This window comes from Achromobacter sp. NFACC18-2 (genome assembly GCF_900108985.1).
GTDB lineage: Bacteria > Pseudomonadota > Gammaproteobacteria > Burkholderiales > Burkholderiaceae_B > Achromobacter.
On record NZ_FNYM01000014.1, the window covers coordinates 1 to 112,458 of the forward strand.

Annotated in this window: 102 protein-coding genes, 4 tRNA genes and 1 pseudogene (1 of these 107 only partly in view); 44 read left to right on the top strand and 63 right to left on the bottom strand. The window is 66.9% G+C overall.

Translation table 11 applies throughout. The features are described from left to right. The first annotated feature begins 415 nt into the window (after positions 1-415). Both rng and BMW75_RS20155 read left to right on the top strand, forming a co-directional pair. Positions 416-1,879 (top strand): ribonuclease G, encoded by a 1,464-nt coding sequence (rng, locus tag BMW75_RS20150; protein ID WP_076521997.1) that lies wholly within the window; start codon positions 416-418, stop codon positions 1,877-1,879. A 306-nt stretch (positions 1,880-2,185) separates the two neighbouring features. Continuing rightward, positions 2,186-2,887 (top strand): DUF3053 domain-containing protein, encoded by a 702-nt coding sequence (locus tag BMW75_RS20155; protein WP_092581604.1) that lies wholly within the window; start codon positions 2,186-2,188, stop codon positions 2,885-2,887. Between the two features lie 95 nt (positions 2,888-2,982). Here BMW75_RS20155 and BMW75_RS20160 read toward each other — a convergent pair whose 3' ends face one another. From BMW75_RS20160 to msbA, 4 genes are all read right to left on the bottom strand, one after another. After that, positions 2,983-4,455: a GGDEF domain-containing protein gene (locus BMW75_RS20160; RefSeq protein ID WP_092581605.1), complete on the bottom strand. Its 1,473-nt coding sequence runs from the start codon at positions 4,453-4,455 to the stop codon at positions 2,983-2,985. 220 nt (positions 4,456-4,675) lie between these two features. Next, positions 4,676-4,906, bottom strand: a complete 231-nt coding sequence (locus BMW75_RS20165) for a hypothetical protein (protein WP_076519852.1) — start codon at positions 4,904-4,906, stop codon at positions 4,676-4,678. 134 nt (positions 4,907-5,040) lie between these two features. Further along, positions 5,041-6,846 (bottom strand): monovalent cation:proton antiporter-2 (CPA2) family protein, encoded by a 1,806-nt coding sequence (locus BMW75_RS20170; protein WP_092581606.1) that lies wholly within the window; start codon positions 6,844-6,846, stop codon positions 5,041-5,043. Positions 6,847-7,012: 166 nt separating this feature from the next. Further along, a complete protein-coding gene (gene msbA / locus BMW75_RS20175; protein ID WP_092581607.1) occupies positions 7,013-8,788 on the bottom strand; it encodes a lipid A export permease/ATP-binding protein MsbA in 1,776 nt (591 codons plus the stop codon). A gap of 103 nt (positions 8,789-8,891) precedes the next feature. Between msbA and BMW75_RS20180 the strand changes: the two genes are divergently transcribed. Genes BMW75_RS20180 through BMW75_RS20190 form a run of 3 tightly spaced genes read left to right on the top strand, consistent with a single transcriptional unit; the run spans position 8,892 to position 10,922 of the window. Further along, positions 8,892-9,863 (top strand): glycosyltransferase family 9 protein, encoded by a 972-nt coding sequence (locus tag BMW75_RS20180; protein WP_092581608.1) that lies wholly within the window; start codon positions 8,892-8,894, stop codon positions 9,861-9,863. Between the two features lie 16 nt (positions 9,864-9,879). Then, positions 9,880-10,644: a YdcF family protein gene (locus tag BMW75_RS20185; RefSeq protein WP_092581609.1), complete on the top strand. Its 765-nt coding sequence runs from the start codon at positions 9,880-9,882 to the stop codon at positions 10,642-10,644. Next, positions 10,635-10,922 carry a YkgJ family cysteine cluster protein gene (locus tag BMW75_RS20190; RefSeq protein ID WP_076519847.1) on the top strand — a complete coding sequence of 96 codons (288 nt, stop codon included), beginning with the start codon at positions 10,635-10,637 and terminating at the stop codon, positions 10,920-10,922. Before BMW75_RS20185 ends, BMW75_RS20190 begins: the two co-directional genes overlap by 10 nt. A gap of 24 nt (positions 10,923-10,946) precedes the next feature. Here the strand turns inward: BMW75_RS20190 and BMW75_RS20195 are convergent, their stop codons facing one another. The 7 genes from BMW75_RS20195 to dnaE are packed head-to-tail and all read right to left on the bottom strand — an operon-like array spanning position 10,947 to position 20,114. Further along, complete coding sequence (locus BMW75_RS20195; protein WP_092581610.1) at positions 10,947-12,095, bottom strand: glycosyltransferase family 4 protein; 1,149 nt, start codon at positions 12,093-12,095, stop codon at positions 10,947-10,949. Further along, positions 12,070-12,795, bottom strand: a complete 726-nt coding sequence (locus tag BMW75_RS20200) for a polysaccharide deacetylase family protein (protein ID WP_092581611.1) — start codon at positions 12,793-12,795, stop codon at positions 12,070-12,072. The genes BMW75_RS20195 and BMW75_RS20200 overlap by 26 nt, the downstream gene beginning before the upstream one ends. 18 nt (positions 12,796-12,813) lie before the next feature. Then, entirely contained in the window at positions 12,814-13,929 is a 1,116-nt protein-coding gene (locus tag BMW75_RS20205) for a glycosyltransferase (RefSeq protein ID WP_092581612.1), read from the bottom strand. Beyond that, entirely contained in the window at positions 13,926-14,678 is a 753-nt protein-coding gene (locus BMW75_RS20210; protein ID WP_092581613.1) for a glycosyltransferase family 2 protein, read from the bottom strand. Before BMW75_RS20210 ends, BMW75_RS20205 begins: the two co-directional genes overlap by 4 nt. Continuing rightward, positions 14,675-15,523, bottom strand: coding sequence for a polysaccharide deacetylase family protein (locus BMW75_RS20215; protein WP_076519842.1), 849 nt, complete (start codon positions 15,521-15,523; stop codon positions 14,675-14,677). The genes BMW75_RS20210 and BMW75_RS20215 overlap by 4 nt, the downstream gene beginning before the upstream one ends. Next, a complete protein-coding gene (locus BMW75_RS20220) occupies positions 15,520-16,620 on the bottom strand; it encodes a glycosyltransferase family 4 protein (protein ID WP_092581704.1) in 1,101 nt (366 codons plus the stop codon). The genes BMW75_RS20215 and BMW75_RS20220 overlap by 4 nt, the downstream gene beginning before the upstream one ends. Before the next feature lie 2 nt (positions 16,621-16,622). After that, positions 16,623-20,114, bottom strand: a complete 3,492-nt coding sequence (gene dnaE, locus BMW75_RS20225; RefSeq protein WP_092581614.1) for a DNA polymerase III subunit alpha — start codon at positions 20,112-20,114, stop codon at positions 16,623-16,625. Between the two features lie 103 nt (positions 20,115-20,217). Here dnaE and lpxO point away from each other — a divergent pair, with 103 nt between their 5' ends. Next, on the top strand, positions 20,218-21,117 hold the full coding sequence (gene lpxO, locus BMW75_RS20230; RefSeq protein WP_092581615.1) for a lipid A hydroxylase LpxO: 900 nt from the start codon (positions 20,218-20,220) through the stop codon (positions 21,115-21,117). Positions 21,118-21,182: 65 nt separating this feature from the next. Here the strand turns inward: lpxO and hrpA are convergent, their stop codons facing one another. From hrpA to BMW75_RS20245, 3 genes are all read right to left on the bottom strand, one after another. Further along, entirely contained in the window at positions 21,183-25,196 is a 4,014-nt protein-coding gene (gene hrpA / locus BMW75_RS20235) for an ATP-dependent RNA helicase HrpA (protein WP_092581616.1), read from the bottom strand. Positions 25,197-25,288: 92 nt separating this feature from the next. Beyond that, the gene (locus BMW75_RS20240; RefSeq protein WP_092581617.1) at positions 25,289-26,698 is read right to left on the bottom strand and encodes an FAD-binding oxidoreductase; all 1,410 of its coding nucleotides are present in this window, start codon (positions 26,696-26,698) and stop codon (positions 25,289-25,291) included. 7 nt (positions 26,699-26,705) lie between these two features. Further along, complete coding sequence (locus BMW75_RS20245; protein ID WP_092581618.1) at positions 26,706-27,386, bottom strand: aspartate/glutamate racemase family protein; 681 nt, start codon at positions 27,384-27,386, stop codon at positions 26,706-26,708. Positions 27,387-27,547: 161 nt separating this feature from the next. Here BMW75_RS20245 and BMW75_RS20250 point away from each other — a divergent pair, with 161 nt between their 5' ends. The 12 genes from BMW75_RS20250 to BMW75_RS20305 all read left to right on the top strand — a co-directional run bounded on the left by BMW75_RS20250 (position 27,548) and on the right by BMW75_RS20305 (position 40,084). Next, entirely contained in the window at positions 27,548-28,489 is a 942-nt protein-coding gene (locus tag BMW75_RS20250) for a LysR substrate-binding domain-containing protein (RefSeq protein WP_076519836.1), read from the top strand. Positions 28,490-28,609: 120 nt separating this feature from the next. Beyond that, positions 28,610-29,536 (top strand): dihydrodipicolinate synthase family protein, encoded by a 927-nt coding sequence (locus BMW75_RS20255; RefSeq protein WP_076519835.1) that lies wholly within the window; start codon positions 28,610-28,612, stop codon positions 29,534-29,536. 13 nt (positions 29,537-29,549) lie between these two features. Next, a complete protein-coding gene (locus tag BMW75_RS20260; protein WP_092581619.1) occupies positions 29,550-30,329 on the top strand; it encodes an SDR family oxidoreductase in 780 nt (259 codons plus the stop codon). A 28-nt stretch (positions 30,330-30,357) separates the two neighbouring features. Beyond that, positions 30,358-31,836, top strand: coding sequence for a dihydropyrimidinase (gene hydA / locus BMW75_RS20265; protein ID WP_092581620.1), 1,479 nt, complete (start codon positions 30,358-30,360; stop codon positions 31,834-31,836). A gap of 22 nt (positions 31,837-31,858) precedes the next feature. Beyond that, positions 31,859-32,806 carry an N-carbamoyl-D-amino-acid hydrolase gene (locus BMW75_RS20270; protein WP_092581621.1) on the top strand — a complete coding sequence of 316 codons (948 nt, stop codon included), beginning with the start codon at positions 31,859-31,861 and terminating at the stop codon, positions 32,804-32,806. Positions 32,807-32,816: 10 nt separating this feature from the next. Next, on the top strand, positions 32,817-33,671 hold the full coding sequence (locus tag BMW75_RS20275; protein ID WP_092581622.1) for a transporter substrate-binding domain-containing protein: 855 nt from the start codon (positions 32,817-32,819) through the stop codon (positions 33,669-33,671). Positions 33,672-33,743: 72 nt separating this feature from the next. Continuing rightward, positions 33,744-34,490, top strand: coding sequence for an amino acid ABC transporter ATP-binding protein (locus BMW75_RS20280; RefSeq protein ID WP_092581623.1), 747 nt, complete (start codon positions 33,744-33,746; stop codon positions 34,488-34,490). A gap of 19 nt (positions 34,491-34,509) precedes the next feature. Continuing rightward, complete coding sequence (locus BMW75_RS20285) at positions 34,510-35,187, top strand: amino acid ABC transporter permease (RefSeq protein WP_254792080.1); 678 nt, start codon at positions 34,510-34,512, stop codon at positions 35,185-35,187. Between the two features lie 174 nt (positions 35,188-35,361). After that, complete coding sequence (locus tag BMW75_RS20290) at positions 35,362-36,036, top strand: amino acid ABC transporter permease (RefSeq protein ID WP_076519829.1); 675 nt, start codon at positions 35,362-35,364, stop codon at positions 36,034-36,036. A gap of 219 nt (positions 36,037-36,255) precedes the next feature. Beyond that, a complete protein-coding gene (gene argA, locus BMW75_RS20295) occupies positions 36,256-37,614 on the top strand; it encodes an amino-acid N-acetyltransferase (RefSeq protein ID WP_076519828.1) in 1,359 nt (452 codons plus the stop codon). 104 nt (positions 37,615-37,718) lie between these two features. Further along, positions 37,719-37,991, top strand: coding sequence for an oxidative damage protection protein (locus BMW75_RS20300; protein ID WP_008164523.1), 273 nt, complete (start codon positions 37,719-37,721; stop codon positions 37,989-37,991). Positions 37,992-38,131: 140 nt separating this feature from the next. Next, positions 38,132-40,084, top strand: a complete 1,953-nt coding sequence (locus tag BMW75_RS20305; RefSeq protein WP_092581624.1) for a phosphocholine-specific phospholipase C — start codon at positions 38,132-38,134, stop codon at positions 40,082-40,084. Positions 40,085-40,103: 19 nt separating this feature from the next. On the opposite strand, the gene phoU is transcribed toward BMW75_RS20305, so the two are convergent. From phoU to rmuC, 5 genes are all read right to left on the bottom strand, one after another. Continuing rightward, positions 40,104-40,832, bottom strand: coding sequence for a phosphate signaling complex protein PhoU (phoU, locus tag BMW75_RS20310; RefSeq protein WP_076519826.1), 729 nt, complete (start codon positions 40,830-40,832; stop codon positions 40,104-40,106). Between the two features lie 165 nt (positions 40,833-40,997). Further along, complete coding sequence (gene rpiA / locus BMW75_RS20315; RefSeq protein ID WP_092581626.1) at positions 40,998-41,678, bottom strand: ribose-5-phosphate isomerase RpiA; 681 nt, start codon at positions 41,676-41,678, stop codon at positions 40,998-41,000. Positions 41,679-41,717: 39 nt separating this feature from the next. Further along, positions 41,718-43,382, bottom strand: coding sequence for an isovaleryl-CoA dehydrogenase (locus tag BMW75_RS20320; RefSeq protein ID WP_092581627.1), 1,665 nt, complete (start codon positions 43,380-43,382; stop codon positions 41,718-41,720). A gap of 84 nt (positions 43,383-43,466) precedes the next feature. Beyond that, a complete protein-coding gene (locus tag BMW75_RS20325) occupies positions 43,467-44,996 on the bottom strand; it encodes an amidase (protein WP_092581706.1) in 1,530 nt (509 codons plus the stop codon). Between the two features lie 119 nt (positions 44,997-45,115). Beyond that, entirely contained in the window at positions 45,116-46,534 is a 1,419-nt protein-coding gene (gene rmuC / locus BMW75_RS20330) for a DNA recombination protein RmuC (RefSeq protein WP_371467447.1), read from the bottom strand. A gap of 99 nt (positions 46,535-46,633) precedes the next feature. Between rmuC and BMW75_RS20335 the strand changes: the two genes are divergently transcribed. Then, positions 46,634-47,332: a PhoP regulatory network YrbL family protein gene (locus BMW75_RS20335; RefSeq protein WP_254792081.1), complete on the top strand. Its 699-nt coding sequence runs from the start codon at positions 46,634-46,636 to the stop codon at positions 47,330-47,332. Here the strand turns inward: BMW75_RS20335 and BMW75_RS20340 are convergent. From BMW75_RS20340 to BMW75_RS20380, 9 genes are all read right to left on the bottom strand, one after another. Next, the gene (locus tag BMW75_RS20340) at positions 47,329-48,075 is read right to left on the bottom strand and encodes a DNA-3-methyladenine glycosylase (protein WP_254792082.1); all 747 of its coding nucleotides are present in this window, start codon (positions 48,073-48,075) and stop codon (positions 47,329-47,331) included. The genes BMW75_RS20335 and BMW75_RS20340 overlap by 4 nt on opposite strands. After that, entirely contained in the window at positions 48,044-48,400 is a 357-nt protein-coding gene (locus BMW75_RS20345; protein WP_092581629.1) for an arsenate reductase, read from the bottom strand. The genes BMW75_RS20340 and BMW75_RS20345 overlap by 32 nt, the downstream gene beginning before the upstream one ends. After that, complete coding sequence (locus BMW75_RS20350; RefSeq protein ID WP_092581630.1) at positions 48,397-49,206, bottom strand: ABC transporter permease subunit; 810 nt, start codon at positions 49,204-49,206, stop codon at positions 48,397-48,399. The genes BMW75_RS20345 and BMW75_RS20350 overlap by 4 nt, the downstream gene beginning before the upstream one ends. Further along, positions 49,203-50,120 carry an ABC transporter permease subunit gene (locus BMW75_RS20355; protein WP_076519819.1) on the bottom strand — a complete coding sequence of 306 codons (918 nt, stop codon included), beginning with the start codon at positions 50,118-50,120 and terminating at the stop codon, positions 49,203-49,205. Before BMW75_RS20355 ends, BMW75_RS20350 begins: the two co-directional genes overlap by 4 nt. Further along, complete coding sequence (locus BMW75_RS20360) at positions 50,117-51,244, bottom strand: ABC transporter ATP-binding protein (RefSeq protein WP_092581631.1); 1,128 nt, start codon at positions 51,242-51,244, stop codon at positions 50,117-50,119. Before BMW75_RS20360 ends, BMW75_RS20355 begins: the two co-directional genes overlap by 4 nt. 5 nt (positions 51,245-51,249) lie before the next feature. Then, a complete protein-coding gene (locus BMW75_RS20365) occupies positions 51,250-52,353 on the bottom strand; it encodes a polyamine ABC transporter substrate-binding protein (RefSeq protein WP_092581632.1) in 1,104 nt (367 codons plus the stop codon). Positions 52,354-52,496: 143 nt separating this feature from the next. Continuing rightward, complete coding sequence (locus BMW75_RS20370) at positions 52,497-53,228, bottom strand: 3-deoxy-D-manno-octulosonic acid kinase (RefSeq protein ID WP_092581633.1); 732 nt, start codon at positions 53,226-53,228, stop codon at positions 52,497-52,499. Beyond that, positions 53,218-53,640 carry a group II truncated hemoglobin gene (locus BMW75_RS20375; protein ID WP_175493233.1) on the bottom strand — a complete coding sequence of 141 codons (423 nt, stop codon included), beginning with the start codon at positions 53,638-53,640 and terminating at the stop codon, positions 53,218-53,220. Before BMW75_RS20375 ends, BMW75_RS20370 begins: the two co-directional genes overlap by 11 nt. Beyond that, a complete protein-coding gene (locus tag BMW75_RS20380; protein WP_092581634.1) occupies positions 53,640-56,171 on the bottom strand; it encodes an ABC transporter permease in 2,532 nt (843 codons plus the stop codon). The genes BMW75_RS20375 and BMW75_RS20380 overlap by 1 nt, the downstream gene beginning before the upstream one ends. Before the next feature lie 102 nt (positions 56,172-56,273). On the opposite strand from BMW75_RS20380, the gene BMW75_RS20385 reads away from it, so the two are divergent. The 3 genes from BMW75_RS20385 (at position 56,274) to BMW75_RS20395 (ending at position 59,165) form a co-directional block, all read left to right on the top strand. Continuing rightward, positions 56,274-57,248, top strand: a complete 975-nt coding sequence (locus BMW75_RS20385; protein WP_076519814.1) for a TRAP transporter substrate-binding protein — start codon at positions 56,274-56,276, stop codon at positions 57,246-57,248. 103 nt (positions 57,249-57,351) lie between these two features. Continuing rightward, positions 57,352-57,852, top strand: coding sequence for a TRAP transporter small permease (locus tag BMW75_RS20390; RefSeq protein WP_092581635.1), 501 nt, complete (start codon positions 57,352-57,354; stop codon positions 57,850-57,852). A gap of 35 nt (positions 57,853-57,887) precedes the next feature. Continuing rightward, positions 57,888-59,165 (top strand): TRAP transporter large permease, encoded by a 1,278-nt coding sequence (locus BMW75_RS20395; RefSeq protein WP_092581636.1) that lies wholly within the window; start codon positions 57,888-57,890, stop codon positions 59,163-59,165. On the opposite strand, the gene BMW75_RS20400 is transcribed toward BMW75_RS20395, so the two are convergent. Together BMW75_RS20400 and BMW75_RS20405 are read right to left on the bottom strand one after the other, a co-directional pair. Beyond that, positions 59,114-59,881 carry an aspartate/glutamate racemase family protein gene (locus tag BMW75_RS20400; protein WP_092581637.1) on the bottom strand — a complete coding sequence of 256 codons (768 nt, stop codon included), beginning with the start codon at positions 59,879-59,881 and terminating at the stop codon, positions 59,114-59,116. The two genes, BMW75_RS20395 and BMW75_RS20400, sit on opposite strands and share 52 nt — an antisense overlap. A 204-nt stretch (positions 59,882-60,085) precedes the next feature. Further along, positions 60,086-60,376, bottom strand: a complete 291-nt coding sequence (locus BMW75_RS20405) for a DUF3579 domain-containing protein (RefSeq protein WP_013392635.1) — start codon at positions 60,374-60,376, stop codon at positions 60,086-60,088. Between the two features lie 181 nt (positions 60,377-60,557). On the opposite strand from BMW75_RS20405, the gene BMW75_RS20410 reads away from it, so the two are divergent. Then, the gene (locus BMW75_RS20410; RefSeq protein ID WP_092581638.1) at positions 60,558-61,739 is read left to right on the top strand and encodes an aspartate aminotransferase family protein; all 1,182 of its coding nucleotides are present in this window, start codon (positions 60,558-60,560) and stop codon (positions 61,737-61,739) included. Between the two features lie 56 nt (positions 61,740-61,795). Next, on the top strand, positions 61,796-62,737 hold the full coding sequence (gene argF / locus BMW75_RS20415) for an ornithine carbamoyltransferase (RefSeq protein WP_076521990.1): 942 nt from the start codon (positions 61,796-61,798) through the stop codon (positions 62,735-62,737). A gap of 112 nt (positions 62,738-62,849) precedes the next feature. Here argF and BMW75_RS20420 read toward each other — a convergent pair whose 3' ends face one another. From BMW75_RS20420 to BMW75_RS20435, 4 genes are all read right to left on the bottom strand, one after another. Further along, entirely contained in the window at positions 62,850-63,413 is a 564-nt protein-coding gene (locus tag BMW75_RS20420) for a DUF4286 family protein (protein ID WP_092581639.1), read from the bottom strand. Between the two features lie 14 nt (positions 63,414-63,427). Next, positions 63,428-63,958: a carboxymuconolactone decarboxylase family protein gene (locus tag BMW75_RS20425; RefSeq protein WP_092581640.1), complete on the bottom strand. Its 531-nt coding sequence runs from the start codon at positions 63,956-63,958 to the stop codon at positions 63,428-63,430. A 2-nt stretch (positions 63,959-63,960) separates the two neighbouring features. Further along, entirely contained in the window at positions 63,961-64,914 is a 954-nt protein-coding gene (locus BMW75_RS20430; protein ID WP_076519807.1) for a Bug family tripartite tricarboxylate transporter substrate binding protein, read from the bottom strand. A gap of 71 nt (positions 64,915-64,985) precedes the next feature. Then, positions 64,986-65,852 (bottom strand): amidohydrolase family protein, encoded by an 867-nt coding sequence (locus BMW75_RS20435; protein WP_092581710.1) that lies wholly within the window; start codon positions 65,850-65,852, stop codon positions 64,986-64,988. A gap of 96 nt (positions 65,853-65,948) precedes the next feature. Here BMW75_RS20435 and BMW75_RS20440 point away from each other — a divergent pair, with 96 nt between their 5' ends. Together BMW75_RS20440 and argG are read left to right on the top strand one after the other, a co-directional pair. After that, the gene (locus BMW75_RS20440) at positions 65,949-66,872 is read left to right on the top strand and encodes a LysR family transcriptional regulator (protein WP_092581641.1); all 924 of its coding nucleotides are present in this window, start codon (positions 65,949-65,951) and stop codon (positions 66,870-66,872) included. 97 nt (positions 66,873-66,969) lie between these two features. Beyond that, positions 66,970-68,310, top strand: a complete 1,341-nt coding sequence (gene argG, locus BMW75_RS20445) for an argininosuccinate synthase (RefSeq protein ID WP_076519805.1) — start codon at positions 66,970-66,972, stop codon at positions 68,308-68,310. A gap of 105 nt (positions 68,311-68,415) precedes the next feature. On the opposite strand, the gene BMW75_RS20450 is transcribed toward argG, so the two are convergent. The 12 genes from BMW75_RS20450 to rnr form a co-directional block, all read right to left on the bottom strand. Further along, positions 68,416-70,353 (bottom strand): potassium transporter Kup, encoded by a 1,938-nt coding sequence (locus BMW75_RS20450; protein ID WP_254792083.1) that lies wholly within the window; start codon positions 70,351-70,353, stop codon positions 68,416-68,418. Beyond that, positions 70,350-71,465 carry a sensor histidine kinase gene (locus tag BMW75_RS20455; protein WP_254792084.1) on the bottom strand — a complete coding sequence of 372 codons (1,116 nt, stop codon included), beginning with the start codon at positions 71,463-71,465 and terminating at the stop codon, positions 70,350-70,352. The genes BMW75_RS20450 and BMW75_RS20455 overlap by 4 nt, the downstream gene beginning before the upstream one ends. 66 nt (positions 71,466-71,531) lie before the next feature. Continuing rightward, complete coding sequence (locus tag BMW75_RS20460) at positions 71,532-72,203, bottom strand: response regulator transcription factor (RefSeq protein WP_024068289.1); 672 nt, start codon at positions 72,201-72,203, stop codon at positions 71,532-71,534. Positions 72,204-72,266: 63 nt separating this feature from the next. After that, the gene (locus BMW75_RS20465) at positions 72,267-72,740 is read right to left on the bottom strand and encodes an ExbD/TolR family protein (protein ID WP_092581642.1); all 474 of its coding nucleotides are present in this window, start codon (positions 72,738-72,740) and stop codon (positions 72,267-72,269) included. After that, on the bottom strand, positions 72,740-73,708 hold the full coding sequence (locus tag BMW75_RS20470) for a MotA/TolQ/ExbB proton channel family protein (RefSeq protein ID WP_092581643.1): 969 nt from the start codon (positions 73,706-73,708) through the stop codon (positions 72,740-72,742). Before BMW75_RS20470 ends, BMW75_RS20465 begins: the two co-directional genes overlap by 1 nt. A gap of 1 nt (position 73,709) precedes the next feature. After that, the gene (locus tag BMW75_RS20475; protein ID WP_092581644.1) at positions 73,710-74,540 is read right to left on the bottom strand and encodes an energy transducer TonB; all 831 of its coding nucleotides are present in this window, start codon (positions 74,538-74,540) and stop codon (positions 73,710-73,712) included. Between the two features lie 359 nt (positions 74,541-74,899). Continuing rightward, positions 74,900-74,975 (bottom strand) — tRNA-Val (locus tag BMW75_RS20480). Positions 74,976-75,132: 157 nt separating this feature from the next. Further along, positions 75,133-75,405 carry an HU family DNA-binding protein gene (locus tag BMW75_RS20485; RefSeq protein ID WP_003812968.1) on the bottom strand — a complete coding sequence of 91 codons (273 nt, stop codon included), beginning with the start codon at positions 75,403-75,405 and terminating at the stop codon, positions 75,133-75,135. Positions 75,406-75,758: 353 nt separating this feature from the next. After that, the gene (locus BMW75_RS20490) at positions 75,759-76,439 is read right to left on the bottom strand and encodes a Fe2+-dependent dioxygenase (protein ID WP_092581645.1); all 681 of its coding nucleotides are present in this window, start codon (positions 76,437-76,439) and stop codon (positions 75,759-75,761) included. Positions 76,440-76,496: 57 nt separating this feature from the next. Further along, complete coding sequence (locus tag BMW75_RS20495) at positions 76,497-77,741, bottom strand: cystathionine gamma-synthase family protein (RefSeq protein ID WP_092581646.1); 1,245 nt, start codon at positions 77,739-77,741, stop codon at positions 76,497-76,499. Positions 77,742-77,784: 43 nt separating this feature from the next. Continuing rightward, on the bottom strand, positions 77,785-78,522 hold the full coding sequence (gene rlmB, locus BMW75_RS20500) for a 23S rRNA (guanosine(2251)-2'-O)-methyltransferase RlmB (protein WP_076519798.1): 738 nt from the start codon (positions 78,520-78,522) through the stop codon (positions 77,785-77,787). A 145-nt stretch (positions 78,523-78,667) separates the two neighbouring features. Beyond that, entirely contained in the window at positions 78,668-81,133 is a 2,466-nt protein-coding gene (rnr, locus tag BMW75_RS20505; protein WP_076519797.1) for a ribonuclease R, read from the bottom strand. Between the two features lie 209 nt (positions 81,134-81,342). On the opposite strand from rnr, the gene BMW75_RS20510 reads away from it, so the two are divergent. After that, positions 81,343-81,427: transfer RNA gene (locus BMW75_RS20510), tRNA-Leu, on the top strand. A 142-nt stretch (positions 81,428-81,569) separates the two neighbouring features. Here the strand turns inward: BMW75_RS20510 and BMW75_RS20515 are convergent. Next, positions 81,570-82,181 carry a tRNA-uridine aminocarboxypropyltransferase gene (locus tag BMW75_RS20515; protein ID WP_076519796.1) on the bottom strand — a complete coding sequence of 204 codons (612 nt, stop codon included), beginning with the start codon at positions 82,179-82,181 and terminating at the stop codon, positions 81,570-81,572. Positions 82,182-82,331: 150 nt separating this feature from the next. Here BMW75_RS20515 and BMW75_RS20520 point away from each other — a divergent pair. After that, a tRNA-Leu gene (locus BMW75_RS20520) sits at positions 82,332-82,416 on the top strand. A gap of 236 nt (positions 82,417-82,652) precedes the next feature. Here BMW75_RS20520 and BMW75_RS20525 read toward each other — a convergent pair. Then, positions 82,653-83,096 (bottom strand): GNAT family N-acetyltransferase, encoded by a 444-nt coding sequence (locus BMW75_RS20525; protein ID WP_092581647.1) that lies wholly within the window; start codon positions 83,094-83,096, stop codon positions 82,653-82,655. A 118-nt stretch (positions 83,097-83,214) separates the two neighbouring features. Here BMW75_RS20525 and BMW75_RS20530 point away from each other — a divergent pair, with 118 nt between their 5' ends. The 4 genes and pseudogenes from BMW75_RS20530 (at position 83,215) to BMW75_RS20545 (ending at position 88,390) form a co-directional block, all read left to right on the top strand. Beyond that, positions 83,215-84,108 (top strand): DMT family transporter, encoded by an 894-nt coding sequence (locus BMW75_RS20530; protein ID WP_092581648.1) that lies wholly within the window; start codon positions 83,215-83,217, stop codon positions 84,106-84,108. Between the two features lie 33 nt (positions 84,109-84,141). Further along, positions 84,142-85,086: an AEC family transporter gene (locus BMW75_RS20535; RefSeq protein ID WP_076519793.1), complete on the top strand. Its 945-nt coding sequence runs from the start codon at positions 84,142-84,144 to the stop codon at positions 85,084-85,086. Between the two features lie 214 nt (positions 85,087-85,300). Then, positions 85,301-86,525 (top strand): annotated as a pseudogene (locus BMW75_RS20540) (YeeE/YedE family protein). Positions 86,526-86,722: 197 nt separating this feature from the next. Then, the gene (locus BMW75_RS20545) at positions 86,723-88,390 is read left to right on the top strand and encodes an FMN-binding glutamate synthase family protein (RefSeq protein WP_092581649.1); all 1,668 of its coding nucleotides are present in this window, start codon (positions 86,723-86,725) and stop codon (positions 88,388-88,390) included. A gap of 18 nt (positions 88,391-88,408) precedes the next feature. On the opposite strand, the gene BMW75_RS20550 is transcribed toward BMW75_RS20545, so the two are convergent. Then, positions 88,409-89,848: a phospholipase D-like domain-containing protein gene (locus tag BMW75_RS20550; RefSeq protein WP_254792085.1), complete on the bottom strand. Its 1,440-nt coding sequence runs from the start codon at positions 89,846-89,848 to the stop codon at positions 88,409-88,411. 63 nt (positions 89,849-89,911) lie between these two features. Next, positions 89,912-90,247 (bottom strand): ElaB/YgaM/YqjD family protein, encoded by a 336-nt coding sequence (locus tag BMW75_RS20555; RefSeq protein WP_076519790.1) that lies wholly within the window; start codon positions 90,245-90,247, stop codon positions 89,912-89,914. 369 nt (positions 90,248-90,616) lie between these two features. On the opposite strand from BMW75_RS20555, the gene egtD reads away from it, so the two are divergent. The 3 genes from egtD (at position 90,617) to BMW75_RS20570 (ending at position 93,183) form a co-directional block, all read left to right on the top strand. Then, positions 90,617-91,594 carry an L-histidine N(alpha)-methyltransferase gene (egtD, locus tag BMW75_RS20560; protein ID WP_092581651.1) on the top strand — a complete coding sequence of 326 codons (978 nt, stop codon included), beginning with the start codon at positions 90,617-90,619 and terminating at the stop codon, positions 91,592-91,594. A 35-nt stretch (positions 91,595-91,629) separates the two neighbouring features. Continuing rightward, on the top strand, positions 91,630-92,946 hold the full coding sequence (egtB, locus tag BMW75_RS20565) for an ergothioneine biosynthesis protein EgtB (RefSeq protein ID WP_092581652.1): 1,317 nt from the start codon (positions 91,630-91,632) through the stop codon (positions 92,944-92,946). A 160-nt stretch (positions 92,947-93,106) separates the two neighbouring features. Beyond that, positions 93,107-93,183, top strand: a tRNA-Met gene (locus tag BMW75_RS20570). A gap of 86 nt (positions 93,184-93,269) precedes the next feature. On the opposite strand, the gene BMW75_RS20575 is transcribed toward BMW75_RS20570, so the two are convergent. From BMW75_RS20575 to BMW75_RS20585, 3 genes are all read right to left on the bottom strand, one after another. After that, positions 93,270-94,181, bottom strand: coding sequence for a hypothetical protein (locus BMW75_RS20575; protein WP_092581653.1), 912 nt, complete (start codon positions 94,179-94,181; stop codon positions 93,270-93,272). A 189-nt stretch (positions 94,182-94,370) separates the two neighbouring features. Continuing rightward, on the bottom strand, positions 94,371-94,562 hold the full coding sequence (locus BMW75_RS20580) for a hypothetical protein (protein WP_076519786.1): 192 nt from the start codon (positions 94,560-94,562) through the stop codon (positions 94,371-94,373). A gap of 131 nt (positions 94,563-94,693) precedes the next feature. Then, entirely contained in the window at positions 94,694-94,945 is a 252-nt protein-coding gene (locus BMW75_RS20585; protein ID WP_076521986.1) for a hypothetical protein, read from the bottom strand. A gap of 260 nt (positions 94,946-95,205) precedes the next feature. Between BMW75_RS20585 and BMW75_RS20590 the strand changes: the two genes are divergently transcribed. Continuing rightward, the gene (locus BMW75_RS20590) at positions 95,206-95,397 is read left to right on the top strand and encodes a hypothetical protein (protein ID WP_076519785.1); all 192 of its coding nucleotides are present in this window, start codon (positions 95,206-95,208) and stop codon (positions 95,395-95,397) included. A 26-nt stretch (positions 95,398-95,423) separates the two neighbouring features. On the opposite strand, the gene yddG is transcribed toward BMW75_RS20590, so the two are convergent. Then, the gene (yddG, locus tag BMW75_RS20595; RefSeq protein ID WP_092581654.1) at positions 95,424-96,332 is read right to left on the bottom strand and encodes an aromatic amino acid DMT transporter YddG; all 909 of its coding nucleotides are present in this window, start codon (positions 96,330-96,332) and stop codon (positions 95,424-95,426) included. 108 nt (positions 96,333-96,440) lie between these two features. Here yddG and BMW75_RS20600 point away from each other — a divergent pair, with 108 nt between their 5' ends. Continuing rightward, entirely contained in the window at positions 96,441-96,683 is a 243-nt protein-coding gene (locus BMW75_RS20600; RefSeq protein WP_076519783.1) for a 6-phosphofructokinase, read from the top strand. 23 nt (positions 96,684-96,706) lie between these two features. On the opposite strand, the gene BMW75_RS20605 is transcribed toward BMW75_RS20600, so the two are convergent. The 4 genes from BMW75_RS20605 to BMW75_RS20620 form a co-directional block, all read right to left on the bottom strand. After that, entirely contained in the window at positions 96,707-98,224 is a 1,518-nt protein-coding gene (locus BMW75_RS20605) for a sensor domain-containing diguanylate cyclase (protein WP_092581655.1), read from the bottom strand. 130 nt (positions 98,225-98,354) lie between these two features. Next, positions 98,355-98,576: a hypothetical protein gene (locus BMW75_RS20610; protein ID WP_092581656.1), complete on the bottom strand. Its 222-nt coding sequence runs from the start codon at positions 98,574-98,576 to the stop codon at positions 98,355-98,357. Positions 98,577-98,684: 108 nt separating this feature from the next. Beyond that, positions 98,685-99,839, bottom strand: coding sequence for an AI-2E family transporter (locus tag BMW75_RS20615; RefSeq protein WP_254792086.1), 1,155 nt, complete (start codon positions 99,837-99,839; stop codon positions 98,685-98,687). A 91-nt stretch (positions 99,840-99,930) separates the two neighbouring features. Beyond that, positions 99,931-100,644: a DUF3053 family protein gene (locus BMW75_RS20620; RefSeq protein WP_092581713.1), complete on the bottom strand. Its 714-nt coding sequence runs from the start codon at positions 100,642-100,644 to the stop codon at positions 99,931-99,933. Positions 100,645-100,883: 239 nt separating this feature from the next. On the opposite strand from BMW75_RS20620, the gene BMW75_RS20625 reads away from it, so the two are divergent. The 3 genes from BMW75_RS20625 to BMW75_RS20635 all read left to right on the top strand — a co-directional run bounded on the left by BMW75_RS20625 (position 100,884) and on the right by BMW75_RS20635 (position 103,084). After that, positions 100,884-101,243: a hypothetical protein gene (locus tag BMW75_RS20625; RefSeq protein ID WP_076519780.1), complete on the top strand. Its 360-nt coding sequence runs from the start codon at positions 100,884-100,886 to the stop codon at positions 101,241-101,243. A gap of 778 nt (positions 101,244-102,021) precedes the next feature. After that, positions 102,022-102,303, top strand: coding sequence for a hypothetical protein (locus tag BMW75_RS20630; RefSeq protein WP_076519779.1), 282 nt, complete (start codon positions 102,022-102,024; stop codon positions 102,301-102,303). Between the two features lie 88 nt (positions 102,304-102,391). Then, positions 102,392-103,084 (top strand): cytochrome b/b6 domain-containing protein, encoded by a 693-nt coding sequence (locus BMW75_RS20635; protein ID WP_092581657.1) that lies wholly within the window; start codon positions 102,392-102,394, stop codon positions 103,082-103,084. A gap of 184 nt (positions 103,085-103,268) precedes the next feature. Here the strand turns inward: BMW75_RS20635 and BMW75_RS20640 are convergent, their stop codons facing one another. Then, entirely contained in the window at positions 103,269-103,727 is a 459-nt protein-coding gene (locus tag BMW75_RS20640) for a c-type cytochrome (protein WP_092581658.1), read from the bottom strand. 58 nt (positions 103,728-103,785) lie between these two features. Beyond that, positions 103,786-105,162, bottom strand: a complete 1,377-nt coding sequence (gene purB, locus BMW75_RS20645; RefSeq protein WP_076519776.1) for an adenylosuccinate lyase — start codon at positions 105,160-105,162, stop codon at positions 103,786-103,788. Between the two features lie 162 nt (positions 105,163-105,324). On the opposite strand from purB, the gene BMW75_RS20650 reads away from it, so the two are divergent. Then, positions 105,325-105,936 carry a glutathione S-transferase gene (locus BMW75_RS20650; RefSeq protein WP_092581659.1) on the top strand — a complete coding sequence of 204 codons (612 nt, stop codon included), beginning with the start codon at positions 105,325-105,327 and terminating at the stop codon, positions 105,934-105,936. A 78-nt stretch (positions 105,937-106,014) separates the two neighbouring features. On the opposite strand, the gene BMW75_RS20655 is transcribed toward BMW75_RS20650, so the two are convergent. The 3 genes from BMW75_RS20655 to gcvA form a co-directional block, all read right to left on the bottom strand. Further along, on the bottom strand, positions 106,015-106,833 hold the full coding sequence (locus BMW75_RS20655; RefSeq protein ID WP_092581660.1) for a sulfite exporter TauE/SafE family protein: 819 nt from the start codon (positions 106,831-106,833) through the stop codon (positions 106,015-106,017). Positions 106,834-106,929: 96 nt separating this feature from the next. Next, positions 106,930-108,048, bottom strand: a complete 1,119-nt coding sequence (mnmA, locus tag BMW75_RS20660) for a tRNA 2-thiouridine(34) synthase MnmA (protein WP_092581661.1) — start codon at positions 108,046-108,048, stop codon at positions 106,930-106,932. A gap of 7 nt (positions 108,049-108,055) precedes the next feature. Further along, complete coding sequence (gcvA, locus tag BMW75_RS20665) at positions 108,056-108,982, bottom strand: transcriptional regulator GcvA (protein WP_092581662.1); 927 nt, start codon at positions 108,980-108,982, stop codon at positions 108,056-108,058. A gap of 235 nt (positions 108,983-109,217) precedes the next feature. On the opposite strand from gcvA, the gene BMW75_RS20670 reads away from it, so the two are divergent. The 3 genes from BMW75_RS20670 to BMW75_RS20680 all read left to right on the top strand — a co-directional run. Continuing rightward, positions 109,218-110,207 (top strand): Bug family tripartite tricarboxylate transporter substrate binding protein, encoded by a 990-nt coding sequence (locus BMW75_RS20670; RefSeq protein WP_076519771.1) that lies wholly within the window; start codon positions 109,218-109,220, stop codon positions 110,205-110,207. Positions 110,208-110,273: 66 nt separating this feature from the next. Continuing rightward, on the top strand, positions 110,274-111,149 hold the full coding sequence (locus BMW75_RS20675) for an N-formylglutamate amidohydrolase (RefSeq protein WP_092581663.1): 876 nt from the start codon (positions 110,274-110,276) through the stop codon (positions 111,147-111,149). Between the two features lie 191 nt (positions 111,150-111,340). Beyond that, positions 111,341-112,458 carry the 5' portion of a Re/Si-specific NAD(P)(+) transhydrogenase subunit alpha gene (locus BMW75_RS20680; RefSeq protein ID WP_092581664.1) on the top strand. The gene runs 1 nt beyond the window's last position, so only the first 1,118 of its 1,119 coding nucleotides appear in the window; the start codon lies at positions 111,341-111,343; its stop codon straddles the right edge of the window (only 2 of its three bases are visible, at positions 112,457-112,458).

Sequence of the window (112,458 nt, forward strand, 5' to 3'; positions counted from 1 at the left end):
ACTATAGCACAATTTTTGCAGATCTTGCAACTGGCTTCTGCCTGATTTGCGTCGATCCTTGCAATAACCGCTTGGCGTTCATGACTGATTGCCTTCGCGGCAGGCGGTGGTGGGTTGCCCCGTCCGCCTGTTGCACTTGCTTGGCTTCGCGGTTCAGAACTGCGTGAACTGCGAAGGAGCGAGACTATAGCACAGATTTTCTGGCTGTCATGCACATGTCGCAAATTCATTGTTGGCGCGGCGGGGCCGTGACGCGGGCGCGCCAAGATTGGGGAGCGCAATGGCGCGCCAGTCGTCTTCCCTATATATATAGACGTCGCGTGCCCCCTGCTCGGGAGACTAGTATGTACGTTTACTATTCGCCTGCACGCCGCAGCTTATTGGAGACGAACCCCTTATGCCCCCCGCGATCGCCCTGAGCGAAGACATCCTGATCAACGTCACCCCTTTTGAGACCCGCGTCGCGCTGGTGGAACAGGGGTCGGTCCAGGAACTGCATGTGGAACGAAGCATCCAGCGGGGCCACGTGGGCAACATTTATCTGGGGCGGGTCGTGCGGGTGCTGCCTGGAATGCAGAGCGCCTTCATCGACATCGGATTGGAGCGCGCGGCGTTCATCCATATTGCGGATCTTCGCGAGAATCGTGCCGAGCGCAGCCAGGGACTCACGCCGACCCCTATCGAGAAGCTGATTTTCGAGGGACAGACCCTGATGGTGCAGGTGGTCAAGGATCCTCTGGGCACCAAGGGCGCGCGGCTTTCCACACAGATCAGCATGGCGGGGCGCATGCTGGTGTATCTGCCCCACGATCCGCACATCGGCATTTCGCAGAAGATCGATTCCGAGTCCGAGCGCATTCAGTTGCGGGAGCGGCTGCAGGCCCTGATGCCCACGGACGAGAAAGGCGGCTTCATCGTCCGCACGCAGGCCGAGGGCGCCAATGATGCGGAACTGACGGCGGACGTGGAGTATCTGCGCAAGCTGTGGACGAGCGTCCAGGCCGCCGCCCGCACGCAGCCCGCCCCTGCCCTGTTGCACCAGGACCTGACGCTCGCGCAGCGGGTGCTGCGCGATATGGTGGGGCCGGAGACCGGATCGATTCTGGTGGATTCGCGCACGACCACGGCGGCCATGCTGGAATGGGCGCGCATTTACACGCCGTCGGTGGTGGACCGCATCCAGCACTACAGCGGTGAACGCCCCCTGTTCGATACGGCCAACGTGGACGACGAGATTGCGCGGGCGCTGTCGCGCCGGGTGGACCTGAAGTCGGGCGGCTATCTGATCATCGATCAGACCGAAGCCTTGACAACGGTTGACGTCAATACCGGCGGCTTCGTGGGCGGCCGCAATTTCGACGATACGATCTTCAAGACCAACCTTGAAGCCGCGCAGGCCATTGCGCGGCAGCTCCGGTTGCGCAACCTGGGCGGGATCGTGATCCTGGACTTCATCGACATGGAGGAACAGGAACATCGCGATACCGTGCTGGCGGAGTTGAAGAAAGCCTTGTCGCGAGATCGCACCCGCATGACGGTCAACGGATTCACGCAACTGGGCCTGGTGGAGATGACGCGCAAACGCACGCGCGATTCGCTGGCGCATCAGCTTTGCGAGCCCTGCCCCATGTGCGAGTCGCGTGGCAATGTGCGCACACCGCGCACCGTCTGTTATGAAATCCTGCGGGAGATCCTGCGCGAGGCCAGGCAGTTCAATCCCAAGGAGTTCCGCATTCTTGCTTCCCAGGAGGTGGTGGACCTGTTCCTGGAAGAGGAAAGCCAGCACTTGGCGATGCTGGGGGACTTTGTGGGCAAGCGGGTGTCGCTGGAAGTGGAAGCGACGTATTCGCAGGAAAAATACGACATCATCCTTGTGTGATCTCCCTGGATGGAGGAACCGGCATTGCACTCGGTGGCCCGGGGGGGTGACCCGAGGCGTGACCCGAGATGTGGCCCACGGGCTGTGCGGATGCTCACGCCGCCCGCGACCGTCGGCGTGCAAACGCCTACTCGATTCCCGGCCGCCAATCAACCCGAGTTGTATAGATTGTGTGACGTAACGATTCGATTGAAATGAAGTTTGAAAGCAATGGCGGCTCGGAAACGATGCCGATAAGCTGCGGGCGCTTTGCCGGGTCGAGGACCGTCCTGGCGTTTTCCCCTAGCTTTTCCGGAGGTCATTGCAATGAAGTCCCTATTTCGTCCGTTCGTGGCGCTGATCGCGGCCTTGCCGCTGGTGTTGGCCGCATGCGGCGACAAGGAGCCCGAACAGCGCGCCGCGTTCACGCAGTTCCTGCAGACGCGCATCGTCGACAAGCCCGGCGTGCGTGTGCCGAAACTGACGGACGAAGAGAAGAAGTCCTTTGGCGACTACGCTGCCCAGTATGCCGTGATCACCGACTTCAATGCGGGCATGGACGCATCGGTCAAGCCGCTGTCAGGCATCATGCAGAAGGGCGCGATGCGCTCGCTGAACGATATCGTGAGCCGGCGCGACGATCTGAAGACGGTGCAGACCGCGCTCAACGACATGAACACCTCGCTGAAGGAACAGCAGGCCAAGGCCGACGCGGCCCGTGCGCAGCTCAAGCAGCCGGAAGACCTGAAGGTCGTTTACGACAAGGCCTACGAGAAAACGGTCAGCCTGCCCGCCGATACGTTCCGCGACGTGCTGCCGCAGCTCAACGCCACGTTCGACAGCAGCCTGAAGATCGCGGATTACGTCGAGGCGCACAAGTCGCAGATCGAGATTTCGGGCCCCATCGTGAAGGTGAAGGACCCGGCGGTGCAGGATGAGCTCAACAAGCTTCTGCAAGACCTGAACACGCAGGCAAAGCAGGTGCAGCAGGCCCAGACCCGTCTGCAGGCCGTGATGCTGGGCCGCTGAGCCCCCCTCCGCAACACTGCTCCCCGCCCCGTCTCACGCCAGCGTGAGACGGGGCGGTTTTTTTGGGCCGAGGAAAAGGACGGCCATCGCGGCGCTCACGCCGGCGCTGCCGCGACACGATTGCGGCCGGATTCCTTTGCCTGATAGACCGCTGCGTCGGCAGCCTCCACGAGACGTGCTGCCGATTCATCGTTCTGCGGGATCGCGGTGGCCACGCCGATACTGACCGTGACGATGCCTCCCTCGTTGTCCTCATGCAAAATGGCCTGCTCCGCGACCGCGCGCCGGATGCTTTCGCCGATGGCCGTTGCCCGCTGGCGGCTGGTGTTGGGCAGCAGCACCACGAATTCCTCGCCCCCATAGCGAGCCGCCAGATCGCGGGGCCGGCGGGCCTTGCCCTTGACCGCAAGGGCCAGCCGCTTGAGCAGCACGTCGCCTTCCTGGTGTCCGTATCGGTCGTTGTAGCGCTTGAAGTGATCGGCATCCAGGAACAACAGCGATAGCGGCGTGCGGTCGCGACGCGCGGCGGCCCACTCGGTCTGCAGCGCCTCGTCGAAGGTGCGGCGATTGGCGATGCCGGTCAGTCCGTCCGTGTGCGCCTGCAACGCCAACTGCGCTTCGAACGCCTGCCTCCAGCGCATCTCGCGCCGGAAGAGGACGATCTGCGCCAGCACGGACGCGAACAGCGCCAGCGTCACGGGCACGATCAGTGCAACACGCCGCACCCAGGGTTCGAGGAGGTCGTCCACGGCCAGCGCAACATCGATCACCAGCGGCGCGCCGTCGATCGCGTCGAACGCATACAGCCGATTGACGCCGTCGGGCGACAGCATGCCGACAAACGCCCCTTCGCGCCCGATCAGGTATTGCTGGAAGTCGGGCGGCACGTCGACCTCGCTGTCCGCGTCGGCGAGCGAATAGGGATTGCGCAGCAGGACGGCGCCATCGTTGCGAAACACCGTGATGGCGTCGCGCGGACCGATCGACACTTCCGCGAAGCGGTCGCGGAAATACGCCGTGCGCAGAGACCCGACCACCACGCCCGCAAAACTGCCATCCGGATTGGATATGCGCCGGCTGATGGCGATGCTTTCGTCGCCGCCGCGCAGGCGGCTATGGTACGAGCGGCTGACGAAGAGGCCGACGTCGGCCGCGTCGCGGTGCACCTGGAAGTAATCCCGATCCGCGAAATTCAGCGCGGGCGGGGCGATGGCGCCCGAGTGGTAGAGGATGTTGCCATCGGGGTCGAGCACGACGATGGCGCCCAGGTAGGCCGCCGTGGCCGAGCGGTCGAAGAGGAAACGATGCCGGGTTTCGGGGTCGAGACTGGCGATACCGGGCTCGCGCAGGCGTTCGACCACGCCCTGCAGTGACAGGTCGTAGACGTGCAGCGTCCTGCCGATGTCCGCCGCGAGCACGCTGGCCAGGTTACGCGCCGAGACGTAGGCCGAGTCCCAGGTGACGCGGCGGTCCATCCATAACAATGCGACCGCCGCCGCACAGATACCGATGCCGACCAGACAGGCCAGCACATACAGGGTTCGGTGCACGATCCCACGAGAATTCAATACGGAGCTCCTTCGCGACGGCGGGCGGGGTGGCTTGGTCTGATCCGGTCCAGCACGATGATGCCGGTGTCCGATGCCAGGCGCAAGACATCGCCGCCCGGGGCGGCAAGCCACGGGCGGCGGTCGATCGCGGGGAAGCGGGTCTGGGTGTGCGGCGTCCGCCGGCGTGCCGGACGGGCGTGGCGGATGGAGCGCCGGGCGCGGCGGGCCCGGCCGGGCGTCAGGACGCCGCGGTGGCGGCGATACGGAAGGGAAAGGCCTTCGCCCCGCGCGCCTTGTCGGTTTCGCGATGGGCGCCGATGGCCCACGCCGGCCCTACCCGGCCGGCTTGCGACATCAACTGGCGCGTCAGCACGCCCGAGAATCCGCAACGAAGCGTCAATGCCTGACGCCGGGCAAGCTCGATTCCAATCGCGTGCGACGTGGTCGTATTACGGTCCGTTAGCAGCATGGCAGCCCCCTGGCAAATGCGCTTCCTGAATGAAGCGTCGATGCAGATCAATCTACCTTAGCCGTTCGGGTTTGCGCATGAAATGATGCGTAAAGTAATGCAAAGATACGGAAATGCAGGGCCAAAAATGGCCGTCAGGGGGATGGACTGGGGGCCGCATCCTCCGTTTCGCGGTCCGGGCGGTCGTTTCTGCCATCCGGTTGGCTAGTCATATTTCCGTATAGCAGCGAACGTCCCGCGAACAGGCCGCCCGCCACTTCGAGTTCGAACCGTTCGGAGTCGCGCTGCCGAACGTCCAGGATCACTTCTTCGGCCTCATTCGCGGGAACGCCGATGGCGCGCAGCGCCGCTTCGCCGAAGACCAGGGCCGATTCCAGGGTTTCACGGACCTGGAAGTCCACGCCTTCCCTGGCCAGCACCAGCGAATGAATGCGATCGTAAGCCCGCACCACCACTCGCACGAGCGGAAATTCGGACTTGATCAGCTGCACCATGCGCGTCGCCGCGCGCGGGTCATTGATACAGATGAGAATGGCGCAGGCATTTTCCGCCCCCGCGGAACGCAGCATGTCGATGCGGGTACCGTCCCCGTAATACACCTTCACGCCCCACTTGTCCGCGGCGCGGATGGCGTCGGTGTCGGTATCCAGGATGGACACCTTGACGCCGCGGGCCAGCATGGCCTGGGTCACGATCTGGCCGAAGCGGCCGAACCCCACGATCAGGGCGCAGCCGTCCAGGTCGCGGGCGACGTCCACCCCATCCATGGACGGCGCCGGCTTGGGCAGCAGCCAGCGCAGGGCCAGCACGCACAGCGGCGTGAGCGCCATGGAGATGATGACGATGGCGGTCAGCATCGCCCCGGTATTCGCGTCGAAGATGCCTTTGTCGGCGGCGGTGCTGTACAGCACGAAGGCGAACTCGCCGCCCTGCGCCAGCAGCGCGGCGCGGGTCAGGGCTTCGGCGTGCGAGGCGCGCAGCAGACGCGCCACGACGTAGACCCCGGCGGACTTCACCAGCATGAACACCACGACGCCCCCCAGGATGAGCGGCCATTCGCGCGCCACGGCGGACAAGTCCAGCGACATGCCCACGCCCAGGAAGAAAAGACCGAGCAGGATGGCGCGAAAGGGCTCGATCTCCGCTTCGAGCTGATGCCGGAAGGTGGATTCGGACAGCAGAACGCCGGCAAGAAAGGCGCCCATCGCCATGGACAGCCCGCCCAGTTCCATCAGCAGCGCCGCGCCCAGCACGACCAGCAAGGCGGCCGCGGTCATCACTTCGCGAGCGCGCGCGTCGGCCAGCAGCCGGAACAGCGGGTTGAGCAGCCAGCGGCCCGCCGCCAGCAGCGCGAGGATGCAGCCGACCGCAATGGCCGATTGCTGCCAGGGATCGCCCTGGCTGTCGCCGCCGGCGGGGGCCAGCAAGGCAGTCAGGGCCAGCAGTGGCACGATGGCGAGGTCTTCGAGCAGCAGGATGGACACGATGCGCTGCCCCTGCGCGCTGGTCGTTTCGTCGCGTTCGGCCAGGATCTGCATCACGATGGCCGTGGATGACAGCACGAAGCCCATCGCGGCCATGAATGCCGCGGCGCCCGACATGCCCGCCAGCAGGCCCACGCCCATGAGCAGCGCGCCACAGGCCAGGACCTGCGCAACGCCCAGTCCGAAGATTTCGCCACGCATCATCCAGAGGCGCGAGGGCTGCATTTCCAGGCCGATGATGAAAAGAAACATCACGACGCCCAGTTCGGCCACGTGCAGGATGGATTTCGGATCGGAGAAAAAGCCGATGCCGAACGGGCCGATGACCAGCCCCGCCGCCAGATATCCCAGGACGGTTCCCAGCCCGAGGCGCTTGAACACGGGGACGGCGATCACCGCTGCGCCTAGCAGGACGACGACATTGAGGACTTGATTGCCTTCGGAAAGCGGGGCCATGGCGCGCTCCTGGTTGCACGGCGGGCCGAAGCGCGTGGGACGCGGCCCCGCCCGCTACGCGCGGGCTAAGGCCATTTTCAGGCAATCCGCGGGATCGGCAAACAGGAACTTCGGCACTGAAAACCGCCCCGAGGGGCGATGGCTGGAGAAAGCGGGGCGCGGCGGCTCAGTCTTCCCGGAACTGCATTTTGTAGAGCGATGCGTACAGGCCGTCGGCCGCCAGCAGGTCGGCGTGCGGGCCCTGTTCGACGATCTTGCCGGCGTCCAGGACGATGATGCGGTCGGCATTCTGCACGGTGGACAGCCGGTGGGCGATGACCAGGGTGGTGCGGCCCTTCATCAGGCGCTCCAGCGAGGCCTGCACCTGGCGTTCCGATTCGTTGTCGAGCGCGGAGGTCGCTTCGTCCAGGATCAGGATGGGCGCGTTCTTGATGAGCGCGCGGGCGATCGCCAGGCGCTGGCGCTGGCCGCCGGACAGGCGGGCGGCGTTTTCGCCCACCGGGGTGTTGATGCCTTGCGGCAGGCCCTCGACGAACTCGAGCAGGTTGGCGGCTTCGAGGGCATCTCGCACCTTCTGCTCACTGGACTTGCCCAGGGCGCCATAGCCGACGTTGGCGGCGATGGTGTCGTCGAACAGCACCACGTCCTGGCTGACCAGCGACAGGTGCGAGCGCAGGCTGCGCAGCGTGAGGTCGTTGATCGGCACGTCGTCCACGAAGATGGCGCCGCTGTCGGCCAGCACAAAGCGAGGCAGCATGTTGACCAGCGTGGTCTTGCCGCTGCCCGAGCGGCCCACCAGGGCGACGGTCTGGCCCGGCTCGACGACGAAGGAAATGTCGTTGACCGTGTCGCGGTCGGCGTCGGGGAAGCGATGCGACACGTTGCGGAATTCGACCTTGCCGCGCACGGGCTCGGGCAGTTCCTTGGTGCCGGTGTCGTTTTCCGGCACTTGGTCGATCAGGGTGAATACGCTTTCGGCCGACACCAGCATCTTCTGCATGCGGGCGGCCACGTTGGTGAGGCGCTTGATGGGATCGAAGATCTGGGCGAGCGCGGCCATGAACGACGCGAAACTGCCCACGGTCAGCGAGCCGCTGTTGGCCTGGCTGAGCGCCACGGCGATCACGGCGCCGACGGAGATGGAAATGCAGACCTGCGTGAGCGGCGTCAGCGCCGCGTCGGCCGTGGCCGTGCGCATGGCGAAGCGCCGCAGGCGCCGGCTGACGAAATCGAAGCGGCCGCGTTCGACTTCGTAGCCGTCGAAGAGCTTGATGACGCGCTGGCCGTCGATGCCCTCGCCGACCACGCGGGTCAGCTCGGCGTTCATGTTGACGGTCTCGCGGTTGATGCGGCGCAGGCGCTTGATGAAAAAGCGCGAGATCATGACCGACACCGGCAGCATGACCAGGATGATCAGCGTCAGCACCCACGACATGTACAGCAGCACGCAGATCAGGGCCAGGACCACCAGGGTTTCGCGGACCAGGACGGTGATGACATCGGTGGCGTAGCCCGTGACATTGCCGGCGTCGATGGTGAAGCGGTTCAGCAGGCGCCCGGTGTCGCCGCGCTTGAAGTCGGCGTCCGGCAGGCCCAGCAGGCGTTCGAACATGTCGCGGCGCATGCCCAGCAGCACGTTGTTGGCCACCCAGGCAAGCAGATAGTCGCTGAAGAAGTTGCAGATGCCCCGCAACAGGATCAGCCCGACGACCGCCAGCGGCAGCGCCCAGACGTAATAGGGTTTGGCGCCGGAGAAGCCGCCGTCCAGCAGGGGCTTCATGATGACCGCCAGCACCGGCTGGGTGGCGGCGGCGCCTGCCATCAGCAGGACGGCCGCCAGCAAGCCTTTCCAGTAGGAACCCACGCGGCTGTAGATCCGGGTCCAGAGTTCGGATTTCACGGGTTGGGAACCCGCTGGCGCATTGCGTGCGGCAGAATTCAAAGGGATCACTCGCTTTTATACAATTGTGCCCAGGATTGTACCGGCTGCGCGCGTGCGCGCCGTCCCCTGCCCCTTAGCCCTAGCCGCGCCTTTGCGCCCTCCCATGTCCGATATCAGTTGCTTGTACGTCCGGTTACCCAATTGGGTGGGCGATGTCTGCATGAGCCTGCCCAGCCTGCGCACCCTGCAGGCCAGCGGCCTTCCCTTGGTGATCTGCGCACGCCCCTGGGCCCGCGACCTGCTCGACGGCGTGGACAAGCAGGACTTCATTCCGATGCGCGGCAAGGTGGGACCGGACCGGGCGGCGGTCAGCGCGCACCGGCGCGGCCTGGGCGCACAGGGCCGGCGCGCCCGGGGCCTGCTGCTGCCGGACTCCCTGTCCAGCGCGCTGGTGTTCCGGCTGGCCGGCCTGCCGTCGGCGGGCTACCGCGACGACGGCCGCAGCTTCCTGCTGCGCTGGCCGTTCGCCAAGCCCGTCCAGCCGCTGCACGCGGTCGAATCCTGGCATCACCTGACCCGCGAAGCCCTGAACCGCTGGGGCCTGCCCGGCGGTCCGGCCAAGCCGGGGCCGACGCTGGATCTGCCCCTGACGGCGGCGCACGAACGCGCGGCTGACGAGGCGCTGGCCGCGGCCGGGCTGGAAGGCCGGCCGTTTGTCCTGATCGCGCCGACCGCGACCGGCCTGCACAAAGGCAGGATCAAGGTCTGGCCGGGATTCGATACACTGACGCGCGCCCTGCAGGCCCGCGGCCATACCGTGGTAATGTGCCCCCCTCCGGCCGAAACCGACGAAGCCCGGCGCAATGCCCCGACGGCGCAATTGCTGCCCCCGCTGGGACTGGGCGCCTTCGCGGCCTTGACCGCCCGCGCGACGCTGGTGATTTGTAACGATTCCGGCGTGTCGCACGTGGCGGCCGCCGCATCGGCCCGGCAACTCACGCTGTTCGGTGTGACGCAGCCGCAGCGGACCGGTCCCTGGTCCCCCCGCGCCGTGTGCGTCGGAACCGACCAGGCGTGGCCATCGCCGGAAGAAGTGGAACGGCAGGTCAACCGCCTGCTGGATGGCACGCAGTAAACAGGATTGTCTTGAAATGACCTTTTCCAGCTATCTCACGAATCTGATCATTCCCTACAACTTGTGCATCACCCTGGTGGTCGTCGGCCTGGTGCTGGGGCTGCTCCGGCTGCGCAAGACGGGCCTCACGCTCGTCGCCGCGGGCCTGCTCTGGGCATTGGCCTGGTCCCTGCCGGTGACGTCGCTGTGGGCCGGCGGCGCGCTGGAGAACCGCTATCCGCACAAGCCCGCCGCCGAGATGCCGACGGCCGACGCGATCGTGGTGCTGGGCGGAAATACCGCGAATGGCCGCGCCAACTGGTTCCTGCCCTATGACAAGGACACGGCCGTGGTGCGGGTGGACGCGGCCGCCGAGCTGTACCTGGCCGGACGCGCGCCCAAGGTGGTGCTGTCGGGCGGCGCGCTGGAAGGCGACATCAGCGAAGCCCGCGGGATGGCGCACGCGATCCGCCAGCAAGGCGTACCGGAATCGGCGTTGATCCTGGAAAACGCCAGCCGCACCACTTATGAGAATGCCACGCTGACCGAAGACCAGCTCAAGGCGCGCGGGATCGGCAAGGTCCTGCTCGTGACCTCCGCGCTGCACATGCCCCGCGCCATGGCGGCGTTCTCCAAGCAGGGCGTGGAAGTCATCGCCGCCCCCGCGCCCCCGCAGATCGTGCTGCCGGCGGACGGTTCCCTGCCCTTGTGGCTGCCCGACGAGCGCACGTTCGACGCCAGCCGCTCGATCCTGAAGGAATACGCCGGGCTGTTCGTGTACTGGCTGCGCGGATGGGTCTGAGCCAGGCCGACGCGGCGCTGGACTGCCGGCCGGGGTGCGGCGCGTGTTGCATCGCGCCGTCGATCACCCGGCCCATTCCGGGCATGCCGCAGGGCAAGCCTGCGGGCGTCCCCTGTATTCAATTGCTGCCGGACATGCGGTGCGCGATTTTCGGCCACCCTTCCCGTCCGGACTTCTGCGGCGGCCTGCAGCCCCAGCGCGACATGTGCGGGCCGGACCGCGCGCACGCGATCCATTGGCTGGCCGACCTGGAACGGGCGACGGCGCCCGGTCACTGACGCCGGGGCGGCGCCACGCCGCCATCAATTGCGTTCCCGCAGCACCTTTTCGTACAGCGCCTCGTAGCGCGAAGCCACGGTTTCCCAGCTCTGTTCGCGGGCGATCTCCAGCCCGCGCGTCTTGAGCGACGCGCGCAGTTGAGGATCCGACCCCAGGCGTTCCAGCGCCTGCGCCAACTGCGCGCCGTTGCGCGGATCCTGCAGGATGAACGCGTCCTGGCCGTCCGTCAGGTATTGGGCGAACCCGCAGTAGACCGGGGAACTGACCACCACGGGCAGGCCGTGCGACATCGCTTCGAGCGGCGCCATGCCATAGCTGTCGTTCAGCGTCGGGTGCGCGTAGATGTCGGCCGCATCGAAGTATTGCGCCACGTCGGGCGTGGGGTCGATCAGCGTGACGCGACCGGCGACGGGACCCGCGGCACGGACGCGCTCGCGGGTGGACGCGTCCGCGCCCACGACCAGCAGGGTGTAGTGCGGCGGAAGCTGCGCCAGCGCGTCCAGCAACGCCGGCAGGCCCTTGCGCAAGGGATTGCGCGCCACCAGCAGGCAACCGATGGTGTGGGCGTCCCATCCGAGCCGCGCGCGCGTCGCGGCCCGCCTGCCGTCCCGGTCAGGGGGAGGCAGTTTGACGCCGGGCGCGATGATGTCGACCTGCAGCTGTTCGCCATAGCTGCGGTGCAACTGGTCCATGATGAGGCCGGACACCGCGACCACGCGCCGCCGGGGCGTCCTGCGGACACGCAGTTTTTCCAGCAGCAGATAGGTGGCCAGCCGCGGGCTGAGCCAGGCGGTCACGCGATGCAGCGGCTTGACGCGGGTGACGCGGTTGTAACGCACGGGCGTGACGTGCATGACCTGGATTTCGCCCGCCCAGCCGTTCATGTGGGAGTGGACGATGTCGAAGCGGCCGCGCGTCAGGCGATCCGCGCGCCAGGCGAAGTACAGCACCCGCATCCAGCTTGGCAGCCAGCCGGGAAAGCGCACGGGCAGGTATTCAAACGGCAGGTCGCTGTCGAAATCGCGCGCGACGACGGCCACGTCGTGCCGCTGGCCGAGCACCCGCATCAGCTCTACGCCATAGGCCTCCGCGCCCCCGAAACGATTGCCGAAGCGGTCGACCAGCAACGCAATGCGGAGCCTGCGATCACGGGCGCCGGCGGTGGTCTTCATACCGGGTGAGGCACTTCTGGAGGAAGCGGATGATGTTGGTGGAGCGCGCCACCGTCACCCGCGGCAGTCCGAAGGGATCGTCGGACGCCGCCGCCAGTCCGCGCTTGGTCAGCGTGGCGTTGTCGTAGCCGGCTTCGCGCGCCATGGCCTGGTGTTCCGGGCCGTGGTCGCCATAGGGATAACAGAAGGCCGTGACGGGCGCGCCCAGCGCCTGCTCCAGCTCATGGCGGGACTGGACGATCTGGCGCCGCGCTTCGTCGGGCGGCAGTTCCGGCAGGTGGACGTGGTCCAGCGTGTGCGACCCGACCTCGTTGCCGGCCTGGGCCCATTCGCGCATTTCCTGCACGCTCATCAGGGGCGAGAAGGGAATGCCTTTCTGCAGGTCCCACACGTTGCCGCCGTCGAACTGGCGCGCGACGAAATAGTTGGTGGCGGTGAATCCCAGCTCGCTCAGGACCGGCATCGCGTTGTGGTGCACATTGCGGTAGCCATCGTCGAACGTGATGCCGAACACCTTGCCCTGGCGCTCGCCCCGCACGTAGGGCATGACGTCGCGCATGGACAATCCGCGGTACCCCAGCCGGCGCATCCAGCGCATCTGGCGCGCGAAGCTGTCGGGGTGCACCGTCAGGCCGCGATACGGCGTGCCCTTGGGATTGGGCTCGCCGATCTGGTGGTACATGAGGATTGGGATAGACATAGGAGCGGATTATAGGACTCAGTGTCCGGCCAGCGTTCGTTGGTAGACGTCCAGCGTGGCCGCGGCGAAACGTTCCAGGTTGAAGTCGCGCAGGCTGGTTTCGCGCGCCTTCTGGCCCATCGCCCGCACGGCGTCCGGGTTGTCCAGCATGAAACGCAGCTTCGCGGTCATGGCGGGGACATCCCGCATGGGCACGATCCAGCCATCCACGCCGTCGGTCACGTTTTCCGGCAGGCCGCCCGCGTTGCTGACCAACACCGGCAGCCCCAGCCCCATCATCTCGCGGCAGGCAAACGACAGCGCCTCGCGGTAGGACAGGACGAAGCCCGCATGGCAGGCCGCGAGCGCCGCCCGCACGTCGTCGAGCAGGCCGGGAAACTTTACCTGGTCGATCATGCCCAGTTCACGCACGCGCGCCAGCTTGGCCTCGGACGGCGGATCGCCTGCGACCATCAGCAAGACGCGTGCCTTGTCGGCGGGCGGCAGCGCCGCCGCGGCAGCCACCAGGTCGAGCCAGCCCTTGTCGTAGTCGGTGCCCCCGGCGCTGCCCAGCAGCAGCTTGCCGCGCCAGTCCGCGCCGAAGAAGATTTCGCGCAGCTTGTCCAGGCTTTCAGGCGGCGGCGGCGCGAAGAAATTCGTGTCGATGCCGTGGCGGATGGTGGTGATGGGACGCTTGCGGTAGGGCGACTGTTCCATCATGCCGCGGATGTAGTCGCTGACCGCGATCCCGTGGTCGGTCGCCAGCGCCACGCGCAGCTTGTGCCCAAAGCTGGAAAGCGGGTGATCGTTGTGCTTGGTGAACACGATGCGCGGCCGGCGCGCCATGCCCAGGGTGGCCAGCATGACCTGCTTGTGATCGGCCGAACCGTTGGCGTGGATGATGTCGAACTTGCCGTCCACGATCAGGCGGCGCAGCCGCGCGCGGTCCTGGAACCAGGACGACGGGCGCGTCGTGTAGCGCATGTCCACCACCGTCACGCCCGCAATGGCCTTGGCATAGCGATGCAGGCGGCTGGTGCCGGGCGCCGCCACGGTGACCTGGTGATCCCGGGCCAGCGCCTTGGCCAGGTTGATGATGTACGTGACGTGCCCCCCACCGTTACCGGTGTGGAAGTTCGTATAGAGGATCTTCACTTTTTGTTTTCCGCCAGGAACATCAGCTTCGAGTAGCGGAAGAAGCTGCCGGCTGCCGCCGTCACCGCCAGGACGAGCCCATGGCGCCCGTCCAGGAAACCGCGCCGGATCAGGTAGATGCGCACGAAGGTCCAGAACCCGTGGCCCAGCGCCCCGAAGACCGAGGTGCGCTTGCCCTTGGCGTACATCATGGCCGCGGCGTCGGAGGAATAGCGGTTGACCTTGTTGATCAGCGCGTCCAGGTTGTCGTAGGGGTAGTGGTGGAAGTAGCCGCGCAATTGCAGCGCCCGGCCGCTGGCCGGCACCACGCGTTCGTGCACGGCGGCGTCGGTGAAGCGCGCCGTGCCGCGCTTGAAGAGGCGCAGCACGTAGTCGGGCCACCAGCCGCTGTGGCGGATGTCGCGGCCGCAGAAGTTGGAGAGCCGCGCGATTTCATAGGCGTCGGCCTGCGGCGCGCGCAGCACGTCCTGGATTTCCTGGGCCAGTTCGGGCGTGACGCGCTCGTCCGCGTCGATCGACAGGACCCAGTCGCCGGTCGCCAGGTCCAGCGCGCGGTTTTTCTGGGGGCCGAAGCCCGGCCAGTCGGCGGTCACCTCGACCCGGGCGCCGAGGGCCTGCGCCAGCTCCACGGTGCCGTCGGTGCTGCCCGAATCCACCACGATGAATTCGTCGGCGAAGGACACGGATTTGAGGCAGGCCGCGATATTCGCGGCCTCGTTCTTGGTGATGATGATGACTGATAACTTCATCCGCGATTCCTAAGACGCTTTTTCCAGGCTTTCCAGGCGTGATAGCGCGGGCCCCAGAACGGGTCGCGCGATAGCCAGATCCGGCGGTTCAGCCAGGATCCGCCCTGATTGCGCACCGCGAAGCGATAGATGTGTCCGGGATCGGCGCCCGGGGTGTTCTGGCCGAAAGGGTCGGTAGTGTACAAGTGCCGGAAACCGGCCTGCCGGGCGGCCGCCACGTAGTCCGCGTCGAAATATCCCTGGGGCCAGCAGAGGTGGTCGCTGACCGCGCCCAGCCGGCGCACCAGCGCGTCGCGCGAATCCTGCAGATCCTGCGCGATGCGCTCGCGCTTGGCGTTCACGTCCGCGCCGCAGACCTTGTCCCAGCGCGTATGCGTGTTCGTGTGGGAATGGAATTCGAAGGTGCCGGCGGCCTGCATCGCCTCGATTTCGCTCCAGCGCAGCATGGCCTCGTCGGCGCGGCCCGCGGCCACGAGTTCCTTGCAGGCGTTGTGGTCGGGCGTGGCGGGCAGCGGTCCCGCCTGCCCCGCGTGCGGCCGCACGGGACCGTCGCCGATCCAGCCGGTGATGGTGAACAGCACCGCGCGCATGCCGTGGCGCGCCAGGACGGGATGCGCATGCACCCAGTTGTTCAGGTAGCCGTCGTCGAACGTGATGAGCACGGACCGCTCCGGCACGCTGCCGCCCGCCAGGTAGGCGGCAAACTGCGCGGCGGTCAGCGACTGGTAGCCAGCGCGGGCCAGGCGCGCGACCTGGGTCTCGAAGACGTCGGGCGTGGCGGCGATCATGCCGCCAGCCGGCGTGACGTGGTGATACATCAGCACCGGGACGTTGGGCGCGTTCATGGGCGGCGCTCCGCCAGCCAGCGCGTGTAGATGGCTTCGGTGGATTCCGCCAGGCGCGCGGGTGAGAACACCCCTTCTTCCCAGACCATCTTGCGGCCGGCCTCGCCCATGGTCCGGCGCAGCGCCGGATCGTCGATCAGGCGTTCGAGCGCCGCGGTCAGCGCCGCCGGATCCTTGGGCGGGACCAGGATGCCGGTCACGCCGTCGCGGAACATCTCGGACACGCCGCCGACATTGGTGCCCACCACCGGCAGGCCGCTGGCCTGCGCCTCGACATAGACCGTGCCCGACGCTTCCTGCTGCGTGGCCAGCGCGAAAAAGTCGAACCCCGCCAGCAGGTTGGGCACGTCGCGCCGCGTGCCCATCAGGTGGATGCGGTCTTGCAGGCCGCGCTGGGCCACGTAGGCCTGGGTCTGCTCGAAGACCGGCGAGCCGGCGCCAACGAACACCAGGTGCAGCTTCGGGCGCACGGCCATGAGCGGCGCGATGGCGTCGATCAGGTCCTTGTGCCCCTTGGTGGCGCGCATGACGGCCACGCAGCCCACGACGATGTCGTCGTCGGCGAGACCCAGCTCGCCGCGCAAGGTGGAGTGCTCGACCGGCGCGGGCAGCACGATGGGCGAGTACACGGTCGCGACCTTGTCCGCCGCCACGCCGCGGCTGATGAGGTAATGGCGCACGTGGTCGCTGACGGTGGTGACGCGGTGCGGCAGGATGGTGTAGGACCACATCGACCCGACCTTGTTGGACAGGTGGCGGGTACGGACGATCAGCGGCGTGCCGGCGATGCGCCCGGCCAGGGCCGCGATCACCGTGTCGCGGCGGCTGTGGGTATTGAGCACGTCGAAACGGCCAGCCTTCAGGATGCGGCGCACGGCGGCCACGCCCTTCACGTAGTTCACGGGTCCCGCCATGTCGACGGCATGCACGGTGAAGCCCGCATCGCGCAGGCGTTCCGTCAGCTGCGCGTGCGGCTGGCATATCGCTTCGACATGGTGCCCGCGCGCGCGCATGGCATGCATTTCCTTGAAGATGCGTCCTTCCTGTCCGCCAAAGCTGGTGGCGGCCTCCGAATGCACGATACGCAGAGGGGGCATCATCAGTAAGTGACCTCCACGCCGTCCGGCTTGGTCCAGTCGTTCAGGTTGGCAAGCAGCGTGTCGGCCATACGCACGCGCCATTCTTCCCCGAGCCTGACCGTGCACAGGAAATTGTTCTTGGTATAGACGATGTCGACGGGCACGCCCGCAATGCCGTTCTCGGGTTCGGCGCGGAACGGATTGAGCATCTGGCGCAGCCGGGCCGCGTCGGCGGTGCCGTTGAGCTTGACGCGCAGGGACTTGGCGCGCGCCTCGCGCGCCAGCTGCAGGTCGTAGAGCTGTTCGGCGACGATGCGCATGCCGCCGGAATAATCGTCGTTGCTGACCTTGCCCTGCACGATGACGAGCTGGTCTTCGCGCAGGCGGTTGCGGTGCTTCTCAAAGAGCTCGTTGAACACCGAGATCTCGACCTGCGCCGTGCCGTCGTCCAGCACCGCGAAGACCATCTTGCCGCGGCGGGTCATCATGACGCGCACGCTGGCCAGCACGCCGCACATCCATTGCAGGTCGCGCTGCGGCTCCACGCGCGCAAGCTGCATCGGCACGATGCGCCGCACCTCGTCGCGCCAGGCGTCAAAGAGGTGGCCGCTGTAGTAATAGCCGAGCGCGGACTTTTCTTCCGTCAGCTTCTTGTGCAGGTCCCAGGGCGCGACCTTGGCCAGCTCGCCGGCCACCACGTCGCCGCTGTCGTCGCCGAACAGCGAAGCCTGGTTGGCGCTGCGGGCGGCCTGTTCGGCGGCTTCCATGGCGGTGGGAACGGAAGCCAGCATGGCGGCGCGGTTGGGTTCGATGGTATCGAACGCGCCGGCCTTGATCAGGGCCTCGATGGTGCGGCGGTTGACGGCCTGCTTGCTGACGCGGCGGCAGAAGTCGAACAGGTTGAGGAACGGGCCGCCCTCTTTGCGCGCGCGCAGGATGTCTTCGACGGCGCCCTGGCCCGTGCCCTTGACGGCGCCCAGGCCGTAGCGCATGGTGCGCGGCGGCTTGCCTTTTTCGGTGTGCTTGTCGGCGACGGGCTCGAAGCGGTAGCCGGAATGGTTGACGTCGGGCGGCAGCACCTCGACGCCGTTGTCCTGGGCGTCGCGGCAGAAAATCTGGACCTTGTCCGTGTCGTCCATGTCGGACGACATGGTGGCGGCCAGGAATTCGGTCGGGTGGTAGGCCTTCAGCCAGGCGGTCTGGTAGGAGATCAGCGCGTACGCGGCCGAGTGCGACTTGTTAAAGCCGTAGCCCGCGAACTTCTCCATCAGGTCGAACAGCTTGACCGCCAGGTCCGGGTCATGGCCCTTTTCCTTGGCGCCCTGCTCGAACAGCACGCGGTGCTTGGCCATTTCCTCGGGCTTTTTCTTGCCCATGGCGCGGCGCAGCAGGTCGGCGCCGCCCAGCGAGTATCCCCCGATGATCTGGGAGATCAGCATCACCTGTTCCTGGTAGACGATGACCCCGTAGGTGCTCTTGAGGGTGGCTTCCAGGTCCGGGTGGAAGTAGTCCACCGCCGCGCGACCGTGCTTGCGGTTGACGAAGTCGTCCACCATGCCCGATTCCAGCGGCCCCGGACGGTACAGGGCCAGCATGGCGATGATGTCTTCGAACGTGTTGGGCCGCAGCTTCTTGAGCAGCTCTTTCATGCCGCGCGATTCCAGCTGGAACACGGCGGTGGTGTTGGCGTCGCACAGGATCTTGTAGGCCGCCGGATCGTCCAGGGCCAGCGCCATGACGTCGAAGTCGCGCTTGTCCGCGTTGAACTGGCGCACGTAGCGCACGGCCCAGTCCAGGATGGTCAGGTTGCGCAGGCCCAGGAAGTCGAACTTCACCAGGCCGGCGGCTTCGACGTCGTCCTTGTCGAACTGCGAGACCGCGCTGTTCTCCTGCCCCGGCTGGCAATACAGCGGGCAGAAGTCGGTGAGCTTGCCGGGCGCGATCAGCACCCCGCCCGCGTGCATGCCGATGTTGCGGGTCAGGCCTTCGAGCGGCTTGGCCAGGTCGACCAGCGAACGGACCTCTTCTTCCTGCTCGTAGCGGTCCTTGAAGGCGGGCTCGTCCTTGAGCGTGCGCTCCAGCGTCCAGGGATCCATCGGATTGAACGGGATCAGCTTGGAGAGGCCATCGCAGAACATATAGGGCATGTCCAGCACGCGGCCGGCGTCGCGCACCACGGCCTTGGCGCCCAGCGTGCCGAAGGTGGCGATCTGGCTCACGGCCGCGCGGCCGTATTTTTCCTTGACGTAGTCGATGACCCGTTCGCGGTTGTCCTGGCAGAAGTCGATATCGAAGTCGGGCATGGAGACCCGCTCGGGATTCAGGAATCGCTCGAACAGCAAGTCATAGCGGATGGGATCGAGGTCGGTGATGCCCAGCGCGTACGCCACCAGCGACCCGGCGCCCGAACCGCGGCCCGGTCCCACCGGCACGCCGTTGTTCTTGCCCCAGTTGATGAAGTCCTGCACGATCAGGAAGTAACCGGGAAAGCCCATCTGGATGATGGTCTTGCACTCCCAGCGCAGGCGGTTGTAATACTGCTCACGCTTGGACTCGCGCTCGGCCGGGTCCGGGAACAGGAACTCCATGCGCTTTTCCAGGCCCTGTTCGGACAACTGGACGAGGTAATCGTCCAGCGTCACGCCATCGGGCGTGGGAAAGTTGGGCAGGCGCGGCTTGCCCAGCACCAGGCTCAGGTTGCAGCGCTTGGCGATTTCGACCGTGTTGGCCAGGGCCGAGGGCACGTCGGCGAACCGGCGCGCCATTTCCTCGGAGCTGAGCAGGTATTGTTCCTTGGAGAACCGGCGCACGCGGCGCGGGTTGGCCAGGATTTCGCCTTCGGCGATGCAGACGCGGGCCTCGTGGGCCTGGAATTCGAATTCGTCCAGGAACTGCACGGGATGGGTGGCGACCACCGGCAGGCCGGCCTCGGCAGCCAGCCGCATGGCGGCCTGGCAGTAGCCTTCGTCGCCGTCCATGCCGGCGCGCTGCAGTTCGATGTAGTAGCTGCCCGGAAACACATGGGCCCACTGGCGGGCCAGCGCCAGCGCCGACACGGCATTGCCGGCTTCCAGCGCCTGCCCCACGTCCCCGCCCCGGCCGCCGGACAGCGCGATCAGGCCGGCCTGCCCCTGCAGCCATTCGCGGCGGATTTCCGCCCGGCCCTTGCCCTGATTCGTCAGGAAGGCCTTGGACAGCAGTTCACAGAGGTTCAGATAGCCCTGATGGTTGCGCACGAGCAACAACAGGCGGAAGGGCTTGGCGGGATCTTCGTCGTTGGAGATCCAGACGTCGCAGCCCGCGATGGGTTTGACCCCCGCGCCGCGCGCGCCCTTGTAGAATTTGATCAGACCGAACAGGTTGGACAGGTCGGTCAGCGCGACGGCGGGCTGCCCCAGCTTGGCCACGCGCTTGATGAGATCGGGAATACGCACCGTGCCATCCACGACCGAGAACTCGGAGTGGACGCGCAGGTGGACAAAGGGGGTCGGGGTCGTTACGGCTTCGGACATAGCGGAATTGTACCCAGCGCCCCGGTCCGGCGGGAGGCTGCCAAGGGGCTTGTGGGACAATACCGGGGTTTTCGCACCACCCGTAGCAATACGAGATATACCTATGAAATGGTTAGTACCCGGGATCTGGCTTGCCGCCATCCTGTTTGCGCACTTCCGCGGCCGCGTCAAACTGCCATTGGGACGCCAACTGCTGGATCATTCCGTACTGCTGGCCCCGATCAATGCCTTCATGGTGTTGGCCTCCCGGGTGCCGACCACTCCCTACCTGACGACCAGCGAGATCGCCGAACTGAAGGTGCTGGACGACAACTGGGAGACGATACGCGAAGAAGCCATAAAAATGGCCGAGCTTCGCCGGATCAAGGCGGCCGAGGCCCACAACGACATCGGCTTCAACTCTTTCTTCAAGTACGGCTGGAAGCGGTTCTACCTGAAGTGGTATGACGCCCGCCACCCCTCGGCCGAAGAGCTCTGCCCCAAGACCGTCGCCATCCTGAAGGGCCTGCCCAAGGTCAAGGCCGCGATGTTTGCCGAGCTGCCCCCGGGCGGCCAACTGAACCCGCACCGCGACCCGTTCGCCGGATCGCTGCGCTACCACCTGGGCCTGGCCACGCCGAACGACGACGGCTGCCACATCATCGTGGACGGCGAGCACTACAGCTGGCGCGACGGCGAAAGCGTGGTGTTCGACGAAACCTACGTGCACGAGGCCTACAACAAGACGGGCGAGAACCGGATCATCCTGTTCTGCGACATCGAGCGCCCACTCAAGTGGCGCTGGGCCGAAGCCTTCAACCGCTGGTTCGGCCGCAAGGTCATGTCCGCCGCCAGTTCGCCCAACGACGGCGGCGACCAGACCGGCGCCATCAACCGGCTGACCCATGCGCACTGGGTGATCGACCAGAAGCGCAAGGCCTTCAAGAACTGGAACCGCACGGCGTACAAGGCCACCAAGTACGCCCTGATCCTGCTGGTGATCGCCGGGTTCCTGGCCCTGTAAGCCAGCCGGATAGAACAAGGGCCGCAAGCGTCAAGCGTTGCGGCCCTTTTTTCATGCGGCGCCGGTTAGCGCTGCAGGGATTCCCAGCTTTTCATCAGGCGCTTGACCGACACCGGCATGGGCGTGCGCAGCTCCTGGGCGAATAGCGCCACCCGCAGCTCCTCGAGCAGCCAGCGGAACTCATCCAGCCGGGGGTCGGGCGCACCTTTCAGCGCCGCCCTCGCCCGCTGGTATTGCGTGACCAGCGGCGCCATCTCGGACACGAGCTTCGCATCGCGCGCCGGATCGGCGCGCAGCTTGTCGATGCGCGCCACCGCCGCCTTCAGATACCGCGGGAAATGCGAGAGCTGCGCATAGGGCGTGTCGCGGATGAACCACTTTGGCATCAGCGCGCCCAATTGCTGCTGCAGATCCGCGTAGGCGGCCGCATGCGGCTTGGCCTGCGGCAGCTTGCGCTGCAGGGCGGCGTACTCGGTCAGCACCGCGCCGGCCAGCCGCGCGACCTCCTGCGCCAGCAGACCCAGCCGCCCCTTGCCCTCGGCGCGGCGCGCTTCGAACTGCTGCTCGTTGACCGGCCACGGTTCGGCCAGGCAGGCCTGGCCCAGCGCGCAGTCGATGATCTGGTCGCGCAGTTCTTCCTGCGTGCCCAGCGTCATGTAGAGCATGCTGATCTTCGTCAGGTCCGTCAGGTTCTTTTCCAGGAACTTCACCTGCTCGCGCAGGCCCAGCCGGAACAGCTTCAAGAGGCCCGCGCGATGATGCTTGCGGGCCTCGTCGGGATCGTCGAAAACGTCCAGGTCGCAATGCGCGCCCCGGTCCACCAGCGCCGGATAGCCGATGACGGACTGGCCGCGCCGCTTGATCTCCATGATCTCGGGCAAGGGGCCGAACGACCAGGAGGTCAGGTTTTCATGCGCCAGCGCCTGCGCGACCTGCGTGTCGCTGGCGGCCAGTTGCTGGAACGTGGCCTGGGCCTGCTTGCCGAATTCGGCGCGCAACTGCGCCAGGTTGCGCCCGGCGGCCAGCATGCGGCCGTGCTCGTCCACGACACGGAAGTTCATGAACAGATGCGCCGGCAGCGTCTCCAGCTTGAAGTCGCCCACCGCCGGACGCACCTGCACCTGGTCCCACATGTCGGCGATGAGGGCGTCCACCAGGCCCTGCTGCGGGTCGGCCAGGCGTTCGAACCAGCGGTCGTAGAAACCGGCCGCATAGTCCGGCAGGGGCACGCAATGGCGGCGCAGCTTCTGCGGCAGCGACTTGAGCAGCAGATGCACCTTTTCCTTCAGCATGCCGGGCACCAGCCACTCGCAGCGCGCCGGATCGATCTGGTTCAGCGCGAAGAGCGGCACCGACAAGGTCACGCCGTCGCGCGGGGAACCGGGCTCGAAGTGGTAATCGAGGGCCATCGACACGCCCTGCCATTCCACCTTCTTGGGGAAGACATCGGTCGTGACGCCGGCCGCCTCGTGGCGCATCAGTTCGTCGCGGGTCAGCATCAGCTTGGCGGCCGATGCCTTGTCCAGGCCGCTCACCCACTTCTCCAGCGTCGCGGTCTGCGAGATGTCGGCGGGAAGCTGGCGGTCGTAGAACGCGTAGATCAGCTCATCGTCCACCAGGATGTCCGGCCGGCGCGTCTGGTGTTCCAGCTTTTCGATGCCGGCAATGAGCTTGCGGTTGTGCGCCACGAACGGCAGGCGCGTGTCGATCTCGCCGGGCACCAGCGCCTGGCGGATGAAGAGTTCGCGGGCATGCGTGGGGTTCACGCGGCCGTAATGCACGCGCCGGCCGGTGTAGATGGCCAGCCCGTAGAGCGTGGCGCGCTCGTTGGCCACGACCTGCCCGGCCTTTTTCTCCCAGCGCGGGTCGGACCAGTTCTTGCGGATGAGATGCGCGCCCACTTTTTCGAGCCACACCGGGTCGATGCGCGCCACACAGCGCGCGTACAGGCGGGTGGTCTCGACCAGCTCGGCCGCCATGATCCAGCGGCCGGCTTTCTTCACCAGGCGCGAGCCCGGATGGATGTGGAAGCGGATCTCGCGCGCGCCCTGGTACATGCCGCCTTCTTCGCTCTTGAAGCCGATGTTGCCCAGAAGGCCGGACAGCAGCGCCATATGAAGCTGTTCGTAGGTGGCTTCAGTCTGGTTGACGCGCCAGCCCTGCTCGCCCACCAGCGCCGCAAGCTGGGTGTGCACGTCATGCCATTCGCGCAGGCGGACCGGCGACAGGAAGTTCTGGCGCAGCAGGCCCACCAGCTTGCGTTGCGACGCCTTGTGCTGCACCTGCTCGCCATACCAGCGCCACAGTTTCAGGAAGGAGATGAACTCGGACTTGTCGTCGCCGAACTTGGCGTGCGCCGCTTCGGCCGCCTCGCGCTCCTGCATGGGCCGGTCGCGCGGGTCCTGCACCGACAGCGCCGAGGCGATGATCAACATTTCGGCCAGGCACTGGTGCTCGCGCGCGGCCAGGATCATCCGGCCGATGCGCGGGTCCACGGGCAGCTTGGCCAATTCATCGCCGGTGCGGGTCAGGACGAAGGCCGCCCCGGTGCGTCCGGCATCCGGGTCGTCGTCGGCGGCCGAGGCCAGCTCGATGGCGCCCAGTTCCTGCAGCAGGTGGTAGCCGTCGGCCACCGCCCGCCCCGGCGGGGCCTCGACGAAGGGAAATTGCTCGATGTCGTCAAGCTTGAGCGACTTCATCCGCAGGATGACCGAGGCCAGCGACGAACGCAGCACTTCCGGATCCGTGAACGGCGCCCGGTTGTTGAAATCCAGCTCGTCATAGAGCCGGATGCAGACCCCGGGTCCCACGCGGCCGCAGCGGCCGGCGCGCTGGTTGGCCGAGGCGCGGCTGATGGGCTCGATGCGCAGTTGCTCGACCTTGTTGCGCCATGAATACCGCTTGATGCGGGCCAGGCCGCTGTCGACGACGAAGCGGATGCCGGGCACGGTCAGCGAGGTTTCCGCCACGTTGGTGGCCAGCACGATGCGCCGCGCGTTGCCGCGCGGGCGGAAGATCTGTTCCTGTTCGGCCTGCGACAGGCGCGCGAAAAGCGGCAGCACCTCGGTGCCGGCCGGATGGCGCTTGCGCAGGGCTTCTGCGGATTCGCGGATTTCCCGCTCGCCGGGCAGGAACACCAGCACGTCGCCGGGGCCGTGGCGGGCGCATTCGTCGACGGCGTCGACGATGGCGTCGATCAGGTCGCGCTCTTCGTCGCCGGACATGCGCTCGCGGTCGCGGCCGGGCTTGCTGGCCTGCGGCGCGTTCTCGTCCGCGGCCGGCTCTTCGCGCACGGGCCGGTAGCGCACCTCCACCGGATACAGACGGCCGGAGACTTCGATGACCGGCGCGGGCTTGTCCTCGGACGCGGCGAAGTGCTTGGCGAAGCGTTCGGCGTCGATGGTGGCCGACGTGATGATGAGTTTCAGGTCCGGCCGGCGCGGCAGCAGCTGCTTCAGATAGCCCAGCAGGAAGTCGATATTCAGGCTGCGTTCGTGCGCCTCGTCGATGATGATGGTGTCGTAGCGGCGCAGCAGCGGATCGCGTTGCGACTCGGCCAGCAGGATGCCGTCCGTCATCAGCTTGATCGACGCGTTGGGACCCGTGCGGTCGTTGAACCGCACCTGGTAGCCGACGACTTCGCCCATGGGCGTGTTCAGTTCCTCGGCGATGCGCTTGGCCACCGAGGTCGCCGCCAGGCGGCGCGGCTGGGTATGGCCGATCATCTTCTGGCGGCCGCGGCCCAGCTCCAGGCAGATCTTGGGAAGCTGGGTGGTCTTGCCCGAGCCGGTTTCGCCGCTGACGATCACGACCTGATGGCCGGCGATCGCGCGCGCGATCTCCTGCCGCCGTGCGCTGACGGGCAGGTCTTCGGGGTAGGTGACGGCCGGAATGGGCCGTTCGGGACGTTCGGGACGGGGTGCGGCGGGGCGGCCTTCGGGCCGGGCCCGGGGCGCCTCCCGCGGGGCTTCCCGGGGCGCTTCCTGGGCATTTTCCCGGGCTGCTTGGCGGGATGCTTCCCGGTCACTGGCGCGCGGCGCCGGAGGTTTCGGCGCCCGCGGGCTGGAGGATTCAGGCATGTAGGATTTATCCGATTAGCCCGCCATTATAAATTTCCGGCGGACTTCGCGCGCACAGCCCCGGCCTGCGCCCCCCCAGCTGCTTTGCCCCGCTACAGCAGCTTGCCCGGATTCATCAGTTGATTCGGGTCCAGCGCCCGCTTGATCATCAGCATCAGGTCCATTTCCACGGGCGACTTGTAGCGCCGCAGCTCATCGCGCCGCAGCTGGCCGACGCCATGCTCGGCGCTGATGCTGCCCCCGCGCTGCGCGACCAGGTCGTGCACGCGGCGGTTCAGCGCCGCCGTGAGGCGGGCGTATTCCGCGGGCGTCACGTCGGGCGGCAGCAGCACGTTGTAGTGCAGGTTGCCGTCGCCGATATGGCCGAAGTTCACGATGGGCAGCCCCGGGAATTCGGAGACCAGCGCCAGGTCCGCCTCTTCGATGAACGCCGCGAGGCGGGAGATGGGCAGCGCGATATCGTGCTTGACCGCCTTGCCCGCGCGCACCTGCGCCTGCGAGATCCCCTCGCGCAGCCGCCACAAGGCCTGCACTTGCGTGTCGTTCATGGCAAAGGCGCAGTCCTGGATCACCCCCGCCTCCAGCGCCGCGCCCAGTGCTTTTTCCAGCGCCGCGGACAGGCCCGAGGGCTCGGTGTCCGACAGTTCCAACAAGGCATGATAGGCATGACGACCGGCGAGCGGGCTGGCCGCGCCGCTGACGTGCGCCACCACCAGACCGAGGCAGCGCGCGGACATCATCTCGAAAGCCGTCAGGCGGTCGCCGCAGGCGGCCTGCAGACGGCTGAGCAGGTCCACCACCTGGGCGGGGGTGTCGGCGCCGACCCAGGCCGCGACGCGGCCCGCCGGCGCCGGATACAGCTTGAGGACCGCGCCCGTGATGATGCCCAGCGTGCCCTCCGAGCCGATGAACAGGCTTTTCAGGTCGTAGCCGGTGTTGTCCTTACGCAGGCCGCGCAGGCCATTCCAGACGCGGCCGTCCGGCAGCACCACCTCCAGGCCCAGCGCCAGATCGCGCGTGTTGCCGTAGCGCAGCACCGCGGTCCCGCCGGCATTGGTGGCCAGGTTGCCGCCGATGGTGCAACTGCCCTCGGCGCCCAGGCTCAAGGGGAAAAAGCGGCCCACGTTGCGCGCCGCGGCCTGCACGTCGGCCAGCAGCACGCCGGCGTCGGCGCACAGCGTGTTGTTGACCGGATCCACTTCGCGGATGCGTTTCATGCGATTCAGGCTGAGGATCACCTGCGCGCCGCTGCCGTCCGGCGTGGCGCCGCCGCTCATGCCCGTGTTGCCGCCCTGCGGCACGACCGGCGTGCGCGTCTGGTGGCACAGCCGCATGACCGCCGACACTTCGGTGGCGTTGCGCGGCCGCACCACGACGGGGGTGCTGCCCTGCCATTTGCCCAGCCAGTCGCGCACGTAGGGCGCCTGGCCTTCGGCATCCAGCACCAGTCCGCCGTCGCCGACCAGGTGCGACAGCCGCTCGATCAGTTCATGGTTGCGCATGGGGACCTCAGGCGCCGTGCCAGTTGAGCCGGATGCGGCCGATCGCCATCGCCGCGGCGGCCTGGGTCGGCTCGACCACGGGCAGGCCCAGCTCGCCCTGCAGCCAGCCCCGATAGGCGGCCATGCCGGCGCAGCCCAGCACCAGCACGTCGGCCTGGTGCTCGTCGTGCAGCCGCTTGCCGACCTGCAGCAGGCGCTCGCGCGTGCGGGCGACGTCGGACAGCTCCACCACGCCCAGGTCCAGCGGCAGCTCGGCCGCCACGCGGCCGGCCAGGCCGATCGCGCCGAACATCCGTCCATGGCGCGGCAGCGACTGGCGCAGGATCGCGATCACGCCCACGCGCTGGCCCAGCGTCAGGGCGGTGAGCATCCCGCATTCGCTGATGCCCAGCACCGGCTTGGGAGTGGCTTCGCGCACCGCGTGCAGGCCCGGATCGCTGAAGCAGGCGATGACGTAGCCCGCGGCGGCGGCGCCGTGCTCGGCGTCCAGCCTGCGCACCAGGTTGGCCAGCGGCAGGGTCACGCTTTCGACGTCAAGCTGGGTCTGCACCCCGGCCGGCCCTTCGGCCAGCGTCAGGCATTGGATGCGGGGGCCGCCGGCCATGCGCAACGGCTCGAGCGCGGCGTCGAACGCGTCCGTCACGGCCTGGGTGGAATTGGGATTGATCACGAAGAGGGTCTGTTCCATTCGTCCGTCCTGGAGGTGGCGACGCCGACGCCGCGCTGGAGCGCGGCCCGGGGCAAGGTACGGCGCCAGTCTAGCCGCCAGTGGCCTGAGCATACATTGTCAATTTGTGCACTGCCCTTAACCCTTTGTTATGCTCTTCGCGTCAATTCGGAGCGGGCGCGATGCAACTGAATCTGCGGCAAATCGAAGTCTTCCGGGCGGTCATGACCACGGGTTCGATCAGCGGGGCGGCCAAGCTGCTCTTTGTCTCCCAGCCCGCGGTCAGCCGCCTCCTGTCCCACACCGAGCAGCGCCTGGGTTTTGCGCTGTTCGAGCGCATCAAGGGCCGGCTCTACCCCACGCCCGAGTCCCGCCAGCTGTTTCGCGAGGTCGAGGCCGTCTATGCCGGCGTGCGGCGCGTGGGCGAACTCGCCGCCGAACTGTCCGAGCGCCGCAGCGGCATCCTGCACCTCGTTTCCAGCCCCAGCATCGGCCACATGCTGGTTCCGCTGACGATCGCGCGCTTCCGGGAATCGCATCCCGACGTCAAGATCACCTTCCAGCCGCTGACCCAGCAGCCCCTGACGCAGATGCTGCTGGACAACCGCGCCGAACTGGGCGTGGTGATCCTGCCGGTCCAGCACCCCAACCTGCTGACCCAGCCCATCGGGCAGGCGCGGCTGGTGTGCATCTGCCCCTACAACCATCCGCTCGCCCATCGCTCGCTGCTGTCGATCAACGATCTGCTGCCCTACCCGCTGATTTCGTACGGCGGCGACACGCCGTTCGGCATGCTGGTCGAGCAGATGTACCAGGAGGCCGGACAGACCCGGCGGCTGGCGGTGGAAGTGAGTTCGCCGCAGAACGCGTGCTCGCTGGTGCAGGCCGGCGCGGGCATCGCCATCGTCGACGAATTCTCGGTCAAGAGCCGCACGCAGGGCGACTTCGTGGTGCGCCCCATCGACCAGGCCAAGATCCTCACCGCGAGCCTGGTGCAGTCGCGCTTCGAGCCCTTGTCGCAGCTTGCGCAGGCGTTCGTGGACGTGCTGCGCCACACGCTGCGCGAGCAGGGTTTCGAGCTGTCCGCGCAGGCCCAGGCAAACCCTGCCAAGGGTAAACCTTGACTTAACCGACTGTTATACCAAGGCAATAAAAAAGCAAGTGGAGTTCTAAAACTTCCGGCTTAGGATGACACCGAAACGTCGTTCCCGATTTCGGTTTTCACGCATCCTGACGGAGAAAAGATGGCAGCCTCCATCGACGCCAAAGGCGTCTTCACCATTTGCCCCACGCCGTTCGACGACGCCCTGCGGGTCGATGCCGACAGCATCCGCACCCTGGTCGATTTTCTGCTTGAGACCGGCGTGACCGGCCTGGCCATCCTGGGCTTTCTGGGCGAGCTGCACAAGCTGTCCAACGCCGAGCGCCGGCTGGTCCTGGAGACCTTCGTCAAGCACACGGACGGACGCGTGCCGGTCTGGGTCGGCGTGCGCGCCCATGGCATCGCCGGCGCCATCGAACAGGCCCGCGAAGCGCAGGAGCTGGGCGCGTCCGCCGTGTTCGCGGCGCCCCTGGACAACGCCGGCGACGCGCTGCTGTTCGACTACTACAAGGCGGTTGCCGAGGCCGTGTCGATTCCGGTCGTGATCCACGACTTCCCGGATTCCTTCGGCACCGAAATCCGCCCCGAAGTGGTCGCCCGGCTGGGGCGCGAAGGCGGCGTGCACATGATCAAGATGGAAGAACCGCCGGTGGGCCAGAAGATCAGCCGCATCCGGGAGCTGGTGCCCGATGCGGACATGGCGATCTTTGGCGGACTGGGCGGCGTGTACTTCCTGGAAGAACTGCAGCGCGGCGCGGTCGGCACCATGACCGGCTTTGCGTTCCCCGAAATCCTGGTGGCCATCTACGAACGCTACGCCAGCGGCGACCACGCCGGCGCCGCCGCGATCTTCGACCGCTACTGCCCGCTGATCCGCTACGAGTTCCAGCCCAAGATCGGCCTGGCGCTGCGCAAGTACATCTACCAGCGCCGCGGCGCCATCAAGAGCCACGCGCTGCGCGCGCCCGGGATGCGCATCGACCCGGTGACCGCGGCCGAACTGGAAGCCACGGTCGCGCGCGTCGGGCTGTCGCTGGCCGCCACCGGCCGCCAACCCGTGCAGGGCTGAGAGGAGCAAGCGCATGGATCTCGGAATCAAAGGCAGGCGCGCGCTGGTGTGCGCATCGAGCAAGGGCCTGGGCTACGCCTGCGCGCTGTCGCTGGCGCGCGAGGGCGTGGAGCTGGTGATGGCGGCGCGCACCGCGGCCACGCTTGACGCGGCGGCGGACGCGATCCGCCGCGAAACCGGCGCCACCGTCGTCACGGTGGCCGCCGACGTCACCACCGAGGCCGGCAGGCAGGCGCTGCTGGCGGCGTGCCCCGAACCCGACATCCTGGTCACCAACGCCGGCGGACCCAAGCCCGGGGATTTCCGGGAATGGTCGCGCGAGGACTGGATCGCCGCGCTGGACGCCAACATGCTCACGCCGATCGCGCTGATCCGCGCCACGGTGGACGGCATGATCGCGCGCCGCTTCGGCCGCATCGTCAACATCACCTCCGCCGCCGTGAAGATGCCCATCGACATCCTGGGCCTGTCCAATGGCGCGCGCGCCGGGCTGACGGGTTTCGTCGCCGGACTGGCGCGCCAGACGGTGCGCCATAACGTCACGATCAACAACCTGCTGCCGGGCCCGTTCCTGACCGACCGCCTGCGCCAGACGGCCGAACGCGGCGCGCGCGACAGCGGCAAGACGGTGGACGACGTCCTGGCCGCCCGCCTGGCCGGCATCCCGGCCGGACGCTATGGCGACCCCGCCGAATTCGGCGACGCCTGCGCCTTCCTGTGCGGCGCCCGGGCCGGCTTCATGACCGGGCAGAACCTCGTCCTGGACGGCGGCATCTATCCCGGCACGCTCTGACCCACCTTTTGCGCACCAAACCCATCCCATGACCGATACCGCAGCATTCGACCTGACGATCCGCAACGGCCGCATCAGCACGGCCACCGACACCTTTTACGCAGACATCGGCGTGCGCGACGGCGTGATCGCCGCGCTGGGCCAGGGCCTGCCGCCCGGCGCGCGCGACATCGACGCGGCGGGGCGCTGGGTGCTGCCGGGCGGCATCGACAGCCATTGCCACGTCGAACAGCTCTCCGGCATGGGCATCATGTGCGCGGACGATTTCTACAGCGCCACGGTGTCGGCGGCGTTCGGCGGCACCACCACCATCATTCCGTTTGCGGCCCAGCATCGCGGCAACGCGCTGCCGGAGGTGGTGGCCGACTACGCCCGCCGCGCCGAAGAGAAGGCAGTCATCGACTACGGCTTTCACCTGATCCTGTCGGACCCCACGGAACAGGCGCTCAAGCACGACCTGCCCGAACTCATCAAAAACGGCATCACCTCCTTCAAGGTGTTCATGACCTACGACCGCCTGAAGCTGGACGACTACCAGTTGCTGGACGTGCTGGAGGTTGCCGACCGCGAGGGCGCGCTGGTCATGGTGCATGCCGAGAACAACGACATGATCCGCTGGGTGGCGCGGCGCCTGGCCGAACGCGGCATGACGGCGCCCAAGTACCACGCCGTGGCCCACACGCCGCTGGCCGAAAGCGAAGCGACCCACCGCGCCGTGACGCTGGCCCGCCTGATGGACGTGCCGATCCTGATCGTGCACGTGGCCGGGCTGGAAGCGGTGCAGGTGGTGCATTCGTCGCAGGCGCTGGGCCTGCCCATCCACGCCGAAAGCTGCCCGCAGTACCTGTTCCTGACCGCCGAGGACATCGACGCGCCGGGCCTGGAAGGCGCCAAGTTCTGCTGCAGCCCGCCCCCGCGCGACGCCGCCTCGCAAGCGGCCGTCTGGCAAGGCCTGGTCGACGGCACCCTGCAGATCTATTCGTCCGACCACGCGCCTTACCGCTTCGACGCCAGCGGCAAGCTGCCCAAGGGCGACGCGACCACCTTCAAGGACGTGGCCAACGGCGTGCCGGGGCTGGAGGTCCGCATGCCCCTGCTCTTTTCCGAGGGCGTGCTGGGCGGCCGCATGTCGATCGAACGCTTCGTCGCCCTGACCGCCACGAATCACGCCCGCACCTACGGCCTGTACCCGCAGAAGGGAACCATCGCGGTGGGCGCGGACGCCGACATCGCCATCTGGAACCCGGAACGCGAGGTGACGATCTCCGCCGCCATGCTGCACGACAACGTGGGCTACACGCCCTACGAGGGCCGGACCGTGCGCGGCTGGCCGGAAGTGGTCATCAGCCGCGGCCGCGTCGCCGTCGAGGACGGGCAATTGCACGTGGCGCGCGGCAGCGGCCGCTTCATCAAGCGCGGCACCCCCGAGCCCGTGCTGCGCCAGCGCCTGACCGGCAACCCGAACGCGCTGGTGCGCAAGTATTTTTCGGCCACCAGCGCCGATTGAATTTCCGCATGAGGATCACGGCATGAGCAAACGTCCCTTCGGCCTGGCGGTCGCGCAGATGGGCCCGGTGCAACCGCAGGAGTCGCGCCGCCAGGCGGTCGCGCGGCTCCTGGCCATGATGCGCGAGGCGCACGCACGCGGCGCGCGCATGGTGGTGTTTCCGGAGCTGGCGCTCACGACCTTTTTTCCGCGCTACTGGATGACGGAAGAAGAGGCGATGGAACGCTACTTCGAAAAAGAGATGCCCGGTCCCGAGACCCGCGTGCTGTTCGACACCGCGCGGGAACTGGGTATCGGCTTTTACCTGGGCTATGCCGAGATCGCCACGGACGGCCGGCGATTCAACACCAGCATCCTGGTCGACGCCAACGCGCGCATCGTCGGACGCTACCGCAAGATCCATCTGCCGGGCCACAGCGACCACAAGCCCGACGCGCCGTTCCAGCACCTGGAAAAGAAGTTCTTCGAGGTCGGCAACGAAGGCTTCAACGTCTGGGAAACGATGGACACGCGCATCGGCATGTGCCTGTGCAATGACCGCCGCTGGACGGAGACCTGGCGCGTGCTCGCGCTGCAAGGCGCCGAGATCGTGGCGCTGGGATACAACACGCCGTCAAAGAATATCCACTGGAACGAACCGGTCCACTTGCGCATGTTCCACCACCTGCTCAGCCTGCAGGCGGCCGCGTATCAGAACGCGGTCTGGGTGGCAGCGGCAGGCAAGGCCGGCGTGGAAGACGGCAGCCACCTGATCGCCGGATCGGCCATTGTCGCGCCCACGGGCGAGATCGTGGCGCAGGCGCAGGGGGAGGAGGACGAGGTGATTTTCTGCCAGGCCGATCTGGCGCTGGGAGACACCTTCAAGCAGCACATCTTCAACTTCGCCGCCCACCGGCGCCCGGAACACTACGGCCTGATTCTCGAGCGCGTAGGCACCGGCCCCGCCCTGGGCAAGACGCCTCTTCCCTAAAGGACCTGCCATGACCCGACTTACCCGCACCCTGATCACTGCCGGCCGCTGCGGCCTTGCGCTGTGCCTGGCCGGCGCCAGCCTGGCCGCGACCGCCCAGCCCCTCACGACCGGCGTGGACGCCACGTTCGCGCCACACGCCATGCCCAAGCTGGGCGGCGGCCTGGACGGCTTCAACATCGAGCTGGGCCAGGCGCTCGCCAAGCAGCTGGGCACCACCATCAAGATCGAAGGCACCGAGTACGCCGCGCTGATTCCGGGGCTGAACGCCAAGAAATACGACTTCGTGCTGGCGCCCACCACGGCCACCGAGGAACGCGCCCGCGCGCTGTTGTTCTCCGAGGGCTACCTGAACACCGACTACACCTTCGTGATCGGCAAGAACGCCAAGGACATCTCGGGCCTGGAGGATCTGAAGGGCAAGAAGCTGGCGGTCAACAAGGGGTCGGCCTACGAGAACTGGGCACGCGACAACGCCGCCAAGTACGGCTTTTCGTATGACGTGTACGCCTCCAACGCGGACGCGGTCCAGGCGGTGCAGGCCGGCCGCGCCGACGCCAACCTGGCGGGCAACACGGTAGCGGCGTGGGCCGCCAAGCAGAACCCGGCGGTGCGCACCAGCTACACCATCAAGACGGGCCTGGTCTGGGCGCTGGCGTTCCGGCTGGACGACCCGGCGGGCCGCGACCGGGTGTCGATGGCGCTCAAGTGCCTGAAGCAGGACGGCACGGTCTCCAAGCTGGCGCAGAAATGGTTCGGCTTCACGCCCGCCCCCGGTTCCGCGGCGGTCACGGTGACGCCCGGCCAGGGCGTGCCCAACCTGCCCGGTTACGACGCCAAGCCGGTCGCGCTGCGCTGCAGCTGATTGCCCGACGCCAACGCCAACGACATGGGACGGGTCGCTTGCGGCCCGCGCCCGCGCACCGAGGAGCTTCCAATGGAAACGCCTATCCTGAAAATCGCCGGGCTGCACAAGTCCTATGGCGACAACGCCGTCCTCAAGGGCATCGACCTGGACGTGGGCAAGGGCGAGCTGGTCTTCATGATCGGCCCGTCCGGCTCGGGCAAGAGCAGCCTGCTGCGCTGCTGCAACCGGCTCGAGGAGCCGTCCGCCGGCACCATCCACGTCGATGGCGAGGAAATCACCGCGCCTTCGGCCGAACTGAATCGCATCCGCCAGAACATCGGCATGGTGTTCCAGCATTTCAACCTGTACCGCCACATGTCCGTGCTGTCGAACATCACGCTGGCGCTGCGCAAGGTGCAGAAGCTGTCGCGCGCCGAGGCCGACCGCCGCGGCATGGAGGCGCTGGACCGCGTGGGACTGGCCGACAAGGCAAAGGCCTACCCCGACCAGTTATCCGGCGGCCAGCAGCAGCGCGTGGGCATTGCGCGCTCGCTCGCGCTGCGTCCCAAGGTCGTGCTGTTCGACGAGCCCACCAGCGCGCTCGACCCGGAGCTCGTGGGCAGCGTGCTGGCCGTGATGCGCGAACTCAAGCGCGACGGCATGACGATGATGGTGGTCAGCCATGAAATGGGTTTTGCCCGCGCCGCGGCCGACCGGGTCGTCTTCATGGACGGCGGCGTGATCGTCGAGCAAGGTCCGCCGCAGGACGTCTTTGGCGCCCCCCGTCAACCCCGCACGCAGGCCTTCCTGGCCCGCATGGCGGAGCATGCCGCGTAAGCGGCCCGGTGAGCGCTCCATGGATCTGAAAGCCCTGCTGTTCTCATTCTTCAACGCCGAGGTCGCGTGGCGCTATCTGCCCGACATCCTGGCCGGCATGTGGGTCACGCTGCAACTGGGCGTGGCCGTGGCCGCCACGGGCGTGGCGCTGGGCCTGGTGCTGGCCGTGGCGCGCGCGCTGCGCATCCGGCCGTTGAATTTCCTGATCATCTGTTTTGCCGACATCCTGCGCGCGCTGCCGCCGCTGGTGGTCATCATGGTGCTGTTTTTCGCGTTCCCGTACATCAACCTGTCGATGTCCGCCTTCGTGGCGTGCTGGCTGTCGCTGTCGCTGGTGCTGGCCGCGTTTGCCGAGGAGATCTTCTGGGCGGGCATCCTGTCGGTGCCGCGCGGCCAGGCCGAGGCGGCGCGCTCCACGGGGCTGAACTGGCTGCAGAGCATGGTGTATGTCGTGATGCCGCAGGCGTTGAGACTGACCGTCGCGCCGCTGACCAACCGCGTCATCGCCATCACCAAGAGCACGGCACTGGGCTCGGTCGTGGGCTTGAGCGAAGTGCTCAACAATGCGCAGTCGGCCAGCAGCAACGCAGGCAACGCCACGCCGCTGACCTTGGCGGCCGTGGCCTGCCTGCTCATCTTCCTGCCGGTGGTGGTGCTGGGACGCTGGACCGAAACGCGGTTCAAGTGGAAGCACTGACCTGGAAGCACTGATCTGGAAGCACGGACCTGGAAGCACGGACCTGAAAACACGGACCCCGGAAAGGACCGCAAACGATCGGCGCGGCCTGCGCAATGCCACGTAAGGCCACGCAGGGCCGCGCAGGCCGGCTAAACACAACAAGGGAGCCCGCAATGGGCCCAGGGGAACCGCATGGACGAAATCCTGCAGAATTTCTTCAATCTGAACGTCTACGCCAACGTCGCGCCCTACCTGCTGCAGGGCCTGGGCCGCACGCTGATGCTGTCGGCCATGGTGATCCCGGTGGGGCTGGCGTCGGGGCTGCTCATCGGCGTGCTGTCCGTCACGCTCAAGGCCCGCTGGGCGCGCGTGCTGCTGGCCATCTACATCGATTTCTTCCGCGCCCTGCCGCCGCTGGTGCTGCTGATCTTCATCTACTTCGGCGCGCCGTTCCTGGGACTGGACCTGCCCAAGCTGCTGGCGGTGGCGGTGGGCTTCATGCTGAACAATTCCTCCTACTACGGCGAGGTCTTCCGCGCCGGGCTGGAAAGCGTGCCGCGCGGCCAGGTCGAAGCGGCGCGGTCCACGGGCCTGTCCGCCTGGCAGACGATGTGGCATGTGCAGATCCCGCAGGCCACGCGCAACGTCATGCCGGATCTCATCAGCAACACGCTCGAAGTGGTCAAGCTGACCACGCTGGCCAGCGCCGTCGCGCTGCCGGAGCTGCTGCGGGTGGCGCGCGACGCCCAGTCGCTGGTCTACAACCCGTCGCCCATCGTGCTGGCGGCGCTGTTCTACCTGGCGCTGCTGTGGCCCGTCGTGCGCCTGCTCAGCCGGCTGGAACACCGGCAGCTTTCCCGGCATTGAGACCGCGGGGGCTGGCAACGCGGGCCGGGGCCCGACGCCCCGGACGCCGGGCGGAGGCCGCCTGTGGGGCGTCCGCCACAATGCGGCGGACCGGCGCCAGTGGCCGTCCGGGCGCGGCCATATAATTCCGCGTAGCGCCGCCCCCCTCGGGCGGCGCGTGCGGCCAGGCCCTTCCGCCTGCGCCGTCCCGCGACCCATAGGATCAAAGCAACACTCATCATGCCCGACCTGGAACCAGACACCGTCTCCGCCCTTGAAGCCCCTGAATTTGCCGCCGCGCAGTTTGTGCGATGGTTCCGAGACGTGGCGCCGTATGTGCATGCATTCCGAGGCAAGACGTTCGTGGTGGCGTTTGGCGGCGAACTGGTGCAGGCCGGCGCGCTGAATGCCCTGGTCCAGGATCTGTCCCTGCTGTCCTCGCTGGGCATCCGGCTGGTGCTGGTGCACGGCTCGCGGCCGCAGGTCAACGAGCAATTGCGCCTGAAGGGCTATACGCAGCAGTTCGACCGGGGCCTGTCCCCCACCGACGCCGCCGCGCTCGAATGCGCCAAGGAAGCCGCCGGCGAGATCCGCCTGGACATCGAGGCGGCCTTCAGCCAGGGGCTGCCCAACACGCCCATGTCGCACGCCCACATCCGCGTGATCTCCGGCAATTTCGTCACCGCGCGCCCCGCGGGCGTGCTGGACGGCGTGGACTACAAGCACACCGGCCAGGTTCGCAAGATCGACGTGGAGGCGCTGAAGTTCGCCATCGAGAAAGCCTCGTCGGTCGTGCTGCTGTCGCCGCTGGGTTTCTCGCCGACGGGCGACGCCTTCAACCTGGCCATGGAAGACCTCGCCACCAGCGTGGCCGTGGCGCTGCGCGCCGAAAAACTCATCTTCCTGTCGCGCTCGCAGGGCGTGCTGAACGACGACGGCACGCTGGACACCGAACTGGCGCGCGTGGATGCCGACGCGCTGCTGGCGGGCGGCGAGCTGGACGAAGAAACCCATTCCTTCCTGCAATACGCCTCGCTCGCGGTCAAGCGCGGGGTGGCGCGCGCCCACCTGCTGCCCTTCGAACTGGACGGCAGCGTGCTGCTCGAGATCTTCACCCACGATGGCGTGGGCACCATGGTGGTCGAGGACACGCTGGACGACCTGCGCCCCGCCACGATCGACGACGTGGGCGCCATCCTCAGCCTGATCGAACCCCTGGAAGCCGACGGCACGCTGGTGCCGCGCCCGCGCAGCGTGGTCGAGCGCGACGTCGAGAACTTCACCGTGCTCGAGCACGATGGCGTCATCTACGGTTGCGCGGCGCTGCATGCCTTCCCCGACGAGCAGATGGCCGAAATGGCCTGCCTGATCGTGCACCCCGAATGGCAGGGCTCCGGCGAAGGCGAAATCCTGCTGCGCCACATGGAATCGCGCGCCCGCGCCGCGGGCGCCAAGCGGCTGTTCGTGCTGACCACCCGCACCTCGCACTGGTTCATGAAGCGCGGCTTCGTGCAAGGCGGCATCGCCGACCTGCCCCGCGAAAAGCAAAACAACTACAACCGCTCCCGCAACAGCCTGGTCTTCATCAAGAAGCTCTGACACCCGCTCCCCGCGCCAATCCGCGGAGGATGGAAGGGGCTTGGCGCCCGGCGCGCGCCAAGCCCGCTAAAATGTGGCGTTATTCATTTTTCCGGCAGCGAACCATGGCCCGTATCGTCAACTGTGTGAAATTGAAGCGTGAAGCAGAAGGGCTGGACTATCCGCCCTATCCCGGCGAAGTCGGCACGCGCATCTGGCAAAGCATTTCCAAGGAAGCCTGGGAAGACTGGAAAGGCGTGCAGACGCGCCTCGTGAACGAAAACCGGCTGAACCTGGCCGACGCCCGCGCGCGCAAGTACCTGCAACAGCAGATGGAACGCTACCTGTTCGAGGACGGCAGCGTCGAAGCCGACGGCTACGTCCCGCCCTCGGCCTGACCCGATACGCCGCGCCCGCGGCGTGCGGCATCGCAAAGCCCCTCGCCCCGCGAGGGGCTTTTGCCTTTTCGCATGCACCCTCAAGATCTCGGCCCCCAAGACCTTAAGATTCACAGACCGCTGACCGTATTAACGCTGTCATGAAAGAAGAATCGCGCCTGCCCATCGCACCTGACCCGTCCCCCGTCATCGAGCGCGCCCTGCGGATCGAACCCGATCGCACGACCGGCACGCTGCGAGACGTGCGCCACGTCGTCATCCTGATGCAGGAAAACCGCTCCTTCGACCACTATTTCGGCACGCTGCCGGGCGTGCGCGGCTTTGCCGATCCGCATCCGGCCCCCACCCCGGCGGGCACGGTCATGACGCAGGCGGACGGCCAGGCCCGCTGCCGTCCCTACGACCTGCAGCCGGAGTGCGCCAGCGACACGCCGGTGGGCTACATCACGCCGCATACCTGGGACGACGCGCAGCGCGCCTGGAACGACGGCCGCATGGACCAGTGGCTGTCCGCCAAGAGCCGGCTGGGCATGGGCGCCTACCAGGGCGCCGACGTGCCGTTCCAGACGGCGCTGGCCAATGCCTTCACGGTGTGCGACGCCTATCACTGTTCGATCCAGGCCGGCACCAACCCGAACCGGCTGTTCCTGTGGACGGGGACCAACGATCCACAGGGCGCGGCAGGTGGACCGGCGCTCGTCAACACCTATGACCGGCTCGGGCCGGCCACCGAGGGCTACGCCTGGACCACCTATCCGGAACGGCTGCAAGCGGCGGGCGTGGACTGGCGCATCTACCAGGACATGGCGGACAACTACAACGACAACCCGCTCGCTGGCTTCAGGCAGTACCGCAGCCAACACGCAAGCGCGGCGGCCGAGGCGCCGCTGCGCGACCGCGCGCTGGCCACCCGCACCCTGGACGATCTGGCCCGCGACGTGGCGCAGGGCACGCTGCCCGCCGTATCCTGGATCATCGCGTCCGCGGCGGATTCGGAGCACCCCGAAGTGTCCTCGCCCCGCCAGGGCGGCGCCTACACCGAGCGCGTGCTGGACATCCTGACGCGGGACCCCGAAACGTGGAGCCGGTGCGTGCTGTTCGTCACCTATGACGAAAACGATTGCTTCTTCGACCACATGCCGCCGCCCGCGCCGCCCGCGCGCCATCCGGACGGCGAATCGGGCGGCCTGTCCACTGTCGAACTCGATGGCGAATACCATGACGCGCGGCACGGCCCCAGCGCGTCCACGCCGGACGATCCCGCGGCCCTGCACGGCCGCGCCTTCGGGCTGGGTCCGCGCGTGCCCATGCTGGTGGTTTCGCCCTGGAGCCGGGGCGGCTGGGTCAATTCGCAGGTGTTCGACCACACCTCCGTGCTCCGATTCCTGGAAGCGCGCTTCGGCGTCGCCGAACCCAACATCAGCGCCTGGCGCCGTACGGTGGCGGGCGACCTGACGTCGGCCTTCGATTTCGCGGGCGACCGGGGGCCGCATCATCCCGACAGCAACCGCCACACCTGTCCCTTGCCCTATGCGCTGGAGGCCGTGGGCAAGATGGCGGCCGATGGCGAACATTACCGGCTGACGCTGCGCAATCCGGGCAGCGCGGGCGCCGTGCTGCACGTCTATGACCGTCTTGCGCTGACGCGGGCGCCCCGGCGCTACACGGTGGGCGCGGGCGCGCGCCTGGACGACGGCTGGCGGCTGGCGGAAAACGGCGCGTATGACCTGTGGCTGCTGGGGCCGGACGGTTTTCACCGCCAGTTCCGCGGCGATGCGCAGGACGCGGGCATGCTGGAAGCGCAGCTCGTGCCCGTGACCTCGGGCCTGCGCCTGCGGCTGGTCAACCACGGCGACACGCCGCAACCGGTCAGGGTGGAATCGCACATGCAGGACGGCTGGCGCGCCATGGCGCACGTGCCCGCCGGCGGCGCGGTCGAGCTCAAGTACGCGGGCTGCGAGGGATGGTACGACCTGGAGGTGGGTGCGCCGGCGATGCCGGGCTTCGGACGCCGGCTTGCCGGTCGCATCGACGGCGGCAAGCCGGGTGTGCCGGATCCCCGGCTGTGCCAGGGATCGGCGCTGCCGCTTTGAGGCGGCAGGCGGTGGGCGCTTACTGGTCCGAGGTGTCCTCGGACTCTTCTTCACCGCGCGCCAGGCGCTCGGTGTTCTTCACGCCGGTGTGGCGCACGTCGGCGCCCTTGACCATGTAGATCACGCGCTCGGACATGTTCTTGGCGTGGTCGCCGATGCGTTCGAGCGCGCGCGCGATGAAGATCATGTCGATGGCGCGCGAAATGGTGCGCGGATCTTCGATCATGTAGGTGATCAGGTGGCGCAGCGCGCCCTTCCATTCCTTGTCCACTTCCTTGTCGCTGCGCACGACGGCGGCGGCCAGGATGGGATCGAGGCGAGCGAACGCATCCAGCGCCTGGTGCAGCATGGTGCGCACGGCGGCGGCCATGTGGCGCAGTTCGATCACGGGAATGTGGCGCAGTTCGCCTTCATGGACGCGGCGGGCAACGGTGGCGACTTTCTCGGCCTCGTCGCCGGAACGCTCCATGTCGGTCAGCATCTTGGACACGGCCATCAGCATGCGCAGGTCGATGGCGGTGGGCTGGTGCCGGGCCAGGATGCGGCTGATGCTTTCGTCGATCTCGACTTCGTGGCGGTTGACTTCCTTTTCCCGCTCGCGAACCTTATCGACCAGCGACATATCGCCGCTGGCCAGCGCGTCGATCGCCTCCTGGATCATGGCTTCCACCACGCCGCCCATTTGCAAGAATTGCGAACGGACGCTCTCCAGATCGGCGTCGAACTGCTTGTTTGTATGCTCCGTCATCCGGGCTCCCTGCGTGGTTGATCTCATTGCATTGCCCCGAAATAGAAGAGGTTACGAGATGGGCCTGCACAACCGGCAAGGTTATGACCCAAGTGTGACAGGATTATGAATCGAGGCCCCGCCCCCGGCAAGGCGGATCGGCGGGGCCTGCAGGCCGGCGTCTGATCAGCCGGCGCGGTCCAGGCGGCGGATGCCGTTCTGGGTGGCCAGCAGCGCCACGTCGGCGCCCGACAGCGCGAACAGGCCGCAAGTCACGACGCCCGGCAGGTTGTTGACGATGGCTTCGAACGCGGGCGCGTCGGTGATGGACAGCCCGGACACGTCCAGGATGATGTTGCCGTTGTCCGTGACAAAGCCCTCGCGCAGCCGGGGCTGGCCGCCCAGCGCGGTCAGCGCGCGGGCAACGGATTCCCGCGCCATCGGAATGACTTCGAGCGGCAACGGAAACTTGCCCAGCGTCTGGACCAGCTTGGATTCATCGGCGATGCAGATGAAGCGCTCGGCCACCGAGGCCACGATCTTCTCGCGCGTCAGCGCGCCGCCGCCGCCCTTGATCATGTGCAGGTTGGCGTTGATCTCGTCGGCGCCGTCCACGTAGATGGGCATGGTGGAGACGTCGTTCAGGTCCAGCACTTTCAGGCCATGACCCGCCAGACGGGCCGCGCTGCGCTCGGAACTGGCCACCGTGCCGCCGATGCGGCCCTTGAATCGCGCCAGGCCGTCGATGAACAGGTCAGCCGTGGAACCGGTGCCCACGCCGATGATGGCGTCCGGGCCGGCGACCTGTTCGACGAATTCCAGGGCCGCGTCAGCGGCTTGCTGCTTGAGTTCTTGCTGGGAGAGCATGGCGGTAGAAGTGCGGAAAAGTTGCGTGAGCCAGGAAATTTAGCATGCGGCGGTTTCGGGCCAGGCGCGCGCGAGGATCGCGTGCGTGTCGGCGCCGGCGGGCATTTCACCAAACATGCCCCCCGGCGCCTGCAGGCGGCTGGCCACGAAGGCGTCCGACACCGCGGCGGGCGCGTGCTCGATGAGCAAGGCGGCCTGCCACAGGCGCGCCAGGCCGCCGGCGATCCGCCGCGCCTGGAAGGGAGCCTGCTCGGTGTCCGCCAGCAGCGCGCGCCAGCGCGCCAGGGCCTCGTCGTAACCGCGGTGCTGCCCCGCGGCGCGCCCCAGCTCGGCCTCCAGCGCGGGCAGCGCCTCTGGTTCGCGCTGCAACGCCCGCAGCACGTCCAGCGCCATCACGTTGCCCGAGCCCTCCCAGATGGAGTTGACCGGCGTTTCCCGATAGAGCCGGGGCATCGGGCCGTCTTCGACGTAGCCATTGCCGCCCCAGACCTCCATGCACTCGGCCACGGCGGCCACCGCGCGCTTGCAGACCCAGAGCTTGGCGGCAGGCGTGCCCACGCGCACCAGCGCGCGCGCGCCGGCGTCGGCGCGTTCGTCCACGGCCCGCGCCAGGCGCAGGGCCAGCGCCATGGCCGCTTCGCTTTCCAGGGCCAGGTCGGCCAGCACATTGCGCATCAGCGGCTGTTCGACCAGCCGCTTGCCGAACGCCTGGCGGTGCAGCGCATGATGCGCCGACTGCGCCAGCGCCTGGCGCAACAGCGCGGCGCTGCCCAGCACGCAGTCCAGCCGCGTCGTGCCCGCCATTTCGAGCAGCACCGACAGGCCGCGTCCGGGCTCGCCGACCATGACACCCCAGGCCTCTTCGAACTCGACCTCCGAGCTGGCGTTGCTGCAATTGCCCAGCTTGTCCTTCAGGCGCCGCACGCGCACGGCGTTGCGCGGGCCGTCGGGGATCCAGCGCGGAACGAGAAAGCAGCAGAGGCCCTCGTCCGTCTGGGCCAGCACCAGGTGCGCATCGGCCTGCGGCACCGAGAAGAACCATTTGTGCCCCACGAGCTGATACGCGCAACCGCGCCCGGGCGCGCCCAGCGGCATGGCGCGCGTCGTGACCGCCCGCAGGTCCGAGCCGCCCTGCTTTTCCGTCATGCCCATGCCGATCAGGGCGCTGCGCTTGGCGCCGAGCGGCGCATCGGCGGGGTCGAATTCCCGCGAATACAGCGCGGGCAGCCACTGGCCGGCGAAGTCCACCACGCCGGCGGGCTCGCGCTGCAGCAGCGGCACGGCGGCGAAGGTCATGGTGGTGGGGCACAGGGTGCCGGCCTCGACCTGGCCCTGCATCAGGTAGGCGGCCGCGCGCGCCACCTGCGCTCCCGGCGCGGGCTGCATCCAGGCGCGGCTGTGCAGGCCGCGGGCCATGATGCCGGTCATGAGCAGGTTCCAGGCGGGGTGGAACTCGATGCGGTCGACGCGATGGCCCGCCCGGTCGTAGCTGACCAGGCGCGGCGGACTGCGGTTGGCCTCGGCCCCCGCGGCCAGCGTTTGCGCGCGGCCCAGCCAGGCGCCGTGGGCGTTCAGGTCGCCCGCCCAGGCCTGCGCACCCTCGCGGCGCACGGCCTCGCGCAGGGCGGGATCGGTGTCGTACAGGGAATAGTCTTCCAGGGGCGGAACCTGGTTGAACACGGTGTGCGTCGCGAACGATGACATGGAATCCCCCTGATTCGATCGGCCGCCGCGCCGCATGGACGTGTGCCCGTATGCGCGGCGCGGCCTGCCCCGCGGGCCCCGGCGCTAGACAGCCATGGGCGCCGTCAGCGTCCAGGGCCGCAGGGCCTCGATCTGCGCGGCCAGTTCCAGCAGTTGCGCCTCGGCGCCGAGCGGCCCCATGACCTGGATGCCGATCGGCAACCCGTCGGCGGACATGCCGAACGGAATGGAAATGGCCGGCATGCCCGTCAGGTTGGCCAGCGGCGCAAACGGCGAATAGCCGATGACGCCCTTCTTGCCCAGACGGTAGGCCAGATAGTCGGCGTTGTCCATGGCGTAGCGGCCGATGGGCGCGGGCGGCTGCGCCAGCACCGGGCTGAGGAACAGGTCGAAGCCCTGGGCGCCATCGCGATGCAGGAATCGCCCGACGCGCCGGGTGATCTCGTGGCAGGTATCGACGCAGGCCACGTATTGCGCGCCGGAGATTGCGCGGGCGTATTCGCGCGCGCCCAGTGTGGTAGGTTGCAGTTCGTCGGCGGCCAGGCGCCTGCCCCGCGCGGCGACGAAACTGTCGATGGCATTGGCCGCCGCGCTGGCGATCAGCGGCAGCATGGGCGACAGGACTTCCTCGGAGCCCGCGGGCGGCGCGGCCGGCACCAGTTCGTGTCCCAGCGCGGCAAGGAACGCGGCGGCCTCGTCCAGCGTGGCGGCCACGTCGGGATGGATGGCGCCGCCTTCGTAGGTGGTATTGACGAAGGCGATGCGCCGCCGGGGCGCCGCGCGCGGATCCGCGGCCACCCGGGCCACCACCGCGCGGAAGGATTCCGGGGGCTGGGCGGGCGCGGCATAGGGCGCGCCCACGTCGGCGCCCGCGCTGATGTCGAGCGAGGCCGCGCAGTCGCGGACGGACAGGGTCATCATGTGTTCGGTGGCCAGGCCGCCCCAGCCCTCGCCCTTGAGCGGGCCCAGCGGCATCAGGCCGCGCGAGGGCTTCAGGCCCAGCACGCCGCAGCACGACGCCGGAATGCGGATCGAACCGCCGCCGTCGCTGCCATGCGCGATGCGCACCATGCCGCTGGCCAGCGCCGCGCCCGCGCCGCCGCTGGAGCCGCCGGCGCTGTGGCCCCGCTTCCAGGGGTTCTGGGTGGCCGGTCCGTAGACGGGGGATTCGGTCGTGGGGCTCAGGCCAAGTTCGGCGCTGGTGGTGCGGCCGAAAGGAATCAGGCCGGCGCGGCGATAGCGCTTGACGAGGTCGGCGTCGACATTCCACTGCACCTGGCCGTACAGCACCGAGCCCATCGCGCTGGGCAGGCCGATGGCGGCGGTGCCCAGGTCCTTGAGCAGGGTGGGCACGCCCAGGAACGGCCGGTCGCGCAACTGCGCCAGGCGCTGGTCGGACGACAGGGACGCCAGTTCGTCGTCCAGCGCCTGCGCCAGCCGCAGGCCGGCTTCCGCCTGCACGCCGCAGGCCGCGTTGATGGACGGGTTGCGGGCCGCGACGCGCGCCAGCGCCTGCTGCATGGCAGCCAGCGCCGTGGTGGCGCCTTGGGCGATGTCGGCGCCCAGCGCCGTCGCGTCGAGGGGAGAGGAATCATGGCGTTCTGCGATGCTCATGCTGACGATGCTCCAGGGATCGACGGCGAAGTGCCGCATGCATGAGGATATCGGCTGCGGGGACGGGCAACAAGCGCGCCCCCGGGCGGGAATGGGTCCGAATCTTCCGGACCCCCGCGTCAGGCGGCGCCGGCGGACGGCGCGCGGGGCGCGTCGGTGTCCTCGTCGGCCTGCGCCGCATCGGCAGCGTCCGTGCCCAGCAGGCGCAGCGCATCGGCCTCGGGCAGCGCTTCCACGCCCTTCAGGTTCCGGAGCATCGCGCGGGTGCGCACTTCGGTCTGCCCGATCTTGTTGCTGGCCGTGTCCAGGGTCTTCTTGACGCTGGCCAGGGATTCGCCGAACTTGCCGAATTCAGTCTTGACCGCCCGCAGCACCTGCCACACCTCGGACGAACGCTGCTCGATCGCCAGCGTGCGGAACCCCATCTGCAGGCTGTTCAGCAGCGCCGCCAGGTTGCTCGGACCCGCCACATTGACGCGCAGGTCATGCAGCTTGTCCAGCAGGCCGGGCCGGCGCAGCACCTCGGCATACAGGCTTTCCGTGGGCAGGAACATGATCGCGAAGTCGGTGGTGTGGGGCGGTGCGATGTATTTGCCGGCGATCAGGCGCGCCTGCACTTCGACCGCCCTGCCCAGCGCGGCCCCGGCCATCTTCACGCCCTCGGCGTCCGCCGCCTCCTGCGCGTCCATGAGGCGCTCGTACTCTTCCTTGGGAAACTTGGCGTCGATCGGCAGCCAGACGGGATCGCCGCCGTCGCCGCGGCCGGGCAGGCGGATCGCGAATTCGACGGCCGCGTCGCTGCCCGGGACGGGCTTGACGTTGGCGGCGTACTGGTCCGGCGTCATGTTGTCTTCGATCAGCCTGGCCAGTTGCACTTCGCCCCACGTGCCGCGGGACTTTACGTTGGTCAGCACCCGCTTCAGGTCCCCCACCCCGGCCGCCAGCGCCTGCATTTCGCCCAGCCCCTTGTGCACGGCCTCCAGGCGGTCGGAGACCAGCTTGAAGGATTCACCGAGCCGCTGCTCCAGCGTGGCGTGCAGCTTTTCGTCCACGGTGCGGCGCATCTCGTCCAGTTTGGCGCTGTTGTCCGACTGCAGGGACTGCAGACGCTGGTCCACGGTGGCGCGCACTTCCATCAGGCGCCGCTCGTTGATCTGGATGAGTCCCTGCAACTGCTCCGAAAACCCCGCGGCAAAGCGCGCCAGCGATTCGGCCGATTCGGCGCGCGCGGCCTGCGCGTCGCGCGACAGGCCCGCGCGCAAGTCGCCATGCGACTGCGACAGTTCCACGCGCAGGGCGCGCGTGGAGTCGGAAAACTCGCTGCGCAGGCCGCGCTGGCCCTCCGCGATGTCTGCGCGCAGTGCGCGCTCGGTTCTCTCCAGGCCCTCCAGCACGGCGTCCAGGCGGGCATCGGAAGCGGACGGACGCAGCCACGCCAGCACCGCGGCCACAAAGGCCAGCACGGCGCCGCCGGCGGCGACCCAAAGCAGAATGTCGTTCAAAAGAGGCGTCTCCAAAGCGCGAATTGTAGGACTCATCCCGCCCCGCGTTCCAGCCGATTGCAGCGGCGGGCGGAAAGACGCGGCAAGGACAACCGGATTACACTGGCGGCCAGCCCAACAGATCCGCCCGCCGCATTGAACTCCGCCGATCGCTCCGCCTGCACGCCTGACGTTTCCTTCCAATCCGTGTTCGGACCGCTGGACCTGGATTCGGAAACGCCGCTGGCCACGGGCGGAGACCGCCACATCTTCCAGCACCCGCATTCGCCGGCCCTGCTCGTCAAGGTCATGGACATGCGCGCGCGCGCCATCTACCTGGATGCCCGGCCGTTCAAGCGCTGGTACAAGCAGTATCAGCGCGAAAGCGCCTACCGCGTCTACCTGAACGAAATCTCGGAATACGTCACCACCACCACCCGCCCCTCCGGCGTATGGCAGGTGCCGATGGCGCGCGTGGTCGGCGTTGCGCAAACCTCGCTGGGCCTGGGCCTGGTGGTCGAAAAGATCACCGATGGCGCCGGCAACATGGCGCCGACGGTGACCGACCTGGCACTCAAGGGCCAGCTGGACGATGCCCTGAAGGCGCAACTGGATGAATTCTTCGACGATCTTGCCGACGCGCATGTCGTGGTGCACGACATGTCGGCCAGCAATATCGCGGTGGGCCTGAACGCCGACGGCAAACCGGGGCTGTATCTTATCGACGGCTTTGGCGTGCTGCCCCTGATTCCGCTGTATGCCTGGAGCAAGCGGCTCAATCGCCGGCGTATCCAGCGCAAGTATGCGCAGTTGCGCGAATCGCTGGCCAGGCGCGTGCGCGAAGCCGGCTTCTAGCCGCCCGCCGGCGCCTCGGGCAGGATGATGCCCTGGCGGTCCACCCAGACATAGTCATGCCCGGCGCGCTGGCCGCGCCGCAACGGATTGCGCGTGCAGAAGGCGACGTAGGCCGGGTCCACGAACCGATAGCTCAGGTGTTCGTCGCGCCCGGCCGGAATGCCCAGCCGGGTGGTGCACACGAGGAAAGGCGGCGCTTCGCCCACGTCTTCGACATACAGCGCTTGAGGATCGAAACGGCGGGCGTCCCAATCCGGCACCTTCAGGCCCAGCGATCGGCAAAGCAGCGTCTGGCCCGCGCAGAGCGCGCCCAGCGGCCGCGGCCGGCCTTGCGCGTCGGGGTTCAGTTCGCGCATGCGGGCAAGCGCCTCGGGCCCGGACAGCGCATCGGTCCAGGGATAGGCGGACTTGATCAGCACGGCATTGCCCGGACCGCCCGCGCTGAAATTCAGCGAATCCCCGCCCCGCGCGTAATACATATAGATGGTGCCGCCGTCCATGAACAGGGCGCGGCGCTTGTGGGTGTAGCCCAGCGAGGCATGGCTGCCCCGCTCTTCCAGATAGTAGGCTTCGGTCTCGATGATGCGGGCCGACAGCCACAGGCCGCCGACCCGGTGGCGGATCACCTTGCCCGGCAGCTCGCGCGCGAGCTGGGCCGCATCGCGGTCGAAGAAGGCGTCGGGCAGCGCCCGGCCGGCCAGCCCCGCGGACTCAGGCGAAACGTTCGCCGTAGCGCTTTTCACTGAAGCCAACGCTCACCTCGCCATCCGGCGTCACCGTGACCGGGCGGCGCACCAGCGCCGGGTACTCGGCGATCAGCTTGGTCCACTGCGCGTCGGTGTGGGCCGTCTTGCGCTCTTCGGGCAGATTGCGCCAGGTCATCGAGGCGCGGTTGACCAGCTTTTCCCAGCCGCCGACCTGCTCGGACCAGGACTTGAGCGTGGCGGCCGGCACCGGCTCGTCGCGGTAGTCGACGAAGGCGTGATCGACGCCGTGCTCGGTGAGCCAGTCGCGAGCCTTGACGCAGGTGCTGCACTTGGCCAGGCCATACAGGGTGGTTTGCTTCATTTGGATTCGGACTCCTTGCGCCATTGCATGCGGTTGGCGAGGATCACGCAGGTGCCCACCGCCAGGATGAACAGGGTGGCCAGCGCGTTGATCTCGGGCTTGAGGCCCAGGCGCACCCGGGAGAAGACCTCCATGGGCAGCGTGCTGGACCCGGGGCCGGACAGGAACGACGCGATGACGACGTCGTCCAGCGACAGCGTGAACGACAGCAGCCAGGCCGACGCCAGCGCGGGCGCGATGAGCGGCAGCGTGATCTTGAAGAACACGGTGATGGGCGTGGCGCCCAGGTCCAGCGCCGCTTCTTCCAGCGAGCGGTCCAGGTCGCGGATGCGGGTCTGGATGACGACGGCCACGAAGGCCATGCACAGCGTCACGTGTCCCACCCAGATCGTGAACATGCCGTTCTGCTCGGGCCAGCCCAGCGTGCCGCGCAGTTCCACGAACATCAACAACAGCGAGATGCCCAGCACGACCTCGGGGATCACCAGCGGTGCGCTCAGCATGCCCACGTACAGCGCAAAGCCGCGAAAGCGCCCCATGCGGCTCAGCACGTAGCCCGCCCAGGTGCCGATGATAACCGCCGCGGTGGCGGTCAACACGGCGATGCGGAACGACAGCCAGGCCGCGCGCAGCAGCGCGTCGTCGTTGACCAGCGAGTGATACCAGCGCAGCGAAAACCCCGTCCACGACGTGACGGACGGGGATTCGTTGAACGAAAACACCATCAGGCTGAGGATGGGCACGTACAGGAAAAAGTAGCCCAGTCCCAGGACCAGGGCGCGCAGCGTCTTGTTGGGACCGTTCATGCGCGGCCTCCGGCCTGGCGCTGCTGCCTGACCTGGCTGTACTGGAAATAAACCAGCGGCACGAGCAGCAGCAGCACCATCACGCACGTCACGGCCGATGCCATCGGCCAGTCGGCGTTGTTGAAGAATTCATTCCACATCACGCGTCCGATCATCAGCGTGTTGGCGCCGCCCAGCATTTCCGGAATCACGTATTCGCCCACGGCGGGGATGAACACGAGCATGGCGCCGGCGATCACGCCCTGGCGCGACATCGGCACCGTGATTTGCCAGAACGCCTGCCAGGGCTTGGCGCCCAGGTCGTAGGCGGCCTCCAGCAGGCGCAGGTCCATCTTCACCAGCGTCGCGTACAGCGGCAGGATGAAGAACGGCAGATAGGCATAGACCATGCCGATGTACACGGCGAGGTCGGTCCGGTAGATCTCGAGCGGGCTGGAAATAAGGCCCAGGGCCTGCAACAGGTTGTTCAGCAGGCCGTCGTTGCGCAGGATGCCCACCCAGGCATACACGCGCAGCAGCAGCGAAGTCCAGAACGGCAGGATCACCGCCAGCAGCAACAGGTTGCGCACCCGCGCCGAGGAACGCGCGATGTAGTACGCGATGGGATAGCCGATCAGCACGCAGACCAGCGTGGTGATGCCGGCGATCTTCACCGAGCTGAGGTAGGTCCGGACGTACTGGTCTTCCGTGAACAGCAGGATGTAGCCGCGCAGGTGCAGGCTGAACTGGATGGCCTCGTCCTGGAACTGCGCCAGCGACGTGTAGGGCGGAATGCCGAATTTCATTTCGGCAAAGCTGATCTTCAGCACCAGCAGGAAGGGCAGCAGCAGGAACAGCACCAGCCAGGCAAACGGCGGCACCACGGCCAGGGCCCGGCCCGACGGGAGCCAGTCGCGGGGCGAAAAGCGGATCATGACGCAAGCACCGTCGCGCTGTCGGCGTCCCAGCTCACGAAGATCTCTTCGTCGATGCCCGGCGCATCCATCTGGGCGAGCAGGCGGCTGGGCACGCTGGCCTCGACCGTCTTGCCGGAATCCAGGCGGATCTGATAGAGCGCGTAGCTGCCCATCCAGGCCATGTGGCTGACCATGCCGTGCGCCCAGTTGTAGTCGCCGTCGGGCTGCTCGCGCGACACCAGCAGGCGCTCGGGGCGGATGGACACGTGCACTTCCATGCCCAGGGGCTCGCTCACGCCGTGGTTCACGTAGAGCGGCCGGCTCAGTTCGGCGCATTCGATGGCGACGTGGTCGGGTTCGTCGACCACGATGGTGCCGGTGAACATGTTGGTCGAACCGATGAAACTGGCGACGAAGCGCGAATTCGGGAAGGCGTAGACGTCCTGGGGCGTGCCGCACTGGACGATCTGGCCTTCGGTCATGACGGCCAGGCGGTGCGCCATGGTCATGGCCTCTTCCTGGTCGTGGGTGACCATGATGCAGGTCACGCCGACCTGCTCCAGGATCTTGACGAGCTCGATCTGCGTCTTCTGGCGGATCTGCTTGTCCAGCGCCGACATGGGCTCGTCCAGCAACAGCAGCTTGGGACGCTTGACCAGGCTGCGCGCCAGCGCCACGCGCTGCTGCTGCCCGCCGGAGAGCTGGTTGGGCTTGCGGCGGGAATAGCCCGCCATCTGCACCAGGTCCAGCGCCTCGAACACGCGGTCATGGATTTCCGCGCGGTCCACGCCTTCCTGCTTGAGGCCGAAGGCCACGTTGGCCTCGACCGTCATGTGCGGGAACAGCGCATACGACTGGAACATCATGTTCACGGGCCGGCGGTACGGCGGCACGCTGGTGATGTCCTCGCCGTCCAGCAGGATCTGGCCCGAGGTGGTTTCTTCGAAACCCGCCAGCATGCGCAGCAAGGTGGACTTGCCGCTGCCGGAGCTGCCCAGCAGCGCGAAGATTTCGTTGCGCTTGACGGACAGGTTGACGGAACGCACGGCAACCACGTCGCCAAAGATCTTCACCACGTCGGAGACCCGGACGAACTCGTCCGGGTCCGCCGAGTGCGGCGCCGAGTAACGGCTGTCGTTCATGATGACTAATTTCCCAACTTCAGCTCGGACCACAACTTGTTCTGCAGGCGCGCGATGTTCAAGGGCAGCGCCTTGATCACGTACAGCGTCTTGGAAACCTCGGCCGGCGGGTAGATCATGGGATTGTCAGCCACGTCCTTGTTCACGTACTGCCGCGCCTCTTTGTTGGCGTTGGGGTAGAACATGGTGTTGGTGATGGCCGCGTGGACCTTCGGCGTCTCGATGTAGTTGATGAAGGCCAGCGCCTCTTCGGGGTGCGGGGCGTCCTTGGGGATGACCATCAGGTCGAACCACGCCGGCGCGCCGCCCTTGGGAATGAAGTAGTTCACTTCGTAGGGCTTCTTGGCGTCCTGCGCGCGCTTGCGCGCGATCATGACGTCGCCGGAGAAGCCGTAGACCATGCACAGGTCGCCCACGGCCAGCTCGTCGATGTAGCCAGACGAGCTGAACTGGCGGATGTACGGGCGGATCTTCTTCAGGACTTCCATCGCGGCCTGGTAGTCGGCGGCGTTGGTGCTGTTGGGGTCCTTGCCCAGGTACTTGAGCACGGCCGGAAAGACCTGCGCGGCTTCGTCCAGCATGGAGATGCCGCATTCCTTCAGCTTGGCGGCGTTCTCGGGCTTGAAGAGCATGTCCCAGCTGGCGAGGTCCACGCCGTCGCCCATGATCTGCTTGACCTTGGTGACGTTGTAGCCCAGGCCGTTGGTGCCGTAGCCCCACGGAATGGCGTGTTCATTGCCGGGATCGACCGTGGCGACGAGCGCCATGATTTCGGGATCCAGGTACTTCCAGTTGGGGATCTTGGACTTGTCCAGCTTCTGGAAGAGGCCCGCCTCGATCTGGCGCGAGGCGTAATGGGTGGACGGGACAACGACGTCGTAACCCGACTTGCCGGCCAGCAGCTTGGCCTGCAGCGCGTCGTTGCTGTCGTAGACGTCGTAGCGGACCTTGATGCCGGTTTCCTTTTCGAAACCCGGGATCGTGTCCGGCGCCGTGTATTCGGCCCAGTTATAGACGTTGACGACCTTATTCTGCGCCACGGCCGCCGATGTGGCCGCCGCAACCAGCACCGCGCCGAGCGCCCAGCGCATTCCCGCCTTCAGTTTCATTATGACCAGCCCCCTTGCTCTATGCCGTATGCGACAGAAGTACCAAAAGGCGAAATGATAAAGCTTTTTAGCGATCACCTGACCAACTTTGGGGGGTAAATGGCGCCATTCCCCGGGCCTGCGTCCGCGAGCGGATCGGCCGGTCAGGGCTGGATTCCAACGCCCCACGCCGTCCAGTAACTGTCCCGCAGCCGCAGCCAGAACCGTTCGCCGGCCTCGCCGCCCACCTTGCGCAACGACCTGCGCAGCCGCTCCAGGTTGGCCTGGCGCTGCCGGTCGGTCAACGCGCCCTGGGTGCCCCGGTCGAAATCGATGAGCCAGACCCGGCCGTCATTGCCGATGAGGATGTTGAACGCGTTCAGGTCGGCATGCCAGACGCCTGCCCGGTGCATGCGCGCGATGGCGTCGGCCACGGGCTGCCAGAGGGGCTCGGACAGCGCCTGCGCCAAGGGGCGCACGCCGGGAATGCGCTCGACGATGATGGCCGCGCGGTAGATCGGGCCCTGCCGCCAGTACGCGGCGGCCAGCGGGGCGGGCACCGGCAAGCCCTGGGCGCGCAGCGCGGCCAGCAGCCGGTATTCACGGAAGCTGCGCGTGCGGGATTCGCCGTTCCAGAGATAAGCGTCGCGGCTGATGCGGGCGATCATGCCGCCGCGGCGGTAGCGCCGCAGCACGCCCTGCCATCCCTGGCCCTGCACGAACCACGCAGCCTGGCGTCCGCCGGCGTCCACCGGACGCGCCAGTTCGCCGTAGTGCGCGGGATTGAAGATTTCCGGACCGGCGTCCGCCAGGCGGCCGGCATCGCTGAGCATGGCGCCCGCCAAGGGGCCGGTCCAGGACGTGCGCCGCGCGCCGGAACGATCATCACCCTTCACGGTTGCGCATCCAGTCGGCCACGCCGTAGAAGGATTCGAGCAGGCGCTCGACCAGGACGGGCTCGATGCCCTCGTCTTGCATGGCGCGTCCGATGCACGTCACCCACTGGTCGCGCTCGACCTCGCCGATGGAGAACGGCAGGTGGCGCGCCCGCAACCGGGGGTGGCCGAAGCGTTCTATATAGTGGTCCGGACCGCCGAAGTACCCGCACAGGAACCAGAACAGCTTGTCGCGCGCCGCATCCAGGCTGGGGCCGTGGGCGGCGCGCAGCTCCTTGAGGTCGGGCTCGATGTCCATCAGGTCATAGAAACGGTCGACGAGGGCGCGCACGCCGGCTTCGCCGCCAAGAAGGTCAAACACGGTGCGGGAATTTTCCACGGGTTCTGAAATGGATTGGACGCGGGACGTCATCAGGTTTCTCGAAGGGTGACGAGCGGCGGCGTGCGCAGGACGCCGCGCAGGGCCAGCGCCCCGCCGGCCCAGGCGCCCAGCATGCCCGTGCCGATGCCCGCCAGCCAGGGCCAGAGGCTGAGGGTAAAGGCGAAGTCGAACACCTGGGTTGATAAAGCCCAAGCGATCGCCGTGGCGCCCGCGGCCGCCAGCAGGCCCGCCAGCCCGCCCACGGCCCACAGCTCGATGCGCTGGGACCGGGCAAGCTGGCGCCGCGTGGCGCCCAGCGCGCGCAGCACGGCGGCCTCGCGCATGCGCTCGTCACGCGTGGCGGTCAGCGCCGCGGACAGCACCAGCACGCCGGCGGCCAGCGTGAACATGAACAGGAGCTGCACCGCGCGGCCGACTTCGTTCAGCACGGACTGCAGCTGCTGCAGGATGGCGCCCACGTCGAACACGGTCAGGTTCGGGAACTCGCGCACCAGGGCGGGCAGCACGGCCGCCTTGTCAGGCGGCAGGTAAAACGAGGTGATCCAGCTCTGGGGCATGTCGGCCAGCGCGGCGGGCGTCAGGATGGCGAAAAAATTGACGCGCATGGTATCCCAATCCACCCGGCGCAGGCTGGTCACGGCCACCTCGACCTGCTGGCCGGCCACGTCGAAACGCATCTTGTCGCCCAGGTTGATGCGCAGGGACTGGGCCAGCCCCGACTCCAGCGAGACCTCGGCCGAGCCCGGCGCCAGCCAGCGGCCCTGCTCGATGCGGTTGGAGGAAGGCAACGTCTCGCCATAGGACAGGTTGAACTCGCGGTCCACCAGGCGCTTGGCGCGCGGCTCTTCGTAATCGTCCGGCCCGACCGGCTTGCCGTTGATGGCGATCAGCCGCCCGCGCACCATCGGCGACAGCGTGATGCGGCCTAGCCCTTCGCGCGTCAGCGCGTCCGTCACGGCCTGGCGCTGGTCGGGCTGCACATTGATGAGGAAGCGGTTGGGCGCGTCGGGCGGCATGGTGCGCTGCCAGCCCTGGATCAGGTCGGTCCGGGTCATGGTCAGCAACAGCAGCGCCATCAATCCGACGGCCAGCGCGCAGACCTGCGTGATGGTGGCCGCCCGGCGGCGCACCACGCCCGCCAGCGCGAAGCGCAGCGCGGGCAGCCCGGCAGCCAGCCGGCGCACCCGCGCCAGGCCGAGGATGCACAGCCACGCCACCAGGGCGAACACCCCGAACGCCCCCAGGAAACCGCCGGCCACCACCCCGCCCAGCTTGGCGTCGCCCGCGAACCACCAGATCAAGAGCGCAAAGCCCGCCGCGCCCAGCGTGTAGCCGAAGGCGCTGCGCGCGCTGATCGTGTCCGCATCGCGCCGCAGCACCCGGGCGGGCGGCACGTGCCGCAGTTGCGCCAGCGCCGGCAGGGCGAACCCCAGCAGGAGCAGCACCCCGGTCAGCACGCCCTGCAGGGCCGGAATGGCCGACGGCGCCGGCAAGGTCGTGTCGATGACCGACCCCAGCAGCATCACCAGCACCTGGTGCACCGCGTAGCCGACCAGGCAGCCGGCCGCGGACGAAAACAGTCCCACCAGGGTGAATTCCAGCGTCAGCATGCGCGAGACCTGGGACTGCACGGCGCCCAGGCAGCGCATGACCGCGATGCCGTCGCGGTGGCGCGTCATGTACCGGCCCGCCGCCAGCGCCACGGCCACGGCCGAGATCAGCACTGCCAGCAGCGCGACCAGCGACAGGAAGCGCTGCGCGCGGTCCAGGGTGCGGCGCACCTCGGGTCGGCCCGATTCCAGCGTGGCCACCTTCTGGCCTCGCTTGAGGTTCTGTTTCAGCCAGGTGGAATACCCGGCCACGGCGTCGGGCTGGCCGGCGACCAGCATGGCATAGCCGATGCGGCTGCCGGGCGCGATCAGGCCGGTGGCCGGCAGGTCGCTGGCGCGCAGCAGCACGCGCGGGGCGACGTTGACGAACTGCATGCCCTTGTCGGGCTCATAGGTGATGACGCGGTCGATGCGCAGGCGGGCGTCGCCCACATTCAGGCTGTCGCCCACTTTCAGGTTCAACAGCGCCAGCAACTGGCCGTCGACCCAGACCGCGCCTTCGGGCGGCACATCGCGCGTGGGGGCATCGGGCGCGAACGGCGCATCCGCGACCCGCAAGGCGCCGCGCAGCGGATAGCCCGGCTCCACGGCCTTCAGCGCCGCGAGCTGCGCGCCGTCGCCCGCTCCCACCATGGAGGGAAACTGCCATGTACTGGACACGGTGAGCCCCCGCTCGCGCGCCGCGTCCTTGAAGGCGGCGGGAACGGGCTCGTCGGCGTCCAGCACCAGATCGGCGCCGAGCATCTGCCCGGCGTCGCGCTCCAGCGCCCGCCCGACGCGGTCGGCCAGGAACCCCACGCTGGTCACGGCCGCCACCGCCACCACCAGGGCCAGGACCAGCAGCCGCAGCTCGCCGGCGCGCGCGTCGCGCATCATCATCCGGGCGCCCAGGCGCAATGTGGACCAGAAACCAGGGCGCTTGGCCTGTGACATATCAGGGAAATCCATCATTCATCTATGTTAACTAAGGGCCTGTAGGGCGTCCGAATCCCGATATCATCCCGGGGCGGGAGGCAAAGCCGCCCCTAAAGATAACCAATTCCGGAGAAGACAATGCGTAAATCCTGGCTTGCTGCCACGATTCTGGCCGCCTGCGCGGCCGCCACATCCCTGCCCTCGGCGGCCCAGACCACCCTGAAGATGGCCTACGCCCTGTCGACCTCGTCGCACTACGGCGCCGGCGCCGAAGCGATGGCCAAGTCCATCGAGGCCTCCACCAACGGCAAGTTCAAGGTCCAGCAATTCGCCAACAGCGCGCTGGGCGGCGAACGCGAAGTCATCGAAGGCCTGCAGATCGGCACCATCGACCTGGCCATCGTTTCGACAGGCGCCACCCTGAATTTTGTTCCCGAGACCGGCGTTTTCGACATCCCCTTCCTGCTGCGCGACCTGGACCACGCCCGCAAGGTGCTGGACAGCAAGATCGGCCAGGACATGCTGGCCAAGTTCCCCAGCCGCGGCATCGTGGCGCTGGCCTGGGGCGAACAGGGCTTTCGCCACCTGACCAACAACGTGCGTCCGGTCAAGACGCCGGCCGATGCCAAGGGCCTGAAGATCCGCACCACCGAGAACCCGATCCACATCACGGCCTTCCGCCAGATCGGCATCCTGCCCACGCCGATGGCCTGGCCCGAAGTGGCCACCGCCCTGCAGCAGGGCACGATCGACGGCCAGGAAAACCCGCTGTCGGTGATCACGTCGGCCAAGCTGTCGCAGATGCAGAAGTACCTGTCCCTGACCGGTCACGTCTACGGCCCGGCCCTGGTGCTGATGTCCGCCAACGTCTATGAAGGCCTGTCGGCCGCCGACAAGGCCAACTTCGACAAGGCCGGCAAGGAATCGGCGCAGGCCATGCGCGCCTATGTCGACAACATCGAAAAGACGGGCGTCGAGCAACTGAAGAAGGAAGGCATGCAGGTGACGGAAGTGGACCGCGCCGCCTTCGCCGCCGCCGTGGAACCGGCCTACCCCGAGTACTACAAGAAGTTCGACAAGAAGCTGATCGACTCGATCCGCGACACCAAGTAAGCAGGCGCGGCCCCCCAGCGGGGCCGCTCGTCCTGCGGGCGGAACCGGCGCGCGCCGCGTGGCCGCCCCGCCTCTTACGCGTCTATCGCCACCGGGATTTACCATGCGTTTGCTCTGCGCTTTCGACCGAGGCCTCTTCAGGCTGGTCTCGGTCCTGGCCCAACTCTTGCTCGTGGCCGCCGCGGCCGCCGCGTTCTACCAGGTCATCGCCCGCTTCGTGCTGCAATCGCCCGCCGACTGGAGCGAGGTCCTCACCCGCGCGCTGCTGATCTGGACCGTGCTGCTGGGCGTGGCCCTGGCCTTCCGCCACGGCGCCATGATCAGCGTGGAACTGCTGCGCAACCTGCTGGGCGGCAAGCGCCGCCGCGTGCTCGAAGCCGTCATCGGCCTGATCTGCGCCGGCTTCCTGGGCTTTCTGGCCTGGATCGGCGGCAACATGACCTACCGCGTGCGCTTCCAGACCGTGCCCAGCCTGGACATCTCGATTTCCTGGATCTACCTGGCGATCCCCGTGGGCGCCACGCTGGCCGCCATCGCCGTGCTGGCCCGCTGGTGCGCCGGCCAAGAAGAAGACGTGCCCCTGCGCAACGACGCGCAAGGCTGAGCCGTCCCTACAGAACCCCTGCAGCAGATATCGCCATGTCCCAATTAATGATTGTCTCGATGCTGATTTTCTTCGGGCTGTCCGTGCCGGTCGCCGTGTCGATCGGACTGGCCAGCCTGGCGGGCGTCGGCACCGCCGGCCTGCCCTGGGTGGTCGTCGCCCAGCAACTGTATGCCGCGCTGGACAAGTATCCCCTCGTCGCCATTCCCTTCTTCATCCTGGCCGGCAACCTGATGGAAGCCGGCGGCATCTCGGAACGCATGGTGGAGTTCGCCAAGAGCGTGGTGGGCGGCATCCAGGGCGGGCTCGCGTGCGCCTGCGTGCTGACCTGCATGATCTTCGCTGCTGTGGCGGGCTCCAGCGTGGCCACCACCTTCGCGGTCGGCGCGATCCTGATCCCCGCCATGGTCCGGCACGGCTACCCCGCGCCCTTCGCGGCGTCGCTGCAGGCCAGCGCGGCCGAACTGGGCGTGATCATCCCGCCGTCGATCCCGATGATCCTGTACGCCGTGTCCACCGACACCTCCACCGGCGAGCTCTTCATTGCCGGCGTCATGCCCGGCATCCTGATCGGCGCGGCGCTGATGCTCTACGTCTGGCTCTATGCCAAGCGCAACAACCTGGGCAAGCGCGACGGCGAGGGCCGCCTGCCGCTGTGGCCGGCCTTCAAGAACGCCTGGCTGGCGCTGCTGATGCCGGTCATCATCCTGGGCGGCATCTACGGCGGCATCTTCACCCCCACGGAGGCCTCGGTCGTGGCCGTCGTGTACGCCGTGTTCGTGGGCAAGTTCATCTACCGCCGCCTCAGCTTCCGCCAGCTTTCCGTCACGCTGCACAAGTCGGTGGTGTCCACCGCCGTCATCATGTTCGTGATCGCCAACGCGGGCGTCTTCAGTTTCCTGCTCAACCGCGCCGGCGTACCGGACGCGCTGGGCGTGTGGCTGTCCCAGATCTTCGACACCAAGTTCACCTTCCTGATGGGCATGAACGCCGCACTGTTCCTGATCGGCATGTTCATCGAGACCTCGGCGTCCATCGTGGTGCTGGCGCCCCTGCTGCTGCCGGTGGCGCTGAAATTCGGCGTCGAGCCGGTGCACTTCGGGATCATCATGGTGGTCAACCTGGCGCTGGGGATGATCACGCCGCCGTTCGGCGTGAACCTCTTCGCCGCCAGCGCGGTGGCCAAACTGCCGCTGGAGCGCCTGATCAAGCCGCTGATCCCGTTTGTCGCCGTCGTGATCGTGTGCCTGCTGCTCATCACCTACTGGCCGGGACTTTCGCTGGGGCTGCGCGACCTGGTGTATGCAAAGTAATTTGCCCGTTCCAGCGACGCGAGGGCCAGCGCCTGCGCCAGCGCGGCCCGGTACGAATCGATGACCGGCACGCGGGGCGCTCGCGGCAGGCAGGGCAGATAGCCCGCCAGCGCGGCCCCCGCCACGATCACCACGTCGGCGCCCTGCTCCACGGCCGAATCCAGCGCGTTGGCGACCACGGCGGCCGATTCCGTTGACCGGGACGCGTAGTCCAGCGCATTGCCCGGCAACGCGTGGATCCCCGCGCAACGGGCTTCCACCCCCCACTGCCGGACCTGCTCGCGCAGCATGCCGGGCCAGCGCTGGCCCACCGTCACGATGGCATAGCGGTCGCCGCGCTGCATCGCCGTCATGATGGACGCCTCGGCCATCCCGACCACCGGCGCATTCAGGCGCTCGCGCACCGCGCCGATGCCCGGCTCACCAAAACAGGCCAGCACGCAGGCGTCAAAGGGCGTCTCGGCCTGCGCCGCCTCGCTTTCGACCGCGGCCAGCACGGCATGCGCCGACATGGCCGCGTCCGCCCGGCTGGCGACATAAGGGGGACCGAAGGGCGCCGTGACGGCGCGCAACTGAACGGCGGTGCCGAAGAAGGCGCGCGCCTGGCCCGCCAGGCTGTCGGTCAGCGTAGCGGTGGTGTTGCCATTGACCACCAGGAGGCGATAGGGAGCGGGGCCCGACCGTTCGGCCGTCGGGCAATCCAGGGTGTGGGGCATGGGTCCTCTGCACGTCGGGGCATGTATACAAAGTATGTCAACAATGCACCCGACCCGCGTCGGCCCTCAAGCTATCGCTAACCCTTGCCGCGCCGCGAGGGCCGCAGCCGCCGCGCGGCGCGTGACGCCCCGCGCGCCCATCAGGCGGCAGGGGACGCAGAATGAGAAAAGCGCCCGGTCGGGGCGCCTTTTTCGTTCTGGGGGCTAGATTTCGCGCTCTTCCGTCTTGAGGTTGTTGTCGCGGGCGAAGTCCACCACGAACTTGTAGGCCAGCGGCTCCAGGTCGCGCAGGCGCAGGTCGACCACGATCCCGCGCACGCCATCGATCACGACGGGAAGCACATAAGGCGAATAAGTGAGGTGGTTACCAGCACAGCCGGCGGGCCGGAACTGTGCCATCACGCCGGCGAGCCGTTCTGCCCAGTCGCTGGGACGGAAGCGGCTACCGCTTTCGGTAACGCCATGAATTACGAATTGTCTGACGCGAGTTGCCATGTGTTCTTTCACTGCGGGACGCCTTTCACGAAAGCCGGATCTTCGGCGTGATCAAACATCCGCCCCGCGCCGCGAATTGTATATGATTGATCCTTTGCCCTCTTTCGAAACGCGATTCGCCTTGAATCGGCCCCTTGAAAGCGGGCATGCTTTCGACGCCATTCACCCAGGAGGATCCGCGATGAGCTCGCCTCTGGCCAACATCTATGCCCGGCTGCCGGTTTCGTTCACGCACGGCCAGGGCGTATGGCTGTGGGACGCGGACGGCCGGAAGTACCTGGATGCCCTGGCCGGCATCGGCGTCTCGTGCCTGGGCCATGCCCACCCAAAGCTGGTCGCCGCCATCGCCGAGCAGGCCGCGCGCGTCATCCACACCTCGAACATCTACGAAATCCCCCAGCAGACGGCGCTGGCCGCCCGGCTGGCGGAACTGTCGGGCATGCAGGAAGTCGCGTTCAACAACAGCGGCTCCGAAGCCAACGAAGCGGCCATCAAGCTGGCCCGCTACTACGCCTACCAGCGCGGCAACAGGCACGCCCACATCATCACCATGGACTCGTCCTGGCATGGCCGCACGCTGGCCACGCTGGCGGCCACCGGCAGCGACAAGGCGCGCAAGGGCTTCGAGCCCCTGCCCAGCGGGTTCATCCAGGTCCCGTACAACGACCTGGATGCAGTGCGCGAGGCCGGCGATGCCGAACCCCGCACCGCCGCGGTCCTGCTCGAAGTCCTGCAGGGCGAAGGCGGCATCCGCCCGTCCGACATCGCCTACCTGCAGGCACTGCGCCGCCTGTGCACCGAGCGCGGCTGGCTGCTGATGATCGACGAAGTGCAGTCCGGCGTCGGCCGCACGGGCAAGTGGTTCGCGCACCAATGGGCCGACATCCGCCCTGACGTCATGACGCTGGCCAAAGGCCTGGCGGGCGGGGTTCCCATCGGCGCGATGCTGGCCGCCGGCCCCGCCGCCGGGGTTTTCACCCCGGGCAGCCATGGCACCACCTTCGGCGGCGGCCCCATGGTGTGCGCCGCGGGCCTTGCCGTGCTGGACGCGCTGGAATCGGAAAATCTCCTGGAGAACGCCCGCACCGTGGGCGCTCACCTGCAAGACCGCCTGGCCAGTGCGCTGGCCGGCACGCCCGGCGTCACCGAGGTCCGCGGCCGCGGCCTGATGCTGGGCATCGAACTGGCCCGCCCCTGCGGCGTCCTGGCGCTACGCGCCCTGGAGGCCGGCCTGCTCATCAACGTCACGCGCGACCGCGTCATCCGCATGCTGCCGCCGCTGATCCTGACCCGGGACGAGGCCGACCGCATCGTCGCCATCCTGGTTCCGCTCATCCAACAGTTCCTGGCCGAAAAACCATAATCAACGTCCCTTCCGGGCCACGAGCCCGGCCGGGCCCAATGACCTGCGACATCACCATGACTCCTCCCACGACTCAAAACGGCCCGCTGCGGCACTTTCTCCAGTTCAAGGACTTCTCGTCCGCCGAGATCGCCTACGTGCTGGACCGCGCGCGGCTGATCAAGGAAAAGTTCAAACGCTATGAGCCCCATATGCCGCTGCACGACCGCACGCTGGCGATGGTGTTCGAAAAGGCCAGCACGCGCACCCGCGTGTCCTTCGAGGCCGGCATGTACCAGATGGGCGGTTCGGTCATCAACCTGACCTCCAACGATTCGCAACTGGGCCGCTCCGAGCCCATCGAGGACACCGCGCGCGTCATCTCGCGCATGGTCGACATCGTCATGATCCGCACCTTCGAGCAAACGCGCATCGAGCGCTTCGCCTCGCACTCGCGCGTGCCCGTGATCAACGGCCTGACCAACGAATTCCACCCCTGCCAGATCCTGGCCGACATCTTTACCTACATCGAGCATCGCGGCCCCATCGCCGGCAAGACGGTGGCCTGGGTGGGCGACGCCAACAACATGGCCTATACCTGGCTGCACGCGGCCGAAATGCTCGGCTTTACGCTGCACGTGTCCACGCCGGCCGGCTACGAACTCGAAGCCGCCCGCATCGGCACGCCGTCCGACAAGGTGCTGCGCCAGTTCAAGGACCCCATGGAAGCGTGCAAGGGCGCGCACCTGGTCACCACCGACGTCTGGACCAGCATGGGCTACGAAGCCGAAAACGAAGAGCGCCGCGCGGCCTTCGCCGACTGGTGCGTGGACGCCGAAATGATGGCCGCGGCCGATCCGCAAGCCGTCTTCATGCACTGCCTGCCCGCCCACCGCGGCGAAGAGGTCACCGGCGAAGTCATCGACGGTCCCCAGAGCGTGGTCTGGGACGAAGCCGAGAACCGCCTGCACGTCCAAAAGGCGCTGATGGAATTCCTGCTGCTGGGACAGGTCGACTAAGACCATCCCCAAAGGAAAAAGGGGCCCGGGCATCGCGCGATGCCCGGGCCCCTTTGTTTCGCGCCGCATCAGCGGCTGCCGGCTGCCGGCGGCTGCAGCCGGCTTCAGGCGGCTACAGGATCTTCCTGAACATCGTGCGCCGCGTGTTGCGGAACGACGGCCGCACGCGGCTGCTCCAGTCGGTCGCGCGCACGGCCAGCCATGGCGGACTGCCGAAGGTTTCCTGCGTATGCAGGTCGTAGCAGGCCAGATAGCGTGGCGATTCATCGCGGCATTCGTAGCGCTGCGCGCGCACGGTGCCCGGCACCGAGGCCAGGCCGGGCAGGTGCTCCTGGTCGTACCAGGCGTTCAGGTCGGCCTCGGCTTCCGGCGCCACATCGGTTTCGACGATGTAATGCCACGGCGCGTCCTGTCCCGCCGACGCGCCGGCCAGATCCAGCGTAAGGTGCAGCACGCGCCCACGCGCGCCCGGCGCCTGGGCCGCAAGGCGGTCCCGGACCGCGGACAGCACATCGCCGCCGCCGAGCACATAGACATAGGTCTCGTCGGCTTCCAGCGCCGCAAAGGCCGTGACGCGGGCGGTCGACAGCCCGTGCGTCAGGCGATCCGCCAATTCCTTCGCGCGTGCTTCGTCGAGGCGCTCGCCCAGCGACACCAGCAATAGGGTTTCCTGCACAGTCAGCTCTCCTTTCAATGCCCGACGCGCAAGGCGACCAGGAAGCGCGACACCATGTTGTAGGCGCCCACGGTCGCCGTCAGCTCCACCAGTTGCGCATCATCGTATCGCGCGCGCAGGGGCGCAAACACCGCATCCGGCACCTCGATGTCGCGGGTCATCGCGTCGGTCAGGGCCAGCACCTCGGCCTCGCCCGGTTCCAGACCCGGCACCCGGTCCGGCGCCGGATTGCCGCGCAGCGCGTCAATGACCGATTGCGGCATGCCGCCCGCCAGCGCGTGCGGCACATGCGCCTCGAATTCGTACGGCGCGTTGTTCAGCGTGGCCACGCGCAGGATGATGAGCTCGCGCAGCCGAGGCTGCAGCGACGTCTTCTGGCGGATCGCGGTCAGCATGGCTTCCCATCCTTCCACCACGGCCGGGCTGTTCAGCAGCACCTGGTACAGGGGCGAAATGCGGCCCCGCGCGGCGGCGATGCGCGCCTCCATCGGGGCCAGCTCCGGGCGCGTGCCGGGCACGACGGGTTCGACTCGACAAGCGCTCATGGTCACTCCGGACGGATGTTCTTGCGCTGGATCAGGGCGGCCCACTTCTCGCGGTCCGATGCGATGAGCGCCGCCAGCTCCTGCGGCGTGCTGGGCGCGGCCTCGGCGCCGAACTTTTCCAGGCGGGCGCGCACGGCCTCGTTGGCCAGGGCGGCGCGCACGGCCTGATTCAGCTTGTCCACCGTGGCGGCCGGCGTGGCCGCGGGCGCGACGATGCCGTACCAGTTGTTGGATTCCACGCCGGCAATGCCCTGCTCGGCCAGCGTCTTCACGTCAGGCAGCAGCGGATGGCGCTTCGGCGCGGCCAGGCCCAGCGGCTTGAGCTTGCCGCCCTGGATATGGCCGATCAGCCCCGGCACATCGCCAAAGAAGCCCGCGACCTGGTTGCCCATGACGTCATTGATGACGGGCGCCGCGCCCTTGTAGGGCACATGCAGCACCTTGGCCTTGCTGGAGTCGGCAAACATTTCCAGCGTCAGATGCGGAATGCTGCCGATGCCCGACGAGCCGATGGCCACCGATTGCGACGCCGACTGCGACCGCTTCACGAAGTCCGCGGCATCGGTGGCGGGGTTGGAGGGATTCACCACGAACACCGTGGCGTTGTTGACCACGCGCGACACCGGCGCGAAGTCGCGTGCCGGATCGTAGGGCAGGTCCTTGTAGAGCGCAGGGCTGATCGCCACGGCGCCGACGCTGGTCAGGAACAGCACCGAGCCGTCGGCAGGCGCCTTGGCCACGTAGGCGGCCGCGATGTTGCCGTTGGCGCCGGCCTTGTTCTCGACGATGACGTTTTGCTTGAGCTCCTTGCCCAGCTGCTCGGCCAGCACGCGGCCCACCAGGTCCACCGGACCGCCCGGCGGAAACGCGATGATCAGGCGCACGGGGCCCTCGGCGTGAACCGCACCCACGGCGGCCAGGCTCAGCGCGGCGGCCGAGATGATTTTCTTGAACATGGTGTCTCCTCGTTGATTGGGATGTTCTTGCGGCTGGGGCTTCCAGGCCCCTGTTCCGCGGTCATTGCCTGCTACTGAAATCCGTACAGCCGTGCCGGGTTGTCCACCAGCACGCGCTGGCGCAGCCCGGCGTCCGGGCATGCCTCGAAAAACGTGTCGACCAGTTCGCCATCGTCCGGCATGTCGCCCGCCACGTTCGGGTGCGGCCAGTCCGTGCCCCACAGGGTGCGATCCGGCATGGCCTCGACCAACGCGCGCACGAAGGGAATACCTTCCGCGAACGGACGCTGGCCGGATGCGATGCGGTCGATGCCCGACACCTTGACCCAGGCCTTGCCCACGTCGGCCAGGCTGAGCAACGCCCGCATCGCAGGCGAGTCCAGCCCATCCGCCGCCTTCAACCGCCCCATGTGGTCCACGACGAACGGCACCGGCAGCTTCAAGAGCCGCGGCAGCAGTTCGGGCAGCATCGCGCCGTCCACGTGCAGGCACAGATGCCATCCCAGCGGCGCGATCAACGCGACCACGTGGTCGAACACGGCCGGGTCGGGCGCGCCGCCCAGATGCGGCACGAAATTGAAGCGCGCCGCCCGCACGCCGCCGTCATGCAGCGCCCGGACGCTGGCCGCGGTGGCATCGCCGCCCAGCAGCGCAACGCCGCGGTACCGCCCTTCACTGCGCGCCAGCGCGTCCAGCAAGGCGCGATGGTCCGAGCCATGGCAATTGGCCTGCACCACGACCGCGCGCTCGATGCCCAGATGGGCATGCAACGCCGCCATGCTGGCGAACAACGCGTCCGGCGGCGTATAGGACCGGCCTTGCGCGTACGGAAACACGTCGCCGGGCCCAAAGACATGGCAATGCGCGTCGCACGCGCCCGGCGGCAGCGCGTGGCGGGGACGGGAGGGCGAGGCGAGCGGAGGACGGCAATCGGGCACGGGGGCTTCCTGCATGGAAAGCGCCATGGTCCCGGATTGCCGCCTGGCGAACAATGCTATACCTTATATTTCTGATATAGAAAAATTACATATCCGATGGACCTCAAGCAGATCGAATACTTCGTGCGCGTGGCCGAACGCCGCAGCTTCTCGCGCGCCGCGGAAATGCTCGACGTCGCCCAGCCCACGCTCAGCCGCCAGGTGCGGCTGCTGGAACTGGAACTGGGCCAGCACCTGCTTTACCGCAACGGCCGCGGCGCCGAGCCCACTGAAGCCGGCCTGCGTTTCCTGGAACATGCCCGCGCCTTGCTGACCCTGGCCGAACGCGCCAAGGAAGACCTGCAGACGCTGCGCGAAACGCCCACGGGCAAGGTCGTGATCGGCCTGCCGCCGCGCATTGCGCGGGTCCTCACCCCGCCGCTCGTCCAGGCCTTCCGCCAGGCCTTTCCCGACGCCTCCATCGCCGTGGCCGAGGGCCTGAGTGCCCAGGTGCGCGAATGGCTGCTCGCCGGCCGGGTGGATCTGGCGCTGCTCTACGATCCGGCGCCCTCCCCGCAACTGGCCTACGAGTCCCTGTTCCGCGAAGACCTGGTGCTGGCCGCCGCCGCGGGGCATGTGCCGCCCCTGCCCGCCCGCGTGCCGGTTGCGCGCCTGGGCGACTATCCGCTGGTGCTGCCCAGCCTGCCCAACGCCATCCGCACCCTGGTCGAAAGCGTCTGCCGCGCGCAGGGCGTGCGGCTCAAGGTCGCGGCCGAGGTCGACGCCGTCCAGACCATCGTCGAACTGGCCGCGCAGGGCGATGCCTACGCCATTCTTCCGCGTTCGGCGGCGCGCGGCCCGGCCGCCGAACATGAACTGTCCCTGTGCGATATCGGTTCGCCCACGATCACCAACAACCTGGTGCTGGCCAGCGCCCGCCACCGCCCGGCTACCCGGCTGGCGGCGGCCACGGGCCAGTTGATCCGCGGCCTGCGCCTTGCCGACCTGTTCGCGCCGGGCGGCCCGCCGCGCGCCGAGTAGCCCGGAGGCCCTGCCCCCATGAGTTAAAATAGGGAGCTACTTTTCTTGTTTGGCGGCTCGTTGCTGTCAAAGTCCTGTTGGCGTCTCACCTCAAACAATGACCACTATCCTCCCGAACCTGCCCACCGGCCAGAAAGTCGGCATCGCCTTTTCCGGCGGCCTGGACACCAGCGCGGCGCTCCTCTGGATGCGCAACAACGGCGCCATCCCCTACGCCTACACCGCCAACCTGGGCCAGCCCGACGAGTCCGACTACGACGAAATCCCGCGCAAGGCCATGGCCTACGGCGCCGAAAACGCCCGCCTCATCGACTGCCGCGCACAGCTCGTGGCCGAAGGCATCGCCGCCCTGCAATCCGGCGCGTTCCACATCTCGACCGCCGGCATCACGTACTTCAACACGACGCCCATCGGCCGCGCCGTCACCGGCACGATGCTGGTCGCCGCCATGAAGGAAGACAACGTCAACATCTGGGGCGACGGCAGCACCTTCAAGGGCAACGACATCGAGCGCTTCTACCGCTACGGCCTGCTCACCAACCCGGAACTCAAGATCTACAAGCCCTGGCTGGACCAGCGCTTCATCGACGAGCTGGGCGGCCGTTCGGAAATGTCCGAATACATGCGCCAGGCCGGTTTCGACTACAAGATGTCGGCGGAAAAGGCCTACTCGACCGACTCGAACCTGCTGGGCGCCACCCACGAAGCCAAGGACCTGGAGCAACTGAACTCCGGCATCCGCATCGTCAAGCCCATCATGGGCGTGGCGTTCTGGCGCGATGACGTCGCCGTCAAGGCCGAGGAAGTCACCGTGCGCTTCGAAGAGGGCCAGCCCGTCGCCCTGAACGGCGTCGAATACGCCGACCCGGTCGAACTGATGCTCGAAGCCAACCGCATCGGCGGCCGCCACGGCCTGGGCATGAGCGACCAGATCGAAAACCGCATCATCGAAGCCAAGAGCCGCGGCATCTACGAAGCCCCGGGCCTGGCCCTGCTCTTCATCGCCTACGAGCGTCTGGTCACCGGCATCCACAACGAAGACACCATCGAGCAATACCGGGAAAACGGCCGCAAGCTGGGCCGCCTGCTGTACCAGGGCCGCTGGTTCGACCCGCAAGCCATCATGCTGCGCGAAACCGCCCAGCGCTGGGTCGCCCGCGCCGTGACCGGCGAAGTCACCATCGAACTGCGCCGCGGCAACGATTATTCGCTGCTGAACACCGTGTCGCCCAACCTCACGTACGCGCCCGAGCGCCTGTCCATGGAAAAGGTGGAAAACGCCCCCTTCACCCCGGCGGACCGCATCGGCCAGCTCACCATGCGCAACCTCGACATCGTCGACACGCGCGAAAAGCTGTTCACGTACGTCAAGACCGGCCTGCTGGCCTCCAGCGGCACGTCGCTGCCCCAACTGAAGGACGCCGCCAAGAAGAAGTGATTCTTCAAAGCCAAACAAAAACCCTCGGCAAAAAGCCGAGGGTTTTTTTTCGCCCTGCACCGCCCGCGCCGCCCGGTTCAGACGGCTGGTTCAGACGCGAGGCGCCTACAGCTCCACCTGCATCCCCATTTCCACGACACGGTTCGCCGGGATCTTGAAGAACTTCGTGCTGCGCGTGGAATTGCGCGCCATGAACGAAAACACCACGCGCCGCCACCGCCACAGCGCGGGCTTCCTGGCCGCCACCACCGTCTGGCGCGACAGGAAGAACGACGTGCGCATCGGTTCCAGGTCCAGCTCGGGATAGGCCTCGGCGATCAGGCGCAGCGCCTCCGGCACGTCCGGGTCTTCCTTGAAGCCGTAATTGACCGTCGCCGTCCAGCTCGACGCACTGAGCTTGGTGACCTCGAAACGCTCTTCCGGCGCGATGTACGGCACATCGGCAACCAGGATCGTCAGGAACAGCACGTGGTCGTGCAGCACCTTGTTGTGCTTCAGGTTGTGCAGCAGCGCCGGCGGCACATTGCCCGAATTCATCGTCATGAAGATGGCCGTGCCCGGTACGCGCGACGGCGGGTATTCCTCGAGCTGCGCCATGAATTCCTTGAGCGGCTGCCGATCGCGTTGCTGCATGTCGGACAGCAGGCGACGGCCGCGGCGCCACGTCATCATCAGCGTGAACACCACGATCGCCACCACCAGCGGCAACCAGCCGCCCTCGTGGATCTTGAAGACGTTGGCGGAAAACAGCAGCACGTCCAGCACCAACAGCAGGCCCAGCACCAGGAACCACATCATGCGCTTGACGCCGGTCGTGCCGCGCGGAAGCACCGCGAAGGCCAGCACCGACGTCGTGAGCATCGTGCCCGTCACCGCAAAGCCGTAGGCGGCCGCCAGGTTGTCGGAGTTGCGGAACCACACCACCAGGACCAGCACCGCGCACAGCAGCAGCGCGTTGACCTGCGGCAGATAGATCTGGCCTTTTTCGACGGCCGACGTATGCAGGATCTGCATGCGCGGCCAGAAGCCGAGCTGCACGGCCTGGCGCGTCACGGAATAGGCCCCGGAGATCACGGCCTGCGAGGCCACGATGGTCGCGACGGTGGCAAGCGCCACCAGCGGCACCAGTCCCCATTCGGGGGCCATCAGGAAGAACGGATTGCGGATGGCGGTGGGGTCGCGCAGCAGCAGCGCGCCCTGGCCGAAATAGCACAGCGTCAGCGCGGGCAGCACCATGCTGAACCAGGCGCCGCGGATTGCCGGCCGGCCAAAGTGCCCCATGTCCGCGTAGAGCGCCTCGGCGCCGGTCAGCGCCAGCACCACCGCGCCCAGCAGCACGAAACTGATCCACGGAAATTCGACGATGAAGCGCAGGCCCCACATCGGGTTCAGCGCGGCCAGCACCTCGGGCGTCTGCCAGATCTGCCAGCCGCCCAGCGCGGCCAGGGTGGCGAACCACAGAAACATCACCGGACCGAACAGCTTGCCCATCGTGGCTGTGCCGTGCGACTGGATCGCAAACAGTGCGATCAGGACCACCAGCGCGATCGGCACGACCCAGTGATCCAGCGTGTGCGACACGATGCCGATGCCTTCCAGCGCCGACAGCACCGAAATGGCGGGCGTGATCATGCTGTCGCCGTAGAAGAGCGCCGCGCCGAAAATGCCCAGCACGATCAACACCCAGCGCAGCTTGCCCTCGCGCGCGCGCACGGCCAGCTCCAGCAGCGCCAGCGTGCCGCCCTCGCCGCGGTTGTCCGCCCGCAGCACCAGGGTGACGTATTTGAAGGACACCACCACCATCAGCATCCAGAACAGGATGGACAGCACGCCCAGCAGATGCGCCGGCTCGAGGTCTGTATGCACGCTCAGGCCGGTCAGGCAGGCGCGCAGCGTGTACAGGGGGCTGGTCCCGATGTCCCCGTAAACCACGCCCAGGGCGCCCAGGATCAGCGCGGCACGCGATGACGGCGCGTGCGCCCCGCCTGCCGCGCCTGCCGCGCCTGTGGGCGAAATAGGTGTGCTGACCGTGCCTTGGCTCATGATGCGGGTTCTTGGCGAGTGAGTTGGGCCCCTTTGCGGGGGCCGGGGAATACGACGGACAGGCGTGTCCCGGAAAAATCGGGCCGGCTCGTGAGCTTCCACCAGGCGCCGTGCGCGTGCGCGATCTCGCGCACGATGGCCAGCCCCAGTCCCGAACCGCCTGCTGTCGCGGTGGGCGACCGGTAAAACGCCTCGAACACGCGGTCGCGCTCTTCGGGCGGGATGCCGGGGCCGTCGTCTTCGACGGTCAGTGAAGGAGGATTGGCGCCCACGATGAGAGTGATGCGCCCCGTGGGGTTGCCATAGCGCAGCGCATTGTCGATCAGGTTGCCCAGCAGTTCGGCGAGCAGCAAGGGGTCGGCGTCGATCCAGATGGGCCGCTCGGGCGCCACCAGGTCCAGCTCGTAGTGCGCCTCGCGCACGCGCGGAAACCACTCGGCGCCATGCGCCCGCACCCATTCGCACAGGTCGATGCGCACGAAGCTGTCCTGGGGACGGGCATTGGGATCGGCGCGGGCCAGCACCAGAAGCTGCTGGCCCAGCCGGATCATGCGGTCGCTGACGGCCTTGATGCGCTCGGCGCGGGCTCGGACGTCATCGGGCAAGGGACGCGCCAACATGAGCTCGGATTCAAGCCGCAGGCCCGACAACGGCGTGCGCAACTGGTGGGCCGCATGGCCGATGAAGCGCCGCTGCGCGGCCAGGGACGCATCCAGCCGCAGCAGCAGGTCATTGGTGTGGGTGACCAGCGGCTCGATCTCGACCGGCACGCCCGCCACCTCCAGCGGCTGCATGTCGTCGATGGAGCGCTGCCGGATCTCTTCGGACAGATGATTCACGGACCGCAGCCCGGATCGCACGCCCTGCACCACCACCCAGGTGAACAGGCCGATCAACGCCACCTGCCCCACCACCATCAGCCAGAAGAAGTCTTCCAGCATCCAGAGCGACATGTCGATCTTGTGGGTGATGACCCAGGTGGCCGCCAGGTCCAGCAGGACGAGCAGCAGGATCGGGGGCATCAGGCGGATCACCAGATGCCGGGCAAGCGAACGGGAGGGGAGCAAGGGGCGCGAAGCCGGGGACGGTTGAGGGATGCGTTCCTGCGTCATGGCGCAACGCCTTCGCTGGGGCGAATGGATGCGTGCGGCCGGAGCAAGGCGGCCGCAGCCGGCCCGTCAGGCCGTTTCCACATCCAGCATGTAGCCAAAGCCGCGTACCGTCTGGATGCTGGCGCCCGTGCCTTCCAGGCGCTTGCGCAGTCGGTACACGTAGACTTCGACCGCGTTTTCGCTGAAGTCCGCGTCCCACGCAGACAGGGAGTTCACGATCTGGCGCTTGGTCACGACGCGGCCCACGCGGGCCATCAGCATTTCAAGGACGGAGAGCTCGCGCACCGACAGCGACAGGCGCTGGCCATTGGCGCGGACTTCGCGGCCGACGGTGTCGAACACCAGCGGCCCCACTTCGATCAGGGGCTGGGCCTGGCCGGCGCGGCGGCGGCCGAACGCGCGGACGCGGGCGGCCAGCTCGGGCAGTTCGAAAGGCTTGGTGACGTAGTCGTCCGCGCCGGCGTCCAGACCGGCGACGCGGTCTTCGATGCCATCGCGGGCGGTGAGAATGAGCACGGGAACCTGGTTGCCGTCCTGGCGCAGCTGACGCAGCACATCCAGGCCGCTCATGCCGGGAAGGTTGAGATCCAGCAGCATCAGGTCGTAGGGCTGGCCCGCCAAGGCGCCCAGGACCCGGTCGCCGTCAGTCAGCCAGTCGACCGCATACCCCTGGTCGGCCAGAAATTCCTGGAGCGCATGGCCCAGGGTGGTGTCGTCTTCGATTACCAGAACTCGCATGCCGCGATTCTAGCGCGATCCAAAAAAAAAGGGGCGCGAAATGCGCCCCCTGCCTGGATTCGTTCACCCGCCGGACGGTGCCGCGGCGGGAGCCGGGGCGCCCGGTGCGGGAGCGCTGGTGGACGGTGGCGTCGTGACGAAACCGATCCGCGTCATGCCCGAGCGGCGGGCCGAGGCCATGACCTTGGCCAGCGTTTCGTAACGGGTGTTCTGATCCGCGCGGATGCGGATCTCGGGCTGCGGCTTGGTGCCGGCGATCGACTTGAAGCGGTTCGGCAGGTCGTCGATATTGACCGGCTTCTCGTCCCAGAACAGCGCGCCGCTGGCGTCAATGGCCAGGTCCACGGTCTTGGGCTCTTCCTCGATCTGCTCGGCGGCCACCTGGGGCATGTTGATCTTGATCGAATGCGCCAGCAGCGGCGCCGTGATGATGAAGATCACCAGCAGCACCAGCATGACGTCGATCAGGGGCACCATGTTGATCTCGGACACCGTATGGCTTCCGGACCCTTTACCCTCAAAGCTGCCAAAGGCCATTATTCGCTCCCGCGTTGAACCGCGTGGCCGTTCTGGCGACGCAGCGCGCGCACCTTGCCGTCAGACAGCGCAACTTGCTGACCCGTGGTCAGGAACGCAAACAGATCATGCGCAAACGCATCCAGGCGCGACAGGTACACGCGGTTGTTGCGCACGAACGTGTTGTACGCCAGCACGGCCGGAATGGCCACCGCCAGGCCCAGGCCCGTCATGATCAGGGCCTCGCCCACCGGGCCCGCGATGCGGTTGATGGTCATGCCATCGGCCATGCCGATGCCGACCAGCGCGTGGTACACGCCCCAGACAGTACCGAACAGGCCGACGAACGGCGCCGTCGAACCCACGGAGGCCAGCACGGTCAGGCCGTTTTCCAGCTTGGCGGTTTCCTCGTCGATCACCTTGCGCATGGTGCGCGTGACGAAATCGGAGTTGCTGCCAGACTCTTCCAGCTTGGTCGCGCCGAATTTGTTGTGGTGCGCCTGGGCATGCATGGCATGGCTGGCCAGGTGCGAGAACGGATCGCGCGCGCCGTGCGTGTTGATTTCGTGCTCGACCTGTTCCAGCGAACTGGCGTTCCAGAACTTGTTCAGGAAGTCGGCCGAACGCTTGCGCATGCTGACATTGCTGCCGGCCTTGACCAGGATGAGGTACCACGTCACCAGCGACATCAGGATCAGGATGACGAACAGGCTCTTGCCCACGAAGTCGCTCTGGGCGACAAAGTGCAGAAAGCCCATGTCGGGCGCCGGCGCCGGCGCTGCGGGCAGCGACGAGGCGGCGCTGTGCAGCACGTCCGCCGATTGCTGGACGGCGCCAGCGGCCTGCTGGACGGCGCCCGCGGCTTGCTGGGCGACGTCGCCGCCGGTCGTGGCGGCTTGCTGGGCTGCGGGCGCGGCCGCGGCAGCCGGCGCGGCCGGGCTGGTGGTCGCCTGCGCCACCAGGGTGGCGCTATGCAGTGCGTTGGACATCTCAGTTCCTCATGACGAAATCGAACGGAATTTTTGCTTTGGCGGGATAGGCCACGCCATTGCGGGTATAGGGCTTGAAACGGCCTTTGCGGGCGGCTGCCAATGCCGATTCGTCCAGGCGCGGAAAACCCGACGACGCGTCGATGGTTGCCCGCTCGACCAGGCCCTGGGTATTGATTTCCACCAGCACCACGACCCGGCCCTCCTCCCGCATGCGGCGCGACGCCATCGGGTAGTTGGGCATCGGACGCGCGCCCTGGAACTCGATGCTCGAGACCAGCACGGGCTGATCGGGCGGCGGCCCCTGCTGCGGGCCCTGAGGCGCCTGCGTGCCTTCCGGCGCGCCGCTGGGCGGCGTCTGCTGAGGCGGCGGTTCCGGCTTGGGCTCAGGCTTCACTTCCTTCTTGGGCTGAGGCTTTGGCTTGGGCTTGGGTTTCGGCTTGGGCGGAGGCGGCTTGGGCGCAGGCATCGGCGGCTTTTCAACCACCGGCTCAGGTTCGATCTCGGGTTCCGGCTCGGGCTCGGGCTTCAATTCCGGCTCGGGCTCGGGTTCCGGCTCGGGTTCGATCTCGGGCTCAGGCTCGGGCGGCGTTTCGACCACGGGCTGCTGCACTTCGGGAATGGGTTCGGCTTTGGCGATCTGGGGCACGGGAGCATCCACCACGCTCACCATGATCGCCTCGGGTTCCTCCAATTCAGGACGACTTTCCGGCGCCAGGAAAATGGCGCCGATCACCGCCGCATGCAATGCGACGACCGCCAGGCCAGCGCCTGCGCGTATACCAAAAGAAGACCGCGAAGAAGAATTCCAACCGGGTTGAAGACTAGGCATGAATCAGCCAGGGTGCAGTGACTTTCCGGCCAGCCAGAGAATCGACGCGCACACGATGGCGCCGCCGGCTGACCGGTACAAGCCCGTCATAATATCTCAAATGCGAATGATTCGCACGTTGTATTTCGTCTGGAACAGCGTACCATTTCTGATCCGGATCAAAGCGGAGTCAATGGAACGCTTACGAAATAGCCTGCGCCAAGGCGCGATGCGCCCGCGGCTAAGGGGATTTGCTCGAAGCGCCATCCCGCCGCTGCCCGCGTCAGAAAACAAAAAACCCGCCACGATGTCGTGTGCGGGTTCGATGTGCGTTCGGGTCTGTCGCACGGTGTGCCGGCCGAACCGATATGTTGTGCTTCTGGTGGGTGCTACAGGGGTCGAACCTGTGACCTACGCCGTGTAAAGGCGCCGCTCTACCAACTGAGCTAAGCACCCTTTCGGTGCAGCTGCCGCGCAAATTTCCTGACAGGAAAACCGTGCATGACAACTGCCAATCGGGGTACTCAAAAGCAATACGCGGGCCGGAGTATACCGGACCGCGTACTAGTGGGCAAATCGCGGCGCGCAGCGCCTTGCGATCGCCTGCCGTTCATCAGTTGACGGCATCCTTCAGGGCCTTGCCCGGACGGAACTTCGGCACCTTGGCCTTCTTGATCTTGATGGTTTCGCCGGTGCGCGGGTTACGGCCAGTGCGCGCGGCGCGAGCCGACACGGCAAACGTGCCGAAACCAACCAGCGTGACCGTACCGCCCTTCTTCAGCGTGGTCTTCACGGCACCGATCAGGGCGTCGAGCGAACGGCCGGCAGCAGCCTTGGAGATATCGGCCTTGCTGGCGATGTGATCGATGAGTTCGGTTTTGTTCATGCAGGTGTACCCCTCACAAGGTGTGGAGTCTGCCGGGGGCGGAGTTCATGGCCGTCAGGATGGATGCCACAAATGGACGCGAGACCAGGCAAACGACGAACAGACAGTGGATAAACTTTTTTCTTGCGCTGCAAAGCACAACTTTTAAACTGCTGCGCCGCCTAGGTTTTGCTGGACCAATGCCTGCAAACCGTCAGCGACGCAGACGTGTATTAGGCCTTGGCGTAGAGCGGCTGTCAAGCGAAAACCTCACGGCAACCCGCGTCAATACTAGCTTTTAGGCGTTTTCGCAATAAACAAAAACGCGCATTTCGGGGTTTGCGCGACACCCCGAAAAAACACTTTAGGCTTCATCAAACGTCCGCCCATCGGCGCAGCAGATTGTGATAAATGCCGGTGAGCTGCACGATCGACGCATGCCCCGCCACATCCTGGTTCAAGCGCTGTATGGCCACGTCCATGTCCAGCAGCAGCGCGCGCTGGCTGTCTTCGCGCACCAGGCTCTGCATCCAGAAGAACGAACTCACGCGCGCCCCGCGCGTCACGGGGTTGACCTTGTGCAGGCTGGTGCCCGGATACAAGACCATGTGCCCGGCCGGCAGCTTCACGGCGCGCGGACCATAGGTGTCGTCGATGACGAGCTCGCCGCCGTCATAGCTGTCCGGATCCGAAAAGAACAGCGTCGCGGACAGGTCCGTGCGCACGCGCTCCGCCGTGCCGGCGATGCCTCGCACGGCATTGTCCACGTGATAGCCGAAGGCTTCACCGCCTTCGTAGCGGTTAAAGAGCGGCGGGAAAATCTTGCGGGGCAAGGCGGCCGACATGAAGAGATTGTTCGCCGACAAGCGCTGCAGGATCAGCGCGCCCAGCTCCTGAGCCAGCGGATGCTGCTCCGGCAATTGCCGATTGCGCTTGACCTCGGCCGACTGGTGGCCCGCCGTCACCTTGCCGTCGACCCAATCGGCAGCATCCAGCCGTTGGCGGATGGCTGCCGCTTCCTCGGGCGTAAAAATTTCTGCGATCTGTATAAGCATGGGTTCCGACCCGATTGCGTTGCCGGCGCGACCTTTGCACAAGTCGCGTCTGCCGAATTATCCCTTCAGGCACCCATTGAGCGCCTGATCGAAATCAAACAGCAAATCCGCTTCGTCTTCGATGCCCACTGAAACGCGGATCAGGCTGTCGGCAATGCCCATCTGCTTGCGGCGTTCGGCGCCCATCTCGTAATAGATGGTGTGGGCCGCGGGCAGCGCCAGGCTGCGCGTGTCGCCCAGGTGCGTCGCCATCAGCACGACGCGCAGGCGATTGAGGAAATCGAAACAATCCACGCCGTCCGCGAGCTCGACACCAAGCAGGCCGCCGAAGCGCGATCCGAACAGCGCCGCGGCGCGCGCGTGCTGCGCGTGGCTTGCCAGCCCCGGATAATGCACCTTCGCCACGCCGGGATGCTCTTCGAGAAAACGCGCCAGCGCCAGCGCGTTGGCGCAGTGCCGGGCCATGCGCAGGGCCAGGGTCTCGGCGCCGACCGCGATGCGGTGCGCGGGCTCGGCGGCCAGCGTTCCGCCCATGTCGCGCAGTCCCTTTTTCTTGATCTGCGTGAGACCCCAGCCGGTCGACGGCCCCTTGCGATAGGGTTCGTGGATGTTGCCGCTGCCGGCCCAGTCAAACAGCCCGGTATCGGTCACCGCGCCGCCCAAGGCGTTGCCGTGGCCGCCGATGTACTTGGACAGCGAATTCATCACGAGCGATGCGCCAACGGTCGCGGGCCGGAACATCCAGGGCGAAGTCAGCGTGTTGTCCACCACATAGACCAGCCCCTTTTCGCGGCAGATCTCGCCAATCACGGCCAGGTCGGCGACCTGCGTGCCCGGGTTGGCGATGGTTTCGGTAAACACCATGCGCGTATTGGACTGGATGGCCGCGCGCACCTGCCCCGAGTCCGTCGCGTCGACGAAGGTGATTTCCACGCCAAGGTCCTGCAGCGTGCCGAACAGGCTGTTGGTATTGCCGAACACGAACTGGCTGGACACCAGATGATCGCCACGGCGCAGCAGCGTGGTGAAGATCGCCGCCAGCGCGGCCATGCCGGTCGAGAAGCTGACCGTGCCCTTGCCGCCTTCCATCTGCGTGATCTTGGCTTCCAGCGCGGTCGTGGTCGGCGTGCCCTGGCGCGCGTAGGTGAAGCCCGCCTTGCCCTGGAACACGGCGGCCAGCTCGCGCGCGTCGTCGTACGCGAACTCGGACGATGGATGCATCGGCTTGTGCACCGCTCCGTGCTCGACGGATTGATTGCGGTCGGAATGGAGAATCGTGGTGGTAAAGCCGTTCTGGTGCATGATGAGCTGACGCAAGAAAAGGGAACCTACAAGGCAGGCAGGATCAGGATTGACGCTGGCGCACGGTCTCGTACAGGCAGACGGCGCTGGCGACGCTGACGTTCAGGCTTTCCACCGAACCCAGCATGGGAATGTTGACGAGCTGGTCGCAGGTTTCGCGCGTGAGGCGGCGCATGCCCTCGCCTTCGGCCCCCATGACCCATGCCATCGGCTGGCGCGCGTCGATCTTGTGCATGCTGTCGGCGGCCTGGTCGTCCGTCCCGACGAGCCACACGCCGCGGTCCTTCAGACCGCGCATCGTGCGAGCCAGGTTGGTCACCATCAGATAGGGAACGGTGTCCGCCGCGCCGCAGGCGACGCGCTGCACGGTGGCGTTCAGGCCGACCGCCCGGTCGCGCGGCGCGATGACCGCGTGCACGCCCGCCGCATCCGCCGTGCGCAGGCAGGCGCCCAGATTGTGCGGATCGGTCACGCCGTCAAGGATCAGCAGGAGCGGCGGCCCCTCCACCAGATCAAGCACTTCGTCCACATCGACCGCGAGCTGGCGCTCATCGGCCAGCGCCACGACGCCTTGATGGCGGGTGCCGCGCGACAGGCCGTCCAGGCGCTCCATCGGCACGGGATGCAGGCGGCAACCCGCCTTTTCCGCCTGCTCGATGAATGTCTGCATGCGCTTGTCGCGGCGCGAGGCCTCGACGTAGATTTCCTTGATCGACTCGGGCGCGTGGCGCAGCCGCGCAACGACCGCGTGAAACCCGGCCAGGACTTGGGTCGACGCCATAAAACAATACCTTTAGATAAACGAATACCCGCCCCAGAGGGGGCGGGCCACCGGACAGACCGGCAATAAACGCAATGTTACCCCTTAAGGCCGCGCCGCCAAACGACGGCCCGGCCTTGAGGTTCAGACGGCGCCCGTCGGCGCGTCAGTGGCGGCTGCGCGTGGCCTTCTTGGCGGGCGCGGCCCGTTTGGCGGCCTTGGGTGGCTTGCTGGCCTTCTTGGCTTCGGCGCGCCTTTCCTTGGCGGTCTGTCCCTTCAAGCCGGCAGGCTTGGGCGACGCAGCCTTCTTGACCCGGCGCATCGGCTCATCCGGCCCACGGGCCGCCGCCTTGCGCAGCGCGTCAAAGCTCGTGCCCTGCACCAGCCGGAACTCGATGCGGCGCGCCTCCAGGTCCACGCGGGACACCTGCACCTGCACCTTGTCGGTCAGGCGGTAGCGCATGCCCGTGCGCTCGCCGCGCAGTTCGTGCAGGGCGTCGTTGAACTGGAAGTACTCGCCGCCCAGTTCGGAGACGTGCACCAGGCCTTCGACGTGCAGCGTATCCAGCGTGACGAAGATGCCGAAGCTGGCCACGCCGGTGACGGTGCCGCTGAAGTCCTCGCCCACGCGCTCCTTGACGAACCAGCACTTGAGCCAGGCCTCGACGTCCCGCGACGCCTCGTCCGCGCGGCGTTCGCTGGCCGACAGCACCAGGCCCATCTTTTCCCAGATGGCGTGCTCGTGTTCGCGCTGCGTGCGGCCAATGACCACGGCGTGGTCGTCCAGGCTGGGCACGTACCGTTGCCCCGCCAGCAAGGCCTTGATCACGCGATGCGTGAGCAGGTCGGGATAACGGCGGATCGGCGAGGTGAAGTGGCTGTAGCCCGGATAGGACAGGCCGAAGTGGCCCATGTTGTCGGGGCTGTACACGGCCTGCTGCATGGAGCGCAGGCACATGGTCTGCAGCAGCGGGTAGTCGGGACGCCCGCGCACGGAATCGAGGAAATCCCCGTAGTCCTTGGCCGTCGGCGATTCGCCTCCGCCCAGGGACAAGCCCATGGTGCGCAGGAATTCGCGCAGCGACTGCAGGCGTTCCGGCGTCGGCCCCTCATGGATGCGGTACAGGCCGGGATGCTTGCTGCGCACCATGAAGTCGGCCGCGCACGTGTTGGCGGCCAGCATGCACTCTTCGATCAGCTTGTGGGCGTCGTTGCGCACGGACGGGACGATCTGTTCGATGCGTCCCAGCTCGTTGCAGACGATCTTGGTTTCAACCGTGTCGAAATCGATGGCGCCCCGCTTCTTGCGCCCCTGCGCCAGCAACTGGAACAGCTCATACAGATGCTGGATCTGGGGCATGACGCTCTGCATGGCATGCGCCGCCGGACCGCCCGGCTGCTGCAGGGCGGCCCAGATATTCGTGTAGGTCGTGCGGGCATGCGAATGCATGACCGCGTTGTAGAACTGGTAGGCAGTGACCGTGCCGGCCTTCGCGCCGCTGGCCGGAATGACCATGTCGCAGACCAGCACCAGGCGGTCGACGTCCGGATTCAGCGAGCACAGGCCGTTGGACAACGACTCCGGCAGCATGGGAATGACCCGGCGCGGAAAGTACACGCTGGTGCCGCGCTCGATCGCGTCGTCGTCCAGCGCATCGCCCGGCCGCACATAATGACTGACGTCGGCAATGGCCACCAGCAGGCGCCAGCCGGGACGCTTGCGCTGCCCCGAGCCCAGCTCGACCGGCTCGCAATACACCGCATCGTCGAAGTCGCGCGCGTCTTCACCGTCGATGGTGATGAGTGGCACGTCGCGCAGGTCCACGCGGTCTTTCAGATCCGACTTGCGGACGGAGTCGGGCAGGCGCGCCGCCTGCTTCAAGGCGGCTTCGCTGAAATCGACCGGCACATCAAACTTGCGCACGGCGATCTCGATTTCCATGCCGGGATCGTCGATCTCGCCCAGCACCTCGGCCACGCGGCCCAGCGGCTGCGTATGGCGGGTGGGCTGCTCCATGATTTCCACCGCGACCACCTGCCCGTGCTGGGCGCCGTTGGTGTCGCTGGGGGGAATGAGGATGTCATGCTTGATGCGCTGGTCCTCGGGCACGACGATGGACAGGCCATGCTCGTGCAGGAACCGTCCGACCAGCTTGTTGGTGCGGCGCTCGATGACTTCGACGATGGTGCCTTCCGGCTTGCCCCGGTATTCGCCCGTCGGCTTGACCAGCACGCGGTCGCCATGCAGCACCTTGAGCATTTCGCGCGGCGACAGGAACAGATCGGGCCCGCCGTCGTCGCGCAGCAGAAAGCCGAAGCCGTCGCGGTGACCCAGCACCTTGCCCGCCACGAAGTCGAGCTTGGTCGCGAGCAGCAGCACCCCCTTGCGGTTGGGCATCAACTGGCCGTCGCGCTCCATGGCGCCCAGGCGGCGCTCGAATCCCACCATCGTCGCGGGTCGCTCGATGCCCATGCGCTCGGCCAGCTCAACCGGAGACAAGGGCGAACCGGCGGCGCGCAGCGCCGTCAGAATGGCTTCACGGGACGGAACATCAGGATCGAAGTCCGGCGGCGCTTCGGGCAAGGGAGTTGATCTGTTGTTATTCGATTCGTTATTCGATCGTTTTGCCAAAGCTAAATTTTCCGTATATAATGCGCAGCTTCTGTGGTTCGCCCAAGGCTGAACACTGAAGCAGAAATGGTCAGAAGTGCGGGTCAGAAGTGCTGATAAAGCCGCATTGTAAAACCAACTGCATCCTGACGCATGGTTTAGTTCAAAAGTTGAATTGAACGATGCAACGGAAGGCAGGGTAGCACAGACTTCTGACAGTATCTTTCAGTGCCCAGGTGGCGGAATTGGTAGACGCGCATGGTTCAGGTCCATGTGCCGCAAGGTGTGGAGGTTCGAGTCCTCTCCTGGGCACCACGGAATTCAAATCGAATCAGTATTTACTGATTTGATTGCAAAGGCTGAAGGCCCCGGAAATCGAAAGGTTTCCGGGGCTTTTGCTTTGCGCGCCCGAATTCGGAGCCGGGCTGGGGCACGGGATGCGCGCCCGGCGTGGACATTATCGCCAGGGCACTTTGCGATTGAGGTGATGCCGGGCATAAAGATCGGCGCCCATGCCGTTGATCTGCCCGTCGATGAGCGCCTCGAACGGCGCGAGCAGCGCATCGAAATTGCGCGGCGCCTCGATGGCGTTCAGCGCATGCGTCACGGCCTCGATGGTGGACAACGCGCCCGGCACATCCGCATGGCGCACCCGGTAGCGCGTGGCCAGGCCCGGCGGCAGCATCACGCGCGGCAGCGCGGCAAGCGCGGGATTGATATGCAACAGCTTGCGCGCATGCCCCCACGTTCCGTCGGGCACGATCAGCCGGATGGGAACGTCCATGTCCTGCCCGTAGCCCGGCGTCAGCACATCGGCGCCCTCCCCGGGAAACAGCAGGCGCGGCGCGTGACCGGGCGCCGCCCAATCGGCCTCGGAAAAATATTCGCCCACCACGCGGCGAGCGCCCGCAAGACCCAGCACCGCCAGCCGCGCCGTATTCAACGCGTGGCGCGCTTCGCTGGGATGCTGCAGAACCACCACGCTCGTGCGACAGGACAACGAAGGAATCAAGGCGCAAAGGCAATGCGACAGCGGACGCAGGCAGCGGGTACAGAGGGCTCGGGACATGGGCGACACTATATCGAAAGCGGCAACGCAAAAAAAAGTGAAAAAAATGCAGCACGACTTGCACACTTCAAAAAAAGTATGCATAATCTCGTTCCTCTGCTGCTGAACACGAACCGGAAGCGAAAGCAACCAGCTCTGTGAAGCAACAGCGCCCAGGTGGCGGAATTGGTAGACGCGCATGGTTCAGGTCCATGTGCCGCAAGGTGTGGAGGTTCGAGTCCTCTCCTGGGCACCAATTAATACATCACGAGGTACCTGTCGTGATGCGCCAAAGAAAAACCCCGTACGCGAAAGCGTTCGGGGTTTTTGCTTTTTCGGGTTTTGCTTTTTGATCGATGCGCAATGATCAGTGCGCAATGATCGATTCGCAATAATCAATGCGCAATAATCGATCCCCGGCCGATTGCCCGCAGCGGCGCAGAACGGCCGGCGGGCAAACCTGCAGGAAGGCGACCGTAAAGCCTGAGCGCCCTACTCCAGGGTGCGCGTCATCACCACGTGCGGGATGCCGGCCTCGACGAATTCCTCGCCCTCGGCCTTGAAGCCATGCGCTTCATAAAAACCGGCGGCATGCGTCTGCGCGTGCAGCACCAGCATGCGATGGCCATCGCCGTGACCCTGGCCGATCAGCGCATCCAGCAACTGGCCGCCCACGCCCATCCCGCGCGCGCGCTTGTGAACGGCCATTCGGCCGATATGGCCGTCGGGCAGCAGGCGTCCCGTGCCCATGGGCGTGCCGTCGGGCCCGTAGGCCACAGCATGCACGGACACCGCGTCGTCGTCGTCCAACTCGACTTCGGGCGGCACCTTCTGCTCGACCACGAACACCGCATGACGCACGGAATACGCGTCCTCGCGCAGGCGATCCCACGTACCCAGGGCGATACGCACCGTTGCTTGTTTATTGGCCGACATGTCCTTCCCCTACGTTGCAGCAAATGAATAACGAAATCCTACGCCGCATTCTCGCAGGGATGAAGGCGGCGCGAAAAGGGGTACGATCGCGGCTTGCCCTTGCCGCCCAGGTTCCGCCATGACGCCTGCCGCTCCTCCCGCCTGGTTGAAGGCCGCGCCCGCGCTCTTTCTCGTGCTGTGGTCCAGCGGCTTCGTGGTGCTGAAGGTGGGCCTGGCTTACGCGGATCCGCTGACGTTCCTGGCCTTGCGCTATGCCTGCGTCGTTCTCATCCTGGCGCCGCTGTTGCTTGCGCTGCGCCCGCCGCTGCCCAGCAACCCACGCACGTGGGGGCACCTGGCGATGGTGGGCCTGCTGTTGCAGGCAGGCTACTTCTGCTTTACCTACCTGTCGCTCAAGCAGGGGATGTCCGCCGGCGGACTGGCCCTCATCACCTCCCTGCAGCCCATCCTGATTGGCCTGCTGGCGCCTGCCATCGCGCATGAGCGCGTCGATGCCCGGCGTTGGGCCGGGCTGGCGCTGGGCGTGGCCGGCGCCGCGCTCGTCATCGTGGCCAAGGCCTCGATCGATGTGCTGGCGCCGTGGGGACTGCTGTTCGCGGTGGGCGCCCTGCTCTGCATCACGGGAGGCACGCTGTACGAAAAGCGATTCGGCACGCAGATTCATCCGGTCGCGTCCAACCTGGCGCAATACAGCGTCGGGCTTGCCGTCTCCGCGCCGCTGGCGTTCTGGCTGGAACCGATGCACATCGAATGGACCGCACCCCTGCTTGCCTCCCTGGCCTATCTGGTGGTGGGCAATTCGCTGGTCGCGATCACCCTGCTGCTCACCATGATCCGCCACGGGGAAGCCTCGCGCGTGTCCGCGCTGTTCTTCCTGGTGCCGCCCTGCACGGCGGTCATTGCCCTGCTGATCCTGGGCGAGCCGATCCCGGCGCTCGCCTGGCCGGGGATGGGACTGGCGGCGCTGGGCATTCTGCTCGTCACGCGCAGGGCGCGCGGCGCGGCCAAGTAGAATGAGCGCCTTTCCGACCTCGCGCCCCCGCCCATGAACGCCGTCGTCACCGCCGCCCTGCCAGTCTTTGCGTTGATACTGACCGGTTGGCTGGCCGCGCGCTGGCGCATCCTGGGCACCCACGCGACCGACGCCCTGAACCGGTATGTGGTCTACCTGTCCCTGCCCGCGCTGCTGTTTCGGGCGATGACGCAGGTGGACCTGGCGCACATGGCGCACTGGGGATTCGTGGGCGCCTTCGCGGGCGGCATCGCCATCACGTTCCTGGCGTCTTTCCTGCCGCGCAAGCGGGGGCCGCACACGCTGACCGACCGCAGCATAGAAGGCCTGGCGGCGTCCTACGCAAACGCCGGCTACATGGGCATCCCCCTGTGCCTTGCGCTGCTGGGCGCGGACAGCCTCGCGCCCGCCACCTTCACCACGCTGCTCACCGCCAGCGTGCTCTTCGGATTTGCCATCGCGCTCATCGAGTTCGACCGCCAGCAGACGCCCAACCTGCCCGCCACGCTGCTCAAGGTGGGACGCGCGCTGGCGCGCAATCCGCTGCTGGCCGCGCCGGTGCTGGGGCTGGCCTGGGCGGCCACCGGCGTGGCGCTGCCGGATGGCGTGGACCGCTATGTCGCCCTGCTGGGCGCCTCGGCCAGTCCTTGCGCGCTGGTCACCATCGGCCTCTTTCTTGCGCAGACGGAAACGGCCAGCGCCGGCCCCGGCGTGCTGCGCCTCGTGCTGGGCAAGCTGCTGTTGCAGCCGGCCGCCACGGCGGTGCTGGCCTTTTATGTTTTCTCCATGCCCGCGTTGTGGGCCTGGACCGCCGTGCTGATGAGCGCATTGCCCATCGGCACCGGCCCGTTCATGCTGGCCAAGATGTATGGGCGCGATGCCCGCACGACCTCGCGCGCCATCCTCGTGAGCACTGTCGCTTCGGTGCTGACGGTCAGCCTGCTCGTGGCCTGGATCAGCGCCCATCCCGTCTCCTGACCCCAGCGCATGCCGGACCCATGCCGGACGCGCGCGTATCATCGCTTCGCGTCGGAACGGCCGGCCACGCATCACGCATCTATATAGCTTAAAGTTATTAATCAAGCACGAATCTGTGGTTTGAGAGATTTGTCGACCGGTCTAGACTGACGGCTATTTCCACGGGTGCGACTGCGCACCCGTTTGCATTTACGTTTTGATCTTCGGGATTCCCATGAGCGCCAACGCCTCCTCCCTGCCCTTGCCCTCGGCCCTGCCCCCCATCCAGATCAACCGCAAGCCGCTCTGGATTGCGGCGCTGCTGGTGCTGGCCGGCGCGCTGTACCTCAACCAGACCGTAAGCTGGCGCCAAGGCGCGCTGTGGGTGGTCGGCGCGCTGCTCGGCGTCACGCTGTACCACGCTTCCTTCGGCTTCACGCAGGCCTGGCGCGTGTTCGTGTCGGATCGCCGCGGCGCGGGCCTGCGCGCGCAGATGCTGATGCTGGGCGTGGGCGTGCTGCTCTTCTTCCCGTTCCTCGCCGCCGGCACCTTGTTCGGCCAGCCGGTGAACGGCTTTGTGTCGCCCCCCCGGCGTATCGGTCGTGCTGGGCGCATTCCTCTTTGGCATCGGCATGCAACTGGGCGGGGGCTGCGCGTCGGGCACGCTCTTCGCCGTGGGGGGAGGCAACACCCGCATGGTGGTGACGCTGCTGTTCTTCATCGTGGGCTCGGTCATCGCCACGGCCCATTTCGGCTGGTGGTCCAACCTGCCGGCGCTGGCTCCCACCTCGCTCATCAAGACCTGGGGCCTCGCGCCCGCTCTCATCGCCAACCTGGCGGTCTTTGCCCTGATCGCCTGGGTCGCGACCGTGCTGGAAAAGCGCCGTCATGGCCACGTGATTTCGTTCGCGTCGCGCACCGCGCGCCCGGTCTCGCTGCTGCAGGGTCCCTGGCCGCTCATCTGGGGCGGCGTGGCGCTGGTGGCGCTGAATTTTTCCACGCTGGCGCTGGCCGGACGCCCGTGGGGCATCACGTCCGCGTTCGCGCTGTGGGGCGCCAAGACGCTGGACGCGTTGGGCGGCGACGTGGCCTCCTGGGCCTATTGGGCCAAGCAGCCGTCGCTCGCCGCGCCGCTGCGCCAGGACGTCACGACCGTCATGGACATTGGCCTGATGCTGGGCGCGCTTGCCGCCGCCAGCGCAGCGGGCAAGTTCGCCCCCGTCTGGAAGGTGCCGGCACGTTCGCTCGCCGGCGCGGTCATCGGCGGCCTGCTGCTCGGCTATGGCGCGCGCCTCGCATTCGGCTGCAACATCGGCGCCTACTTCAGCGGCATCCTGTCGGGCAGCCTGCATGCCTGGCTGTGGCTGCCGGCCGCGTTCGCGGGCAGCGCGCTGGGCGTGCGCCTGCGCCCGATCTTCGGCCTGGCCGTCGAAAAGACGCCTTCAGCGTCCAGCTGCTGAGAAACACTGTTCCAGAAAATGGCCTCCGATCCCGGAGGCCATTTTTTCGTCTGTCCGCAAACCCTGTAAATACGCCATTCCCGGCCCACAGCGGACCGGCGCGACGGCCGCGCGACCGCCCGCTCACGCGGCATTCCATTCATCCGCCGGACGGCTGCCCTGGTGTATGGTTGCTCCATTCCGAAACGGAGATGGACATGAACTGGATAGCCGGCCGCTACGCGGCCTTTCTGTTGACCCTGGCCGGCGCGGCGGTCACCGCGCTATTGGCCGCGACGGCGTCCTTGTGGTGGCTCGCGGCCGCCGTGCCGCTGGCGCTGCTGGGCGCGCTCGGCGTGTATGACCTGATCCAACCGCGCCACGCCATCCGCCGCAACTATCCGGTGCTGGGCAACCTGCGCTTCCTGTTCGAGTTCATCCGCCCCGAGATCCGCCAGTATTTCCTGGAAGACGACACCGAGGCCGCGCCCTTTTCGCGCGCCCAGCGCTCCATCGTCTACCAGCGCGCCAAGCGGGAAATCGACAAGCGCCCATTCGGCACCCAGGAAGACGTCTACGGCGACCGCTACGAATGGATCAATCATTCGATGTCGCCCTCGCATATCAACGACACCGACTTTCGCGTGACCGTGGGCGGCCCCGACTGCACGCAGCCCTATTCCATGTCGGTATTCAACATCTCGGCCATGAGCTTTGGCGCCTTGTCGGCCAACGCGGTGCTGGCCTTGAACGAAGGGGCGCGGCAAGGCGACTTTGCCCATGACACCGGCGAAGGCGGCATCAGCCGCTACCATCGCCAGCCCGGCGGCAGCCTGGTGTGGAACATCGGCTCGGGCTACTTCGGCTGCCGCGACGAGCAGGGCGCGTTCTCCGAAGAGGCGTTCGTGCGCAATGCCTGTACGCCGCAGGTCAAGATGATCGAGATCAAGCTGTCGCAAGGCGCCAAGCCCGGCCACGGCGGCATCCTGCCCGCAGGCAAGGTCACGCTGGAGATCGCCGAGGCGCGCGGCGTGGCGCCCTGGCAGGACTGCAACTCGCCCGCCAGCCACTCGGCATTCGACAGCCCCATCGGGCTGATGAAATTCGTGGCGCGTCTGCGCGAACTGTCGGGGGGCAAGCCGATAGGCTTCAAGTTCTGCGTCGGGCATCCCTGGGAATGGTTCGCCATCGTCAAAGCCATGCTGGAAACCGGCATCACGCCGGACTTCATCGTGGTCGATGGCGCGGAAGGCGGCACCGGGGCGGCGCCGGTCGAGTTCGTGGATCACGTGGGCACGCCGCTGCGCGAAGCCCTGCGGCTGGTCCACAACACGCTGATCGGCGTGAACCTGCGGGACCGCATCAAGCTGGGCGCGTCGGGCAAGATCATCACCGCCTTCGACATGGCCCGCGTGATGGCGATGGGCGCGGACTGGTGCAACGCGGCGCGCGGCTTCATGTTCGCCATTGGCTGCATCCAGGCCCAGGCGTGCCATACCGGCAAGTGTCCCACCGGCGTGACCACGCAGGACCCGCTGCGGCAACGCGCGCTGGTCGTGCCGGACAAGTCGCAGCGGGTGGCCAACTTCCACAAGAACACCCTGCATGCGCTAGCCGAACTGCTGGCGGCGGCGGGATTGACGCACCCCGGCCAGTTGCGTCCGCACCATATCGCGCGCCGCATCTCGCCCAGCGAAATCCGCCTGCTGTCGGCCCTGTTCCCCGAGCTGGCGCCCGGCGAACTCTTGCGCGGCGAGTTCCGGCACCAGGTGTTCCGCGCGGGCTGGGCCATGGCGCAGGCGCATTCGTTTCAGCCCACCCACGACATCACCACCGCCCTGGCGCGGGAACACGCGGCACAGGCCGCCGCCGCGGGCACCTCATGACGCCGCGCGCGCCTGCGCCTACAGCCAGCGCTCGAAAATGCGCGAGAACGACTCCATGAAGCGGTCGTCCAGGCCGCGCTCCTTCCAGGCCTCGGGCGTGATCTGGACGGCATCGGCCACGTCGCGCTGGAACAGCGCCTCCATCTCGGCCGCAAACTCGGGACCCAGCACGACCGCATTGACCTCAAAGTTCAGCGCGAAGCTGCGCCAATCCATGTTGCTGGAGCCCACGGTGGACCAGACGCCGTCGACCACCGCCGTCTTCGCATGCAGCAGCGCGTCGCGCCGCTCGTAGATCTTGACGCCGGCGCGCAGCAGATCGGTGTAGTGCGAGCGCCCCGCGTGGAACACCAGCGACGAATCGCTGAAGCCCGGCAGCACCAGCACCACATCCACGCCGCGCCGCGCCGCGGACTCGAGCACCTCGATGAAGGCCGGGTCCGGCACGAAGTACGCCATCGTGATGTGAATGGACTTCTGCGCGCTTTCAAAGGCGGACATCAGCGTGAGGTACACCGTGTAGCCATCGCTGCGGTCGGGCTGGTTGGCGAGGATGCGCACGGTGGTGTCGCCGACGGGCGGCGCGACATGCGAGTCGCCCCACTTGATCGGCTCCTTCGCCTGCGACGCCCAGCCCGCCTGCAGCACCTGTTCAAGCTGCGCCACGGCCGGGCCTTCGATGCGCAGGTGCGTATCGCGCCACGGCGCGGATTCCGCATCCTTGGGCGGGTCGCCGGCCTTGTCATCGCCCGAGCCGCCGCCTGAGCCGGACCCCACGCCGGAACCGCCGCCACCCGACAGCGACGACGATTCGTACACGCTGCTGACGTTGATGCCGCCCAGGTATCCCACCTTGCCATCCACGACCAGCACCTTGCGGTGATTGCGCTGGTTCGGCGACCAACCGGCGCGCGCCCTCGCCGGATTCACGGGATTGAAGACCGCCACCTGGATGCCGGCATCGCGCATGCGCTGGAACAGGTCATCGGGCGTCTTGATCGTGCCCACGGCATCGACCATCAACGAGACCTCGGCGCCCCGCTCGCGAGCCGCCATCAGCGCCTCGGCAAAGCGCGCCCCTTCGGCGTCGTCGTCGAAGATGTACGTTTCCATGTGGACATACCGGCGCGCCTGGCCGATGGACTGGAGCATCGCCTTGTACGTGCTAGGCCCGTCCGCCAGCAGGCGCACGCGGTTGCCTTTCACCAGCGGCGCGCCGCTGACGGCCTGTTCTACCGCGAGGTGACGGGCGAGAAAATCATCCTTGGGTGTCTGCGGGTCCGCCGCAATGCCTTGCCCGCGGCGATAGCTGTCCTGCGCGGCGTCGGCGGACAGGCCCGCCTGCGCCGCGCGCGCCTTGCGCTCCTGCGTGTCCGGCACGCTGGCACAGGCGGCCAGCGCGGATGCGACGCACACGAGCAGGGCCGTGCGCGCCCATCGGCACGCACCGGACGCCATCGTCCGCCAGCCACTGCGCGGCCCAACCCGGCTCAAGGCCGGACATGGACTCATGATGCAGCGTTAGCGTCGATTGCCCGCCACGAGGATGCAGCCAAGCACGGCGCCCACCAGGGCCGCCACGCCGACCGACTTCCAGGCATGCTCATGCACGTATTCGTCCGCATAGGCCGTGGCGCGACGTGCGCGCTCACGGGCAGCGCCTTCCCACAGGCCTGCGGATTCACGCGCTTCTGCAAGCTGGCGCTTCAGGCGCGAACGCGCCGCATCGATTTCGGAGCCCGTGTACGAAGCCGTCGAACGCAGAAGGTCTTCCGTACCGGCGAGCAGCTCGTGCAAGCTGTCATTCACACGTTCACGATGCAAAGCCATTTCAGCGCGCTGGTGCTTTCGATTCATGGTAGCTCCTTTATTCTTGGGGCCGCCCCGGCTAGCGCCCGCATCGTCTGATGCAACGCAGCATCGCCATGGGCCGCGGAAACGACTTCCGCATGGCCGAAGCCCCATTGTCCACACCATCGGCCAGCACTGCCCGAGCTTTCGCAACCAGCCGTAAACCGATATTTCAGCGGAGCGAAACTTGCTGATCGCAAGGGGCGGCACCTGGGCGGGGTCGCGCCGCATCCCTCGCCGTTCTCCGCAAAACCTGATTTCGATTTCGTAAAAGTCCATTGCATTCAGAGGCTTGGCGCTTGACACGCAAACCCCCTCAACCGCCACAATAGGTCTTCTCAATGCGCTTCAACCGCCCCAAAAGGAACTGAACGCATGGTTTCTCCTTCTGCACTTTTTGCCGCCGCCGCCCCTGAATTCCTCGCGTCCGAGCCGCAGCATCCCAGCGCCGAACAGATCGAACTGCATGACGGGCTGCTGGACCGACCCGCGCACATCGATCCCAAGTTCCTTTACGACGCGCTCGGCTCATCGCTCTTCACGGCCATCACGCAACTGCCCGAGTACTACCCCACCCGCTGCGAAGATGAAATCTTTCAGCGTCACGGGGCCGATATCGCGCGCCACATCGGGCCGGTGCAGGCGATGATCGACCTGGGCGCGGGCGACTGCGTCAAGGCCGAGCGGCTTTTTCCCAGCCTGCGGCCCAGTCACTATGTGCCGGTCGACATCTCGGCCGATTATCTGCAGACGGCCGTGCGCCGGCTGCAATTGTCGTATCCCGACCTGCGGATCACGGCGGTGGGACAGGACTTTTCCCACGAACTCGCATTGCCCGCCGACGTTCCGGCCGAGCAGCGGCTGTGCTTCTACCCAGGATCGAGCATTGGCAACCTGGGCCCGGATGACGCCTATGCCATGCTGTGCCGGATCCGCGAGGCCTGTCCCGGCGGAGGACTGTTGGTGGGCGTGGACCGCGTCAAGCCCCGGAGTGTGCTGGAACCGGCCTACGACGACGCCCTGCACCTGACGGCGGCGTTCAACCTGAATCTGCTGCGCCACGTCAACGCGGTGCTCGACAGCGATTTCAATGTCGAGGACTGGCGGCATGTAGCCGTCTTCAACAGCGAACGCTCGCGCGTCGAAATGCATCTCGAAGCCCAGCGCGCGCTGCACGTCACCTGGCCCGGCGGCCACCGGGAATTCAAGCGCGGCGAGCGCATCCACACGGAAAACTCCTACAAGTTCACCCCGCAGGCATTCAGCGACCTGCTCCACCGCGCGGGCTTTCGCGATGTCGCGCATTGGTCCGACACCCGCGGCTGGTTTTCCGTTTTCAGCGCCCGCGCCTGACCCGCGACCGCCCACCCCGCATCTTGAGGATCGACATGGACCCCGCATGCCTGCTGACCCACCCCGCCCTCGGGCCTTACGCCAGCGGACAGGCCGGACAACACGACCGGTACGACGCTGTGCGCGCCACCACCACGGCCCTGGCGGCCCCGCTGAGTCCGGAAGATTGCCAGGTGCAATCCATGCCGGACTGCAGCCCCGTCAAATGGCATCTGGCGCACACCACGTGGTTTTTTGAAACCTTCCTGCTGGCGCGCTTCGATGCTGCCCGCCCGCCATTTCATCCGCAGTACCGGATGCTGTTCAACTCCTACTACAACGCCGTCGGCGCCAAGCATCCCCGGCCGCAACGCGGCCTGCTGTCGCGCCCACCGCTGTCCGAAGTGCTGCAGTACCGCCAGCATGTGGACGACGCGATGCACGCGCTGATCTCGCGGCTGGGCGGCAATGATCCGGATTTCGATGCGCTGCTCGAACTGGGCCTGAATCACGAGCAGCAGCACCAGGAACTGATCCTGACCGACCTCAAGCACATGCTGTCGGCCAACCCGCTCAAGCCGGCCTACGTGGCGCCGGGTCCGCCCGCGATGCCGCCGGCCACGCCCGCGGGCTGGACCCGCTACGAAGGAGGCATCACGCGCATCGGCCACGACGGCCACGGCTTTGCCTTTGACAACGAAGGACCGGCCCACGACGTGCTGCTGACGCCCTTTCAACTGTCCGACCGCCTGGTGACACAGCATGAGTACCTGGCCTTCATGCAGGATGGCGGATACCAGCGGCCCGAGCTGTGGCTATCGCTGGGGTGGGACATGGTCTGCGCGCAGGGCTGGCGCGCCCCGCTCTACTGGGAGGGCGACCGCGACGCGTGGCGCATCTTCACCCTGCGCGGCATGCAGGACCCCGACCTGCAGGCGCCCGTCACCCACGTCAGCTATTTCGAAGCCGACGCGTACGCGCGCTGGGCCGGCGCGCGCCTGCCACGCGAACCCGAATGGGAACACGCCGCGCGCCAGTTGCCGGACGGCACCTTCTCCGCGCGCGCCAACATGCTGGAAAACGGCCACCTGGACCCGCGCCCCGCCCCCGCGCGCGACGGCCAGGGCGGTCCGGTGCAGCTCTTCGGCGATGCCTGGGAATGGACCTCGAGCGCCTACGACGCCTATCCGGGCTTCCAACCCAGCGCCGGCGCCGTGGGCGAATACAACGGCAAATTCATGTGCAACCAGTTCGTGCTCCGAGGGGGCTCCTGCGCCACGCCGCGAGACCACATCCGCGCCAGCTACCGCAACTTTTTCCCTCCCGAAGCGCGCTGGCAGTTTTCCGGCATCCGTCTTGCGCGCGACGCCTGACGGAGCGTCCGGGAAGCCGCGCACGGACACAGAAAGGTGCGAGTCAAGGCGCCCAAAAAAATCCAGGCCCGGCCGCTTGCACTCGCAAAAAACTTCGTGCTAGAATTTCGTTCTTCGTTGATCAGCACTTGCAGCGCAAACTGACCAGCGAGAAAAGGATGGCGCATTAGCTCAGCCGGTTAGAGCGACGGAATCATAATCCGCAGGTCCCCTGTTCGAATCAGGGATGCGCCACCAAGAATTTCAAGGCCCGCACAGTGTGCGGGCCTTTTGCATTGCGTCTAAGGGATATCGGGCCCGAGTAATATCAGCCCCGAAGGGATTCAAACCCGATACACCGCATCCCGGCGACGACCGCCCCAGGTTGCCGCCAGGCTGGCCACGAACGCGCCGATCAGCATCGACGCAAAGCCCCACAACGCGAACGCCGCGGCAGCCTTGCGGGCGGCGTCGGCCGCTTCCTTGGCTTTCTGCTTGGCGTCCTCGGCCGCCTTCTTGGCGTTCTGGATGGCCTGATCGACGCGGCGTTGCGCCACCGCGGGTTCCACGCCCGCCTGCGCCGCAACCACCTTCACGACGTAGTCGCGGTCCTCGGGCGTCATGTCGCCGCGCGTGACGCTCATCGCCACGATACGGCCGACTTCGGCGCGCGCCGCCTCGGGATCCGCCGTTGCCTCCGGACGATCCGAGCGCAGCAGGCTGTCGGTCAGATAGTCGGTGGCGCGTTCCATGCCGCCCCCGCTCGCCCCCGCCGCCGCAGCGGCCGTGGCAGCCGTGCCTGCCGTGGCCGCCACCGAGGCGCCAGCCTTGGCCACACCCGACGCCATGGATGCCAGGGCAGAGCCCAGCAGCGCTGCGCTGACGATCGCGCTCAGGGCCCACACCAGAAAGCCGTGTGCGGTGTCGCGGAAGTAGACCTCGTCCGAGTGCACGTCGACCCATTTGGTCCGCAGGCGTCCGGCGACGTAGCCGCCGATGCCGTAGGAAACGATCTGGGTGAACAGCATCCAGACGATGATGCCGATGCCGATGGCCGGGGCCGACATGCCCTCATCGCCCCACGGCGACACCGACAGGAAGCCCAGACCCGTGCCGCCGGCGAAGAGCGCGAGCGAAAGCGCGGCGGCGATCACCGCGCCGGCGAAGACCGCCGCCCACGAAACAGCCGAAATGGCCGATTCGCGGACAGGCAGGCCGTCGGCGTAGGGTTGGCTCAATGAAGACGAATTTTCCATGATCGATCCTTGTTCATAGTCTTATGCAACCGCATGAACGCGGCGGATAACGAGTCAGCGGTTAGTGCCAGAACAATGCCAGCAGGATGATGATGGGGATGGGCACGCCTAGCAGCCACAGCAAGATGGAGCGCATGGAAACCTCCTTGTTTCGATGATGGAATCGGGATCGCGCGACGCAGGCCGCAATCAGGCCAGGTCGATGGTGCCCGGGGCGCGAGGATCCGGCGCGGGCGGCGTGGGATCAATGACGTCGGGGTTGTCCGTGGGACGGCCCGGATCCGGAAGCGGATCGTCCTCGGGCGGATTGCCGGGCAGAGCCGGATCGTCGGGTTGAAGATCGCCCGGCTGGCCGGGTTCGCGGTGCGGGAATTGGGACATGGTTGCATCTCCTCAAGCGGCGCTCATGCGCCTTGCCTGAGCTTCAGCAAACCGCGTTCCCGGCGCCCTGCCCGTGTCGTGCAACGTTGAGCGGCCTCGGGCATCTGCCCTGGACCCAAACCCGCGGCGCGTCAGTCCTTGCGCCGTCCCCCGCCTTGCGCGGCGGACGGCTCCGGCGCCTCGCCGCCCAGGAATGCCATGACGGCAGACTTGCCCGCGGCCGAGGCCTCGTCCAGGCTGGCGTAGCGCTTGTCGGAGTAATTGGTGCTGCGCACATTTCCCGATTCAGGATCGAGCAGCGTGATGATCCAGGCGAATTCGCCGGGAGAAAGCTGGCGCACCTGCAGGGTGGCGCGCGTGCCGGGACGCAATTCTTGCGTCATCTTGCGGCCTTTTCGGTATGTCGATGACGCCATCGTAGCGCAATCCGCCCCGCCGTCGCGAGCCGCTCCCGCCTCGCCGAAAATGCTGCGCCCGCACATGTTTTTCATGCTGCAGACCCCGAGGCAAATACGCCACAAAGCGCTTGCCGCAGCAGGAAAACCCTAGGGTGCAGTCCGCAAATACAGGCGCACAATCGACACAAACAGAGAGACCGCTCAGCGGCGCCGCATCCCTTTAATCAGGCGAGGACGGAGACAACATGACTTACTTGGCAGTTTTCATGAGCTGTTTGATGGTTATGGGTATCGTCGCGTTGGTGATTCAAACGATACGCAGCGCAGGGCCCGAGCCCTGGCTGAAGATATCGGCGGCGATCGTCAGTTCCACCTTTGCATCGTTGCTGCTGGTCCCGTTGGGATTCGCGGTCGCCCTGACGATGCTCATCGAGTAATCCCCCTTCTGAAGGCCAGGCCCGGACTAACCGTTGCGGGCCGGCCTGCCGCGCGTCGCCGCCCAGCACACCAGCGAGCCGGCGGTGACCATGGCCACGCCCTGCCAGAACGACAGGGTGAGCGGCGTCGACAGCCACACGGCGGCGAAGAAGGTGGAGAAAACCGGGGTGAAGTATGACGCCGTGGCCAGCAGGGTGAGGTTGCCTCGCAGTATCCCCACGTTCCAGAACGCATAGCCGGCGGCCATCGCGCCCCCGGTCACGCATAGTTCGAGGGTGGCGGGCGCCGTGAACACCAGCGAGGGTTCCGCGCTGAGCAGGTACTTGATCCACAAGACCGCGGCCGTCAGCATGAAAAACAGCGCGACGCCATTTTTGCCATCGGCAAAGCGCTTCGTCACGTTGCAGTACACGGCCCAGATGATGGCGCCGCTGAAGGCCAGGCCATAACTCAAAGGATTGCTCGACACATTGGCGGCGGTGCGTTCGAACGACAGGCCGCCGGATCCACCCACGACCCACACGATGCCGCAGACCGACAACAAGATGCCCGGCGCCACCCACACGCTTGCCCGCTGGCCGTTGATGAGCATGGCAAATATCACCGTCAAACACGGCCAGAGGTAATTGACGATGCCCAGTTCGATGGCTTGCCCACGATCGGCCGCGAAACCCAGCGACAGCGAGAGGCATATCTCATAGGCGACGAACAGCACGCTGCCCACCACGAGATAAGACCGGGGAAATGCGCGCAGCTTGGGAAAGCCGAGCAATAACACCAGCAACGCCGCACCCACCGTATAAATCAGCGCGGCGCCGCCTATCGGTCCAAAATTTTCACTGACGCCGCGAATCAGGCCGACGACAGTGCCCCACAGCAACACCGCCAGCAAACCCAGGGTAGTGGCCGCGCTACGGCCAGGAGTCCATTGCATTACCGTTTCCAATTGCTTGCCGCACCTGCCCGCCACACCTGCCCGCCCGCAGGCCGGCGCGGCGCCAAGGCGGCAAGTTTAGCGAAAACCGAATGGAGAATAAGCTGCATGGCCATTTCAATACGCAGGATGAGCGACGTACTGGCAAGCACGGATTCGGGCCGTCTCTACCGCATCGAAGTGTTTTTGCAGGCGGACGAGCCCGAGGCCGGCGCCGCGCCGCGCGCCGGTTCGCGCTACATCCTCAGGACTTCCGAGGGAGACCATGTGATTGCGCTGGACGACAGGCGCTACCGCCTGAGGTCGGGTGAAGTCCTGACCGCCCTGCCGCCGCCGCGCCACGACATCTGACGGGCGCGCGGCGAGGCCCGGCCTCAGGGGTCCAGGGCCACCCGCCGCTTGCCCAGGCCCTTGGCCCGATACAGCAACACGTCCGCGCGCTCCAGGAGCTGCATCATGGTCGTGCCCGATCGCGGATACTCGGCGATGCCTATGCTTGCCGATACGGCGACGCGCACGCCCGGATACGGCAGCGACAGGCTCTCGACAAGGGCCTCGGCCACATGCCGCGCATGCTCTCCGCTGGCGCCCAGCAGCAGCACCGCGAACTCGTCGCCCCCCAATCTTGCCGCCACGTCGGACACCCGGATGGCGCTCGCCATGCGGTCTGCCGCCTCTTTCAGCACCGTATCGCCCGCGGCGTGGCCGTGCATGTCGTTCACCGCCTTGAAGCCGTCCAGATCGATCGCCAGGATCGAGAACGCGTCGCCGCTGCGCTGCGCCACCGCCAGTTCCCGCATCACCAGTTCGCCGAACAACACCCGGTTGCACAGGCCGGTCAGGGGATCGTAGTGCGCCAGGTGCTGCGCGCGCGCCAGCATGCGCGACGCCTGCAACATGGCCGCCCCGACTTCCTGGGCTTCCTTCACGCGTGTGGCCGGCAGTTCCACCGTGCGGCCTTCGCCCAGCGCCACGGCGGGCGCGACCAGTCCGTGCACAGCCGACGTCAGCCGGCTTGCCAGCCGCAGCGCCAACCACAATCCCAGGCCGAACACACACAGCGTGCCCAGCGCGATCCACGCAATGGAGCGGTACAGGCCCGTGGTCAACAGTTGCGTGGGCGCGCCGGCCACGACCGTCCAGCCCGACAGCGACGACCGGCTGAACGCCGTGTAGACCGGTGAGTCCTCCTTGGTGATGGTTTCGAGCGAACCCTCGCTATCCTGCTGCATGGCGCGTGCCAGCGCGGGCACCGCCTTTTGGCCCACGAACCGGGACGTGTCCCGGGTCCGCGCGACGATGGTGCCGGACTCGTCCAGCACCGCCGCCACCCAGCCCTCGGGCAGCGCACGCCGGCCCAGCACGTCGGCGATGCTCTCGGGCGACAGCGCTACATTCAGGCTATAGACCACCTCTTCGTCGCGCAGCACGGGCACGCCCAGCGCAATGGTGGGCCTTTTGGAGAGGCCGCCGACAAACAGGCCGGTGAGCACCGGGGCACGCGACTGGAAGACGCGCAGCAGCTCCTTGGGGGCACTGCCCGCCGGCAAGGCCGCTCCATAGGGCACCCGCGTGTTGAGGATCTGGCGTCCTTCCTTGTCGGTCAGGACGTAGCTGTCGGCGATCTGGAATCGCACGGCGTCGCGCGCGCGCCGATGAAATCCCTCCAGGTCCCCGCCCACGAGGTCGGGAGACGAGGCGAGCATCTGCAGGCCGGCCTCGACGCCGGTGAGCTCGCGGTCGAGGATGGCCGTGAGATTGCGCGCCAGGAAGATCGTGTCGCGGTAGATCCGGTCCTTCTGTACGACGTAGCTTTCGTAGACGGCAACGGTCGCCACGATCAGCGACGGGGTGATGCAGGCAAAGACCAGCACCAGCAGGCCCGTCTTCATGGAATAGCGGCGCGGCCAGCGCGGGCGCGCGCCACCGGGTTCGTCGCCGTCAGCCGGGGCGCGGCGCGCCGCCGGGGCTGCGCGTCCCGAACCTGCCGCCGTGCCTGATGATTTCCCCGTTTTTTCCGCGCTAGCTGTCTTCAAGGTCCGGCGTCCCCGCGAACTGGCTCTTGAGGAGCGTCAACGCCCCTTTTTCAGCCAGCGCCTCGTTGGGAAACACGTGCTTGGTGTCTTCAAGCACAGGAAAGCCGAAGACCCGCGCACGGACGTGGTAGCCCTCGGGTGTTTCCGCGAATTCGATGTCGAAATTACGCTCTTCGATCCAGCCCGACCGATGCAGTTTCCATTCCATATTCCATGCGCTCCTGGTTGGCGAGGTTGACACGAACGGCCGGCGGCAAAGCCGCCGGCGCTGCTACACCATACACCCGGCCAGGCGCTCCCGGGGAGCCCGGCGGGGCTATTCGGGACGGGCCCGACGGGCAGCCGCCGGCGTGCCTGCAACAGGGCCGCCGGCCGCAGCGCCATCCGGCACGGATGCGCTTGCCTCGGGGGCAACCGCCGCGTCGCTTGTCGCGGACGAAAACAGATCCCAGCTCGCCATGAACAGCGCAGCGATCAGCGGACCGATCACAAAGCCGTTCAGGCCGAACAGGGCCATGCCGCCCAGCGTGGAGATCAGCACGACGTAGTCAGGCATCTTGGTGTCCTTGCCCACCAGGATGGGCCGCAGGACATTGTCGACCATCCCGATGACCAGCACGCCAAAGGCGATCAGGACGGCGCCCTTGACCACGGCGCCCGTCAGCAGGAAATAGATCGCCACCGGCGCCCAGATCAGGCCCGCGCCGATCGCCGGCAGCAGCGACAGGAAGGCCATGATCACGCCCCACAGCAGCGCGCCCTGGATCGAAAGAATGGAAAAGATGATGCCGCCCAGCGCGCCCTGCGCCGCCGCCACCGCGACGTTGCCCTTGACGGTGGCGCGCACCACGGTCGTGAACTTGCGGAACAGGTGCTGCTTGTGGCCGTCGCTCAGGGGCACCGCGCGCCGCAGCCGCGCGGACAACTGCGGCCCGTCGCGCAACAGGAAGAACAGCAGGTACATCATGATGCCGAAGCTGACCACGAACTGGAATGTGTCCTGTCCGATGCTCAATGCCTGGGTCGCCAGAAACTGGCTGGCCTGCATCGCGCCGGCGCTCAGCTTTTCCTGAAGGCTCGGAATGTCGGCCAGGTCGAAGCGTGACAGCAAGGCATGCACCGACGGCGGCAACGCCTCCATGGCCTGCTGGAAGTAGGCCCCGAAGTTGATCTGGCCGGACTTGATGCTTTGATAGAGATTGGCGCCTTCGGTCACCAGCGATCCGCTGATCACGACCAGCGGAAGAATCACCAGCAGCAGCACCAGCAGCAAGGTGATGAGCGCAGCCAGATTGCGCCGTCCCCCGACGCGCATCACCAGGCGGCGCTGCAAGGGAGCGAAGAGAATGGCGAGAATGGAGCCCCAGAAAACGGCACCATAGAAAGGCCACAACAACCATCCGAACGCGATGGTGACCACCACCAGCAGGAGCAGAAAGGTTTTGTAGTGCACGCCGGAAGATTGGCTCATAGTCCGTCCAAGGCACGGCAATCGCCGCAAGAGCCGCATTGTACAAAGCGCGGCCGGGCGGCGCTCGGGTCGCGAGGGGTCTGTCGCATGGCTATGGCGCCGCCGGGCCTGCGCCGGCCGCCTGCAGGAGGGTCGCGCGCGCCGCCTCCAGCGCATCGGACTGCGCGTTCAATCCCTGCAGGCGCAGGTTCAATTCCTGCTGCAGCGTGGGCTTGGCGACGCGCGCCTGCCCGTCCACGAGCAGGATGTCCGCGGCGTTGGCCGCCACGAGGTCGGCAATGCCCAGCGCGTCGCGCGCGACCGAATCCATTTTGGCCGCCGCATCCATCAACTCGGCAGCCGGCGCACTCACGGCTTCGTCGTAGACCCCGTCGTACACCGGCGCCAGGTCGGCGGGCAGGGCCAGGTCCGTGCGCGCCCGATCAGCCTTGCCGCGCGCCTCCTGGACCTGCGCGGCGGCGTCGGCCAAGGTCTTGCGGGCGGCCTCGAAGCTGGCCCTGCGCTCCACGATCTCGCCCACGGAGCGGATCGTCTCGACCGCCAGCACCTCGCGCAGCGGCGAGGCCGCCTTGGCCATCGCGTCCTGGAAGTCCGTGATCACCTCGTAGGCGTCGTCGTAATCGCCGATGGCTTCCTTTTCGGATTTGCTCAGCATGCCGATCGGCACCAGCGTCACGTTGTTCATCCGGGCCTGCAGCAACTGTATGAACGCGGCGCGCTCCTGCGGCTCTTTATTTACGCAGGCCGTCATCAACAGCAACGAGACCACCGCCATGCCTGTCACGCACGCGCGAACCAAGACCATGCGCATCCTTTCGCACTCCGATTTTGCAGATTCCGGCGCCCGCCGCTGCGGGCATTTCCGGCAGATTATCCGGCAGGGGCCGTCCCCGCATCCCGAGGGGCGGATTTTGTTGCCATCGAAGCGAGTTGACACAGGGGAGCGGGCCCTCGCGCCCGCGCGACGGATCGACGCCGGCTTCCTCTAAAATCACGGATCCGGCGGCCGGCGGCCGCCCGCAACATCGCATTTTGGCTGACGACATGAATCAGAACGCTTCCTCCCAGGCCTGGGGTTTCACGCATCCGGACTGCCGCGGCGCGAATGCCCTGCTCCTTTTCATGAACGACCTGGCGCGCGTGGTCAATCAGTACCTGGGCAATGGCAAGCTGTCGGACGAAGCCCTGGCGGACGCCCAGAAGGCCGTCGACGCCCTGCTCGACCGCTATGTGGAAATCGAGGCCGCGCCGGAAGCGTTCGACAACGAGCGCATCGAACTCGCCCTGGAAACCGCCCCGCAACCCGACGGCTCGACGGCCGCCCAGGTGGCGCTGCGCATGTCGCCGCGCCTTGAAGGGCTCATCATCGAGGCCCAGCGCCAGGCCCGTCCCGCGGCGCACTGAGCGTACGGCACGCTCCGCTTATGCCCTTTGCACAGAAACCGCTTGCAAAATCGGGCAACTCCGGATATTATCGTCAGTTGGCTCTTGCGGCTTAAATTTTGCGGCTTAAAACAACCGGCTGCAAAGACCAACGTAAGAATACCGCTGTACGGGCAACACCGTACAGTCACCAACGTCTTCCCAGACCCTACCCATCTGGGAGCACACCGGAACCGAAGCGGGATCACTCCCGCCGTTCCAGCCAACGCCTGTAAGCCCCTGCGTCATTGCGACGTATATAGCGAAAAACAAGCGAAAAACGCAATCGCAGGGCCAGGTCGCAGCACCGCCTTAGCCGACCCGTCAGTTCCGGATCGGCCTGAAGCCACCGCAATCATCCCAAAGCTGCCCTATCGGAAGCAGCAACACATATCGCGGGCAATGACCGCGAATGCAAGAGCCTAGCCGCTCTGCATGATCTCGGGCCGCACGGGCGTAAGCAACCGCGCAGGCAAACGCGCAAGCGGAAGTCTTGTACATCCAAGCCACGCGGACCCGAACCGATGCCATCCAGGACTGGAGGATGGCATCACCGCCGCATCACGCCATCAAAACGACGCGCAGAAACATGAGAATGCGCAAAGAGATGGCGGCAACAATGCGTTAGTGTCATGTAATGCCTGTCCAATACAACCCGGCGGGCACGGCACAGGTGCAAATGCCCGGCCTCAACGCCGCCTTGCGCCCCACTTGGCAATACGCAGCTTTTCCAATAACTAGAACCTAAAGAGAACACAACATGAATACTCGTTTCACCACCACCGACCTGATCCAGCGCCCGGCCCACACCCAGCTCGACGACATGCCCATCCATATCGGCGACATCGTCTACCTGAAGCCGGCCAACGGCCCCGAGATCCGCGCAACCGTCATTTTCAATGCGCCGATCAACGGCACGACCACCTACACGACCGAAGTGGTGCCGTGCGGTGCGGCCGCGCAAAAGGCGCCCGGCCAGCGTATCCGCTTCCGCCACGAACACGTTCATCGCATCGAACCGGTGCGCCGCAACGCTCGCTGAGCTGGGTCAAGACCGCCGCGTTTCATACGCGGCGGTTTGCTTTTGTGCGTGCTAAAGTCGCGGCAATTCCAGCCCTGGCGATATCGACATGCAGAACAATCGTCTCGCGGTCCGCATCTGGGACCTTCCCACTCGACTCTTTCATTGGGCCCTCGTCGTCTGTATCGTCGGCGCGTTCGTCAGCGTGAAGCTGGGCGGCCTGTACATGGACTGGCACGTGCGCTTTGGCTGTACGGCGCTGGGCCTGATCCTCTTTCGCCTGCTGTGGGGCTTTGTCGGCCCGCGCTACGTCCGGTTCGCGCACTTCGTGCGAGGCCCATCGTCGATCGCCCGCTACCTCAAGGGCGCGGCGGCGCCAGCCGGCCACAATCCACTGGGAGCCCTGTCCGTGATGGCGCTGTTGCTGGTCGTGGGCTTCCAGGCGGTCAGCGGCCTTTTCACCACCGACGACATCATGACGCAGGGCCCGCTGTTCGGATACGTGTCGGAAGCCACCGCCAGCGCCATGACCTCGTGGCACAAACTCAACGAGTGGGTCATCATCGGCCTTGTCGCGCTGCATGTGCTGGCCGTGGCCTGGTATGCCGTCGTGCGACGCAAACGGCTGGTGCGCGCCATCATCACCGGCAACGTCGACGCCAAGGACATTCCTCCGGGCACGCCGCCCACGCAAGACGGGCTGGCCGTCTGGCTGCGCGCCCTGGTGCTGGGCGCCTGCGTCACCGGCCTGGTGCTGTGGATACGATCCCTGGAGATCGTATCGGACATGTCTTTCTCGTAGACCTTTTTCGCAGACCTTTCTCGCAGACCTTTCTCACATACGCGCCGTCGCGCGCGCGCAAGAAACAGCCCCGCCTGAACCGCCCCGAACGCCGGACTTGAATCCGACTTCGGGGCTTTTTCAGTGCGGGGCTTGTTCTTTGGAAGGCGCGAGGCGCTTGGCTCGCGCGCAGCCTCAGCCTTGCTTACTTCTTTTTGCGATACGCGTCGTGGCAGGCCTTGCAGCTAGCGCCCACGTCGCCGAACGCGGCGCGCAGCTTGTCCAGATCGCCGGCATCGGCAGCGGCCGACAGCTTCACGATGTTGTCCTGAAACGCCTGCTGCTTCTGCTTGAAGCCCGCGGCATCGCTCCAGATCTCCGGACGGGCGTCGCCGCCTTCCGTGCCCGGACCGAAAGCCGTCCAGGGCAATGCCGAGAGCGTCTTCAGCACCTCGACGTTCGCCTTGATCTGCGCGGCGTCATAGGGCGCCTGGCCCTTGACCACCGGCGCCATGCGGCCGAAATGCGAGGCGATGAGCGAGAGCGCCGACTGGCGGTACTTGACCGCGTCTTCGGGCTTGGCGAACTGCGCGGAGGCGGACGTCGCGAGCAGCGGACCCACCGTCATACAGGCCAGCGCAGCAAGCGTGGACAACTTCTTCATTGCTTTCTCCCGTAGGTACAACGTGAACGCCGCGCGCATGGCGCGCGCGGCATGGCGACTATACCGCCCGGGCCAGCTCGGCTGCCAGGCCGATGTAGGAGCGCGGGGTCATCGCCAGCAGGCGGGCCTTCGGCTCTTCAGGCAGCGCCAGGCCCTGGATGAATTCTCGCAGAGCCTCTTCGGTGATGCCCTTGCCGCGCGTCAAGGCCTTGAGCTGTTCGTACGGCTGCGGCAGGCCATAGCGGCGCATGACGGTCTGCACCGGCTCGGCCAGCACTTCCCAGCAGGCGTCGATGTCGGCGTCAATGGCGGCCGCGTTGACTTCCAGCTTGCCCAGGCCGCGCATGCAGGCATCCCACGCCACCAGGCAGTAGCCCAGACCCACGCCCAGGTTGCGCAGGACGGTGGAATCGGTCAGGTCGCGCTGCCAACGGGAGATGGGCAGCTTGTCGGCCAAGTGGCGCAGCACGGCGTTGGCCAGGCCCAGGTTGCCTTCGGAGTTTTCGAAGTCGATCGGGTTGACCTTGTGGGGCATGGTCGACGAGCCGACCTCGCCTTCCTTCAGGCGCTGCTTGAAGTAGCCCAGCGCCACATAGCCCCAGATGTCGCGGTCCAGGTCCAGGATGATGATGTTGGCGCGGGTGATCGCGTCGAACAGGGCCGACATCCAGTCGTGCGGTTCGATCTGGATGGTGTGGCGGTTCTGGGTGAGGCCCAGGCCGGCCAGCACGCGCTTGCTGAATTCGGGCCAGTCGATCTCGGGATAGGCGGACAGGTGGGCGTTGTAGTTGCCCGTCGCGCCATTGAGCTTGGCGAGCGGCTCGACGGCCTCGACGGCGGCGATGGCGCGGTTCAGGCGCGCGGCCACGTTGGCGAATTCCTTGCCCAGCGTGGTGGGGCTGGCCGGCTGGCCGTGCGTGCGCGACAGCAGCGGCTGGTCGGCGTTGGCCACGGCCAGTTCATTCAGCTTGGCGGCCACTTCGCGCAGGCGCGGCACCACGACCTGGTCGCGGGCGCGCGACAGCATCAGCGCGTGCGACGTGTTGTTGATGTCCTCAGAAGTGCAGGCGAAGTGGATGAACTCGGCCGCGCGGGCCAGTTCGGCGTCATCGGCGACCTTTTCCTTCAGCCAGTATTCCACCGCCTTCACGTCATGGTTGGTGACGCGCTCGATGTCCTTGATGCGGCCGGCGTCCGCTTCGGAGAAATTGGCGACCAGTTGGGCCAGGCGGGCGCGGGCGCCTTCGGAGAAGGCGGGCAGCTCGGGCAGGCCGGCGTCGGACAGGGCGACGAGCCAGGCGACCTCGACTTCCACGCGGTGCGCCATGAAGCCGGCCTCGGACAGCAGACCGCGCAGCGCGTCGCCCCGTGAAGCGTAGCGGCCATCCAGTGGCGAAAGGGCATTGAGTTGGCTCAGCTGATCGGCGATTTGCATGGTCTGGGAGAGAAAAAGCTACGGATGGGAAAACCCGACGATTTTATCATCCGAGCCAGCCCCACATTGTGGCAAACTGACGAAGATTCCGGCCTGCGGACAATTCCGACCGTCATGCGGCCTGCTATACTTCGGCCGCTTTCCGACTCCGCTTGTGACTCCATGAAACTGATCGGCTCGCTTACCAGTCCCTACGTGCGCAAAGTGCGCATCGTCATGGCCGAGAAAAAGCTGGACTACCGGCTTGAACTCGAAAACGTCTGGTCCGCCGACACGCAGATCCAAACGTACAACCCGCTGGGCAAGGTGCCCTGCCTGGTCATGGAAGATGGCGGCGCCCTGTTCGACTCGCGCGTCATCGTCGAGTACCTGGACACCCTGTCTCCCGTCGCCCGGCTGATTCCCCAGCCGGGACGCGACCGCGCGGCCGTCAAGTGCTGGGAAGCCATCGCAGACGGCGTCCTGGACGCGTGCGTGACCATCGTCAAGGAAAACCAGCGCCCCGAGGCCCAGCGCAGCCCCGAATGGATCGAACGCCAGCACGGCAAGATCCACGCCAGCCTGGACGCCATGAACAAGAGCCTGGGTGAAAACGCCCATTGCATGGGCATCAACTACAGCCTGGCGGACATCGCCGTCGGCTGTGCCCTGGGCTACCTGGACCTGCGCTTTGCCACCCTGGACTGGCGCACCGGCCAACCCAATCTGGCCCGCCTGTACGACAAGCTGTCCCAGCGCCAGTCGTTCATCGACACGGTGCCCAAGACGGCCTGACGGGCCTCCAGAAGCGCCCGGCCTGACCGGGCGTGCGCTGCGCCGGCCGCTCTCCGCGGCCGGTTTTCCTTATCCCGATCAAGCTGCCCAGGTCTGCCAGGCCTTGAACAGCATGTACGCGGCCAGTGCGAACAGCAGCGCGGCAAATACGCGCTTGAGCGTCTGCACGGGCAGGCGATGGGCCATGCGCGCGCCCAATGGCGCGGTCAGGACACTGGTGCACACCAGCGCCAGCAGCGCCGGCCAGTAGATGAATCCGAGCATTCCGGGATAGGTCTCGGCTTCGTTGAGGCCCGAGACGATATAGCCCACGCTGTTGGCCAGCGCGATGGGAAAGCCCAGCGCCGCCGAGGTCGACACCGCGTTGTGCAGGGCCACGTTGCACCAGACCATGAACGGCACCGACAGGAAGCCGCCGCCGGCCCCGACCAGGCCCGACAGGAAGCCGATGCCCGCCCCGGCCGCGCTGGTGCCGACGACGCCCGGCATCTGGCGCGTGGGCTTGGGCTTCTTGTTGCGCAGCATGCTCCAGCCGGAATACCCCACAAAGAGGGCAAAGAACAGCGACAGCCACAGCGTGCTGAGCGCGGCGAACACCGCGCCGCCCGACAGCAGCCCGCCGACGATGATGCCCGGCGCCATGGCCGCCACGATGCCCCACTTGATGGTGCCACGCTGCTGGTGGGCGCGGACGCTGGAGATGGAGGTGAACAGGATCGACGTCATGGACGTGGCGATCGCGGCATGCACCACCAGGTCGGCCGGCATGCGCTGCCAGGTGAACAGCATCGTCAAGAACGGAACCAGCAGCATCCCGCCGCCGATGCCCAGCAAGCCCGCGGCAAACCCGACCACGCCGCCCAACGCCAGCAGGCATATCACCATCGTCACATCCACAGCCATCTCCTCTCTTTTATTGTGATGAACATTGTCATGAACAAGGCCCCTCGGGCATCGCGCCCGGGGGGCCTTGGTTACGAGCGGCTGCGCATCCTAGAGAATGATGCCGCCGCCCAGGCAAACCTCGCCATCGTATAGCACGGCCGACTGGCCGGGCGTCACCGCCCACTGCGGCTCGGTGAATTCCAGCGAAAACGCGCCGTCCGCGGCATTGCCCAGGCGGCACGCCGCGTCGGCCTGCCGGTAGCGCGTCTTGGCGCCGTAGGCGCCCGGGGCCGGCGGATGGCCCGCCACCCAGCTCGCGTCCTGCGCCGTGAGGCTGCCGGACAGCAGCCACGGATGATCGTGCCCCTGCACCACGTACAGCACGTTGCGCGCCAGGTCCTTGCGCGCCACGTACCAGGCCTCGGCCGTGCCGTCTTCCCGCTGGCGTCCCTTGACGCCGCCAACGCCCAGGCCCTTGCGCTGCCCCAGCGTGTAGAAAGACAGTCCTTCGTGGCGCCCCACCTGCTGCCCTTCGGGGGTCAGGATGGGGCCGGGCTCGGTGGGCAGGTAACGGTTCAGGAATTCCCGGAACGGGCGTTCGCCAATGAAGCAGATGCCCGTGGAATCCTTCTTGGCGGCATTGTGCAGGCCGATCTCGTGCGCGATGCGCCGCACCTCGGTCTTGTGAATCTCGCCCAGGGGAAACAGCGTGCGCGAAAGCTGCGCCTGGTTCAGGCGGTGCAGGAAATAGCTTTGGTCCTTGGAGCCGTCCAGCGCCTTGAGCAGCTGGAACTGCGTGCCGCCGCCCTCGACGGGCACTTCGCGCACGCGGGCGTAGTGCCCCGTCGCGATATGCTCCGCGCCCAGCGCCATGGCATGATCCAGGAAGGCCTTGAATTTGATCTCGGCGTTACACAGGACGTCCGGGTTGGGCGTGCGGCCCGCGGAGTACTCGCGCAGGAATTCCGCGAACACGCGGTCCTTGTATTCGGCGGCGAAGTTGACGAATTCGAACTCGACGCCGACCAGGTCAGCCACGCTGGCGGCGTCCAGGAGATCCTGGCGGGTGGAGCAGTATTCGGAATCGTCGTCGTCTTCCCAGTTCTTCATGAACAGGCCGACGACCTCGTAGCCCTGTTGCTTGAGCAGCCAGGCGGTGACCGAAGAATCGACCCCGCCGGACATGCCGACGACAACGCGGCCTTTCTTGGTGGATGTTTGACTCATGATGCGGCTATTTTAGATCGGAGACGGTGTCTTCCCGCGGCTGCGGCTCGGCGGCCCGCGACACTTCCATCAGCCAGGCGCGGAAGGCCTGCAAGGTGGGGAGGTTGGCCTTTTGCTCGGGGTAGCACAGGTAATAGCCCATGCGCGCCCGGATCGGCAACTGAATGGCAATGGCCAGCTTGCCGTCACGCAGCTCGTCCTCGATGAGGCAGCGCGGAATCAGCGCCACCCCGAACCCCGCCGCCGCGGCCTGCGACAGCAGCGCGTATTGGTCAAAGCGCGCGCCCTCCAGGCTACGCCGCGTATCGCAGCCGGCCTGCTCGAACCAGTCGCGCCAGCCCTCCAGGGCCGAGGTATGGTGCAACAGCGGATACGCCAGCAGGTCTTCGGGCGACTTGCAGCCGGCCGGGATCAGGCGCGGGCTGCAGACGGGCAGGATTTCGCGGCCGACGATGTAGTCCGCGCCGCTGCCGGGCCAGAGGCCCTCGCCAAACCGCACCGCGGCATCCAGCTCCGGCGTGGAAAAATCGTAGCCCTGCCGATGCGGCAGGAATTCGACATGGATATCGGGGCGCAGGCGCATGAACGCGGTCAGCCGCGGAATCAGCCAGCGCGCCCCGAAGGTCGGCATACATGTGAGATTCAGCGTGCCCCCTCGCCCCTGGTGCGCGATCAGTTCGACCGTGGCCGCCTCGATCTGGCCGAGCCCTGCCTGGATCTTCGTGAGATAACTGCGGCCGGCTTCGGTGAGGACCAGGCCTTGCCTGATCCGCAGGAATAGTTCTACCCCGACGAACTCCTCCAAATGTTTCACCTGTTTACTCACGGCGCCCTGCGTCACGCAAAGCTCCTGGGCAGCGCGGGTGAAACTGCTATGGCGGGCGGCCACCTCGAAGGCTTGAAGATCGGTTAAAGAGGGACAGAAACGCCTCATCTGTAGTCCCCACTAAAGGTGGGGCTCCCTGCCCTGCGGGCCTGACGACGGCCTGCGCGGGACGCAAACGTTACGTAAAAGTAACGCCAATCGAGGCTGGCCGAAAAAGAGGTATGAAAAAAAGTCATAGCTTACGGAGAAACTTTCGTTTGCGCAAACCCGGCCGCCAGGAAAGAATCGTTGCGTTTGCGACTGCCTTTGCGCAACCGCTTTCCATTCATTAGTAGGGGAATCCATGCAACGCCGTAATGTAGTACTGGGCCTGTGTGTCGCCGCCGCGACGCTGGCCACGCCGCTGACCTCGGGTATCGCGCACGCTGAAGACGCGTATCCCAGCAAGCCCATCCGCCTGATCGTCCCCTTCCCGCCGGGCGGCACCACCGACATCGTCGGCCGCCTGTTCGCCGACAAGCTCGGCAAGGAACTGGGCCAGACCGTCGTCGTGGAAAACCGCGGCGGCGCCGGCGGCTCGATCGGCAGCGCGTTCGTTGCCAGCAGCGCGCCGGACGGCTATACCCTGGGTATCGCCACCGTCAGCACGCACGGCATCAATCCGGCCATCTACCCGAACCTGCCGTTCGATGGCGAGAAGGACTTCACGCCCATTTCGAACCTGGCTGCCGTGCCGAACATCATGACCATCAACCCGAAGGTCCAGGCCAAGAACATCGCCGAATTCATCACGCTGGCCAAGAGCCAGCCGGGCAAGCTGACGTACGCGTCGGCTGGCAACGGTTCCGTGTCGCACATGATGGGCGAGCTGTTCAAGATGGCGTCGGGCACCGACCTGATGCACGTGCCGTACCGCGGCGTGGGCCCGGCGCTGAACGACGCGCTGGCTGGCCAGGTCGACGTCATGTATGACAACCTGCCCTCCACGCTGCCGCACGTCCAGTCCGGCCGCCTGATCGCCATGGCCGTCGCCTCGCCCAAGCGCGTGGCCGCCCTGCCCGACGTGCCCACGTTCGCCGAAGCCGGCCTGCCGGCCGTCAACGACGCGTCCTGGTTCGGCCTGGTCGCTCCGGCCAAGCTGCCCGCCCCCGTGCTGGCCAAGCTGAACGCCGCCGTCCAGAAGGTCAGCGCCGAAGAAGACGTCAAGTCGCGCCTGGCTGCCCTGGGCGCCTCGCCGGCCGCCAACACCTCGGCCGAATTCGGCGCGCAGATCTCGGCTGAAATCGCCAAGAACAAGCGCATCGCCAAAGAAGCCAACGTGAAGATCGACTAACCGGTCTTCGGTCCCCGCGCGTCCTGGCGCGCGGGGACCTCCGATTCACGAACGCAGTACCCCCTTATGCGAATTACCCAACCCCTGTCCTACCGCCTCGACCTTCCGCAGCAATACCCCGATTCGGAAATTTTGGCTCCCCTTGTGCTGGACTCCCCGCACAGCGGCACCGCCTACCCCCCCGATTTCGCTGCCGCGGTGGACTTTGGCGCATTGCGCACCGCCGAGGACACCTGGGTTGACGACTTGTGGGGCGACGCCATCGAGATGGGCGTGCCGATGATTGCCGCGGCCTTTCCGCGCGCCTACATCGACGCCAACCGCGCGCCCGACGAAATCGACGAACTGCTGCTGGACGAGGCGTGGCCCGACGCGCTGAACGCCTCGCCCAAGGTCAAGCTGGGCAAGGGCCTGATCTGGCGCATGCTCGATGACGGCACGCCCCTGTACGACCGCAAGCTGACTGTCCAGGAAGTGCGCCACCGCATCGACGCCTGCTGGAAGCCCTACCACGCCGCGCTCGGCCAGGTGCTGGACAACGCGCACCGCAAGTTCGGCAAGGTCTGGCACATCAACTGCCACTCCATGCCCAGCGTGGCCGGCGAATTCGCCACCGACCGCCCCGGCCTGGTCCACCCCGACTTCGTGCTGGGCGACCGCGACGGCAGCACCAGCGACCCAGCCTTCCGCGAATTCATCGCGGCCTGGCTGCGCCAACGCGGCTATGACGTCACGGTGAACGACCCCTACAAGGGCGTGGAACTGGTCCGCGCCTTCGGCCGCCCGCAAGAAGGCCGCCACAGCCTGCAGATCGAGATCAACCGCAAGCTGTACATGGACGAAGTGTCGCTTCGTCCCAGCGAGAACTACGGCCGCCTGAAGGCCGATCTGCGCGACCTCACCGCCGCGCTGATCCTCTGGACTCGCGCACAGACGGTTTGACGCCGGACGTCTGCGCGCTGGTGCCGGCCGGCGACGTCGTCTGACTGGCCGGAGCATTCGGGTTGCAAGACCCGCACCCCATGGTTCGCCATGGGGTTTTTTTTGCCCGCGCACAAGCGGACCAAACGAGGGGAGCGTGAGAACGCACATTCCGTGTATAACTACGGCGAACCTTCTGAGGAGAGGCGTCGATGCACATCGGGATACCCAAGGAAACCCGAGACGGGGAAACCCGTGTCGCAGCAACACCGGAGACCGTCAAGAAGTATGTGGGCGGCAAGCACACAGTGGTCGTGGAGCGCGGGGCAGGCAGCGCCGCCCGCTATCTCGACGACGCCTACGTCGCCGCGGGCGCCACGCTCGGTTCCGCCCAGGAGGCCCTGGGCGCCGAACTCGTCATGAAGGTTCGCGCGCCCTCCCCCGATGAACTGCCCCACATGAAGCCGGGCGCCGTGGTGGTGGGCATGCTCGATCCCTTCGACGAGGAAGGCCTGGCGCAGTTGGCCGCCGCCGGCCTGACCGGCTTCGCGCTGGAGGCCGCCCCCCGCATCACCCGCGCCCAAAGCCTGGACGTGCTGTCATCGCAGGCCAACCTGGCCGGCTACAAGGCCGTGCTGCTGGCTGCCCATCACTACGGCCGCCTGATCCCCATGATGATGACCGCCGCCGGCACCCTGAAGGCCGCCCGCGCGGTCGTGCTGGGCACGGGCGTGGCCGGCCTGCAGGCCATCGCCACGGCCAAGCGGCTGGGCGCGGTGGTCGAGGCCTCCGACGTGCGCCCCGCCGCGCGCGAACAGGTCGAATCCCTGGGCGCCAAATTCATCGACGTGCCGTTCGAAACCGACGAAGAACGCGAGATCGCGCAAGGCACGGGCGGGTACGCCCGGGCCATGCCGCCCGGATGGATGGCCCGCCAGGCCGCGCTGGTGTCCGAGCGCTGCAAGCAGGCCGACATCGTCATCTCGACCGCGCTGATCCCCGGCCGCCCCGCCCCCACGCTGGTCTCCGAGGAAACCGTCGCGGCCATGAAGCCGGGCTCGGTACTGGTGGACCTGGCCGTCGAACGCGGCGGCAACTGCCCGCTGTCCGAAAAAGGCCGAATCGTCGACAAGCACGGCGTGACCATCATCGGGCTGACCAACCTGCCCGGCCTGGTCGCCACCGACGCTTCGGCGCTCTATGCGCGCAACATCCTGGATTTCCTGAAGCTCATCATCAATGCGGACGGCGCGCTGGCGATCCAGCGCGACGATGAAATCGTGGCCGCCTGCCTGATGTGCGAAGGCGGCAATGTGATGCGGAGGACGTG

Bases quoted from the DNA above. Each gene is read 5' to 3' on its own strand.
- BMW75_RS20155 (WP_092581604.1), top strand. From the start codon at position 2,186: ATGAAGTCCCTATTTCGTCCGTTCGTGGCGCTGATCGCGGCCTTGCCG.
- BMW75_RS20165 (WP_076519852.1), bottom strand. From the start codon at position 4,906: ATGCTGCTAACGGACCGTAATACGACCACGTCGCACGCGATTGGAATC.
- BMW75_RS20170 (WP_092581606.1), bottom strand. From the start codon at position 6,846: ATGGCCCCGCTTTCCGAAGGCAATCAAGTCCTCAATGTCGTCGTCCTG.
- BMW75_RS20180 (WP_092581608.1), top strand. From the start codon at position 8,892: ATGTCCGATATCAGTTGCTTGTACGTCCGGTTACCCAATTGGGTGGGC.
- BMW75_RS20185 (WP_092581609.1), top strand. From the start codon at position 9,880: ATGACCTTTTCCAGCTATCTCACGAATCTGATCATTCCCTACAACTTG.
- BMW75_RS20190 (WP_076519847.1), top strand. From the start codon at position 10,635: ATGGGTCTGAGCCAGGCCGACGCGGCGCTGGACTGCCGGCCGGGGTGC.
- BMW75_RS20195 (WP_092581610.1), bottom strand. From the start codon at position 12,095: ATGAAGACCACCGCCGGCGCCCGTGATCGCAGGCTCCGCATTGCGTTG.
- BMW75_RS20200 (WP_092581611.1), bottom strand. From the start codon at position 12,795: ATGTCTATCCCAATCCTCATGTACCACCAGATCGGCGAGCCCAATCCC.
- BMW75_RS20210 (WP_092581613.1), bottom strand. From the start codon at position 14,678: ATGAAGTTATCAGTCATCATCATCACCAAGAACGAGGCCGCGAATATC.
- BMW75_RS20215 (WP_076519842.1), bottom strand. From the start codon at position 15,523: ATGAACGCGCCCAACGTCCCGGTGCTGATGTATCACCACGTCACGCCG.
- BMW75_RS20220 (WP_092581704.1), bottom strand. From the start codon at position 16,620: ATGCCCCCTCTGCGTATCGTGCATTCGGAGGCCGCCACCAGCTTTGGC.
- dnaE (WP_092581614.1), bottom strand. From the start codon at position 20,114: ATGTCCGAAGCCGTAACGACCCCGACCCCCTTTGTCCACCTGCGCGTC.
- lpxO (WP_092581615.1), top strand. From the start codon at position 20,218: ATGAAATGGTTAGTACCCGGGATCTGGCTTGCCGCCATCCTGTTTGCG.
- hrpA (WP_092581616.1), bottom strand. From the start codon at position 25,196: ATGCCTGAATCCTCCAGCCCGCGGGCGCCGAAACCTCCGGCGCCGCGC.
- BMW75_RS20240 (WP_092581617.1), bottom strand. From the start codon at position 26,698: ATGCGCAACCATGAACTGATCGAGCGGCTGTCGCACCTGGTCGGCGAC.
- BMW75_RS20245 (WP_092581618.1), bottom strand. From the start codon at position 27,386: ATGGAACAGACCCTCTTCGTGATCAATCCCAATTCCACCCAGGCCGTG.
- BMW75_RS20250 (WP_076519836.1), top strand. From the start codon at position 27,548: ATGCAACTGAATCTGCGGCAAATCGAAGTCTTCCGGGCGGTCATGACC.
- BMW75_RS20255 (WP_076519835.1), top strand. From the start codon at position 28,610: ATGGCAGCCTCCATCGACGCCAAAGGCGTCTTCACCATTTGCCCCACG.
- BMW75_RS20260 (WP_092581619.1), top strand. From the start codon at position 29,550: ATGGATCTCGGAATCAAAGGCAGGCGCGCGCTGGTGTGCGCATCGAGC.
- hydA (WP_092581620.1), top strand. From the start codon at position 30,358: ATGACCGATACCGCAGCATTCGACCTGACGATCCGCAACGGCCGCATC.
- BMW75_RS20270 (WP_092581621.1), top strand. From the start codon at position 31,859: ATGAGCAAACGTCCCTTCGGCCTGGCGGTCGCGCAGATGGGCCCGGTG.
- BMW75_RS20275 (WP_092581622.1), top strand. From the start codon at position 32,817: ATGACCCGACTTACCCGCACCCTGATCACTGCCGGCCGCTGCGGCCTT.
- BMW75_RS20280 (WP_092581623.1), top strand. From the start codon at position 33,744: ATGGAAACGCCTATCCTGAAAATCGCCGGGCTGCACAAGTCCTATGGC.
- BMW75_RS20285 (WP_254792080.1), top strand. From the start codon at position 34,510: ATGGATCTGAAAGCCCTGCTGTTCTCATTCTTCAACGCCGAGGTCGCG.
- BMW75_RS20290 (WP_076519829.1), top strand. From the start codon at position 35,362: ATGGACGAAATCCTGCAGAATTTCTTCAATCTGAACGTCTACGCCAAC.
- argA (WP_076519828.1), top strand. From the start codon at position 36,256: ATGCCCGACCTGGAACCAGACACCGTCTCCGCCCTTGAAGCCCCTGAA.
- BMW75_RS20300 (WP_008164523.1), top strand. From the start codon at position 37,719: ATGGCCCGTATCGTCAACTGTGTGAAATTGAAGCGTGAAGCAGAAGGG.
- BMW75_RS20305 (WP_092581624.1), top strand. From the start codon at position 38,132: ATGAAAGAAGAATCGCGCCTGCCCATCGCACCTGACCCGTCCCCCGTC.
- phoU (WP_076519826.1), bottom strand. From the start codon at position 40,832: ATGACGGAGCATACAAACAAGCAGTTCGACGCCGATCTGGAGAGCGTC.
- rpiA (WP_092581626.1), bottom strand. From the start codon at position 41,678: ATGCTCTCCCAGCAAGAACTCAAGCAGCAAGCCGCTGACGCGGCCCTG.
- BMW75_RS20320 (WP_092581627.1), bottom strand. From the start codon at position 43,382: ATGTCATCGTTCGCGACGCACACCGTGTTCAACCAGGTTCCGCCCCTG.
- BMW75_RS20325 (WP_092581706.1), bottom strand. From the start codon at position 44,996: ATGAGCATCGCAGAACGCCATGATTCCTCTCCCCTCGACGCGACGGCG.
- rmuC (WP_371467447.1), bottom strand. From the start codon at position 46,534: ATGAGTCCTACAATTCGCGCTTTGGAGACGCCTCTTTTGAACGACATT.
- BMW75_RS20345 (WP_092581629.1), bottom strand. From the start codon at position 48,400: ATGAAGCAAACCACCCTGTATGGCCTGGCCAAGTGCAGCACCTGCGTC.
- BMW75_RS20350 (WP_092581630.1), bottom strand. From the start codon at position 49,206: ATGAACGGTCCCAACAAGACGCTGCGCGCCCTGGTCCTGGGACTGGGC.
- BMW75_RS20355 (WP_076519819.1), bottom strand. From the start codon at position 50,120: ATGATCCGCTTTTCGCCCCGCGACTGGCTCCCGTCGGGCCGGGCCCTG.
- BMW75_RS20360 (WP_092581631.1), bottom strand. From the start codon at position 51,244: ATGAACGACAGCCGTTACTCGGCGCCGCACTCGGCGGACCCGGACGAG.
- BMW75_RS20365 (WP_092581632.1), bottom strand. From the start codon at position 52,353: ATGAAACTGAAGGCGGGAATGCGCTGGGCGCTCGGCGCGGTGCTGGTT.
- BMW75_RS20375 (WP_175493233.1), bottom strand. From the start codon at position 53,640: ATGACGTCCCGCGTCCAATCCATTTCAGAACCCGTGGAAAATTCCCGC.
- BMW75_RS20380 (WP_092581634.1), bottom strand. From the start codon at position 56,171: ATGATGGATTTCCCTGATATGTCACAGGCCAAGCGCCCTGGTTTCTGG.
- BMW75_RS20385 (WP_076519814.1), top strand. From the start codon at position 56,274: ATGCGTAAATCCTGGCTTGCTGCCACGATTCTGGCCGCCTGCGCGGCC.
- BMW75_RS20390 (WP_092581635.1), top strand. From the start codon at position 57,352: ATGCGTTTGCTCTGCGCTTTCGACCGAGGCCTCTTCAGGCTGGTCTCG.
- BMW75_RS20395 (WP_092581636.1), top strand. From the start codon at position 57,888: ATGTCCCAATTAATGATTGTCTCGATGCTGATTTTCTTCGGGCTGTCC.
- BMW75_RS20400 (WP_092581637.1), bottom strand. From the start codon at position 59,881: ATGCCCCACACCCTGGATTGCCCGACGGCCGAACGGTCGGGCCCCGCT.
- BMW75_RS20405 (WP_013392635.1), bottom strand. From the start codon at position 60,376: ATGGCAACTCGCGTCAGACAATTCGTAATTCATGGCGTTACCGAAAGC.
- BMW75_RS20410 (WP_092581638.1), top strand. From the start codon at position 60,558: ATGAGCTCGCCTCTGGCCAACATCTATGCCCGGCTGCCGGTTTCGTTC.
- argF (WP_076521990.1), top strand. From the start codon at position 61,796: ATGACTCCTCCCACGACTCAAAACGGCCCGCTGCGGCACTTTCTCCAG.
- BMW75_RS20425 (WP_092581640.1), bottom strand. From the start codon at position 63,958: ATGAGCGCTTGTCGAGTCGAACCCGTCGTGCCCGGCACGCGCCCGGAG.
- BMW75_RS20430 (WP_076519807.1), bottom strand. From the start codon at position 64,914: ATGTTCAAGAAAATCATCTCGGCCGCCGCGCTGAGCCTGGCCGCCGTG.
- BMW75_RS20440 (WP_092581641.1), top strand. From the start codon at position 65,949: ATGGACCTCAAGCAGATCGAATACTTCGTGCGCGTGGCCGAACGCCGC.
- argG (WP_076519805.1), top strand. From the start codon at position 66,970: ATGACCACTATCCTCCCGAACCTGCCCACCGGCCAGAAAGTCGGCATC.
- BMW75_RS20450 (WP_254792083.1), bottom strand. From the start codon at position 70,353: ATGAGCCAAGGCACGGTCAGCACACCTATTTCGCCCACAGGCGCGGCA.
- BMW75_RS20455 (WP_254792084.1), bottom strand. From the start codon at position 71,465: ATGACGCAGGAACGCATCCCTCAACCGTCCCCGGCTTCGCGCCCCTTG.
- BMW75_RS20460 (WP_024068289.1), bottom strand. From the start codon at position 72,203: ATGCGAGTTCTGGTAATCGAAGACGACACCACCCTGGGCCATGCGCTC.
- BMW75_RS20465 (WP_092581642.1), bottom strand. From the start codon at position 72,740: ATGGCCTTTGGCAGCTTTGAGGGTAAAGGGTCCGGAAGCCATACGGTG.
- BMW75_RS20470 (WP_092581643.1), bottom strand. From the start codon at position 73,708: ATGTCCAACGCACTGCATAGCGCCACCCTGGTGGCGCAGGCGACCACC.
- BMW75_RS20475 (WP_092581644.1), bottom strand. From the start codon at position 74,540: ATGCCTAGTCTTCAACCCGGTTGGAATTCTTCTTCGCGGTCTTCTTTT.
- BMW75_RS20485 (WP_003812968.1), bottom strand. From the start codon at position 75,405: ATGAACAAAACCGAACTCATCGATCACATCGCCAGCAAGGCCGATATC.
- BMW75_RS20490 (WP_092581645.1), bottom strand. From the start codon at position 76,439: ATGCTTATACAGATCGCAGAAATTTTTACGCCCGAGGAAGCGGCAGCC.
- BMW75_RS20495 (WP_092581646.1), bottom strand. From the start codon at position 77,741: ATGCACCAGAACGGCTTTACCACCACGATTCTCCATTCCGACCGCAAT.
- rlmB (WP_076519798.1), bottom strand. From the start codon at position 78,522: ATGGCGTCGACCCAAGTCCTGGCCGGGTTTCACGCGGTCGTTGCGCGG.
- BMW75_RS20515 (WP_076519796.1), bottom strand. From the start codon at position 82,181: ATGTCCCGAGCCCTCTGTACCCGCTGCCTGCGTCCGCTGTCGCATTGC.
- BMW75_RS20525 (WP_092581647.1), bottom strand. From the start codon at position 83,096: ATGTCGGCCAATAAACAAGCAACGGTGCGTATCGCCCTGGGTACGTGG.
- BMW75_RS20530 (WP_092581648.1), top strand. From the start codon at position 83,215: ATGACGCCTGCCGCTCCTCCCGCCTGGTTGAAGGCCGCGCCCGCGCTC.
- BMW75_RS20535 (WP_076519793.1), top strand. From the start codon at position 84,142: ATGAACGCCGTCGTCACCGCCGCCCTGCCAGTCTTTGCGTTGATACTG.
- BMW75_RS20545 (WP_092581649.1), top strand. From the start codon at position 86,723: ATGAACTGGATAGCCGGCCGCTACGCGGCCTTTCTGTTGACCCTGGCC.
- BMW75_RS20550 (WP_254792085.1), bottom strand. From the start codon at position 89,848: ATGGCGTCCGGTGCGTGCCGATGGGCGCGCACGGCCCTGCTCGTGTGC.
- BMW75_RS20555 (WP_076519790.1), bottom strand. From the start codon at position 90,247: ATGAATCGAAAGCACCAGCGCGCTGAAATGGCTTTGCATCGTGAACGT.
- egtD (WP_092581651.1), top strand. From the start codon at position 90,617: ATGGTTTCTCCTTCTGCACTTTTTGCCGCCGCCGCCCCTGAATTCCTC.
- egtB (WP_092581652.1), top strand. From the start codon at position 91,630: ATGGACCCCGCATGCCTGCTGACCCACCCCGCCCTCGGGCCTTACGCC.
- BMW75_RS20575 (WP_092581653.1), bottom strand. From the start codon at position 94,181: ATGGAAAATTCGTCTTCATTGAGCCAACCCTACGCCGACGGCCTGCCT.
- BMW75_RS20580 (WP_076519786.1), bottom strand. From the start codon at position 94,562: ATGTCCCAATTCCCGCACCGCGAACCCGGCCAGCCGGGCGATCTTCAA.
- BMW75_RS20585 (WP_076521986.1), bottom strand. From the start codon at position 94,945: ATGACGCAAGAATTGCGTCCCGGCACGCGCGCCACCCTGCAGGTGCGC.
- BMW75_RS20590 (WP_076519785.1), top strand. From the start codon at position 95,206: ATGACTTACTTGGCAGTTTTCATGAGCTGTTTGATGGTTATGGGTATC.
- yddG (WP_092581654.1), bottom strand. From the start codon at position 96,332: ATGCAATGGACTCCTGGCCGTAGCGCGGCCACTACCCTGGGTTTGCTG.
- BMW75_RS20600 (WP_076519783.1), top strand. From the start codon at position 96,441: ATGGCCATTTCAATACGCAGGATGAGCGACGTACTGGCAAGCACGGAT.
- BMW75_RS20605 (WP_092581655.1), bottom strand. From the start codon at position 98,224: ATGAAGACGGGCCTGCTGGTGCTGGTCTTTGCCTGCATCACCCCGTCG.
- BMW75_RS20610 (WP_092581656.1), bottom strand. From the start codon at position 98,576: ATGGAATGGAAACTGCATCGGTCGGGCTGGATCGAAGAGCGTAATTTC.
- BMW75_RS20615 (WP_254792086.1), bottom strand. From the start codon at position 99,839: ATGAGCCAATCTTCCGGCGTGCACTACAAAACCTTTCTGCTCCTGCTG.
- BMW75_RS20620 (WP_092581713.1), bottom strand. From the start codon at position 100,644: ATGGTCTTGGTTCGCGCGTGCGTGACAGGCATGGCGGTGGTCTCGTTG.
- BMW75_RS20625 (WP_076519780.1), top strand. From the start codon at position 100,884: ATGAATCAGAACGCTTCCTCCCAGGCCTGGGGTTTCACGCATCCGGAC.
- BMW75_RS20630 (WP_076519779.1), top strand. From the start codon at position 102,022: ATGAATACTCGTTTCACCACCACCGACCTGATCCAGCGCCCGGCCCAC.
- BMW75_RS20635 (WP_092581657.1), top strand. From the start codon at position 102,392: ATGCAGAACAATCGTCTCGCGGTCCGCATCTGGGACCTTCCCACTCGA.
- BMW75_RS20640 (WP_092581658.1), bottom strand. From the start codon at position 103,727: ATGAAGAAGTTGTCCACGCTTGCTGCGCTGGCCTGTATGACGGTGGGT.
- purB (WP_076519776.1), bottom strand. From the start codon at position 105,162: ATGCAAATCGCCGATCAGCTGAGCCAACTCAATGCCCTTTCGCCACTG.
- BMW75_RS20650 (WP_092581659.1), top strand. From the start codon at position 105,325: ATGAAACTGATCGGCTCGCTTACCAGTCCCTACGTGCGCAAAGTGCGC.
- mnmA (WP_092581661.1), bottom strand. From the start codon at position 108,048: ATGAGTCAAACATCCACCAAGAAAGGCCGCGTTGTCGTCGGCATGTCC.
- gcvA (WP_092581662.1), bottom strand. From the start codon at position 108,982: ATGAGGCGTTTCTGTCCCTCTTTAACCGATCTTCAAGCCTTCGAGGTG.
- BMW75_RS20670 (WP_076519771.1), top strand. From the start codon at position 109,218: ATGCAACGCCGTAATGTAGTACTGGGCCTGTGTGTCGCCGCCGCGACG.
- BMW75_RS20675 (WP_092581663.1), top strand. From the start codon at position 110,274: ATGCGAATTACCCAACCCCTGTCCTACCGCCTCGACCTTCCGCAGCAA.